Origin of the sequence: Streptomyces sp. NPDC021115 (genome assembly GCF_044333065.1) — a bacterium.
Lineage (GTDB): Bacteria > Actinomycetota > Actinomycetes > Streptomycetales > Streptomycetaceae > Streptomyces.
In genome coordinates this window covers 169,441-280,246 of sequence record NZ_JBIRQF010000002.1, presented here as the reverse complement: position 1 = coordinate 280,246, position 110,806 = coordinate 169,441, and the positions used below count along the sequence as shown (strand labels likewise).

Sequence of the window (110,806 nt, the reverse complement as noted above, 5' to 3'; positions counted from 1 at the left end):
GAAGTTGCCGGGCTTGGTGACGCGGGCGAACTCCACGGCGCCGCCGGGGCCGCGCTCGGGGTCGGCGGCGCCCGCGTCCGGCCCGTAGTCGCCGACGTAGACCGTGCCGGTCGGCTTGTCGACGCTGATCCGAAACGGGTTGCGGAAGCCCATCGCGTAGATCTCGGGCCGGGTCTTGTCCGTGCCGGGCGCGAAGAGGTTGCCGTCCGGGACGGTGTACGAGCCGTCCGCGGCCACCTTGATGCGGAGGATCTTGCCGCGCAGGTCGTTGCTGTTGCCCGCGGAACGACGGGCGTCGTAGGCCGGGTTGCGGTCGGGACGCTCGTCGATGGGGGTGAAGCCGTCGGAGGCGAACGGGTTGGTGTCGTCCCCGGTCGAGAGGTAGAGGTTGCCGTCGGCGTCGAAGTCGATGTCGCCGCCGACGTGGCAGCAGATGCCGCGGGAGGCGGGGACGTCGAGGACCTTCTTCTCGCTGGCGGTGTCGAGGGTGCCGTCGGGCTTGAGGGTGAAGCGGGAGAGGCGGTTGACGCCGTCGAACTTCGCGAAGTCGGCCGCCGTGCCCTCGTTGGGGGCGTCGCCCGCGGGGGTGTCCATCGGTGGCGCGTAGTAGAGGTAGATGGCCCGGTTCTGCTCGAACCCGGGGTCGATGCCGACGCCCTGGAGCCCTTCCTCGTCGTGCGAGTAGACCGGCAGCTTGCCGGACACCTTGGTGTCGCCGCTCGCGTCGGTGAGGCGGAGGGTGCCGTCGCGGGAGGTGTGCAGCACCGAGCGGTCGGGGAGGACGGCGAGCGACATCGGCTCACCGGTCTCGACCTCGCCCTTGGCGAGGGTGACCTGCTGGAACTTCTCCTCCGCCTGCTCTGCGCCCGCTTGTGCGGGCGATGCGGTGAACGCGAGCCCCGCGCCCACGAGCAGGGAGCTCGTGAGGAGCGCGAGGGGGCCGCGCAGTCCATGCCGTTTCCTGTGCACGCTGATCCTCCGGGAAAAGAGGGGGTGTACGGACGGGGGCCGTTGACCGCCCGGCCTGGCACAGGCGCGCGCCGTCGCGCCGTTCGGTGACCGGTCCGGGGTGAGGGGCACCCCATGTGACCGGTACATCTCAAGGACGGTAGCGGGGTTTGTCCGGTTCGGAAACCCCTTTGACGCGGAATGGGTTGGCTTGGTCCGCGGGGAGGACAAAGCCGGTGGGGTGAGGCGGGGCCTTCTGTTCCCCACCCCGCCCCTCCCCGAACCGGAGGCAAGCCCCCGGCCCCCCCACCACTCGGGGCTCCGCCCCGGGCGCTTGGCCCGCGCAGGCGTCGGCGCCCGCCACGCACAGGATGACCTCGCCAGGGCGGGTGGGTTGGCCCGGGGCCGCTCCTCCCCCACCCCGCCCCTTCCCGAACCAGGGGCAAGCCCCCGGCCCCCACCGCTCGGAACGCCGCACCGGAATACCCCGCCGATGCCGCCGACGGCGGCTCGCCCGGGCGAGAACGCGCCGCGCCCAGCCCAGGGCACGCACCCCGCGGCGTGGGGCCCGCGCAGGCGTCGGGGACCCGCCGCGCACGGCCTCGCCCGGGCGGGTTGGCGCGCCCCCGGCCCGGGGCCGATGTACGCGCCGTCGCGCGCGCCGTCCGCCTCGGCGGCCCCGCCGGGCGGGGGTCTGGGGGCTGGCCCCCAGTTTCGGGAAGGGGCGGGGTGGGGGGGGAAGAAGTGGCCCCAGCCCCCGCCGGGCGCAGGCCCTCGCCGCTCCGGCGACAACGGCCCACCAAGCCCGAGGTGGGGCCCCCGCTCCGCTGTGGCGGCTCAGTCGCCTCCGAACGCGGCGTCGAAGGACGACGTCGGGGGGTCGAAGTCGTAGGACTTCAGGTGGGTCAGGGCCTCGGGGGCGCCCGTCAGGCGGTCCATGCCCGCGTCTTCCCACTCCACCGAGATCGGGCCGTCGTACGCGATGGAGCGGAGCATGCGGAAGACGTCCTCCCAGGGCACATCGCCGTGGCCCGCGGAGACGAAGTCCCAGCCGCGGCGGGGGTCGCCCCAGGGGAGGTGGGAGCCCAGGCGGCCGTTTCGGCCGTCGAGGCGGCGGCGGGCCTCCTTGCAGTCGACGTGGTAGATGCGGTCGCGGAAGTCCCAGAGGAAGCCGACCGGGTCGAGGTCCTGCCAGACGAAGTGGCTGGGGTCGAAGTTGAGGCCGAAGGCGGGGCGGTGGCCTACGGCTTCGAGGGCGCGGTGGGTCGTCCAGTAGTCGTACGCGATCTCGCTGGGATGGACCTCGTGGGCGAAGCGCACGCCCTCGGCGTCGAAGACGTCGAGGATCGGGTTCCAGCGGGTCGCGAAGTCCTCGTAGCCGCGGTCGATCATGCCGGGCGGCACCGGCGGGAACATGGCGACCAGGTGCCAGATGGACGAGCCGGTGAAGCCGATGACGGTGCGTACCCCGAAGGCGGCCGCGGCGCGGGCGGTGTCGGCCATTTCGGCGGCGGCCCGCTGCCGTACGCCTTCCGCGTCGCCGTCGCCCCAGATGCGGGCGGGGAGGATGGCCCGGTGGCGTTCGTCGATGGGGTGGTCGCAGACGGCCTGGCCCACCAGGTGGTTGGAGACGGCCCAGCACTTAAGGCCGTACTTGTCGAGGAGCTGGCGGCGGCCGTCGAGGTAGCCGGGTTCGCCGAGGGCGCGGTCGACCTCGAAGTGGTCGCCCCAGCAGGCGAGTTCCAGGCCGTCGTAGCCGAAGTCGCGGGCGTGGCGGCAGACCTCCTCCAGCGGCAGATCCGCCCACTGGCCGGTGAAGAGGGTGAAGGGTCTGGGCATGCGGGCCTCCTCCTCAGGCGGGTACGGGGGTGTAGACGCAGTTCTTCTCGGCGCTGTCCTCGACCGCGGCCAGCACCCGCTGCACCTGGAGCCCGTCGTCGAAGGACGGTTCGGGGTCCGTACCGGCGGCGACGGCCGCGACCATGTCGCGGGCCTGGTGGACGAAGGTGTGGTCGTAGCCGAGGCCGTGGCCCGGGGGCCACCAGGCCTCCAGGTAGGGGTGGTCGGGCTCGGTGACCAGGATGCGGCGGAAGCCGGAGTCGGCGGCGGGCGCGGTGTGGTCGTGGAAGGACAGCTCGTTGAGCCGTTCGAGATCGAAGGCGAGCGAGCCGTGGTCGCCGTTCAGCTCGATGCGCAGGGAGTTCTTGCGCCCGGCGGCGAAGCGGCTGGCCTCGAAGGAGGCCAGCGCGCCGGAGGCGAGCCGCCCGGTGAACAGGGCCGCGTCGTCGACCGTGACCGCGCCGCGTCCGGCCGCCGCGCCCGGCCCGTCGGGGACGAGCGGGCGTTCCCGTACGAAGGTCTCGGTGAGCGCCGAGACGCCGACCAGCCGCTCCCCCGCCAGATACTGCGCGAGGTCCACGATGTGCGCCCCGAGGTCGCCGAGCGCGCCGGAGCCCGCCAGCTCCCGGCGCAGCCGCCACACCAGGGGGAATTCCGGATCGAGCAGCCAGTCCTGGAGGTAGGTGACCCGTACGTGGCGCAGGACGCCGATCCGGCCCTCGGCCACCATGCGGCGGGCCTGCGCGGTCGCGGGCGTACGGCGGTAGTTGAAGCCCACCATCGCGCGCTGTCCGCGCGCCCGGGCCCGGCGAGCGGCGTCGGCCATGGCTTCCGCTTCGGCGACCGAGTTGGCGAGCGGCTTCTCGCACAGCACGTGCTTACCGGCCTCCAGCGCGGCGATCGCGATCTCGGCGTGGCTGTCGCCTGGGGTGCAGACATCGACGAGCTGCACATCGTCCCGGGCGATGAGCTGACGCCAGTCGGTCTCGGCGGCCGCCCAGCCGTGTTTGTCCGCGGCGGCGCGGACGGCGTCCGGGTCGCGGCCGCAGATGGCTGCCATTGCGGGGCGGAGCGGGAGGTCGAAAACGCGGCCCGCGGTGCGCCAGCCCTGGGAGTGGGCGGCGCCCATGAAGGCGTAACCGATCATGCCGATACCGAGGCTGGATATGTCGGGGTGGTCCATGAGGCTCCTCTCAGATCGCGACGGATGCGAGGTGGAGATGGGGCCTTGCCTGATCAGCTGAATCCCGTGGGGAGGTACTGGTCGACGTTGTCCTTGGTCACGACGGCCGAGTAGAGGGTGAGGGAGGCGGGGATCTCCAGCTCGGCGAGGCCCCCGACGCCCTTGCCCTGGCCGAGCGCGCGGGCCAGGTCGATGGCGGAGGCCGCCATCGTCGGCGGGTACAGGACGGTGGCCTTGAGCACGGTGTTGTCGGCCTTGATGGCGTCCATGGCGCGCTTGGCGCCCGCGCCGCCGACCATCAGGAAGTCATCGCGCCCGGCCTGCTGGATGGCGCGTTCGGCGCCGACGCCCTGGTCGTCGTCGTGGTTCCACAGGGCGTCGAAGCCGGAGTGGGCCTGGAGCAGCTGGGCCATCTTCGACTGGCCGGACTCGACGGTGAATTCGGCGGCCTGGCGGCCGACCTTCTTGATGTTGGGGTAGTTCTTGAGGGCGTCGTCGAAACCGGCCGTGCGCTGGCGGGTCAGCTCCAGGTTGTCCAGCCCGGCCAGCTCCACCACCTTGGCGTTCTTCTTGCCCTTGAGCTGTTCGCCGATGTAGCGCCCGGCGTTGAGCCCCATGCCGTAGTTGTCGCCGCCGATCCAGCAGCGGTACGCCTGCGGGGAGGCGAAGACGCGGTCGAGGTTGACGACGGGGATGCCGCGTTTCATGGCCTTCAGCCCGACCTGGGTGAGCGCCTTGCCGTCGGCGGGCAGGATGACCAGGACGTCGACCTTCTTGTTGATGAGGGTTTCGATCTGGCCGATCTGCTGGGCGGTGTCGTTGGAGCCCTCCGTGGCTACCAGCGTGACGTCCTCGTACTCCTTGGCGCGCCGCTTGGCCTGCTCGTTGATGGCGTTGAGCCAGCCGTGGTCGGCCTGCGGCCCGGCGAAGCCGACGGTGACCTTCTTGCCGGGCTTGGTGTCGGAGGCACCGGCGGGCTGCTTGCCCGCGTCCTTGTCGTCGTTGTTCTCGTTGCTGGTGCAGCCCGCCGCGAACAGCGCGCCCGCCGCGGCGGTGCCCAGGAGGAGGTTTCTGCGACTGGTGGGGTTTCCCGGGGTGTGGTTCATGACGTCGAACGACCCTTCTGTACCAGGACGGCGGCGACGATGATCGCGCCCTTGGCGATCTGCTGGACATCGCTCTGGAGGTTGTTCAGGGCGAAGAGGTTGGTGATGGTGGTGAAGACGAGGACGCCGAGGACGGAGCCGGTGATGGTGCCGCGGCCGCCGCTGAGCAGGGTGCCGCCGATGATGGCGGCGGCGATGGCGTCGAGTTCGTAGAGGTTGCCGTTGGTGTTCTGGCCGGAGCCGGTGAGGACGACCAGCATGAACGCGGCGATGCCGCAGCACAGCCCGGACAGCAGGTACAGCAGCAGCCGCTGGCGGCGTACGTCGATGCCCGCGAGCCGGGCCGCCTCCGGGTTGCCGCCGATGGCGACGGTGCGGCGGCCGAAGGTCGTACGGCCCAGCAGCAGCCAGCCGAGGACCGTGGCCGCGGCGAAGATCATCACCAGCGGCGGGATGCCGAGGACGTAGGAGTCGGGGAGCCCGAGGTCCAGGACCGGCTTGACGGTGACGACCTGCGTCTTGCCGTCGCTGATCTGGAGCGCGAGGCCGCGCGCGGAGGCCAGCATGGCGAGGGTGGCGATGAACGGGACCATGCCGCCGTACGCGATGAGCACCCCGTTGACCAGGCCGCAGCCGAGCCCCACGAGCACGGCGCACAGCAGGATGCCGCCGAAGCCGTAGTCCTGGGTGGCGAGCGTGGTCGCCCACACCGAGGCGAGCGCGACGATCGCGCCGACGGACAGATCGATGCCGCCGCTGGTGATGACGAAGGTGACGCCCACGGTGACGACGCCGATGACGGACGCCTGGGTGAGGACCAGTTGGAGGTTGTCGGTGCTCAGGAACTCGTCGGGCTTGGTGATGCCGCCCACGACGGCGAGGGCGGCGAGCACGCCGAGGAGGGAGAGGTTGCGGAGGTCGGCGAGGCGTCCGATGCCGCCGCCGGCTTTGGTGGGTGGGCCGGGCGCGGGCCCGGCCGCCTTCGTGAGCGTGGCGCCGGCGCCGGGCACGGCGTCGGCGCCCGTGTCTCCCGTTGAGTTCAGCACGACGGACTCCCTTCCATCACGAGATCGAGAACGCGGTGCTCGTCCAGTTCGCCCGCGGGCGCCGCGTGCACGACCCGCCCCTCGCGGAGCACCAGCACCCGGTCGGCGAGGCCGAGCACTTCGGGCAGTTCGCTGGAGACCAGCAGCACCGCCATGCCCTCGTCGGCGAGGCGCCGTATCACCGCGTACAGCTCGGCGCGGGCGCCGACATCCACCCCGCGGGTCGGCTCGTCCAGCAGCAGGACCCGGCAGCCGCGCAGCAGCCAGCGCGCGAGCACCGCCTTCTGCTGATTGCCGCCGGAGAGGGTGCGGACGGGGCGTTCCGGGTCGTCCGGGTGCAGCGACAGATCGCGCACGCTGCGGCGGGCCGCGTCCCGTTCGGCGCCGCGGTCCAGCCATCCGGCCCGGGAGAAGCGGGCGAGGGAGGAGACGGAGACGTTCCGGGTGACGGACTCCAGCATCAGCAACGCCTGCGCCTTGCGCTCCTCGGGCGCCAGCCCGAGCCCGGCGCGCACGGCGGCGGTCACGCTGCCGGGGCGCAGCGGGCGGCCGTCGACGAGGACGCGGCCCGCGGTGGGTCGGCGGGCGCCGTAGACGGTCTCCAGGATCTCGGAGCGGCCGGAGCCGACGAGTCCGGCGAGCCCCACGATCTCGCCGGGCGCGAGGTCGAGGTCGACGGGCTCGAACTCCCCGGTCCGGGCCAGCCCTTCGAGCCGCAGCACGGGCTGCTGTGTGTTGGGGAGCGTCCCTGTCCCCGTCTCCGCGCGCCGCGGAAACGCGTACTCCACGTCCCGGCCCGTCATCAGCGCGACGATGTCGCGGGTGGGTGTCGTACGGGCGGGCAGCCCACGGGCGGCGGCGCGGCCGTCCTTCAGCACGGTGACGCGGTCGCCGATGCGGCGGATCTCCTCCAGCCGGTGCGAGATGTAGACGACCGCAACCCCGCCGGTGGTGAGGTCGCCGACGATACGGAAGAGGTTGTCCACCTCGTCGGGGTCGAGCGCGGCGGACGGCTCGTCCATGACGATCAGCCGTACGTCGTGCGAGAGGGCGCGGGCCATGGACACGATCTGCTGTGCGGCGGCGGAGAGTTCGCCCACCAGCCGCCGCGGGTCGATCTCGGGATGGCCGAGCCGGGCCAGCAGTTCGGCTGCGGTGGCCCGGGCGGCCCGGGACCGCACGAAGCCCGCGGTGGCCAGCTCATGGCCGAGGAAGATGTTCTCGGCCACGGACAGGCCCTCGACCAGGTCGAGTTCCTGGTAGATGGTGGCGATGCCGAGGCGCATGGCGGCGACGGGCGACTTCAGGGCCACGGGTGCGCCCCGCCAGACGATCTCCCCGCCGTCCGGCTGATGGGCCCCGGCCAGCACCTTGATCAGCGTCGACTTGCCCGCCCCGTTCTGCCCCAGCAGGCAGTGCACCTCGCCCCCTTGGACGTCGAGGTCGACGCCGTCGAGGGCCCGTACGCCGGGGAAGGACTTGGTGATGCCGGACATGGTGAGAAGCGGGGGCGGGTCTGCCGGACGCGGTTCGGGTGGTGCCATGCGGGCCTCCTCGGCCGAGTCGCGGGTCGGTGCCTCTTCCCCCACCCCGCCCCTCCCCCGGGGCTCCACCCCGACCCCCGCTCCTCAAACGCCGGAGGGGCTGGTAAGTGGCCGGGGCCCCGGTGGCCGGGTGGCCGGGACCGGTGCCCCTGGGGCTCGGCCCCGAGGGACGGCCGTCCGGACCCTCGGACCTGGGGGAGCCGGGCCCGGGGCCTGCGGGACGTGGGGTTACGGGTGTTGTCGGAGGCCGGGGCGGAGCCCCCACGCGGCGGAGCCGCAAATCGGATACAGCGGGAAGGGGCCGGGGGGACAAGGCACGCCGTCGTACCGCACGTGCCGCGCGCTGTGCCTCGGTACGGCCGTACCGCAGGAGGCGAGGCCGTAGGGACGGGGCCGGGCCGTCGGGCCCGGGCGGAAGGTCAGGCGGGAGAGAAGAGGTGGTCGCTGATCAGACGGGCCGCGCCGGTGACCCCCGCGGCCGGGCCCAGTTCGCCCAGCACGATGGGAAGGTTGCCGGTGGCGAGCGGAAGGGACTGACGGTAGACCTGGGTGCGGATCGCGGCGAGGAGCGTGTGGCCGAGGCCGGTGACGCCGCCGCCGATCACCACAAGACCGGGGTTGAAGAAGCTGACGAGACCGGCGATGACCTGACCGGTGCGCATGCCGCCCTCGCGGATGAGTTCGAGGGCGGCAGCGTCCCCCGCGGAGGCCGCCGCCGCGACATCCGTGGCTGCGAGCTGCCCCACGGCTTCCAGCCGGGCGGCGAGTTCGACGGAGCGGCCGTCGAGCGCGGCGGCCTCGGCGTCGCGGGCGAGGGCCGCTCCGCCGAAGTACGCCTCCAGGCAGCCGTGGTTGCCGCAGGCGCAGGGGCGGCCGTCGGGCTCGGCCTGGATGTGCCCGATGTCGCCCGCGCTGCCGGTCGTACCGCGGTAGACCTCACCCGCGACCACGATCCCGCAGCCGATCCCGGTGCCGATCTTGACGCAGAGGAAGTCCTTGACGGAACGGGCGACTCCGGCGTGCTGCTCCCCCATGGCCATGAGGTTCACATCGTTGTCGACCATGACGGGGCAGCCCAGTTCCTGGCTGAGTGCCTCCCGTACGGGGAAGCCGTCCCAGCCCGGCATGATGGGTGGTGCGACGGGCACGCCCTCGGGGTAACGGACCGGGCCCGGCACGCCGATGCCCGCGCCGTCGAACCCCTCCGCCACGCCGGAGGCGCGGAGCTTGGCGGCCATGGCGAGGACCTGTTCGAACACCGCGACCGGGCCCTCGCGGACATCCATGGGCTGGGTGAGGTGGCCGAGAATCTCCAGTTCCGCGTTGGTCACGGCCACGTCGACGGACGTGGCGCCGATGTCGACGCCGAGCAGCCGGAGGGCGGGTGCGAGCCGTATGTTGTGCGAGCGGCGCCCGCCCCTTGAGGCGGCGAGTCCGTCGGCGATCACCAGTCCGGTCTCCAGCAACCGGTCGATCTCGACGGCCAGTTTGGAACGTGAGAGGTCGATCTGATCGCCCAGCTGAGCCCGGGAGTTGGGGCCGCCGTCGCGCAACAGGCGGAGCAGCCGGGCCTGATGCGCGTTCGCGGGTCGTGCCGTCATGCGCCTCACGCCGCCCCTCCCGCCGTCATCGGCATGCACATGGTCGGGCTTTCACGGGGAACGTAGCAGCGGTTGTCGGGAGTGGGAAGAACTTGCGCCGCAATCCATGCGGACTTTCTCCTGTGGAAGGACAAACTCACGGACAGGCAGGGGCGATTTCCCGTCAGCGCCGCCGACTAGCATTCCCCCATGGAAATAGCCAGCTACATCACCATCGTCGCCGTCGTCCTGATGTACGGCGGCCTGGAGGCCCGCCTCAAGAAGATGGAGCGCCGGACCGCCCGGCTGGAGCGCAAGGCGGACCTGATCCTCGACCACCTGGGCATCCGTCAGGAGGAGCCGGGCATGGAGCGGGTGACCGCCCTGCTGCGCGAGAACAAGAAGATCCAGGCCATCAAGGAGTACCGCGAGATCACGGACGCGGACCTCAAGGAGGCCAAGGAGGCGGTCGACCGCATGGACGGCACCCGCGGCTGAAAGCCGACGGACACGACCGGCGGTCAGTCGTGGGGGCGCTCGTGGTAGCTGTGGCGCGTGTGCTCCGTATGCGCGCGCATGATCTCCGTCGCGCGCCGCTCGTCGCGCGCGGCGATGGCGTCGATCAGCTCGCGGTGCTCGGTCCAGGACTGCTTGCCGCGCTGCCGGGCCACCGGGGTGTAGTACCAGCGGACCCGGCGGTGCACCTGGGCGGCGAGGTCCGCCAGCACCGCGTTCCCGGCGAGCGCCATGACCGTGGCGTGGAATTCGGCGTTCGCGGCCACCGCGCCGTCCACGTCGTCGTTCAGGACGGCCCGCTCGCCGGTAGCGCACACCTCCTCCAGCGCCGCGACCCCCTCCGGACCGGCGCCCGCGGCGGCCAGCCGCGCGGCCTCGGCCTCCAGCAGGGTGCGGACGGTGAGGAGCTGATCGGCCTCCTCCTCGGTGGGCTCGTGGACGAACGCGCCCTGCGCCGGGCGCAGATCGACCCATCCCTCGGTGTTGAGCCGCTGAAGCGCCTCGCGCACCGGCTGCCGGGAGACGCCGAGGTGGCCCGCCAGCTCGCTCTCGACGAGGTGCTGGCCGGGGCGGAGGGCACGGGTGGTGATGAGTTCGAGCAGCGCCTCGTAGACGCGCTCGCGCAGCGGCCCGGGCCGCTCCAGCCTCGGCACCGCGCCCTGCGGCAGCCCCTTGGACAGCATCGCGCCCCCTGTGGATGGCATCGACCGGATTCCCGGATTGGTTATTGTCTACAGTTTACGCATACCGAGGGCTACGGTCCCGGGCCCGCGTACAGGACAATGAGACCTCCCCGCACGCACGGGACCCCGCACGGGACCACGTAGAGACCACGCACAGAACCGGGACTGATCGACATGGGACGGGTCACTGAGCGACGCCGCGTCATCCGCATACGGGACGGGGCGGTGAGCACCCGCCCGGACACCCTGGTGGCCGAGGAGCCGCTGGAGATCCGGTTGAACGGGCGGCCGCTGGCGATCACGATGCGCACACCGGGCGACGACTTCGCGCTCGCCGCCGGTTTCCTGGTGAGCGAGGGGGTGCTCGGCAGCGCGGACGAACTGGCGAACATCGTCTACTGCGCGGGCGCGACCGAGGACGGCTCCAACACCTACAACGTGGTGGACGTGAGGCTCGCGCCGGGTGTGCCCGTCCCCGACATCACCCTCGAACGCAACGTCTACACGACCTCCTCCTGCGGGCTGTGCGGCAAGGCCAGCCTGGACGCCGTCCGCACCACGGCCCGCTGGAAGCTGGACGAGCCGGACGAGCGGCACGCCCCCGTCCGCATCACCCCGGAGACCCTGTCCTCCCTGCCCGACCGGCTGCGCGCCGCCCAGCGCGTCTTCGACCGCACCGGTGGACTGCACGCGGCGGCGCTGTTCACGCCGGAGGGCGAGCTGCTGGACGTACGGGAGGACGTGGGCCGCCACAACGCGGTGGACAAGCTGGTCGGGCGGGCGGTCCAGCAGGGGCTGCTGCCGCTGTCCGGGGCCGTGCTGCTGGTGTCGGGCCGGGCCTCCTTCGAGCTGGCGCAGAAGGCGGTCATGGCGGGGATACCGGTGCTGGCGGCGGTCTCGGCACCGTCCTCGCTGGCCGTGGACCTGGCGGACGAGACGGGGCTCACGCTGGTCGGCTTCCTGCGCGGCGCGTCGATGAACGTGTACGCGGGCGAGCACCGCCTCGCCCTGCCGACGGCGGTCGGCGGATCCGCGGCCTGAGGCACTCCCCCTGCCCCCGCTGCTCCCGCTGTCCCTCGAAAGAGTTATTGACCGATCGTTCTGGTTGGCTGCTAGGGTTTTCCCATGGCCAGGACGAAGGAGTTCGATCCGGAGGCCGCGCTGCAATCAGCTCTCGAGCTGTTCTGGCGGCGCGGCTATGAAGCGACCTCGATGGCGGACCTCGTCGAGCATCTCGGCATCGGTCGCGCCAGCATCTACGCGACCTTCGGAAACAAGCACGAGCTGTACCTGAAGGCCATGGACCGCTATGCGGAGACCCGCGACCCGTCACTGGTGGCCGAGTTGTCCCAGCCGGGCCCCGCGCTGCCCGCGGTGCGGGCGCTGGTGCACCGCTTCGCCGAGGAGGCCGCGTCCCCGGAGAAGCGCCTGGCGGGCTGCCTGGTCACCAACACCGCGGCCGAACTGGCCCCGCACGACCCGGTGGTAGCCCGCCGGGTGGAGGTGAGCTGGGACCATGTGGAGACCCCGCTGTATGTCGCGCTGATACGAGCCCAGGCCCAGGGGGAGCTTCCCGAGGACCGCGACCCCCGCGCGCTGTCACGGATGCTGTTCGTCCTGCTCCAGGGGCTGCGAGTGGTGGGCAAGGCGTCGGACGACCCGGCCCGGGTGCGGGACGCGGCGAAGCAGGCCCTGGCCCTGCTGGACTGAGCCCCACCCGGACGGCACGTCCCCTCACCACCACCTTCCCTGCCCTTTCACGCCCTCATATTGAACCGATCGGTCAAATATCCTCACCGCACAAGGAGTCACACAGTGAACCGCTTCACCGGAAAGACCGCCCTCGTCACCGGCGCGGGCTCCGGCCTCGGCCGGGCCATCGCGCTCGCCTTCGCCGCCGAAGGCGCGTCCGTCGTGGCCGCGGGGCGCACCGCGGCCACGCTGGCCGAGACGGTCCGCCTCGTCGAATCCACCGGTGGCCGGGCCGCCGCCGTCACCGCCGATGTCACCGACTCCGGCCGGTTGCGGGATCTGGTGCGCGAGGCCGTCAGCCGCTTCGGCGGACTGGACATCGCGGTCAACAACGCCGGGATCATGCGCGGCCGGGGGCCGGTCGGCGAGATCGAGGAGGAGGACTGGGACGCGGTGCTGCGCACCAATGTCACCGGCGTCTGGCTGGCCATGAAGCACCAGATCGCGCACATGAAGGAGAACGGCGGCGGGGTCATCGTCAACGTCTCGTCCAACCTCGGCGCCCACCTCCGGGTTCCGGGCCTCGGGGCGTACAGCGCCTCGAAGGCGGCGGTCTCCACGCTGACCCGGGCCGCCGCGCTCGACCACATCCACCAGGGCATCCGGATCAACGCGGTGAGCCCCGGCGCCTCCGACGGCCCCATGTCACTGCTGCCCGGCGAGACCGAGGCCGGCCGCGCCGAGCGGATGAAGACGCAGACCCCGCTGGGGCGGCTCGCGGAGGCGGACGAGATCGCGGCGGCGGTGCTCTATCTCGCCTCCCCGGCGGCGGGCTCGGTGGTCGGCACCGACCTGGTCGTGGACAGTGGCTCCGCGGCCTGACGGTCCGGATGCCGCCGTGGCGTGGGGCTGCCCCCACCCTCGCCCGGGGGCCGTCACCATGGTCCCGGTCCCCTCGCCCCGGCAGCCTGGGGCGACATGAGCCGACGTCACAGCCCTACGAGAACGGCCCGTTTACGCCTCGCCGCGGCCGCCACAGCGGCAGCCGCCCTCCTCGTCGGTGCCGCCGCCGTCCCGGCCGCCACGGCCGATCACCGCGCCGCACCCACCGCGTCCACCTCGTCCTCCCCGCTCACCCCGGAAGAGCTGCGCCACCGGGTGAATCGGATCCTCCGCGACGCCGGGTACACCGGCATCACGGTGGAGGTGCGGGACGGCCGCCGCCGGATCCGCGCACGGGCGGGCGAGGCCGAGCGGAACACCGGCCGCCCCATGCCGTACGGGGCGAACTACCGGGCCGCGAGCGTCACCAAGACGTTCACCGCCACCGTGGTACTGCAACTGGTCGCCGAGGGACGGCTGTCGCTGAGCGATCCGGTCGAGAAGTGGCTGCCGGGCGTGGTGAGCGGCAACGGCAACGACGGCAGCCGGATCACCATCCGCAATCTGCTCCAGCACACCAGCGGCATCTACCGCTACGACCCCACGGAGGAGACCGGGGACACCGCCGCCGCCTTCGAGCAGAACCGGTACCGCCACATCGCCCCCGAGGAGATCGTCGCCGGAGCGATGAAGCACCGGCCCGACTTTCCGCCCGCCGCCGAGGACGACCCGGATCCACGGTGGAACTACTCCAACCCCGGCTACCTCCTCGCCGGAATGATCATCGAGAAGGCCACCGGGCACCCCTGGGCCGAGGAGGTCCGCGACCGGATCGTCCGCCCGCTGCACCTGACCGGTACGTACGCGCCCGGCGACGACCCGCGTCTGTACGGCCCGCACGCGCACACCTATCACCGCTTCCCCGGCTCGCCCGAGTGGACCGACACCACCCTCCGCAATGTGAACTGGGCGGGTTCCGCGGGCGCCCTGATCAGCACCGACCGCGATCTGGACCGCTTCTACAGCGCACTGCTGGGCGGCAGGCTGCTGCCACCGGCACAGCTCGCCGAGATGCGTCGCACCGTCCGGGTCAACGCGGCCTACGAGATGGCCTTCCCCGGGATGCGCTACGGCCTCGGGCTGGCACAGCAGCCGCTGACCTGCGGCGGATCCCGCTGGGGCCACGGCGGCGACCTCGACGGCGGCTCGGTCAGGACCGCCACGGACGGGCACGGGCGGCGCACGGTCGTGATCATGACCACGGGTTCGACGTCCGACGACGAACAGCTCCTCGCGGCCGAGCGCGCCGTCCAGGCGCTGCTGGACGAGGTGATGTGCGCGCGTAAACCCTGACGCCGGGGCAGAAGCCCCCGCTACTCCTCCCGGCACGGCTCGTCGGGCTCGGCCACCCGCCGCAGCAGCGCCATCAGCTGCTCGCGCTCGGCCGCGCTCAGCCCCGCCGTCAGCTCGTCGTTGGCCTCGTCGCCGAGCTGCCGGGTACGCACCAGCCGCCGTTCGCCCTCCTCCGAGATGGCGATCGCGTTCTTCCGGCGGTCGCGCGGATCGGGGCTGCGGCTGACCAGGCCCTCCCGCTCCAGGTCGCCGACGATCCCCACCATGTCCTTGGGGTCGATGGCGAGGCTGCGCCCCAGCTCCGCCTGGGACACCGGCCCCAGCTCCGCGACGGCGGACAGCACCGCGTGATGCATCATCCGCATCCCCTCCCGGGCCAGCGCCTCCGCCACCAGACGGTGCCCACGGGCGGCGGCGCGGCCCAGGAGCCAGCTGGGCAGGGAGCGGATGCGGGCGGGGGCGAACGGGGTCTCGGGCATGGCCTCAGCCTACCCGCACATCATTGGGAGACCCAACGTTGGCAATTCCAACGATTCCCGCTACCGTTGGGCCGCCCAATGAATCCAGCACCCCGGGAGGCCCCATGCGCCGCGTCCGTTTCCACGCCCACGGCGGCCCGGACGTCCTCCGCCTCGAAGAGGCCGACCCGCCCGTACCCGGCCCCGGCGAGCTGCTGATCCGCACCGAGGCGATCGGCGTGGCCCTGCCCGGCGTCCGCCGCGTCCGGGACACCGGCACACCGCTGCCCGGGGTACTCGGCGGCGATGTCGCGGGCCGGGTGGCCGCGCTCGGCGACGGCGTCACCGGCTTCGCCGTCGGCGACCGGGTGGCCGCGATCTCGTTCGCGGATTCCTACGCGGACCTCACCACCGCCCCCGCCTTCACCGCCTCGCCCGTCCCGGACGGCGCGACCGCCGTGGAGGCCGTCGCCCTCGTCCGCGGCGGCCATGTCGCCCTCGCCGCCCTCACGACCGCCGCACCCTCCCCCGCCGAATCGCTGCTGATCACGGGCGCCGCGAGCGGTGTCGGTCATCTGGCGGTCCAACTGGCCCGCATCCAGGGGGTCCGCCGCGTCGTCGCAGCCGCCGGTTCCCCGGCGAAGGCCGCGTTCCTGCGCGGCCTCGGCACGGACGAGGTGGTGGCGTACGGGGACGAATCCTGGGGCGATCCTGTCGACGCCGTGCTCGACGGCGTCGGTGGCGACCTCCTCCCCCGCGCCCTCGCGGCCCTCGCCCCGTCCGGTCGGCTGGTCTTCTTCAACTCCGGCGGCGGCACCGTCCCCGCACACGCCCTGCTCTCCGGCTCGTCCACCATCACCGGCCTGAGCATGACTCACTTCTCCCGGACACGGCCCGAGTTGTACGCCCGGCACGGCCAGGAGCTGTGGCGGCTGTTCGCCGAGGGCCGGCTGCGCCCCGCCGTGCACGCCGAGATACCGCTCGACCAGGCCCCGAAGGCGCACCACATCATCGAGTCCCGCACCAGCGAGGGAAAGGTCGTCCTCATCCCCTGACGCACGGTCCTTGTTTCAACGGGTCGCAAAGCGGGACACTTCTGCGACAGTCTCCATGGGACATGGGATGTCGTGATGTCTTGATGTCCAGATGGCTCTGAAGGGCAGGTCGTGACCATGGCGTCAGATCCCCGCACACGCCCCCGGACCAGACGTTGGCGGCGCCGCGCCGCGGTGCTTCTCGCCGCCGCGGCGCTGGCCCTGACACCGCTTCCGGCGCGGGCCGCGGACAGCGGCTCCTCGGACTTCGACCAGCAGATCCTCTTCAAGTCAGCCCAGGACACCGGGTACTTCTGCTTCCGGATCCCCGCGATCGTCAAGTCCAAGGACGGCACCCTGCTCGCCTTCGCCGAGGGCCGCAAGGACAACTGCGGCGACGCCGGGGACATCGACCTGGTGCTCAAGCGCTCCACCGACGGGGGCCGCACCTGGGGCCCGTTACAGGTGGTCAACGAGGGCGGCGGCGACACCCATGGCAACCCGGCGCCCGTGGTGGACACGCGCACCGGCCGGATCCTGCTGGCCAGCACGTACAACACCGGCCGGGACGACTCCCAGAGCTGCGATGTGCCGTGCGACCGCACCCCGCACCTCCAGTACAGCGACGACGACGGCGCCACCTGGTCCACGCCGCGAGATCTGAGCCCCACGCTGCTGCCGCCGTCGTGGAACTCCTGGTACGCCACCGGCCCGGTGCACGGCATCCAGCTGAAGCACGGGCGGCACAAGGGGCGGCTGCTGTTCACCGTCAACACCGAGAGCCACGACGGCACCCGCATCACCGCCAACCACGCGGCGCTCGCCTACAGCGACGACGGCGGCAGGCGCTGGAAGATCGGCGCGGTGGACTCGTACCCGATAGCGCAGGACGGGACGTTCCGTCAGAAGCCGTCGGAGATGACGCTGGTGGAGCGGGCCGACGGCTCGGTGTACGTCAATGGGCGCGAGCAGGACGGCACCGACCTCGGCCACCGCGACTACGCCGTCAGCCGCGACGGCGGCGAGAGCTTCGCCGCGCCCTTCCGCGCCATCCCCGACCTGTCCACGCCGATGGTGCAGGGCTCGGTCCTGCGGCTGCGCGACGCGGGGCCCGATGGTCCCGGGCGGCTGCTGTTCTCGGCGCCCGCCGACCCCGACCGGCGCCGCACCATGATGATCCGCTCCTCCTGGGACGAGGCCCGCAGCTGGGAGGGGACCGACCGCGGCAAGGTCGTCACCACCGACTGGTCCGGCTACTCCGACATGGCCCTGATCTCGCCCGGCACGGTCGGGCTGATGTACGAGGGCGGCGCGGTGGACGCCCGCGACGAGATCCGCTTCGCCCGCTTCACCGAGGACTGGCTCGGCCCGCGCGCCGCCCCGTCCCCGGTCACGGACGACCGCGCGCCGCGGGCCCGCCCCGCGACCGTCCTCGGCGGCGCCACCGGGACCGAGGGCCGCTTCGGCGGGGCGCTCGCGTTCGACGGTACGGACGACGCCGTACGCCTCCCCTACCGCTCGTCGCTGCCGCTCGGCACCCGGGACTTCACCATCAGCCTGTGGTTCCGCTACTCCGCCGCCTCCGGGCAGCATCCGTTCCTCTGGATGGGCGGCATCGGCAGCAAGCAGGCGCAGGTCTGGGTGCGCGGTGAGCCATCGTCAAACCGGGTCCGCGCCCTGATGACCACCGTCAGCGGCCCGGCCACCTACACCTCGGCCTCGGTCGCCACCACCGCCGCCCACAACGACGGCGCATGGCACCACCTGGCCCTCACCCGCACCGACGGCCGCCTCACCCTCACGGTGGACGGCACCGCTCCGGCCTCCGCGCCCGACGCGCCCGGCACCATCAGCCGCTCCTCCCCCTTCGCCCTCCATCTCGGCGAGGCGGTCGACGGCCGCTCCCGGATGACGGGCGCCCTGGACGAGGTCCGCGTCTACGCCCGGGCGCTGACCGACACCGAACTCCGGCGGGTCCGCGAGTTCAACGCCCCGGTCGAGGCGAAGTCCGCCACGGCCCAGCTCCCTCTGGACCGCGTCCACTCACCCCGCTGACGCCTCACTCGGCGAGCCCGCGGCGCGGGCGGCGTGCGCCTCACGCCGCCCGCGCCGCCATGCGAGCGCCAGCCCGGCCGCGGAGATCAGCGCGGGGACGGCCAGCATCACCGTCAGGCTCGCGACCCAGCCCGCGTTCAGCCGCGAGGTCGTCCCGCTGTGGAACATGCAGGTCGCCTGCGGCGGGAACAGGGTGTAGTCCAGCGTCTTCGGCGGATAGCTCCCCCACTCCCCGCCCGCCGAACAGGCCGAGGACGGGCCGGTGAGCAGCGGCCAGGCCGCCAGGCCGTACACCAGGGCGAAGAAGGAGCCGGTGACGAAGAAGGCCGTCCCCGTACGGCGCAGCCGCTCCGTACGGGAGATCTGGAGGCCGGTCCCGGCGGGCAGTTCGACGCATTCGGCCAGCAGCGCCAGCACCACGCACAGCACGAGCCCCACCAACGCGCACCAGACCACCGCGCCCAGCACCCCGGTGCCGCCCGCGGAGACCTCTCCGCCCTCGTACTCGCAGATGACGGCCGGGGGAAACGCCTGGCGACGGACGTCCAGCAGCCGCCCGGGGCCCGTCACCATGCCGTGGCCGCAGCGCTCGTCGAATTCGAGGGAGCCGACCCCGGCCAGGGTGAGTGACCCGAACAGCACGAGGGACAGCACACCGGCCCCGGCCCATAAGCGCCCCGTACGAAAGGCGCCATGGGTAAGAGTGTTCGACATGTGGGGAGATTAGCGGAGCTGCCGGAAGAATCGCTCAGCGACTCATGGCCGAGGACTGCGGCGCCTCCGACTGCAACGCCTCGGGGGCGGATTCCGGGGCGGGCTCCGATGCGGGTTCCGGGGCGCGGGACGCGAAGCGGCGGGCCAGGACGGCGCACACCATCAGCTGCATCTGGTGGAACAGCATCAGCGGCAGGACCGCCAGGCTCGCCTGGGCGCCGAAGATGACGCTGGCCATGGGCAGCCCCGCGGCCAGGCTCTTCTTGGAGCCAGCGAAGGTGATCGTGATGCGGTCCTCGCGCGGGAAGCCCAGCTTCCGGGAGCCGTACGTGGTCAGCGTGAGCATGAGCGCGAGCAGCACCGCCTCCACCGCCAGCAGGATCGCCAGCCGGACCGGGGTGATCTGGTGCCAGATGCCCCGGTTCATGCCCTCGCTGAACGCCGCGTAGACGACGAGCAGGACCGAGCCGCGGTCGACCAGGCGCAGCACCGCGCGGTGGCGGGCGATGAAGCCGCCGATCCAGCGGCGGAGGAACTGACCGGCCAGGAAGGGGGCCAGCAGTTGCAGCGCGATCTCGACCATCGAGTCGGCGGAGAACCCGCCGCCACCGCTGCCGAGGAGCAGCGCGGCCAGGACCGGGGTGACGACGATGCCGATCAGACTGGAGAAGGAGCCCGCGCAGATCGCGGCGGCGACGTTGCCCCGGGCGAGCGAGGTGAAGGCGATCGAGGACTGGACCGTGGAGGGCACCAGGCACAGAAAGAGGAGCCCGGTGTAGAGGGGCTGGGTGAGGACGTGAGGCACCAGGCCGCGGGCGGCCAGGCCGAGCGCGGGGAAGATGACGAAGGTGCAGGCCAGCACGGTCAGATGGAGCCGCCAGTGGCGTACTCCGTCCAGCGCCTCGCGGGTGGAGAGCCGGGCGCCGTAGAGGAAGAAGAGGAAGGCGACCGCGACGGTGGTGGCCCCGTCCGTCACGGTGGCGGCCCGGCCGCTGACCGGGAGCAGCGCGGCGAAGGCGACGGTGCCGACCAGGGCGAGGATGAAGCCGTCCAGCGGCAGCCAGGAGGGGAGCTTGATCGAGCGGAGCGGATGGTGCGGGCGGTGCGGGCGGTGCATGAACTCTCTTTCTCGGTGCCGTGGGCCCCGGCGTGCGGACGGGGCCCTCTCCAGAGTGCCCGCGGCCGGGCCCATCGGGAATCCCGCATACCGCACTGACTGCTATCGCGTTCCGTGATGACCCCTGCCTACAGTGGATGGGTGTTCGACCCCGCCCAGCTCCGTACGTTTCTCGCCGTCGCGCAGACCCTGAGCTTCACCCAGGCCGCGCACCGCCTCGGGGTGCGCCAGTCCACCGTGAGCCAGCACGTCCGCAGGCTGGAGGAGGCGGCCGGGCGGCAGCTGTTCAGCCGGGACACCCACGGGGTGGAGCTGACCGAGGACGGCGAGGCGATGCTCGGGTTCGCGCGGTCGATCCTGGAGGCGAATGAGCGGGCGGCGAGCTGGTTCCGGGGCACCAGGCTGCGCGGGCGGCTGCGGTTCGGGGCGTCGGAGGACTTCGTGGTGACCCGGCTGCCGGAGATCCTGAAGGGGTTCCGCCGCGACCACCCCGAGGTGGATCTGGAGCTGACGGTCGAGCTGTCGGGCACCCTGCACCAGCAGCTGGAGGCGGGGAAGCTGGATCTGGTGCTGGCCAAGCGGTCCGAGGAGCGGCCGCAGGGGCAGCTGGTGTGGCGGGACCGGCTGGTGTGGATCGGCGCGGAGGGGCTGCGGCTGGACCCCGGCCGCCCGCTGCCGCTGATCGTCTTCCCACCGCCCGGGCTGACCCGGGCCCGGGCGCTGGACGTGCTGGAGCGGCACGGCACACCATGGCGGATCGTGTGCACGAGCGGCAGCCTCAACGGGCTGGTCGCGGCGGCGCGCGCGGGGCTCGGAGTGATGGCGCACACCGACGGCCTGATTCCGCCGGGCCTGGTGCCGGTGCCGGAGCGGGCCGGGCTGCCGGAGCTGGGGCCGGTGGACTTCGTCCTGCTGTACGGGGAGCGGCGGCGGGACACCGCGACCCGGGCCGCGGCGGAGCGGCTGGCGGAAGCGATCATGGCCGGGCCGGTGCCATGGCCTGCACCACGGCCCGCGCCGTGACCTGCGCCACGACCGCGCCGTCAGCTGTGCGGTCATCGGAGAGATTCCGTGCAGAAAGTCGTCACATATCAGCCACACATGCGGGGCATAGGGGCAGAGTGAGCACAAACCGGCCGCCACAGTGACCGTTTGACACCCTTTCACCTCACTGTCCAGCACACATTCCACTCATTACCCGACGAAACACCTCTCCCGTCCGGGGCACCGGATCGGGTACGGTCGCGGCGCTGTGCGGAGCGGCTTCAAGGAGCAGGTATTGCGCGAGTTCACCGTCCCCCCGTTGGCGTCGGCGCCCCAGGCCGGAGGACTGGCGGATGCCGTCTTCGAGCATGCGGAGTCCGATCCTGGTCGGGTGGCGCTGGCGCGCAAGACACCCGACGGCCGCTGGGAGGACGTGACCTCGGCCCAGTTCCGGGACGAGGTGGTGGCGCTCGCCAAGGGGCTGCTGGCCCAGGGCGTCCGGTTCGGCGACCGGGTCGGCATCATGTGCCCCACCCGCTACGAGTGGACGCTGTTCGACTTCGCGCTGTGGACCGTGGGCGCGCAGAGCGTGCCGCTGTACCCGACCTCCTCCGCCGAGCAGGTCTTCTGGATGCTGCACGACTCGTCCGTCTCGGCGTGCGTGGTCGAGCACGAGGACCACGCCATGACGGTCGGCTCGGTGGTCGGCCGGCTGCCGTACCTCAAGCGGTTGTGGCAGCTGGACGCCGGGGCGCTGGAGCAGCTGCTCGTCGACGGCGAGTCCATCGACGACGACCTGGTCGACCGGCACCGGCTGGCGATGACCCCGGAGCAGACCGCGACCATCATCTACACCTCGGGCACCACCGGCCGTCCCAAGGGCTGTGTGATCAGCCACGCCAATCTGATGGCCGAGTGTGACAACGTCGTCGAGCGGTACGAGGACGCCTTCCACTCCAAGCGCGGCGACGAGGCCGCCACCCTGCTCTTCCTCCCCCTCGCGCACGTCTTCGGCCGGATGGTGCAGGTCGCCGCGATCCGCGGCCGGGTCAAGCTCGGCCACCAGCCGAAGCTGGCGGCGTCCGCGCTCCTGCCGGACCTCCAGTCCTTCAAGCCGACGTTCATCCTCGCCGTGCCGTACATCTTCGAGAAGGTGTTCTCCTCGGCGCGGCGCAAGGCGGAGGCGGACGGCAGGTCGGGGCCGTTCGAGAAGGCGGTCGACGTCGCGGTGCGGTACGCGGAGGCGGTGGAGGAGAAGGCGTTCGGCCTCGGCACCGGCCCCAGCGCCTCGCTGCGGATGCAGCACCAGTTCTTCGACAAGCTCGTGTACAGCAAGGTGCGCGGCGCGATGGGCGGCAGGGTCCGGCACGGGATGTCGGGCGGCTCGGCCATGGAGCGGCGGCTGGGGCTGTTCTTCCGGGGCGCGGGCGTGACCGTGTACGAGGGGTACGGACTCACCGAGTCGACCGCGGCCGCCTCCGCCAACCCGCCCGAGCGGACCCGCTACGGCACGGTCGGCCAGCCGATCCCCGGCACCACCGTGTACATCGCCGACGACGGCGAGATCTGGCTGCGCGGCGGCCAGATCTTCAACGGCTACCTCAATGACCCGAAGGCGACCGACGCCATCCTGCGCGACGGCTGGCTGGCCACCGGCGACCTGGGCACGCTGGACGACGACGGCTATCTGACGATCACCGGGCGGAAGAAGGAGATCCTGGTGACCTCCGGTGGCAAGACCGTCTCACCGGTGGGTCTTGAGGACCGGGTGCGGGGGCATCCGCTGGTGGCCCAGTGCATCGTGGTCGGCAACGACCGCCCGTATGTCGCGGCCCTGGTCACCCTGGACCCGGAGGCCGTCTCGCACTGGCTGACGATGCGCGGCAAACCGACGATGGCGGCGAACGAGCTGGTGCGGGACCCGGATCTGGAGACCGAGATCCGGCGGGCGGTGGTCGCGGCGAACACCACGGTCTCGCAGGCCGAGTCGATTCGTACCTTCCGCATACTTGCCGCGCAGTTCTCGGAGGAGCATGGTCTCTTGACACCGTCCCTGAAGCTGAAGCGGAAGGCGATCGAACAGGCATACGCCGTCGAGGTCGAGGCGCTGTACCGGACCTAGCCGCAATACGCCCGCCTCGGCGTCGTACGCCACGCCTCACGCGTCGTAACGCCACACCGAGGCGTCGTACGGGACGTGCGCACTCCCTGGGAATCACCGAGCCGCGAAGGGGGCACGAAATGATCGACGTCATTCTCCCCGCACTTCCCGAGCGCGAACTGACCCTGGTCTCCGAGGAGACTCCCCAGGCCCCGGCGCTGACCGGGCACATCACCCTGGGTGGTCCCGTGTCCGTCCCGGTCACGCCCGAGCTGGTCGCCGGGGCCCCGGAACTGCTGGCCTTCCTGGAGGCCGAGGCGCACACCGCCGCCTACCATCTGCTGCACTGCGCGATCAGCTGCGCCGAGGACGCGCCGGAACCGGCGCTGCACACGGTCAACCTCGATCTGACCCTGTCGGTCCCCGAAGCGGAGGCGGGTCCCGCCTTCCGTCCTGTCGCCTGGTCCATGGCCCCGCATCAGCTCACTGACGCCACCGACGCCTCGGACGCGTCCGCGCCCGTCCGGCTCGGACCCCGGCTGGGGCTCCGGGACGACCACCACGCGCCACCGCCCGGCGAGCGGGTCTGTCTGGAGGCGCGGCGGGAGCTGCGCTCCGACCCCGGCTGGGAGATCCGCCGCACCGGCGCGGTCCGCATCGGCGGTACGTACCGGCTGGTCATGGTGGTGCGGGCACCGCGAGGTACGGTGAGCCTGGCGGCGGTCGCGGTGGGCGCGACGGTACGCGAGGGGCACGCCCCGCACCGTTTCCGCGCGGAGATCCCGCATCCGGTACGGCTCCCGGACCGGGAATGCGTGGCGCCCGGTGACCGTTGACGCCAGAAGTATCTGTACGCATTCCGACGTAAGGATCGACGGCTCGTGAGCAAGGTCCCCTTCATCACCCTCAACAACGGCGTCCGGATCCCGCAGCTCGGCTTCGGCGTCTGGCAGATACCGGACGACGAGGCACAGGTGGCGGTGCGCAACGCACTGGACGCCGGATACCGCCACATCGACACCGCGGCCATCTACGGCAACGAGGAGGGCACGGGGAAGGCGCTCGCCGCGTCGGGCATCGCGCGTGACGAGCTGTTCGTCACCACGAAGCTCTGGAACTCCGAGCAGGGCTACGACTCGACGCTCCGCGCCTTCGACACCTCGCTGACCAAGCTCGGCCTGGAGTACGTGGACCTCTACCTGATCCACTGGCCGCTGCCCGAGGTCGACAAGTACGTGGACACCTGGAAGGCGTTCGAGAAGATCTACGCCGACGGCCGCGCCAAGGCCATCGGGCTGTCCAACTTCCACCCCGCCCACACCCAGCGGCTGCTGTCCGAGGGCTCGGTCACCCCGGTGATCGACCAGGTCGAGCTGCACCCGCAGCTCCAGCAGTCGGAGCTGCGCGCCTTCAACACCCGCCACAACATCGCCACCGAGGCCTGGTCGCCGCTCGGCCAGGGCAAGGGCCTGCTGGAGGACCCGAAGCTCGGCGAGATCGCCGCGAAGCACGGGAAGAGCCCGGCGCAGGTCGTGCTGCGCTGGCACCTCGACCTGGGGAACGTGGTCATCCCGAAGTCCGTGACCCCGTCCCGGATCAAGGAGAACATCGACGTCTTCGACTTCGAGCTGGACTCCGACGACCTGTCCGCCATCGGCGCCCTGGACTCGGGCAACCGCCTGGGCCCGAACCCGGACACCTTCAACCTGACCCAGGTCTGATCACGGCCTGACACCCGCCCCCACGCCGCCCCGTCGCGCATCGCGCGGCGGGGCGGCGTCATGCCCGCGCCCGACGGGGCGAGCGCTCCCCTGCCACCGCAATTACGCTTGGCGCTCAGAAAGATACGCAGCGTGACACGCGACAGGAGAACGCATTATGCGCCGCAGACGCCGTCATGGCCTTGAGTTCACCACCGGCTGCACCGTCGCCCTGGCCGCCCTGTTCCTCACCGGTGCGGGCATACCCCCCGCCGCCGCCGACCCGGTCCCGTCGGCCGCTTCCCACCGGGAGGTCCCGCCCGAGGTGCTCGCCGCCATGCAGCGCGACCTGGGCCTGACGGCCGACGAGGCGCGGACCCGGATCTCCAACGAATACAAGGCCGGACAGGCCGAACCCGGCTGGCGCAAGAACCTCGGCAGCAGCTACGCGGGCACCTGGGTGACCGGGAACACCGCCGAAGTCACCGTCGGCACCACCGACCAGGCGCAGAGCGGCGCCATCGCCGCCTCCGGCGCCAAGGCCACCGTCGTCGGCCACAGTCTGGCGCAGCTGAACTCCGCGATGGACGCGCTGGACCGGACGGCCAAGGAGCGCCCCCCGTCCGCCACCACCGTCTCCCTCTGGTACGTGGACGTGAAGAGCAACAGCGTCGTCGTCCAGTCGGCCCAGCCCGCCGCGGCCCAGGGGTTCATCGACGCCACCGGTGTCGACCCCGGCATGGTGCGGGTCGTGAAGTCGGCCGAGCGGCCCGCTCCCCTCTATGACCTGCGGGGCGGCGAGGCGTACTACATCAACAACACCGCCCGCTGCTCGATCGGCTTCTCCGTCACCCAGAACAGCCAGGCCGGTTTCGTCACCGCCGGGCACTGCGGCGACCAGGGCGACACCACCGCCGGCTTCAACCGGGTCGCGCAGGGCACCTTCCAGGGCTCGGTGTTCCCCGGCAACGACTACGCCTGGGTGGCCACCAACGCCGACTGGACGCCCACCCCCCTGGTGATCGGCCCCAACTCCACCACCGTCACGGTCACCGGCTCCCAGCAGGCCCCGGTCGGCTCGTCCGTCTGCCGCTCGGGCTCCACCACCGGCTGGCACTGCGGCACGATCCAGCAGCACAACACCAGCGTGGTCTACCCGCAGGGCACCATCCGCGGCGTGACCCGCACCAGCGTGTGCGCCGAGCCCGGCGACTCGGGCGGCTCGTTCGTCTCCGGCACCGAGGCGCAGGGCGTCCTCTCCGGCGGCTCGGGCAACTGCACCGTCGGCGGTACGACGTACTACCAGCCGGTGAACCCGATCCTCAGCGCCTACGGGCTCACCCTCACCACCGGCTGACGACTCCCCTCACTCCGGACGGGCCGCCGCGTGAATGGTGTGCGCGGTCAGCAGGAACACATCCGGCCGCCGCATGATCCCGGCCTCGTCATCCGGGTCGAGCAGCCGGTCCAGCGCGGCGAGGTCGCCGCCGTCGAGACGGTCGGCGGCGCCCTCGCGCCAACGGTCCAGCTCGGTCCGCAGGAACTCGCGTGCCGTGGGGTCCAGTGGCGCGGGCAGGTCCAGCAGGAAGCTGCGGCTGGCGGCGCCGGTCAGACCGGCCTCCGTGAGCAGCCCCGGCCAGTGCTCCACGGTCTCCGTCGCGCCCGGCAGCTCCGCGCGCATCTCGGCGAACCGCTCCGCCTGGACGGCGTCGAGCCGGGCCAGCAGATCGGGACGGCCGAGGCCCGCGTCCCGCGGCAGGAAGCGGGGCGACAGCCCGCCCTCCCCGACCGCCAGCAGCCCACCGGGACGCAGCACGGCGGCGAGCCTGCGCAGCGCGTCGAGCTGATCACCCACATGGTGCACGGCCCGGGTCGACCAGATGAGATCCGCGGTACCGAGGGTGGCCGGGTCCAGACCGTCCGGCATCTCGGCGGTCAGCGTGGTGACGCGGTCGGCGAGCCCGAGCCGGGCGGCGCGCTCCCGGGCCCGCTCCAGCAGGGCGGGCGTACCGTCCACGGCCACGACCTCGGCGTCCGGGAACGCCCGCGCGAGGAGGCAGGTCACCACGCCGGGGCCGCTGCCCACGTCGAGGACGCGACGTACGGGGACGTCGGCCGCGGCGAACCGCTCGCGCAGCCAGGCGGTGGCCTGTTCGTAGATGGGGGCGTGCACTTCGGCGCCCCGTTCGAGTACCGGGGCGAGGGCGTCCCAGTCGGGCTGATGGCCGTCGCCATGGGCGTGGTGGGCGTGGTCGTGTGCGCCGTGGTGGGCGTGGTCGTGTGCGCTCATGGCCGTGAGCCTCCTCGCGCCGGGGCCGCTTTGCCAAACTTCCTTGCCGTAACGGCAAATTCGCCGGTCCCCGCACTCATGTTGACCAATCCGCACCCGCCCGGGCGACGAATGAGATACGACGACTGCGTGGTGTCGTCATGCTCATCCGGAAGGACGGCTAGTGAGAGAGCCCGTGTTCATCGGTGGACCGGCCCCCAGGGGCCCCAGCCTCGAGGAGTTGCTCGGATTGGTGGCCCGGGGAGATCAGAACGCCTTCGCTGCGCTCTACGACGCCGTGAGCGGGTCCGTCCTCGGGCTGACCCGCAGTCTGCTGCGCGACCCCGCCCAGGCGGAGGAGGTCACCCAGGAGGTGCTGGTCGAGGTGTGGCGGAGCGCGGCCCGGTTCGAGCCCGCCCGGGGCAGCGCCATGGCGTGGATCATGACGCTCGCCCACCGGCGCGCCGTCGACCGCGTACGGTCCGCGCAGTCCGCGTCGGACCGCGAGGAGCGCGCCGCGCTGCTGAACCGCACCCCGGCCTTCGACGAGGTGACCGAGCAGGTGGAGGCCAGGCTGGAGCGCGAACAGGTGCGCCGCTGCATGCAGGGGCTCACCGAGCTCCAGCGGCAGTCCGTGACCCTCGCCTACTACCGCGGCCGCACCTACCGGGAGGTGGCGGAGCTGCTCCAGCTGCCGCTCGGCACGGTGAAGACCAGACTTCGGGACGGACTCATCCGGCTTCGCGACTGCATGGGGGTCGGGGCATGACCAGAGCGGACCGAGCGGATCTGCACACGCTGACCGGCGCGTACGCGGTGTACGCCCTCTCCGGGCGGGAGCTGCTGGCCTTCGAACGGCATCTGGCCGACTGCGAGGCATGCGCCCAGGAGGTACGGGAGCTGCGGGCCACCGCCGCCAAGCTGGGCATGGCCACCTCGCTGACGCCGTCGCCGGTGCTCAAGGACGATGTGATGCGGCGCATCGCCACGGTGCGTCAGGACCCGCCGCGGGTGGCGAGGGGCGAACCGGAGTTCTCCGGCGGCGGCGCCGCGCCCCGGCGCTCCTCGCGCGGCGGCCGCTGGCAGAACTTCGCGCTCGCGGCGTGTCTCGCCGGGGCGGTGGCGCTGGGCGGCGTCGCGTTCTGGCAGAACCAGCAGGCGTCCGACGCGCGCGATACGGCCCGCAGCTCCGAACAGCAGGTGGCGCGGGTCGAGGCGGTCGCCGAGGTGCTGGCCGCCCCGGACGCCCACAGCCGCAACGCCAAGCTGACCAACGGGGCCACCGGCACGGTCGTGGTCTCGCACGCGCTGGACAAGGCCGCCTTCCTCGCCTCCGGCCTGCCGAAGCCGCCCGACGGGCGGGTGTACCAGCTGTGGTTCAGCGACGGGGGCACCATGCGGTCGGCCGGGCTCATGGACTCCGCCGACACCGGGACCGGCGGCGGCACGGCCGCCCTGCTGAGCGGTGCGGTCGGAAAGGCGTCCGGCGTGGGCGTGACGGTCGAGCCCGCCGGGGGCTCCAAGACGCCCACCACCGATCCGATCGGGCTGATGTCGCTCCCGGCGGGGTGAGGGCGGCCGGTGATAAGGGAGAGGAGTGACCCCTTCGAAGCCCCGTACCTCACTCGCCGTCTTCACCTCCGACCTGCGGCTGCGGGACAACCCCGTGCTCCACGCCGCGCTCCGCTCGGCCGACCGGGTCGTCCCGCTGTTCGTCGTGGACCGCCGGGTGGCGGAGACGGGGTTCGCCGTGCCCAACCGGGTGGCGTTCCTGCGGGACTGCCTGGCCGACCTCGACGCGGGCCTGCGGGAGCGCGGGGGCCGGTTGGTCATCCGTGCGGGTGATGCGGTGGAGGAGATCCGGCGGGTGGCCGGGGAGGTGGGCGCCGGGGAGGTGCACATCGCGGGCGGGGTGAGCGCGTACGCGGGACGGCGGGAGGCGGAGCTGAGGAAGGTGCTGGGCGACGCCCTGCACGTCCACGGCACCGTCCTGACCGCGGCCGAGCCCGGTGCCCTGGCCCCCTCCGGCAAGTCCCACTACGCCGTCTTCACCCCGTACTTCCGCGCCTGGCAGGGCGTCGAACTGCGCAGGCCGCTCGCCGCGCCGCGCGCTGTGCGGGTGCCGTCGGAGGTGCGGTCCGAGCCGGTCGACGCCGTGTCCGCGCTCGCCTCCGGCAGCACCTCCCCCGCGCTGCCCGAGGGCGGCGAACGGGCCGGGCGCCGCCGTCTCACCGCATGGCTGCGGTCCGGCTTGGGCGCGTACGCCGACCTCCACGACGACCTGGCGGGCGACGCCACCTCACGGCTCTCCCCCTACCTCCACTTCGGCTGCCTCTCCCCCGTGGAGCTGGTGCGCCGGGCGCGCGAGTCCGGCGGGCCCGGCGCCGACGCCTTCGTGCGGCAGCTCGCCTGGCGCGACTTCCACCACCAGGTCCTCGCCGCCCGCCCGGACGCCTCCCACGCCGACTACCGCCCGCGCGGCGACCGCTGGCGGTCCGACGACGACGCGATCGCCGCCGTCGCGGCGTGGAAGGCGGGCCGCACGGGCTACCCGGTGGTCGACGCGGGCATGCGGCAGCTGGCGGCGGAGGGGTGGCTGCACAATCGCGCGCGGCTGCTGGTGGCGAGCTTCCTGACGAAGACGCTGTACGTGGACTGGCGGGTGGGGGCGCGGCACTTCCTGGATCTGCTGGTGGACGGGGACGTGGCGAACAACCAGCTGAACTGGCAGTGGGTGGCCGGTACGGGCACCGACACCCGCCCCAACCGGGTCCTGAACCCGCTGGCCCAGGCCCGGCGGTTCGATCCCGACGGCGCGTACGTACGCCGCTGGGTGCCGGAACTGGCCGCCGTCCCCGGCCGCCGGGTCCACACCCCCTGGGCGCTCCCCGCTCCCGAGCGCTCCGCGCTGTCCTACCCACCCCCCATCGTGGACCTGGCCGAAGCCGCCACCCGCTTCCGTGAGTCCCGCCAAATCCGCTGACGCGGAGTCTTCCCCACCCCGCCCCTACCCGACCCGGGGCTCCGCCCCGGACTCCGCTCCTCAAACGCCGGAGGGGCTGAGATATGGCTAATCCCGCCCCAAAGCACGGCCAGCCCCGTGAGGGCCGGGGACGTGACCTGGTTGTGGGCAATCGTTCCGCAGAGGGGGCACCTCCCAGCGGTAGCTGGGGGAGGAACGGGTGGGCACAACCCGGCCACCGGCCCGCACCCGGCGTCGCAACCCCAAGGGGGCCCGGGGGGGGGGCGCAGCCCCCGGTTTCGGGAAGGGGCGGGGTAGGGGAACAGGTACCCCGGTCAGGGGTTGGTTGGGCGGCGGCGGGGGCGGGGGAAGAAGGGGCTGGTGTGGGCTGCGTAGGCGGCGAAGCCCGGGCGGTCGGCCATGTGACGTTCCAGGAGGGCCTTACCGCTGCCCTGGGTGAGGACGTAGGTCATCGCAAGAGGGGAGATCAGGGAGATCGCGGCGGGGTGCCAGGACTCGGCTGCCAGGAGGTACAGCCCCCACCAGACGCAGAAGTCGCCGAAGTAGTTGGGGTGGCGCGTCCACCGCCACAGCCCCTGGTCCATGATCCGTCCCCGGTTCCGCGGGTCGGCCCGGAAGCGGGCGAGCTGGGAGTCGCCCACGGCCTCGAAGGTGAGGCCCAGGAGCCAGAGGGAGGCGCCGAGGGCGGCCAGGGTTCCCGGGGCGCCGGAGGCGTATTGCGCGGCCTGGACGGGGAGCGAGACGAGCCAGATCAGGGCGGCCTGGGCGAGGTAGACGACGCGCAGGGCGTAGAGGTGGCGGTTGCCGGGGGCGCGGACGAGGAGGCGTTCGTAGCGGGGGTCTTCGCCGTGCCCGCACCGCCGTACGCCGATGTGCACGGCGAGCCGTAGCCCCCAGACGGCGGTGAGCACGGTGGTCAGCAGCCGCCGCGTGCCGTCGCCGTGGCCGTCGGAGGCGGCGAAGGTGACGAGGGCGATGGCGGTGAAGCCGAGCCCCCAGGCCACGTCGGCGATGCGGTGGACGCCCTTGGCCAGGGCCACGAGGAAGGTGACCAGCATGACGGTGAGGGCGGCGACGGCGCTGTAGGCCAGGCCCGCTGCGAAGGCGGGCCAGGGGAATGCGGTCATGCGGCTTCCAGGGCGGGGGCGGGGTACCAGTCCGTGGGCGTGTCGGGCATGCCGCTGACGCCCCGCGCGGTGGGGCGTACGGCGAGGATCTGGTCGATGCCCATGCGCCGTTCCTCGAAGGCGAGCGCGCCACCCGCCAGGTAGAGCCGCCACATGCGGGCGTTGTCGTCGCCCGCGAGCAGCCGGAAGGCGTCCCACTGGGCCTCCAGCGCCTCGCGCCAGGCGCCGACCGTGCGGACGTAGTGCTCGCGCAGGGACTCCGAGGAGCGCACCTCCAGTCCGGCGGCCTCCAGCAGGCCGATGGTCTCGCCGAGGGGCCGCATGTGGAGGTCGGGGGCGACGTACGTCTCGATGAAGGCGCCGCCGCCGGGGGTGCCCGCGGCGCGTGACATCTGCTGGACCAGGGCGCGGCCGCCGGGCCGCAGCATGCCGTGCAGGGTGCGGGCGAGCCGCGGGTACTGGTCGTGGCCGACGTGTTCGCCCATCTCCACGCACGCGACGGCCTCGTACTGGCCGCCCGGCAGGTCGCGGTAGTCGCTCAGCACGACCTCGACGAATTGGCCGAGCCCCAGTTCGTCGACCCGTTCGCGCACGAAGTCGCGCTCCTCGGGGACCAGGGTGACGGCGGTGACCTGCGCCTTGTGGTGGTCGGCCGCGTAGAGGGCGAGGGCGCCCCAGCCGCAGCCGATGTCCAGCAGCCGGGCGCCGGGCACGAGCGCGAGCTTGCGGCAGATGACCTCCAGCTTGTCGCGCTGGGCGTCGGCGAGGCCGTACGACGGATCGTGGCTGGTCCAGTAGGCGCAGGAGTACGCCATGGAGGGGTCGAGCAGCCGCTCGTAGAACTCGCTGAGGAAGGCGTGGTGGTGGCTGATGGCGGCACGGGCGCGGGTCCGGGAGTGCGGGGCGCCGCCGAGGCGGGCGCGGCCGCCGGGGGCGGGCGGCGGGGGCCCGATGGCGCCGATGCGGGCGACGCTCGCGGCGGCGCGGGCGCGGGCGGCGAGGGAGACCCGGGGCGGGGAGTCGGCGTGCGCGCGAAGGGCGTGCCACACGGCCCGCAACCCGTCGGTGAGGTCGCCTTCGACGTCGAGGTCGCCGCTGATGTACGCCTCGGCGAGGCCGAGTTCGCCGGGCTGCCACAGCAGCCGCCGCACGGCGCGCGGCGAGGTGAGCAGGACCCGGGGCGCGTCCGGCGGGCCTGCCTCACTGCCGTCCCAGGCGCACAGCCGCACCGGAAGCGGCCCGCCGAGCAGGCGTTCGGCGATCGGGGCGAGGGTGGGGGCCACGTCGCTCATCGGGCTGCCTCCTGGAGCAGGATCTGCTGGACGTCGAGGTAGCGGGCGCGGAAGCCCGCTTCGGAGTAGGCGAGGTAGAAGGTCCACATGCGGCGGAAGGTGGCGTCGAAGCCGAGGTCGGCCACCTGCGCGTCGTGGGCGGTGAAGCGTTCCCGCCACAGCCGCAGGGTCTGGGCGTAGTGGTCGCCGAAGGCGTCGCGGCGGGTCATGCGCAGCCGGGTGTGGCGGTGGGCGCACTGTTCGAGTGCGGTGACGGAGGGCAGGAGGCCGCCGGGGAAGATGTACTTCTGGATCCAGGTGTAGGTGTGGCGGGTGGCGAGCATCCGGTCGTGCGGCATGGTGATGGCCTGGAGGGCTATCCGGCCGCCGGGGGCGAGGAGTTCCTGGAGGGTGCCGAAGTAGCGGGGCCAGTACGCGGCCCCGACGGACTCGATCATCTCGACGCTGACGATGGCGTCGTACTGGCCCTCCAGTTCCCGGTAGTCGCGCAGCAGCAGGGTGATGCGGCCGGTGAGGCCGTCGCGCAGGGCTCGCCGGGCGGCGAGCCTGCGCTGTTCCTCGGAGAGGGTGGCGGTGACGACGTGGGCCCCGCGGAGGGCGGCGCGCAGGGCGAGTTCGCCCCAGCCGGTGCCGATTTCGAGCAGCCGGGTGCCGGGGCCGACCCCGGCGAGGTCGAGCAGCCGGTCGATCTTGCGGTGCTGGGCGGTGGCGAGGTCGTCCCAGGTGGCGGGGAGGCGGCTGAAGAGGGCGGCCGAGTAGCTGAGGGTGGGGTCGAGGAAGAGCCCGAACAGCTCGTTGGACAGGTCGTAGTGGTGGTGGACGTGTTTGGGGGCGGCCTCCAGGGTGTTGTCCTGCCCGGCGGGGTGCCGCGGGGCCCAGGCGCCGCGCAGCCGCTGCGCCCAGCGGGGCACGATGCGGTCGGCGTGTTCGGCGAACACGGTGAGCACGCCGACGAGGTCCGTCGCGTCCCATTCGTGGGCGAGGTACGACTCGCCGAAGCCGATGAGCCCGTCCCGGCCGACGCGGCGGACGAACGCCTCGGGGTCGGCGATGTCCAGCAGCGGCCCGCCCGTGCCGCGGACGGGCCCGGTGCCGTACCGCACCCGCAGCGGCAGCCGGGCCAGGGCCCGCTGGAGCAGCGCCCGGACCAGGGCGTCGCGGGGCCGGGAGGGGTCGGGCCGGTGGGCCACCGCGGGCCAGCGGGCGGCGTCGACGGCCGGGCGGTGGGCGGCGCCGGTGGCGTGGTGCAGTTCGGTCACTCCATGCCCTCCTGTACGGGGTGGCGGGGGCGCGGCTGGAGGGGCAGTCCGCGCAGGTACAGCCGGATGCCCTGGAGCCGGATGTGCCAGCTGACGGCGGCGGTGGCCCAGGGGTGGCGGACGGCGGCGCGCAGCAGGGCGCGCGGGGTGGCGGGGCGGGCCCTGCCACGTACGGTCGCGGTGAACGGGCGGGTGCCGTCGCGCTCCAGGTGGACGGTCAGGGCGAGGGCTTCGGCGGGGCGCGGCAGCCGCATCCGGTAGTCGCCGTCCACGGGGAAGAACGGCGAGACGTAGAAGTCCTTGGCGGTGTCCGCGCGGCCCTCCTCGTCGGGGCGCAGCAGATAGCAGTGGCGTTCGCCGTAGGTGTTGTGCACCTCGGCGACGACGAGGGCGACGGCCCCTGCGCGGTCGTGGCACCAGTAGAGGGTGAGCGGGTTGAAGACATGGCCGAGGACGCGGGCGTGCCCGAGCATCAGCACGCGGCCGCCGGGCGGGGTGACGCCCTGGGCGGTGAGCCAGCGGTCGAGGGCGGCGCGGAGGGTGGGTGCGGTGCCCGCGAAGTGGTCGCGGGGGTCGAAGCGGGCGAGGGCGCGCAGCGGCCGGGGCGGGCGCGGCAGTTGGTCGAGGTCGACCAGCCACAGATAGGTGCGGTGGGTGAAGGCGTGCCGCAGCGGACGGCTGCGGACGTGGGTGATGACGCTGTCGTAGAGGGCGGGCGTGCGGGTGACGGCGGTGCCGTTTCGGTCGGCGGGGCCACGGGGGTGGGTCACCAGCGCACCCCCAGCGCGGCGGCGGCCCGTACGCCGGAGGCGCAGCCGTCCTCGTGGAAGCCCCAGCCGTGGTAGGCCCCGGCGAACGCGGTGACGCGGTCGTTGAGGGTCAGCAGCCACTGCTGGGCGGCGACCGACTCGGGGGTGTAGACGGGGTGTTCGTACACCATGCGGGCCAGCACCCGGCTCTCGTCGACGCGCGTCCCGCCGTTGAGGGTGACGATGTGGTCGCGGGGCGCGTCGAGCCGCTGGAGCCGGTTCATGTCGTAGCTGATGAGCACCCGGCTCGTGGGACTGGCGCAGGACGGCATCCGGTAGTTCCAGGCGGCGCGGGCGCGGCGGCCCCGCGGCAGCAGGGTGGAGTCGGTGTGCAGGACGGTGTCGTTGCGGGAGTAGCGGAAGGCGCCGAGGATGTCGCGTTCCTCGTCGGTGGGGCGCTCCAGCAGCCGCAGCGCCTGGTCGGCGTGGACGGCGATCACGACGGCGTCGTACGCGGCGTGTTCACCGTCCTCGGTGACGAGGTCGACGCCGTCGGGGTGGCGGACGACGGTGCGCACGGGGGCGGAGGTGTGGAGGGCGGAGAGCTGTTTGGCGATGGCCTCGACGTACGTGCGCGAGCCGCCGGTGACCGTTCTCCACGGCGGGGCGCCGGTGACCGCGAGCATGCCGTGGTGGTCGAGGAAGCGGAACAGATAGTGGGCGGGGTAGCGCAGCGCGGTCTCGGCGTCGCAGGACCAGACGGCGGAGACCAGCGGGGTGATGAAGTGGGACACGAAGTAGCGCGACCAGCCGCCGATGGTGAGGAACATGCGCAGGGTGACCGTGTCGTCCGGCACCCGGTCCAGCAGGCGGCGGGCGGCCCGGTGGAAGGCGGGGACCTCGGTGAGCATGCGCAGATAGCGCGCGTTGACGGCGTTGGAGGGGCGCGCGAGCAGCCCGGGCAGCCCGCGCGCCCCTGCGTACCGCAGTCCGCAGCCCTCGCACACCACGGACATGCTCATCTCGGACTCCTGCGTGGAGACGCCGAGTTCGCGGAAGAGCTTCAGCAGCTGCGGGTAGGTGCGCTCGTTGTGGACGATGAACCCGCTGTCGACCGGCCACACCCGGCCGCCGGGGGCCGCCACGTGGTGGGTGTGGGCGTGGCCCCCTAACCGGTCGTCCGCCTCGTACAGCGACACGTCGTGCGTGCGCTGCAGTACGTACGCCGCGGTGAGCCCCGCCACCCCGCTGCCGACGACGGCGATCCGCTGCCGCTGCCCGCCCATGCCCGCTCCTCCGGTCGACACCGCCCTCTCATGGGGGTATTCGGAGCCGGCCGGGGAGCGGTTTGGTCAAGATTTCGAAGCCGCGGCCTCGATGCGGCGGGCGAGCCCGAAGTCGAGTTCGGTGACCTTTCCGCCGACGCTGTGGGTGTTCACCGTGACGGTGACCTTGTTGTAGCCGAGGGTCAGTTCGGAGTGGTGGTCCAGCTCGTCCTGGATGCGGGCGACCTCCGCGACCAGGCCCGCGGCCTGCGGATGCCCGTCGAAGACGTACGTACGCGACAGCCGGTCGTCCGCGAACGACCAGCCGGGCAGCTGCTCCAGGCGCTGCTCGATCTCCGTGCGGGCCAGTGGTTCGACTGCCATGGCGTGTCCCTTCGTGCGTGATGGGCCGGTCGTTCCACCCTGCCACGCGCGCCGCCGCGGTTCGGTTACCTTCGGCGCATGACGACTACCGCGCCGCCCGGGGTGGGCTCGCTGCTGCGCGCGTGGCGGGACCGGCGGCGGATCAGCCAGCTGGAGCTGGCGCTGCGCGCCGGCTCCTCGGCCCGCCACATCAGCTTCATCGAGACCGGCCGGTCCCGGCCGAGCCGGGAGATGGTGCTGCGCCTCGCCGACCATCTCGACGTGCCGGTGCGGGAGCGCAACGCGCTGCTGATCGCCGCCGGGTACGCCCCGCACTATCCGGAGCGGGCGGTGGACGATCCGTCGATGAGCGCGCTGCGCGAGGGGATGGAGCGGCTGCTGACCGGCTACGAGCCGTATCCGGCGCTGGTCGTGGACGGTACGTACCGGGTGCTGGCCGCCAACCGGGGCATCCGCGCACTGCTGGAGGGCGTGGCGGACCATCTGCTCGCGCCGCCGATGAACGCGATGCGGATCACCCTCCACCCGGACGGGCTGGCCCCGCGCATCCGCAACTTCCATGAGTGGCGCGGCCATCTGCTGGACCAGATGGACCGCCAGCTCGCGCTGATGCGCTCCCCTGCGCTGCGCGAGCTGTACGACGAGGTGGCGGGCTATCCGCTGCCCGGGGCGGGCGGCCGGGAGTCGGCCACCGGCGGCGACCATCCGCCGTTCGCGCTGCCGATGATGATCGAGCACGGCGGGCGGGTGCTGTCGTTCATCTCGACGATCGCGACCTTCAACACCCCCATGGACGTGACCGTCTCCGAGCTGGCCATCGAGACACTGCTCCCGGCCGACCCGGAGACCGCCGCCGCCCTGAAGGCGGTCACGCTGCCGTAGGCACCCGGTCCAGGAAGCCGAGGACGGAACGGATCCGGCCGTCCTCCGCCAAGGTGATCACATCGAACCCGGCGACCGGCGCGGTCCCGTCCGGCGCCACCAGCTCCCAGCCGAAGCGGGCGATGTCGTGGTGGCCGTCGGCGCTGCCCAGCTGCCGGAACTCGAAGCCGGGGAACTGCTCGTGCGCCCCGGCGATGACGGCGGCGATCTGCTCGTGCCCGCGCGCCTCGGCCAGCGGGTCGGTGTAGCCGCCGTCCTCGGTCCACACGGCGGCGACGGCCTTGGCGACGGCGTCCGGGCCGGTGGCGTTCCACGCCTCGAAGTAGCGGGCCACGGCGGTGGTGTAGTCGGTCATCTCGTCCCTCTCCCGGGCGGCTTCACGTGGTGGTCTGCCGGGTCCCGGACCGGAGTGCGCCGGCCCGGAACCCGATGTCCTCACTGTGCCGCCGGGAGGAGGAGGGGTCGATTACCGCCGGGGTAATGACCCGGGTCTGCTGTGCCGGGGTCAGGGACGCTGGGACTCGACCAGGGCGATGGCTTCCTCCTTGGTCGCGACCGAGGGCGGCGAGCCCTCCAGCGGCTGGCGGGCGGTCTCCTTCATCACGGCCGAGGCGATGATGCCGACGATCGCCGCGAGCATCGTGTAGTACGCCGGCATCAGGTCGTCGCCGGTGCCGCTGACCAGGGCCTCGGTGACCAGCGGGGTGGTTCCGCCGAAGAGGGAGACGGAGATGTTGAAGGCGATGGACAGCGAGCCGTAGCGCACATCGGTCGGGAAGAGCGCGGGCAGGGAGGCCGACATGACGGCGACGTAGGGCAGCAGACACATGCCCAGCAGCAGCAGACCCGCGAAGACGGAGACGACGTTGCCCTGCTTGATGAGCCAGAAGGAGGGCACCGCGAGGGCGAAGAAGCCGATGGAGCCGGCCATCAGCAGCGGCTTGCGGCCGATACGGTCGGAGAGCCGGCCGACGAAGGTGATGGCCGCCATCATCAGCAGCATCACGATGATGATGGCGACGAGGGCGTTGGTGCTGCTGTAGTGCAGGGTGTCCGAGAGGTACGTCGGCATGTACGACAGCAGCATGTAGTCGGTGATGTTGTACGCGGCGACCAGCGCGATGCACAGCACCATCGCGCGCCACTGGGTGCGGAAGACCTGCCAGAACGGCAGCGTCGTGCGCTCGTGCGCGGCGGCGGCGTCGTCCTCCAGCTTCTGGAAGGCGGGGGTCTCGTCCAGCTTCAGCCGCAGGTAGAGGCCGACCAGGCCGATGGGGGCGGCGACCAGGAACGGGATGCGCCAGCCCCAGGAGTTCATCGCGTCGTCGGAGAGCGTGACGGTCAGGATGGTGACGAGTCCGGCCGCGGCGGTGTAGCCGATGAGGGTGCCGAATTCGAGGAAGCTGCCGAAGTAGCCGCGCCGCTTGTCGGGAGCGTATTCGGCGATGAACGTGGACGCGCCGCCGTATTCACCGCCGGTGGAGAATCCCTGCAACATCCGGAACAGGATGAGGAGCGCGGGCGAGGCGTAGCCGATGGAGTGATAGCCGGGTATGAGGCCGATGGCGAGCGTGCTCGTCGCCATCATGATCATGGTGAAGGACAGCACCTTCTTGCGCCCGATGCGGTCACCGAGCGGCCCGAAAAACATACCTCCCAGCGGCCGTACGAGAAAGGCCACCGCGAACGTCGCGAAGGAGGACAGCACCTGGATGGTGCCACTGCCGCCGGGGAAGAAGACTTTGCCGATGGTGACCGCGAGATAGCTGTAGATCCCGAAGTCGAACCACTCCATGGCGTTCCCCAGAGCGGCGGCTTTGACCGCGCGGTGAACGTCCTTCTCCTCGGTGACCGTGATGTCACTGCGCCGCAGAGGAGGGTTCTTGCGCCGCTTGATGGCGCGGTGGAGCATGGGGTGCCGGACTGCGGCGGGGGCATCGGAATCGGTCAGGGCAGGCACAACTTTTCTCTCTCTTCGTCAGACGGATTCGTGCGCCTACCCAGCGGTTCCTGGTTGATGCACATAACCGGTCTGGAGGTTTCGTGATGGAGTCTGCCGCTCGTGTGTTCGCTCGGCTCAGTACCGACGAGCCGATCACGAAAACCGAGGTTCTGATGGGCAAGGCCGTGGTGCTCGGCGGGAGCATGGCCGGAATGCTGGCGGCACGGGTGCTGTCCGATCACGCCGAATCCGTGGTGATCGTGGAGCGGGACGCGTTACCCGCCACCGCCGCCCCGCGGCCCGGCACCCCGCACGACGGGCAGTTGCACACCCTGATGCACGGCGGGCGGATGCAGCTGGAGCGGCTGTTCCCCGGGTTCGAGGACGAGGCGGGGGCGGGCGGCGCGATCATCTCGTCCCCGTACAACATCCGGGCCTACGCCGACGGCGTCCCGAAGGTGAGCGACGGCACGATGGGGCTGATCTCCAGCAGCCGCCCGTTCCTGGAGTCCCTGGTGCGCCGCCGCACCCTGGCGCTGCCCAATGTGAAGGTCCTCACCTGCCGCGCCCGTGGCCTGGAGTTCCGCGCCGGGCGGGTCAGCGGGGTGCGCTGCGGCGGTCCGGGCGAGGACGAGTGGGTCGAGGACGCGGACTTCGTCGTCGATGCCATGGGCCGGGCCAGCAAGCTGGGCGACTGGCTGGAGAAGGACGGCTGGCAGCGGCCCGCGATGCGGCGGATGGCGATCGGCGTCGACTACGCCACCGGCTACTTCCGGCGCGCCGAGGCCGACCCGGAGCTGGCCGCGGCCATCGCCTACCGGACCCCCACCGCGAACCCGCCCCGGGTGGCGAGCGGCGCGATCACCGCCATCGAGGGCGACCGCTGGCTGATCACCCTGGCCAACTACGGAAAGCAGCCGCCGATCCGGGACATCGCGGAGTTCCGGAAGCTGTGCGGCGAGCTGCCGCCGGTGTACCGCGAGGCGGTCGCGGGCGATCAGCTCGGCGAGATCCTCCCGTACCACCAGGCCGACAGCCGCCGCCGGGACTTCCATCTCCTCACCCGGTTCCCGGCCCGGCTGATCAGCGTCGGCGACGCGGTCGCCTCGTTCAACCCGATCTACGGGCAGGGCATGTCCTCGGCGACGCTGCACGCCTCGGCGCTGTCGGAGCATCTGCGCTCCCGGCCGGATCTCGACTCCCCCGCCCGCCGCTTCTTCGCCCTCCAGCGCGTCGTGGTGGACGCGGCCTGGCAGATCTCCACCGCCGCCGATCTGGCCCGGCCGGATGTGACCGGCCCGTACCCCCGTGGTCACCGCCTCTCCTCATGGTTCGCCGAGCAGATCGCCGACGCCTCGGTGACGGACCAAGCCGTCGCCGTGCGGTTCAACTCGGTGACGTACATGCGCACCCATCCCCGTTCCCTGGCCGCACCGTCCACGCTGCTGCGCGCCCTGCGGGTCAACCGCTCGGCAGGGAAGCCGCAGCGCGAGAAGGGTTAGCCGAATTGTTCGACTCACTGGCCCGGTTCACCTGCCGCCGCAGCAAACTCGTGCTGTATCTGTCCGGAGCGCTGCTGGTCATAGCGGGCGTGCGGGGCGGCGGAGTGATCCAGCAACTGTCCGCCGGAGGGTTCGCCGACGACTCGACGGAGTCGGCGAAGCCGCGCGGGTGATGGACGACAGATTCCGGGCGGGCGCCCCGGACCTCGTTCTCCTCATATCCGACAAACGCGGCGTGGACTCCCCCGCCGTCGCCGCCGCGGGCGCCCGGCTCACCGAGCGCGTCGCACGGGAGCTCCTGTCGGTGCTGCTGGTCATCCGTATCCTGACCCTGTTCACCGAGGTCTCCGCGCTCGCCGGCAACGTCACCACCGGCCTCGGGCTCGGCCTCGCCATCGACTACAGCCTGATCCTCATCAAGCGCTATCGGGAGGAAAGAGGACAGGGGGCGGAGACCGACCGGGCCATCGCCACGACGCTGCGCACCGCGGGCCGCACCGTGCTGTTCTCCGCGGTGACGGTGACCCTGGCGCTCGGGGCGCTGCTGGTGTTCCCGTTCTCCTTCCTGCGCTCGTTCGCGTACGCCGGAATCCCGACCGCCCTGCTCGCCGCGTTCGTCTCGTTCACCTTCCTGCCCGCGCTGCTGAAGGTGCTGGACCACCGCATCGAGAAGGGGCGCATCCTGCGCCGCCGCACCCCCAAGGCAGCAGCCGGGGAGGGCTTCTGGCACCGGCTGGCCACCGGGGTGATGCGGTTCCCGCTGCCGGTCGCGGGTGCCGTCACCGCGCTTCTGCTGCTGCTCGGCGCGCCGTTCCTCGATCTGCGGCTGAGCCTGCCGGACGAGCGGGTGCTGCCCGCCCAGAGCCAGGCCCGGCAGGTCGGCGGCGACATCCGGGAGACCTTCCCGGCGCAGGAGACCCAGGCGCTGAACGTGGTCCTCGACCGCACTCCCGGGCCCGGCGACCGGAACGTGGCCCCGTACGCCGAGCGGCTGTCGAAGCCCGGCGATGTGTCCCGGGTGGACAGCGAGGCGGGGACCTTCACCGACGGACGGCTGGTGCAGCGGCCGACGGACCTGTCCAAGCGCTTCGGCTCCGGCCACAGCACCTATCTGTCCGTGGTGCCGAGCCACCAGTCGCTGTCGGAGGAGGGCCACGCGCTGGTCGCGGACATCAGGGCCCTTCCGTCGCCGTACCCGGTCCTCAACTGCCTGAGCCTGAGCGCCACGCTGGGCGTGCTGTGGGGGTCGGCGGCTGCTCACAGGCGACCATGCACGAGGGCGAGTTAGCTCGATCGTGTGATGGTCGGCTCGTGGGCTTGCGGCACCGTGGGCCGGGCGGGTTAGCGTGCTTATGCGATCTGGGACGCCGGTACGGCGCCAGTGTGGGGCCCCGCTCCACCAGAGGATGGTTCGGGGCCTCCCCGTCGCCTCTGGCCGTACCACTGGCCAGGTCGCTCAGGGAACCGGCCTCCCGGGCCCGGACCACGCACAGGATGCGTGTCGCCGCCCCGGGGCTGAGTACGCCGGGGACCAGTGCGCCCACAACCGTTCGGGGCGTGCGGCTGATCGGGCCCGCTCCCGCTCAGTCCCCAGGAACGGTTCCAGGACGGCCATCTGCAGCTGGTCGGCAAGGGCAACTGGTGGGCCTGCACACCAGAGTGGGCCCACGGGGGAGAAGTAGGCAGGACACAGAGCGCCGGGCGCGTCCGGGGAGATCCCGGACGCGCCCGGCGCTTTGTGGACGCTAGTCGCGGGCGCGCTGGGCCTTCCGCTCCGCCTCGGCCTTCAGCAGGGCGTTCGGCGTGATCTCGATGTACGCGGCCTCCTCGTACACCGTGGCCACCGTGCGGTCGTAGAGCTTCCGGCCCTTGCCGTACGAGTCCACGATGATCTGTGCGGCCCTCGGCTTCTCCTCGTCCGGCAGGATGCGCGCGGTGCACGGGATGACCGCGCCCTTGGGCTTGCCGCGGATGTTGGACGGCGCGAACAGCACCTGGTCGTTGTTGCGCATCCGCCGCACCTTCCAGGAGTCGCAGCCGGTGCGCAGATACGCCCGGCCGTCCTTGAGGCCGAACCACATCGCCGACGGGACGGGGTCGCCGCTGCGCTTGTACGTGACCAGCAGGGCGAACCGGCGGCGCCTGAACTGCCGCAGATCACCGGGGCCGTTCGGGGTGGCCGTGACGTGCCAGGTCACCGGGTCCCGCCAGGAGTCGTACATCCGCAGGAATCGCTGTTCCCACCATTCCTTGCCTAGCAGACGCGGCTTGTTGTCCGAGGGGGGCACGTACGGCCTTCCTTCCTTCTCGGTCAGGGGAGGTCAGGGGAGGTCAGGGGATCAGCACGATGCGGCCCGGGCCGCCGGGGCCGCCCTCGCGGCCCTCCAGCAGGCGGTGGGCCCGCGCCGCCTCCGTCAGCGGAAGTTCGGTGCGGACCCGGCCGCGCAACCGGCCGCTCGCCAGCTCGCGATTGATGGTCTCGGCGGCGTCCGCGAGGTCCGCCACCGAGGCGTTGCTGATGGCGAAGCCGTGGAGGCTGATGTCGCGGGTGTAGACGGCGCCGACGGGCAGCACGGCGCGTGCTCCCATCCCGGCCATCAGGACGACGCGGCCGCCGCACGCGAGCAGCGGGACCGTCGTCTCGAAGTCATGGTGCCCGGAGCAGTCCCAGTGCACATCGACCCCGTCCGGGGCGAGGTCGCGGACCGCGGCGGGGAGGTCCGGGGCGGCACGGTCGAGGACGTGGTCCGCCCCGCACTCACGGCACCACTCGGCGTTCTCTGCGCGGTCGACGGCGATGACGCGCGCCCCGGCCGCGGTCGCCAGCTGGACCACGGCGCTGCCCACGCCGCCGCCCGCGCCCAGGACGAGCACCGTCTCCCCCGCCCGCAGGCGGGCCTCCCGGAACAGGCCGAGGTACGCGGTCCCGGCGGTGTGCAGCACGGCGACCGCGCCCACCGGGTCGGCCCCGGCGGGCAGGGAGTAGAGCCGGTCCACGGGCACGGCGGCGTACTGGGCGAAGGAGCCCTGCCGGCCGTCGTGGCCCAGGCTGTTGCACCACACCCGGTCACCGGGGGCGAAGGACCCCGCGCCGGACTCGACCGTGCCGACCAGGTCGCGGCCGACGACGAACGGGAAGGTCACCTCGGTGGCGTACGCGCCGGAGCGTACGAAGGTGTCCACATGGTTGGCCGCCACCGCCCCGACCCGGACCAGTGCCTCGTCCGGGCCGGGTACGGGACGGGGCAGCGGCCCGGTCCGGATGTCGTCGGCAGCGCCGAAGCCGGTGATGTAGGCCGCCGTCATATCGCCGTTCACTGCACTGCTCTCCCACTCCAGGCGGTCATGCGAGAACGAAGGCGAGCGCCAGTCCCAGACATCCCAGATCGACCGAGCTGAGCCCGATGAAACGCGCCTTTCGCCACTCTTCCTTTCCGGCACCGTAATAGAGCTGGACGGCGTGGAGCACGACGACGGGCACGGCGGTCAGCCCGAGGAGTGGATCGAATCGGGTGGTGGTGAACAGCAGGGTCAGCAGGGTGACGCTGGCGGCGAAGAGCAGGGTGAGGAATACCTTGAAACCGGCGGGCGGAAGAAGCACCGCCATCGTGTACCGGGACACCTCGGCGTCGCCTTCTTTGTCGGACGCGTTTCCGTAGGACACGATCAGCAGGAACCACAGTCCGACCAGGGCGCTGGTGATGAGGGATTCGGTCGTGACGTGACCCGCGATCAGCCAGTAGGGAACCAGGCCGATACAGCCGATGACATAGAAGATGGTGGCTTCGAGGCCGCCGGGCAGATAACTGAGTTTCAGCCCGATCGAATACTGGACCGAGGCGATCTGCCCCACGAGCATCACCAGGACGGCGGCCAGCGGTGCGCTGCCGCCCAGGCTGGCCACGGCGCCGAGCCCGGCGGCGATCGCGACCAGCCACATCACCACGCCGAACCGGACCGCTTCGCCCTCCGTCAGCACCCCGGTGAGCAGCGGCTTCTTGGCGACGGTGGAGGCGGGGCGGCCCGCGTAGTTGCGGGCGTCGCTGCCGTCCCGGAAGCCGCCGAGGTCGTCGGCCGCGCCGCCGCTCCACTGGGTGGCGCACACCATGAGCAGGGTCAGGGCGAGCGCGACCGCGGTGTCGCCGCCGACCCGGCCGTCGAGGCGCAGCAGGAGCAGGGCGAGGATCCAGCCGTAGGCGTGGTGGTAGATCCGGACCTTGCCGAGTTGGACATAACCGATGAGCTTGGTGCCGATCGGTATCTTGGTCGCGCCAGACGTCGTGCCGGACGCGCTGGTGGCGGTCATGGACTCGCTCCCTCAGACGCTCGCGGAAAGGCGCTGTTCGGTCAGCGTTTTCTTCAGCTGCTCCCGCTTGATCTTCCCGGTGACGGTCCGGGGGAACTCGCTGTCGGCGATGATCACGGGCTCGGCCATGGTGGCGAGCCGACGGGACGCCGATTCCCAGGCCCTGCGCCGGAATTCGGCTCCGGGCCGCAGGGAGAGGACGGGCTGGAGGGCGCCGTCCATCTCCAGGACGACGAGTTCGAGGAATTCGGGGAACTTCTCCAGCAGGATGTCCTCGATGCCGATTCCACTGATGGATTCGGAGACCTTGTCGACCTGGCGGTCGATCAGGGTGATGCGTCCGGTACGGGATTTGGTGCCCCAGTCGCCGGTGTCCCACCAGCGCTTGTCGGGGTAGTTCTTGGACGTCAGATCGGGGCGGTTGATGTATCCCGAGAACACGCCGGGGGTCTGGACCACCATGCGCCCGGGGGTTCCGGCCGGTACGGGCCGCCCCGAGTCGTCGACGATGCGGACCCGGCAGAACGGGAAGCGGGGCCCGGCCGGATGGCCGCGCAGCAGCTTGGCGCGGCGCAGTCGGCGCAGGGCGCGCAGCGGCTTCTGGGTGCCCTTGAGGTGGCTGCGGATGGCGATGGGCCCGGTCTCGTTCTGCCCGTAGACCTCGACGCACACGGCGAAGCGGTGGTCCGAGCCCTTCAGCAGGGCGCTGACCGTGTCCGGGTGGATGACGTCGAATCCGGCGCCGAAGAAGCGGATCGAGCGGAACGCGCCGCCGGGCGCGAGGTGCTGCCAGGCGCGGAAGGTGTTGGGGTGGGTCTCCAGATAGGTGGGGCGGTGCCGCTTGAGCATCCGGTCCACGTTGTCCGGGGAGTCGTCCTCCAGGAGCAGCAGCGGGGCCTTGCGCATGAGGGCGGCGAGGATGCCGACCACGGTCCGGCCGTGGACGGGCGAGATGGCGAGGGCGAGATGGCCGTCCAGCCGGGACAGCCAGTGGATGACGGCCTGGACGCGGGCGTTGAACTGGATGCTGGCGCTGGAGCATTCGGCCAGCTTCGGGGTGCCGGTGGTGCCGGAGGTGTGGACGACGACGTACGCGGCGTCGGAGGCGACCTCGCGGGGCCGGGATATCCGCTTGTGGTCCGGGAGTTCGGCGGCGATGTCGCGCCAGTCGACGAAGGTGCCGATGTCCGTGAAGGTCTTCTCGCTCTCCGCGAGCCGGGCGTCGGTGGAGATGACGGCGGTGATGCCGGAGACGTTCTCCACCATGGAGGCGACGACCGGCCCTGAGAGGGTCGGGCTCATCAGGATGGGCACGGCGTCGAGGGCGGTGATGGCCGCGTAGGCGACGATGATGTCGGTCGGGGACTCCAGCCAGACGACGCACCGCCGCCCCGGCTCGATGCCGTGGGACCGCAGGGCGGTCGCGCCGCGGGCGGCGGCGTCGGCGACATCGCCCGGCCGTACCTTCTCGTCCTCGGCCGTGACGGCGATGGGCTGGTGGTCGACGATCCAGGGCTCGGCGTCACTGGGCAGACTCAGCAGCTTGTCGAAGATCAAGGGTGGGCCTCTTCTCGGAATGTTCCGGACAGCCGGGGCGCCGGGGGCTTACCGGGGGACGAGTTCCAGCAGTTCGTAGACCACGGGGCCTTCGGGCTCGTCCACGGTGGTGGAGTCGAGGGTGATCAGCCGCTGGTGCTCGGCCGCCGCCAGCTCGTCCAGTTCGGCGCGGCCGGCCCGGCTGCTGAGCGCGATCAGCACCCGGCCGCCGGGCGCGAGGTGATTCCCCGCCTCGCGGAAATACCGCTGGTGTGCCTCGTATCCGGGGTCGACATAGGCCAGTTCATGCGCGCTGAGATCGAGTTCCGGCGGCGCCCACACATTGTTGGAATGCCAGTAGACCACGTCGAACGGGGGCGCGTCGTGGAGCGCGTCGAACAGATCGCTGTGGGTGCTGGTGACGCGGTCCGCGACGCCGAAGCGCTCGGCGTTGAGTTCGGTGTTCTTGACCGCGGCCGGATTGAGATCGGTGGCGTGGACTTCGCGGCAGCCCGCGAGGGCGGCATGTACGGCGATCAGTCCGATGCCGGAGCCGATTTCGAGGAAGGTGCCGCCGGCCGGGAATTGCAGCAGGGACAGCTGGGCCAGGCTGGATTTGGAGTCCGCCGGGGAGAACACATCCGGCAGCAGGGTCCATTCCATGCCGCTCAGCTCGATGTCCGTCTGCTGGCGTACTTTGGCCCGGCTCGCCTCGCTCCGGCTCAGGGGCTGGGTGTAGTCGTACATTCAGCGCTCCGCAGGGGTCGTCGCGTAGTTCTCGATGTCGAAGCGGGCCAGGCCGTTGCGCAGCCTCTTGGTGGACCATGGCCAGGTGACGAAGTTCTTGCCCTTTTCGTCGAGATAGACGCTGGTGCATCCGCCGGTGTTGTAAACGGTCGAGGCGAGGCCGCGCTGCACCTCGTCGTTGAACGAACGGAAGGGCCCGGGGCGGATTTCCAGGGTGTCGATGCCCTGGGCACGTGCGGTGCGTATCGCGTCCACGATGTAGTCGAGCTGGGCCTCGGCGAGGGCGAGCAGCGAGTTGTACATCACGATGTTCGGGCCGAGCAGCATATAGGCGTTGGGCAGGGCGGGCAGGGTGGTGGCCCGGTATGCCTCGGGGCTTTTCGCCTTCCACGCCTCGGACAGCACTTGGCCGTCGCGCCCGCGGATACGGGACGCGATCGGCGGATGGCGCATCTCGAAGCCGGAGCCGAACACGATGACGTCCACCTCGACCCGGTCGCCGTTCGCCGCGATCAGCTCCCGCCCTTCGACGGCGTCGAGGGCGTGCGGGAGGAGCCGCACGTTGGGCCGGGTCATGGCCGGGAGGTAGGTGTTCGACAGCAGCAGCCGCTTGCAGCCGATGGTGAAGTCGGGGGTCAGCTGGGCGCGCAGCTCCGGGTCCGGCACCTGGCGCCGGAGGAGGCCCCTGCCGACCGGGGTGAGCAGCCGGGCGACGCTCCCCCGGCGCATGACCAGGGCGAGCGTCTTCAGGAAGCCGTCGCACGCGCCGCGGAACAGCCGCTGGGTGACCGGGACGTGCCGGAAGAGCCGCTGGACGGGCCTGGGGACGCGGAAGTCGAGCCGGGGCATCACCCAGGCCGCGGTGCGCTGGAACACGTACAGCTGCCGCACCTGCCGCTGGATCTCCGGCACGATCTGGATGGCCGAGCAGCCGGTGCCGATGACGGCGACCCGCTTGCCGGTGAGGTCCACGCCGTGGTTCCAGCGCGCCGAGTGGAACGTCTCGCCCGGGAAGCCGTCCAGCCCGGGCAGGGACGGGACGGTCGGCTCATGGAGCAGTCCGGAGGCGAAGATGACGTGCTGGGCGACGTAACGCCCCTGGCTGGTGTCGAGGATCCAGCGGCGGCGCTCCCCGGACCAGGCGGCCTCCAGCAGCTCGGTGCCGAAGCGCAGTGCCGGGGCGAGGCGGAATTTGTCCACCGTGTCCTCGATATAGGACAGCAGCTCGGGCTGGCCGACGAAATTCCTGCTCCAGCCCGGGTTGGGGTGGAAGGAGAAGGAATAGACCGGCGAGGGGATGTCGACGGCGCATCCCGGATACGTGTTCTCCCGCCAGGTCCCGCCGACCCGGTCGGACTTCTCCAGGACCAGGAAGTCCGTGATGCCGCCGCGCCGCAGTTTGACCGCGGCGGCGATTCCCGATAATCCCGCGCCGATCACGATGACATGCGCGTGCTGTTCCCCGGCCGGGGCCGGAGTGTCGTCGTCCGCCGATATCGCCATGGGTTTCCCCCTGTCGTCGAACTACGCGGTCGTCGAACTCCGCGCGGGGCACGCCCCGAAGGCTAGCCGCTCGTGCTTCGTTCCAGAATCTGCTTGCTCAGCCGCAGTTCCCGCTCCACCGATCCGGGAAGGGTGCGCCGCAGCACCGGATCGAGCATCCAGCGGGTGACCGGGTTGAAGTCGAAGGAAATCATCCGGGTGGCCCGAATCCCGCCGTCCACCGGCACACAGGAGAACCGGGCGCTGAACTCGGCCATCCGGTGATTGAACTTGTTCAGCGGCAGCGGCGCCAGCCGGATGTCGATGCGCTCACCCGGAGTGAGCCGCATCTGGGCCACGGCCTTGGGCTCCGGAAGACGCAAACCGGGCAGCTTGGGCTGAAACTTGAACTCGATGAGATTGCCGCTCCTGCGCACCCAGGAGATCGGTCCGACCTTGTCATCGACTTCGACGTAGCGTTCGATGTCCATCACGAAGTCGAGGAAGGCTTCCGGTGTACAGGCGATTGTCTGTTCTTTCTCCACCTTGACCATGACGTCACACTACCGTCCTGCCTCGCTTTCACAGATAGGCCCGCGCGTACAGCAGCGCGAGTTCGGCGAGCTCTCCGTCGGGTTTCAGCCCGCCCGCCGGGGCGCCCCTGGTGCGCCGGGTCGCGACCCGGCACCACTCCAGCAGCGGACCGCGCAGCACATCGGTCGCGCCGTCCGGGCCGAAGGCGTACGCCGTGCCGTCACCCGCCGTCAGCTCCAGCCGCAGGGTGCGGTCCCCTGGTGGGCGCACCCGGGCGCGGGCCAGGGCGTAGCGCAGGGTGGCGTGGCCGAGGGCGGCGATGTGGCGCAGCCGGGGCGTCTCGGGCGCGGCGAGCCCCAGCGCGTCCCGGATGTCCAGCCCGTGCGCCCAAGTCTCCATGATCCTGGCGGTGGCGAACACCTCGGTGGTCATGCCGAAGCCCCAGGCCACGCGGTCGCCGGGGGCGCGTTCCGCCATCAGCAGCCGGGTCTTCGTACCGGCGCGGTCCCACCAGACGGTCAGCTCGCCGGGCGACAGTCCGTCACCGCGGCGGCATCCGGCGGCGGTGAAGTCCTCGGCGGTCGGATACGCGGGGACGGCCGTGGCGAACGCGCGCGGGCCGCCCGCCAGGGTGTCGCGGGCCACCTCCTCGGTGTCGGCCAGATGGGACACCTGGTCGGCCACGGTCCAGCCGTCCGCCGCCGAGTCGCGGCGCCAGGCGGCATCGTCGAGGGACCGCACCAGCGCGCCGAACTCCCGCTGCTCCTCGGCGAGATCGGCCAGCTCCTCGCGTACCGGGGTCACAGGATCGCCACCGTGCCCGCCGAGCCGTCCACCGCGACCGGGCCGCCCGCGGCCAGCCGCTCCAGCGCCGCCGCGCCGACCCCGGTCACACAGGGCACCCCGAGTTCGCGGGCGACGATGGCGGCGTGGCACAGCATTCCGCCCTCGGCGGTGACCAGGGCGGCGGCCTCGGCCATCAGCGGTACCCAGTCCGGGTCGGTCTGCTCGGCGAGCAGCACCGCGCCCGGTTCCCAGCGGGGGTCGTCGATGTCCCGCAGCCGCAGCGCGCGGGCGGTGGCCGCCCCGGCGGAGGCCGCGATGCCCACCACGACCTTCGCGTCCGCGTCGGCCGCAGGCCCCGGGGACTCCCCCAGCGCGGTGGTCATCGGACGGAACTGGAGCCACACCAGACCGCTGTCGAGCAGGGCGAATTCCAGATCGGCGGGCACACCGAGCGCGTCCTGCACCGCGATGCACGCCGCGCCGACCGGCAGCCCGCCGCTCACCAGCGGCTCCGGCTCCGAGCCCCCGGCGCGCCCCCCGGGCGTCCACTCCTCCCAGGCAGGGGTGACGGCACCGGAGACCAGGGCGTCGCCGCTGCCGCGCACCCACTCCAGCCGCCCCCGGCCCGTCGCCCGGCCCAGCCACAGACCGCTGCGCACCGGGGTGCGGAAGGGCTGGAGCAGCACCGCCATCCCGACGTCGAGCGCCGGTCCGGCGTCGGTGCGCTCCCGGTACGCGGCGACCCGGTCGCTGCGCGCGGAGTCCCGTACGGCGGTGATGGCGGCGGCCAGCGCGTCGGCGGGCACGTCGAGTTCGCTGCGGAACATGCCCGCGTAGCTGAGCGCCGCGCCGTCCTCGACCGTGGCCGAGCTGCGCACCGCCCAGCGCGGGGCGACCGCCGCGAGCCGGGCGAGGTCGTCGGCGCCGGGCTCGGCGCCGACCGGCACCACCCAGGTGTCGGGGACGGTCACCCCGGCGCGCAGCAGCGCGGCGAGCCCCACGGCCTTGCCGCCGACCGCGGTCCGGTCGCCGTCGCCGAGTTCGCCGGTGAGCCGCAGTACGGTGGCCGCGCCGCTCATGGGGACGCCCCCGCCCGTTCCTCGGCCTCCCGCTCGATGCCCAGCGAGAGCAGCAGATCGCGGTGCAGCTCCATCCAGACGTCGTGGTACGAGTCGCACATGACGCCGGTGAACGCCTTGTGGTCGCCGTCGCGCAGCCGGGCCAGGGCGGCGGTGAGCCGGTCGGCGTACGCCCCGAACCGGGGCCGTACGGCGGCGAGTCGGCCGGTCACCTCGATCGCCTCGTCGTGCACGGCGCCGAGTTCGGCCACCCGCGCCTGGTCGTAGTCGCTGTCGGTGTGGTCGTTGGTGGCGCCGTCGCGGAGCTGCCAGCGGGTGCACAGCTCCTTGAACCGGTCGTTCACCGGCAGGAAGCGCTCATATCCCGGTCGCAGCCGGTCCCGGCCGTCGCCGGCCAGATCGTCGGCGAGCAGCGCGCCGTGCCGTTCGCGGCCCTCGGCCGTGATGCGCCACAGCCCGCGCCGCTCCATATGGGTGGCGAGCCCGTCGGCCCGCAGCTTCTCCAGTTCGGCGAGGACGTCGTCGCGGTCGTGCCCGGCGCCCGCCACCAGCGGGTCGGCGGTCGCCATGCCCTTGATGGCCAGGGTGTGCAGGACGTCGAAGGCGGCGCTGTCGGGAAGCACGGTCTCTCCCGTCGTCATGTCGTGGTGGCGTCGGCGCGCAGCTCGTCGAGGAGTCCGACGAGGTCGCCGACGGTCGTGATGCCGGCGGCCTTGGGGTTGTCGACCAGCGCCACGCCGAAGCGTTCCTCCAGGGCCAGCAGGATCTCCAGCGTGGCCAGCGAGTCGATCTCCAGGTCCTGGATGATGCGGTCGGTCGGCCGCAGATCCCGCTGGACCCGCTTGACCTGGGCGTAGACCTCCTCCAACGCGGTCAGGGTCTCGGAATTCGCGGATGTCCGGGCGGAGTCAGGAAGGGTCAAGGATGGTCACCTCTCCGGTACTGCCGTTGATGGAGACGGCCGTGCCCGCAGGCAGCGAGGCCGCGCCGGGATAGCCCACGACGCACGGAATCCCGTACTCGCGGGAAAGGATCGCGATGTGTGACAGATCGCTGCCGCGCTCGCTGAGCACGCCCTCGGCGAAGGGCAGCAGCGGTGCGATGTCCGCGTCGGCGGACGAGCAGACGATGATGACGGGCTCGTCGGGCAGATCGCCCTCGGGGGTCATCACGGTGCCGGTGCCGATGCCGGGCGCCACCCCGCGCAGCCCCTGCGGCCTCTGGCTCAGCCACGGCCGGATCACGCCGTCGTCGCCGGTCAGGTCGAGGTGTTCGGGCATCGGGGTGGCGAGGGCGGCCCGGCACGCCTCGATCCGCGGCCGGGCCCGCTCGATCAGCCCCGGCCGGGTGGCCAGCTCGGTGAACTCCCGGATCGTCAGATACGGCCACAGCTCGGCGTCGCCGCCCAGCTGCTCCGCCAGCGCGGGCAGCAGCCGCCGGTAGACGTGCAGGGTGCGCATCGCGAGTGACTTGGAGTGCTCGCGCCCGGCCATCATCTCGCCGACCGCGACCGCCAGCGACCGTACGGTGCGGCTGCGCCACGGCGAGACCATCCCGGCCAGCGCCTCGGCCGGGTCGATCGGCGCCACGGACGCCTCGCCGCTGCCGCCCGCGACCTGCTTGTGCCGCACCGCGTAGTCCTGCCAGGGCGCCTGGTCGTCGGCGACCTCGTAGAAGGAGGACGCCAGGAAGTCGCCCGGGCCGAACGGGTCCAGCGTGGACGCCGCGGTGTGCAGCCGGTCCCAGACCAGTTCGCGCGGCCGGGTCAGCCAGTGGGCGATCTCCTTGCCGTGCCGCAGCAGCTTGCCGTAGACGCGCCGCTGGAGCGCGCTGACCGGCACCAGACCTGAGGTGGTCAGGATGTGCACCGCCCACGCCTCTTCGAGGACGGGCAGCGCGTCGCGCAGCACCCCGGCCAGCGCGATGGGGCTGGCCGTGGTGGTCGCGGCGCGCAGCCCCCACTCCAGCTCGGCGACCCGCTCCTCCAGGGCGCGCAGCCGCGGCCCGGCGTCGCGCAGCTCGCCCAGCAGCTTGGCGCTGCCCGCGACCTGGCGGACCCGGCCCGAGCGCAGCGCGGTCAGCTCCTCCGGGGAGTCGATGCCCTCGAAGTAGGCGTCGGTGACATCGCTCGGCTGAAGTCCCGGGATGGAGGCGGACAGCTGACAGTAGGCGGCCAGGTTGTGGTACGGGCGGCAGCCGAAGTAGCCGACGAAGACGTAGTGGCCGCCCTCGGCCCAGGCCGGGCGGCCCCACAGCCGCCGGGCCATGGCGCGGGTGCCGCGCTCCATCGGGTCGCCCACCAGCGACCAGGACATGGGCGAGAGCCGCTGCGGGGCGACCTCGCCGAAGTTGCCCGCCGAGTAGACGCGGAAGTAGGGGTGCGGATCGGTGTCGACGGACACCGGCCGCTCGGTCGGCTGATCGGCGGCCTGCTCGGTTGCGGTCAGTTGCTCGGTCATACGAGGGCCCTCCTCTCCGTACCGCCGCGCAGCGCCTCACCGGTGGCCCCCAGGTAGTCGGGGTCGGGCACGGGCCAGGGCTCGGGGATCTCCTTGAGGACATCGACGTCGAGGTCGAACCAGGGCTCGGTGTACTCGGTCAGCTCCTTCGGAGCGCCGACCCGTTCGCCGACCAGGCGGGTGAACCGGCCGAGCGGCCCCGCCTCGACGATCTTCGGCACCACGCCCCAGGGGCGGCACACCTCGGTGAACACCTCGCCGAGGGTGGGCAGCGCCGGGTCGAACCACGTCCAGGTGGCCCGGCCGATCGGCTCGTGGAGCGCCTTCAGCACGATCTGCGCGGCGGAGGAGGCGTCGGTGATCCAGCACGGGAACTCCCCGCGCCGGGCCAGGTGCACCGGATATCCGGCGAGCAGATGCGGGAAGACCATCGGCAGCCCGTGCCGGGTGTCGGGCCGTCCGCCGCGCGGATCGGGGCCGAGCACCGGGCCGAAGCGTACGACGCCGACGGGCAGTTCGGGGGTGTCCCTGACCAGCCGCTCCGCGCAGTACTTGCCGTACTCGTACCAGTTGCGGAAGCGCTGGCCGGTGTACAGCTCGCGGTTGGTGATCCGGCCCTTGGCGCGGCCGAGCGCCAGCAGCGAGGAGATGTGCACGGCCTGCCGCAGCGCGGGCAGCTCGCGCAGGAACGCCAGCGCCTGGCGCATCCCGGAGCTGTGGGTCTCCAGCACCTCACCGGGGCCCGACGTCCAGGACACCGAGCCGAAGCAGAGCACCACATGGGTGGTCTCCTCCCGCACCCGGGCCAGATCGGCGGAGGACAGCCCGAGGCGTGGCATCCGTACGTCGCCGCGGACGCCCTCACCGACGGCGGTGCGGCCGCTGCGGGAGAGCACCCGGACGGTGGCGCCGTCGCGCTCGCATGCCTGCGCCACGGCGGTTCCCAGGAATCCGGAGCCGCCCAGGATCAGCACGTTCATGCCGGAATCGGTCATGCCAGGAACCTCGACAATCCGCTGTCGGCGGGGGCCAGGGGACGCTTCGGCGCCGGGAGGTCGAACAGCAGCCGGGCCAGCAGTTCGGTGGAGGGTTCGGGCAGCGGCCCGTCCACCAGACCGGCAAGACGGCCCCGCTCCATCACCCGGTCGAGCCCGATGTAGCGCAGTCCGGTGAGGCTGTTGCGCCACGCCTGGGACAGCGGCAGGAAGCGTTCGGCGTTGGCGGAGAGCCACAGCACCTGTTCGGCGGAGGCCGGGACCAGCCGCAGCCACTTGCCGAAGTGCAGTGGCGCGAGGGAGCGCGCCACCTCCAGCAGGCCGCGGATCGACGGGGCCCGCTCCCCCGCGGACAGATGAGTGATGACGGGCTCGGGGCGCGGTCCGGCGCGGTGCAGCCCGGCCAGCGCGTCCAGCAGGGTGCCCGCCGCCAGGTCGCGCGGCAGGACGTCGACCCGGGCGCCGCGCATGGCGGGCAGTATCCGGCCGGGCAGCTCGTCCCACCGTTCGGCCAGCAGATACAGCGAGTTGCGCTTGCGGGTGGCGCCGGTCTTCGAGTCGCCGAGCAGGGCGGCGACCCGGCTGATGAGGACATCGGGTTCGCCGGGGCCGTGCCGCCGCGTCAGCTCCTGTTCGGCCAGCCACTTGCTGTGCTCGTACGCGGTGCGGTGGCGGTCGGGGGCGAGCGGGGTCTCTGCGATCCGGCCGAGGGTGCCGCCCGCGACGAAGATCGAGGAGGCGTAGCCGTACACCACCCGGCGGCCGGAGCGCCGCTGGAGTTCGCGGGCGACGTCGTAGCCGTTGCGGGCGCCGAGCACGTTGACGGCGTACAGATCGCGGCCGCTGCCCGCCCAGTTGGTGTCCCCGGCGAGGTTGACGACGGCGTCGACGTCCTCGGCCAGTTCGTCCAGCTCGGCGTCGGTGAGACCCCACAGCGGTTCGCGTACGTCGCCGCCGACCCGGGCGTCGGCGAGCGAGGGGAACAGCCGCTCGAAGGGGACCTGTCCGGGGCGGGTACGGCGCACCAGCGGCACGATCCCGACCCCGCGCCGCGGGGCGATCCCGGCGACCGCGGTGCCGAGTTGTCCGGTGACTCCGGTCAGCAGCAGTTTCATCCGAGATCGACACCCTCGTCGTAGGCGGCGGTGTCGGGCACCAGTCCCCCGGCGACCAGCTCCCACATCATCTCGTCGGTGCCTCCGCCGAGCCGGGCCAGCCGGGAGTCGCGCCACATGCGGGCGAGCGGCGTCTCGTCCTCCAGATAGCCGGGGCCGCCGAACAGGTGCATGCACTCGCTCATCACCTCTTCGACGAACCGCGCCGCCGTGGTCTTGAGGGCCGCGACCTCGCGGGTCCCGCACGCGCCGGGGACGGCCACGCCCTGGGCGGCGGTGTAGACGGCGTAGCGCAGGGCGATCAGCCGGGACGACAGCTCGGCCAGCCGGAGCCGCAGCGCCTGTTGTTCGATGAGCGGCTTGCCGAACTGCTTGCGGCGCTGGAGGTGCGCGGTGGCCAGCCCGATGGCGCGGGCCGCGCCGCCGACAGCCTGGGCGGCGATGGAGAGCCGTTCGTGGTTCAGCCCCCAGGTGGCGGCGAGCAGCCCGCCGCCGCGCCGCCCGACCAGGGCCTCGTCGGGCACTTCGGCGTCGATGACCATCCAGGTGGTGTCCAGCGCTGAGGTGCCCGCCTTGTCGAGCCGCTTGCGGGGGGTGAGCCCGTCACGCGGTACGGCGAGCAGCCCGAGGCGGCCGTCGACAGGGCCCGAGCCCTCGTCCAGTCGGCACAGCAGGAGGGCGACGTCGCAGACCAGGCCGAGCGACAGATACTTCTTCTCGCCGGTGACCCGCCAGCCGTCGGATGTCCTGCGGGCGACCGTCCGCACCCCGTTGAGGTCGGAGCCGCCGGTGGGTTCGGAGGCGCCGAGACAGCCCACCAGCCGCCCCTCCAGCGCCCCGGCCCGGTACTCGGCGAGCAGCGGGGAGTCCCCGAACCGGGTGAGGACGGACAGGACCGTCTCGCAGTGCAGGCTGAGCCCGACCGACAGGCTGGCGTGCCCGAGCCGCCCGCTCTCCTCGGCGATGATCACGCCGAGTCCTGGGTCGCCGTACGGGTCGGCCGGGGACGCGTCGCGCCAGCGCTCCTCGAACAGCCCGGCGAGGCCGAGTTCGGCCAGCGCTTCGCGCGGGAACAGCCCCTCGGCCTCGGCCTGTCCCGCGACCGGTTCGAAGGTCCGCCGCAGCAGCTCGGCGACGCGCTTGCGGGTGTCCTCCACCCGCTCGCCGAACGGCCCGGCCGTGAAGAGGCGGGCGGTCTGCCCCGCCGGTGCGGTCTGCTCCGCCGGTGCGGCCACAACACTCACGAGTCGTTACGCTCCTTCAGTTCACCCGCCACGTAGGACAGCCACAGCGAACGGCGGCGGGGCTTGCGGCTGGAGGTCAGGGGGATGGTGCCGCGCTTGACGTACAGCACCCGGGCACGGGCCGCGTCGCCGGTGAACGCCGCGATGACGGACAGCGCGTCGTCCAGCCGGTCGCCCAGCGGGCGTTCGGTGACCAGCAGCACGGTCGGCTCGCCCCCGGTGACCCCGGCGACGACGGTCGCGTGGCGCCGGGAGACGGCGCCGGAGGCGATGAGTTCGAGTTCGATGTCCTCGACGAAGACGTTCTGGCCGTTGACCTTCACGCTGTCGCCGAGCCGTCCGATGACGTACAGCTCGCCGTCCAGCACGAATCCGGCGTCGCCGGTGCAGAGCCTGCCGTCGTGCAGCTTGGCCGCGTCGTCGGGGCCGGGGTCGGCGTAGCCGTCGGCGACCGAGGGGCCCTCGACGTAGATCTCGCCGAGCACCCCTTCGGGCTGCGGGGCGCCGTCCTCGTCCAGGATCTCCACGCGCGCGGTCTCCAGCGGCGGACCGCAACTGACCTGCCAGGTCCAGGGTTCGGCGACCGGGACGGTGGACAGTTCGACGACCTCGCTGACGTCCAGCTTCTCGCCGAGCCGCCGTTCCAGACCGCCCGCCCGCACCATCCGGGGCACGTGGTGCTTGCTCACCCCGGTCACCGCGAGGGTGCCCTCGGCCAGCCCGTACGCGGGCATCAGCGCCCGTACGTCGAAGCCGTGCGGGCCGAGCAGCGCGGCGAAGCGGGCCAGGACGGCGGGGTCGATCCGCTCGGCGCCGCTGACCACGGCGGTCAGCGGGGAGAAGTCCAGCCCTTCGAGGTCGTCGGGGCGGACGGCGGACAGCACCCGCTCGAAGCCGAAGTTGGGCATGCACATGTTGGAGTACGGGGTGCTGCCGTACTCGGCGATCCAGCCGCGGGTGTCCCGGATGAACTGCTCGGGCCGCATCAGCGCGTGCTCCACCTGGAGGGTCAGCGCGCCCAGCAGCCCGCCGACCAGGCCCATGTCGTGGTAGAGCGGCAGCCAGGTGACCGCGCCGTAGCCCACCGGGTTCATCCACCCCTGGATCATGCGCAGGTTGGTGGCCAGGTTGGCCATCGAGATGCGCAGCCCGCGCGGTGAGCCGCGGGAGCCCGAGGTGAACTGGAGCACCGCGAGCTCGCCCCAGGCGCGCGGCGCCTCCTCGGGGCGGTCGGCGTAACGCGGCGCCAGCACCTCGGTGCCGCCGCCGAGCCGGGCCACGTTCTCCGCGACCACGTCGTGGTAGCGCGGGTCGGCGATGGCGTGGCGCGGGTGGATGCGGGCGGTGATGGCCTTCAGCTGGTTCTGGTAGCCCTCGCCGCCGCGCAGCGCGAGCGGCAGGGGCAGCACGGAGGGGGTGGCGCCGATGGCGAGCAGCCCGAAGAACTGCGTGACGAAGTCCTCCCCGCCCGGCAGCACCAGCGGCACCACATCGCCGGGCCGCACGCCCGCGTCGGCGAGCGCGGCGCCCGCGCCCAGGGTGCGCCGGGCCAGCTCCCCGTAGGTGAGCCGCTGCCAGGAGCCGTCGTCCAGCCGGAACCGCATCCCGCGCTCGTCCGACGGGTCGTCCAGCCAGCCGAACACGCGGTCGTGGTCGGGCGTCCTACGCTGCGCCATGGTGGCCTTCCCCCTGCTCTTCGGTCGGCCGGGCATTCGGCCCGGGCTCGGTGGTCCGGTCGCGCAGCAGCCGGGCCAGCTCCAGGCGCTGCACCTTGGCGGTAGCGGTGCGCGGCAGTTCGTCCAGGCTCAGCTGCACCGGCGGGCGCATCGCGGGCAGTTGTCCGGCGGCCTTCCGCCACTGGACGAGGTCCAGCGGCCCGCCGTCCCTGGTCACCACGACCGGGGTCGGCGCGCCCTCCTCACCGGGGACGACCACGACCTCCAGGAGGCTGTCGAGCCGCGACATCAGCTGGTCCTCGGCCTCCAGCGCGCTGCCGAAGCCGGGGATGACGTCGACCTCGCGGTCGGAGACGTGCAGACAGCCCCAGCGGGTGCGGTAGCCGACGTCGCCCATCCGCCACCAGCCGTCGTCCAGCTGGCGCTGGAAGCGGGCGTCCTCGCCGAAGTAGGTGAGCGCCCGGCCGTCGGAGCGGACCTCGATGAAGCCGGGGTCGCCGGGCCCTGGGGTGCGGCCGTTGCGGTCGACCACCCGGACCGCCGTCATCCCGGGGAACGGGAAGCCGACGCAGCGCCCGTCTGCGGACATCGCGCGCCGCCGGGAGGTGGCCCGGCCGACGGTGGGCCCGACCTCGCTCTGCCCGTACAGCTGGAGGTGGAACGGGCGCCGGCGCCGGGAGGCGCCGAGGATCTTCCTTACGGTCCGCGGGTGGATGGCGTCGAACGTGCTGCTCAGGGCAACGACGTTGGACAGCGGGCCGCGCGGGTCGTCCGCCAGCGGCTCCCACTCCACGAACGTGTTGGGGTGGGCCTCCAGCACCCCGGGCTTGACCTCGGCGAAGATGTCGGCGATCCGCTCGGGCGTGGCGTCCTTGGTGATGACGATCGGGAAGCCGCGCTCCAGCGCGATGGCGAGCGCGGTCACCAGCCGCGAGTGCACGAACGACACCCGGACGGCGAGGGTTTCGCGGCCGCGTATCAGCAGCCGCGCGCCGAGCGCCTGCGGGCGGTAGCGGGCGCGCAGCGAACGGGCGGTGTGCACGACGAGCTTGGGGATGTCGGTGGTGCCTGAGGTGTGGGTGAGCAGCGCGGGACGCCGGGTCCTGGTGCGGGTGAACGGGCGCAGCCGCACGTCCGGGTCCCGCCGCAGCGCGGTGGTGCCCTCGGCCTCGCCGGTCACCAGGAACACCCGCTTGCAGCGCTTGGTCACATCCGGCGGCAGCTCGCCGACGAGCTTCTTCTCATCGGTGATGAGGTGCGGCCAGTCGCAGCGGTTCAGCAGTTCGGCGACGACCTCGCCGGTGAGGCTGGGCGAGAGGGCGACGGGGACCGCGCCGAGGCGGGCGACGGCGCAGGTGAGCAGGAAGATGTCGAAGCCGTCCTCTTTGTAGACGGCGACCTTGTCGCCCGGACGCACCCGCAGATCACTCAGCGCGGACGCCATTTCGGCGACGAGATTCGCGCAGGCGTAGGCGGTGAGGTCGCTGCCCAGCTCCGGTGCGATGTCGAGTTCGTGGTCGAGGGTGATTTTCTGGTACGGGCTCTTCTTGGCGGCACCGTCGAAGAAGGAGCCCAGGAACAGTCCCCTGTTCCCGATGCGTTGCAGGATCACGGTGGGGGTCACCCCTCGCCATCAGGAGGCGGATTCGAGTGCGGCCTTGATACGGGCGAGCGACTGCCGCATATCGCCGTCGATTTTGTCCGACCAGTCGTCGAGGAACTTCTTCACCTCGGCGTCGCTCATGCCGTGGAGAATTCCCCGCATGCCTTCGGTCAGTTCGCCCATCCAGAAGGCGTGGGTCAGCGTGCTGCCGTCCGCCGTGGGCTCGACCGTGAACGACCATACGCTCTCCTGGGCGCGGCCGTCCTTGGTGCGCATGGCCCAGCTGAACACGCGCGGGGCGACGGATTCCACGACCTCGCACTGTGTGGTCCAGTCGCCGCGCACCACAGGCGCCCAGCCGACCACGTCCGGCTCCCGGTGATTGCGCGCGGTGAAGACGGAACCGACCGCCGCCGGTTCTCCTTCGGTCCACTCCCCGCCCAGGCATTCGGGACTCCAGTCACCGCTGCGGGGGAGGTCGCTGACATGCGCGAAGACGGCGGCGGGAGACGCGCGGATATCGGTCGCGGCGGCCACGCGGAACGTTTCCGTGGAAGTCATGGATCAGCACCCCTCTATCGGGCGGCCAGAAAATTCAGCGTCTGCTCGGTCGTGTGGATCGCCGCGCAGCAGTGTGCGGCGTAGTCCAGCGCGGAGCGGTGGTGTCCGGCGGTGAAATCGGCGAGGGCGTCCGCCACCAGGAACGGCTGGATGTCCGAGCTGAAGGCGTCGACCGCGGTCATCAGACAGCCGACATGGGCGTAGACCCCGCACACGATCAATTGGTCGCGGCCGGACCTCTGCATCAGATCACGGAGTTCGGAGCGGACGAAAGCGCTGTAACGCCATTTCGTCAGTACCGTGTCCCCGTCCGCCGGCCGCAGCGGTTCCACGATTCCGGTGTCCCGCTCGTCCGCGGACATCCCGGGTCCCCAGAAGTCGTACAGCAGCCCGCGCTGGCCGCGGTCCATGTCGCCGGGCTGGGCCGAGTACACCACCGGCATGCCGAGCGCGGTGGCCCGCTCGCGCAGCGCGCGGGTGTTGGCCAGCAGCTCTCCGTACAGGGCGCTGCCCTGGTCGTAGGGCGCCAGGAAGTACGTCTGCATGTCGTGGAGGAAGAGGACGGCGCGCTCCGGGTCGGGCCGCCAGTCGACCTGGTTCTTCGGCAGATCGGCCGCGGTCGGCATCGGATAGGGCGCGATGAGGGGAATTCCCATGGCCTGTGCTCACACCCCCAGAATCGCGCCGCCGTCGACGCACAGGTCCTGCATGGTGATGTGCCTGGCCCGGTCGGAGGCGAGGAAGAGAACCGCGTCCGCGATGTCACCGGGTTCGGCGATCCGCCGCAGCGGGATTCCGGTCTTGTAGGTGGCCATGGAACCGTCGAGCGTGGTCTGCCGGTCGGATTCCGCGGACCACAGCGAACGCAGCATGTCGGTGTCGGTCGAACCGGGCGACACCACATTGCAGCGGATTCCGTATTCCGCCAGTTCCAGTCCGAGGGACTTGGTGTAGAGGGACGCGGCGGCCTTCGACGCGCCGTACGCCGCCATATGCACCCGGGGTATACGGCCCGCGTTGGAGGCGACGGTCACGATGGCGCCCTCACCGCGCTCCTTCATGCGCGAGGCGACGGCCCGGGAACAGTGGAATACGCCGTCCAGATTGATCGAGAAGATGGCCCGCCAGTCGAGGTCGGACATCTCCAGCGCCGATCCGGCCCGCATGACTCCGGCTGCGTTCACCAGCAGGTCCACGGCGCCGAGTTCGGTTTCGATCCGGTCGACGACCTCATTGATGCGCGCGCTGTTGGTCACATCGGCCGGAAAGGCGACGGCGGTCAGTCCGTCCACCGCCATCTTGTCCACCAGATCGTTCAGCCGCCCGGCGTCCTTGTCCACGGCGGCCACGACGGTTCCCTGTCCCGCGAGCGCCCGTGCGATGGCGGTTCCGATTCCGCCCGCCGCGCCGGTGACGAGCGCGACCCGGCACGCGATGTCGGGGATTTCCTTGTGCTCGGTCAATTCCTCACCTCCTGAGGGTATTCCGAGTCTACGGATTCCTATGCGCGAATCCAGGTGCGCATCAATTCGGCTGCCTGGTCGGGATTCAGGCGTGGATCGCACAGCGTCGTATAGCGCTCGGTCAACCGCTCGGCGCCGTCGACCTTTCCGCCGAGACATTCGGTGACATCCGATGCGGCGACTTCGAGATGGAGTCCTCCGGGGTGCTCCCCCGCCCTTTCCAGGACCCTCTTGCAGCGGATCGCCTCGTCCACGACGGCGCTGAGGTGACGGGTCTTCACCCTGCCCGCCGCGGCGCCCGCACGGACCGTGTTGCCGTGCATCGGATCGCTCAGCCACACCGTCCGGTGGCCCCGCGCCCGTACGGCGGCCACCAGTGGCGGCAGCAGTTCGGTGACGCGCTCCGCGCCCATCCGCGCGATCAGGGTGAGTCTGCCGGGTGTCCGGTCCGGGTCCAGCAGGGCGCACACCTCGGCGAGTCCGGCGGGGTCGGCGGAGGGGCCGAGCTTGAGCGCCACCGGGTTGGCCACCTGGGACAGCAGCCGCACATGGGCCGAGCCGGGCGCTCTGGTGCGGTCGCCGAGCCACGGCAGATGGGTGGAGCCGAGGATCCGCTGTCCGTCGTCGGCGCGGACCAGAGCGGCCTCGTAGTCGATGACCAGCGCGTCGTGGCTGGCCCAGGGGCCGTCAGGGAAGGCCCCGGTGCGGCGGTCCCGGTCACGGGTGAGGACACGTAACACCTCGGCGCTCGCCTCGTACGCCCGCACCATCCGCCGCGGATCGTGGACCCGCGCCGCGGCGGTGGGGGCCTCGCCGTTGACCATGTGGCCGCGGAAGGCGGGCAGCAGCACCCCGTCGACGTCCTCGAAGGGTTGGCTGCGCGGCTTGGCGAACTGCCCGCCGATGCGCCCGACCCGTAACACCGGCCCGTCGCCGCCGAGTTCATCGGCGAGGGCGTGCAGCACCGCCGTCTTGGCGCGGACGTGGTCGGCGCCGGTCTCCTCGAAGCTCTCCGCGCAGTCGCCGAGCTGCACCATCCGCGCGCCGCCGCCCGCCACCACCGCCAGCGCCCGGCGCAGCCTGGCCAGTTCGGCGGCGGTCACCAGGGCGGGCGCCGAGGCCAGGGCGGCGCGGCTGGCCGCGTAGTCCGGGTGGGTCCGCCACTCCGGCTGCTGGGCCGCCACTTCGGGCCCGGTGCGTCCGGGTGCGGCCCGGGTGCCGTCGCCGATCACCGCTCGGCGTCGCATTCGATCAGCTCGGCGGGGCGTCGCAGCGCCCAGCCGAGCAGATCGGCGAGGAGATCGGTGCCGTGCTCGGTCAGCACCGACTCCAGATGGAACTGGGTGGCGGCGAACCGCTCGCCGCGCACCGCGTGCACCTCGCCGGTGGCCGGGTCGCGGCACAGCTCGACGGTGCCGCGGACAAGTGGGGAATCCAGCCGTTCGGCGGTGTGGCGGGCGGCGTAGGAGTTGTAGAAGCCGACCGGCTCGGAGCGTCCGAAGAAGTCGATACGGCGCTGGGTGCCCTGGTTGGGGCGCTCCCGTGGGAAGAGTTCGAGCCCCAGCAGCGCGCACAGCACCTGGTGGCTGAGGCATTCGCCGACGAACGGGATGCCCTGCGCGAAGAGCCGTCCGATCAGCGCGGCGATGCCGCGCACCTTGGGGTCGTCGGTGGCCCGGGGGTCGCCGGGGCCCGGGCCCAGCACGACGCAGTCGTAGCCGTCCAGGTCCCCGGGGAGCACCGCGTCCCAGGGGCGGATGGTGGCGTCCGGGCCCAGCGAGCGGGTCTGGTGGCCGAGCATGCCGGTGAACATGTCCTCGGCGTCCACGATGAGCACCCGTCCGGCGTCCGGCCCCACCGTCCGCGCGGGCCCGGCGCCTGGCCCGGCCCCGCCGTCCTCCTTGCCCAGCCAGAACGCCGAGAGACCGGCGTTGCGCCGCTCCAGCGCGCTCAGCACCTCGGGGTCGTGGGCGAGTGGCGCGCCGCCGCCCGCGGGCCGGACCGCGGCCCCGGGCCCGGCGCTCCGGCGCTCAAGACCGGTGGCGGCCAGCAGCGCGTCCACCTTGGCCCAGGTCTCGGCGACCTCCGCGGCGGGACGGGAGTCCCGGACCAGGGTGGCGCCGACGTCGATGCGCAGGTCTCCTTCGCGGCCGATGTCGGCGGTGCGGATGAGGATCGCCGAGTCCAGGGTGGCCCGGCCGGTGGGGTCCCGGCCGAGGAGGGCCAGGGCGCCGCCGTAGTAGCCGCGTCCGCTCTCCTCGTGCCGGGCGATCACCCGGCAGGCGTTCTCCAGCGGGCTGCCGGTGATGGTCGGCGCGAACATCGTCTCGCGCAGCACCTCGCGGACGTCCCGCGACGTGGCGCCCTCCAGCAGGTATTCGGTGTGCGCGAGCTTGGCCATCTCGCGCAGATACGGGCCGCGGGCCCGGGCGCCGTGGTCGCAGACCCGGGCGAGCATCTTCAGCTCCTCGTCCACGACCATGAAGAGCTCGTCGGTCTCCTTCTGGTCGCCCAGGAACTCCAGCACCCCGTCCAGATCCGCGCCGGAGGGCGGATAGCGGTAGGTGCCGCTGATCGGGTTCATGCGCGCGGTGCCCGCGTCGACCTGTACGTGCAGCTCCGGCGACGCGCCGACGAAGGTGCGGTCACCGGTGTGCACCACGAAGGTCCAGTAGGCGCCGGACTCCATGGTCAGCAGCCGCCGGAAGACGGTCAGGGCGACCTCGGGCCGGTACTCGCCCAGGGTGGCCCGGAAGGACCGCCGGATGACGAAGTTGGAGCCCTCACCGGCGCGGATCTCCTGGTCGAGGATCTTCTCCACGACCTTCTCGTAGTCCTCGTCGCCGATGTCGAACCCACCGTCGCGCAGGGCGACTTCGGCGTCGGGCAGCAGATCCAGCGCCTCCTTCACCGGGAGGGCGGCGCGCCGCCGCGGGGTGAGCGCCACGATCGGTTCGCCGTCGTCGTTGCACGCGTAGCCGCGCTCGGTGACCTGGCGGAAGGGGATGACCGCCAGCACCTCGTCCGGTCCGCCGCCCCCGGCGCCCGCGTACGCGGGGCTGGGGGACGGCAGTTCGGCGAGCGTTCCCACCTCGGTCACCGGCCCGGTCAGCACCTCCACCTCGTGCCCGCCCGCGCCCGCTCTGCGCAGCAGGGCGAACGGGGGCGGGTCGGGCGCCATCAGCGCGTGAAGGAGATCCTGGGCGTCCGTGTCGCGGAGGCCCCTGACGTGATCGGTCGTCATGCCTGCCTTCCCTAGGCGCCGTACGAAAGGGATGGACGAACGGGGACGAATGGGGTGGTCGAACGGAAGGGACGGGGAGGGACGGGGCGAAGAGGCGAGCGGGGGTGGCGGCGGAGCGTCAGCCGGATGCCTGCCGGCTGGAGCGCTCCTCCAGCTCCGTCGCGAAGTCCTGCCACGCCCGGCTGCACTCGCGTGCGGCCGTGGCGATCAGCTCCACGCGGTGCGGCGGGACGTTGTCGCTGATCCGGGTCCACTCTTGCGGCCCCACCGTGCAGGCGTCCAGCAGCCGCAGCAACGTGCGGCCCGACTCGGAGAGCCGCAGCGAGGGGTCCTTGCGCAGATTGTGGATCAGTACGGAGAGGTCGGGGGCGCGGTCGGCGCCGTCGATCCGGGCCACCGCCTTGGGCCCCGTCGGGGCCGCGGTGGCGGCCGCCTTGGGCTCGCGGCGTACGGGTCCCACGGGGGCCTCACCGCGCCGCAGCCGGTCGCGGACGTCCCGCACGGTGGCGGCGCAGACCCCGGCCTCCCTGGCGACCTCGCGCAGCGAGACGCCGGGGCGCTCGGCGAGTATCCGGCCCGCCTCGATACGGCCCTCGGCGGCGTCGACCGGGCGCTCCCGGCCGTCGCGGCCGAGCCGGGTGCTCGACTGGGGAATTTCCCCACTCGCACGGCGGCGGATCGCGCCGACCGTCTTATGGGAAAGCCCGGTTACCGAGGCAATGGCTCGATCGGACCATTCAGGATGGGAGTTGATGATACGTTTCGCCGCGGCATTCCTGTCGGCCCGCGGCAAGGGAAGTCCATGCGAGACGTTTGCCTTGACCGCGAGGACAAACGCTTCTTCGTCATCGCACTCGCAGAAAATCGCCTCGATTTTACCCAGGCCGCGCAGGTCCGCGGCATGCACCCGATGCATCCCGTCGATGACATGCATCGTCCTGCGATTGACCAAAATGGGCGGCAGTTCGGCGTCCGAGTCGGCGAGAAGGCGCACATGCTCACTGTCCGCACCCGACAGCCGGGGCGAATCGAAGTGCGTTAACTCGCTCAGGGACACCATTTCCGTGGACGGCTGCGCCATGGTTTCGGCAGTGTCAGCCAGCAGCTGACCAGTCATATGCCTATCCCCCTGTGACAATCCGGTGCTTCATGGAAGACAGCGATGGACGAAGACATCAGGAGGCGTACTGCCCATGGAGGGCTGGGCGCCGGACGACAAGCCCAGCCACGTCGACGCGAAGGTGAAGTAATGACCGGCTCAAGGCCACCCCCGTGGACTTCCGCTTACCCCGTCTGTCTCATGGAACGCGAGCCTTCTGCCACTACCCGGATCGCCGACTCCCACACGTCGGCCGGTTCATCGGAGTTCATGACGGCAGATGTCGATAGGCTCGTCCCGGGGTCGACCGGGACCGTTAACAAACCGCAGTATTCACAGTTCGAGTTAACATCAATTCCAAGACGAAGCGACCGTAGCAGTCACCGCGCTGAGCACGCAACCAAAACGTGACGGACCGCTTTATGGTCAACTCGCGCTTTGCGAGGTATGCGAGGTGGGGATGGACCGAGGCCGTGAGGGTCGGGCGGTCGGACGGTCCGGAGAAGATCTAGCGCCGCAGCAGGGCGGGCAGTTGTCGATGTCCATTGGAGATGAAGGACTCCAGCGGACGAAGCTCGGCGGGCGGCACCGCGAGCGCAAGATCGGGAAAGCGTTCGAAGAGGACGCGCAACCCGATACGCCCTTCCAGCCGGGCCAGCTCCGCACCCAGGCAGAAGTGCGGGCCGTACCCGAACGACAGGTGCTCGCGGCGGGTCGCCCGGACGAGGTCGAAGTGACCGCCGCGCGTCCCGTGGATGCGCGGATCACGCCCCGCGGCGGCGTAGTTGATGACAATGGGGTCACCCTGACGGAACGTCAGCCCGCTCGCCGCGTCGTGGACGTCCTCGATCGGGAACCGCATGATGATGGAGGCGATCGGCGCCTGGTGGCGTAGCGTCTCCTCCACCACGTCCTCCCACGACGCCTGCCCGGAGCGCACCAGGGCGAGCTGGTCGGGGCGGGACAGGAGATTCACGATGGCGTGGTCGAGCAGATTGACCGTGGTCTCGTGGCCCGCGCCGATCAGCAGCAGCACGCTGTCCATCAGCTCCTGCTCGCTGAGCCGGGAGTCGGTCTCGTCGTCGTGTGCGGCGATCAGCATGCTCGTCACATCGTCGCCGGGAGCCTTCCGCTTGGTCTCCAGCAACCCGGTCAACAGCCGGTACAACGCACGGGAGTTGGCCTCCGCTTCCGCCTCCGACTGATCGGTCGCGAAAACCCCGGCGACCCCGGCGCGGAAGGAGTCGTGCAATTCGCCGGGGACGCCGAGGAGCGTGTTGACGACCATCAGCGGCAGCACCCAGGCGAACCGCGACCGCAGATCCACCGGCGCGCCGGGAGCGGCGGCCTCGGTGGCGTCCAGCCCGTCGAGCAGGGACCGGCTGATCTCCTCGATCCTCGGGGCCATGGCCCGCACCCGGCCGGGCGTGAACGCGGCGCCGATCAGCCGGCGCAGCCGGACGTGCTCCGGGCCGTACGCGGTCAGCGCGCTACGGACGTCCACCCACAGGCGGAGCGGCCACTTGGGCGGAATACGCTCCTCGATGTAGGCGTCGGACCAGTGCCGGTAGGCGTCCTTGGAAATCCGGTCGTCGGTGAGCAACCGCTTCACCAGAGCCGGATCCGTCACCGACCAGGCCACCACCCCGCCGGGCAGTTCCACCGGCGTCGCCGGGCCCCGCATCCGCAACCGGTCCGCCTCGGCGTGGATGTCACCGGCGGTGGGGTCGAGGCGGAAGGGGCAACCGGAAGTCAGCTCGGCAGTCATGGAGAGAGATTCTCGCCCTCTTACTCCGGGAGGGAACAGATGAAGGATGCACAAAAGAGCGAAACTTCCGCCCCCTCCCCCTCATCCGCCGCATGAGAAAGAGCGCGCATCAGAGGGTTTTCCGATCACCGGCATCGCATATCCCGGCGGAATACCGAGGGGGCATGAAACTATCCGCGCCCCGGCCTTATGGAATTCCGGCCTCCGTCGCCGCGCCGTCCCCCGTGGACGCCTCGTCCCGGCCGGGCGCACCGTCCGCCTCTTGGGCCCGGCGGCGGGCCGCGATCACCACGTACACCAGTACCCCGGCGAACAAGAACAGCACGCCCTGGTACACCGCCGCGTACCCGGCCCCCGAGACCAGCCAGAAGGAGAAGCCGAAGCCCGCCAGCGCCAGCACCAGGTCCCAGACGAAGCGCCCGGTCCGCACCTCGTCGCGGCGCCCCGCCAGCAGGAAGTACAGCTGCGCACCGGCCGCCAGCAGATACGGGACCGTCGCCGAGAAGGTGGTGATCAGGACGAGGGTCGCGAAGACGCCGTTGGACCCGGAGGTGTAGTTGACCACGGTCAGGACCGACGCCAGGATCACGCCGACGAACACCCCGACCGTCGGCACCCCGCGCCGCTTGGCCGTGAACACCGCCGGGAAGAGCCCGTCCTTGGCGGCCGCGTACGGGGCCTGGGCGCTCATCAGGATCCAGCCGTTGAGCGCGCCGACGATGGACACCACGGCGGCCAGCGCGATCAGCGTCCCGCCCCACGAGCCGCCGAACATCGCGTCGACCGCGTCCGAGAAGGGCGCGGTGGAGTTCACCAGGTCCTTGTGGGCGACGGTGCCGAACACCGACACCGTGCCGAGCAGATAGACCACGGCCGCGCCGATCGTGCCGAGCACGCTCGCCCGCCCCACGTTCCGCTCCGGGTTCTCCATCTCGCCCGCGCTCATCGACGCCGACTCCACGCCCAGGTAGCTGTAGAGCAGGATCGCGGCCGCCGCCGACATCCCGCCGACCGCGCTGCCGCCGCCCGCGTTGAAGGGGCCCATGTTGGACGGGTCGAAGTAGAAGAGCCCGACGACCGCGACGAAGAGCAGGGGGACGAACTTCAGCACGGTCGACACCAGCTGGACGGCACCCACCCAGCGGGTCCCCGCGAGGTTCGCCAGGGCGGGCAGCCACAGCGCGAGCAGCGCGACGGCCAGGTCCATGCCCTTGGACTCGCGGCCGGGGACCAGCACATGGACGTAGCCGACCGCCGCCACCGCGAGCGCCGCGTTGCTGACCCAGGTCATCGTCCAGTACGACCACGCCGACAGGAAACCCGCGAAGTCGCCGAAGGCGGCGCGGGCGTGGACGTACGGACCGCCCGTGCTCGGGTCGCGCCGCGCGAGCCGTCCGAAGACGAGCGCGAGCGCGATGGCGCCGACCGTCAGGACGACGAAGGCGAGCAGGCTGAGGGTGCCGTACGGGGCGACGGAGGCGGGGAGCAGGAAGATGCCGCCGCCGATGATGTTGCCCATGACGAGGGCGGTCGCCGTGGGCAGGCCGAAGCGGCGCGTGTGGTGCTGGTCGAGCATGTGAACATCGTCATGGACGATGTACGGTGCACCAAATCACCGGGGTTTGTCCGGCAGGACGGGACCGGCGACCGGAAAAGGTACGGCGGCAGGGCCCGGAAGCCGGGATTTCTGCGCCAGACCCGGCGAGCCGTCAGACAAAGCGTCCTCCGCCGGGCCGCGCACCTCCAGCGCTTCCGGCACCTCTGCCAGCTCCGGCAGCTCCGGCACCTCCGGCCCGTCCGCCTCCCGCAGCCAGCGCCGCAGCACCGTGTGCACCCGCTCCGCGCCCACCAGCTCCTCCCCCGCCGCGACCGGTGCGGAGAGCTGGGCCGGCCACAGCAGGAACGGGTGGCCCTGCTCGCCGCCGAGCCCGCCGTGCGAGCCGATCTGCTCCTCGAACGCGTGCACCTCGCCGGTCGCCGCGTCATAGGCCGAGTTGACCATGATGTCGGGGGTGTTCCGGAAGTGCGCGGTCCGCCGTACGGCATCGGCGGCGCCGGGCCCGAAGGCCGTCAGTGGGCTGCTCTCGATCACCCGGCCGGTGTCGAGATGGTGCTCGGCGCCGTTCGCCCCCAGCACCACCGCGCCCTCCGTCTCGGAGCGTACGAGCAGGAAGCCGATCCCGGGGTGATCGGCGAGGGTGCGCAGCAGCGCGGGATGGCGCCGGTCGATGGCCTCGCGGCTCATCCGGCCGGGGACGTCGGGGAACGAGATCAGCCCCAGGTTCCCGGAGGCGAGCACGACGGGGCGGGAGCGCGCCTCGCCGTCCGCGCCGTCGTTCTCGTTGTCGGGCCCGGGCTCGGGCTCGGGCCGGTGCAGCGCCGCCCGCGCCGCCTCGCGTGCCTCCGCGCCGCTGGCCGTACGCCCGGCCGCCGTACGTCCCACCGGCTCCGGCAGCTCGCATCCGTCCCGTACCAGGTCCTCCAGCGTCAGCCCGTACGCCCCCGCGAAGGTGGCCCCCGGGCTCTGGCCGTGGTCGGACAGCAGCACGATCCGGTAGTCGCGCGGCGCCCGCTCCGCGACCTTGGCGATCAGCGCGATCGACCGGTCCAGGCGGGCCAGCACCTGCTGGGCGTCGCGGCTGCGCGGCCCGGAGTGGTGCGCGACCTCGTCGTACGCGACCAGGTCGGCGTAGATCGCGGTGCGGCCGGAGAGGATGTCCCCGCTCACCGCCGCCACCACCACGTCCCGCTCCACGACCGTCGCGAACGCCCGGATGAAGGGGTAGAGCCCGCCGCGCCCCACCCGGGGCGTCTCGCGGCGCAGCTTGGCGCGGGTGGACTGGCACAGCTCCCGGCACACCTCGGCCACGAACGAGGCCGCGGTGCGGGTGGCGTTGGCCGGGTCGGAGAAGTACGCGAAGTAGCCGCTGCGGGAGCGGTTGTGCTTGCTGCGCCGCGCCGCCACGGACAGGACGAGCGCCAGCTCGTCGGCACCCCCGGTGAACAGGTTGCCCCGGCTCGCCCCGTCCACCGTCAGCAGCCCGTCGTGCCCGGCGCGGGCGGCGGCGCGGCGCTGCAACACGGCCGCGCTCGTCGGCCGGTTGCTCACCATCACCTCCCCGCTCTTCTTCTCGTACCAGCGGAAGGCGGGCACGTCCTCGTTCGAGCCGTGCAGGATGCCGAGCTGGCTGGCGCCGGTCTGGCTGGACCAGTCGGTGCGCCACGGCGTGACGGTGTGGGTGCCGCCCACCCACGTGGACACCGTCTCCATGACGGGCGGCCTGTTGTCCCGCGGCCGCAGCGCGTCCCGCAGCACGGCGTGCCCGACCCCGTCGAGCTGGAGGAACACCGTCCCCGGCGGCCGCTCCCGGCCCCCGTCCTCGCCGCTGAGCCGTCTGGCCCGGTCCGCCAGCCGCGCCAGCCGCCGCCGGTACGCCCCGTCGTCCCGTACGGTCAGGAAGGTGCTCGTGGCCGACGACGCGGCCGACATCACCGCCGCGACCACCACGGCCGTCTCGGGCTCGACGGTGCCCCGCCCGTCCGGGATCAGGCTGATCGCGACCAGCAGCATCGAGCCGTTGAGCACGAACACCAGCAGCCCCAGCACCAACGCTGGCATCAGCAGCAACGCCCGTACCAGCAGCGGCCACACCAGCGCGCTCAGCACACCGAACGCACCGGCGCCGCTGGCGGCGGTGACCGCGATCCTCGTCGCGCTGTCGCCGTCAGCGGCCTGAAGGCGGAAATCGGGCAGGATGCCCGCGAGTGCCAGCATGGTGAGCGTCGACACCGCCCACACGGCCGTCACCCGGAGCAGGGCTCCCCCCACGGTCTTCCATCGGGGCTTCTGCACGCCGTGGCCTCACTTCGCACTCCGGTCCGCGCTGGCGCGCGGACCGATTCCCAGCGTTACACAGCGCGGGTGCGTCCCGGCGGGCACGAGGTTACGGGGAGCGAACCGTTCCGCTTACGACACGGTGACGGTCGGGCCCCGGATGCCGCCGTACGGCCGTCCGCGCCGTGGCAGAGTCATGCCCATGCAGACCTTATTGCCTCGGCGGCGCAGACGCGTCGCCGCTCTCCTCCTGGGCGCCGCCCTCTCCCTGACCGCCTGCGGTGAGCAGCGCGCCACGACGGCCGCCACCCCGGCCCCCGGCTCCAGCTCCCCCGCCGCATCCCCCTACGTCGAACCCGGAGCGGGCGACGGCGCGCCGCACTACCGCGAGAACAACGCCTACCGCCTCCCCGGCGAGATGTCCCCGGCCAGCGCGAAGGACGCGCGGAAGGAAGCCGCCCGGATCGAACCCGTGCTCAAGCGGCTGTGGGGCGAGAAGAAGTGGGACCCCAAGAGCGTGCGCGCGGCGATGCTCAAGCTCGGTTACAAGGAGGAGCGGACCGGGCCGAAGGGAGAGCGGCTCGGCGGGACGCTCACCGTCCAGGGGATGTCCTCGCGCTTCGAAGGCGACCACGACGTCACCCCCGAGGGCGCCCGGATCGGCCTCCGCGTCCACGACGACGCGTGCGTCACGGCGTACGTGCAGAAGACCAACTACGTGGTCACGACGAACGGCCCGTACCCGGAAACCGGCTGCTTCGAGCCGCCGAGTGGCCACTGAGCCGGTGCGCCGACGGATCATCGCCGTGTGGGCGGGACTGTGCCTGGCGGGCGCCGCCGCCACCTCCGCCCTCGATGCCGTATCGTCCACGGCCCCGCCGGAGTCCCCGTACGAAGAACCGACGCCGACGCGCACGTACCCCGTCGACTGCCGGGAGATCGCCGACGAGATCGAGCGCGACCGCGCCGGGGCCCGGCGCACACGGCAAGCAACGCCCGGCCCGTCCGCCACCCCCGGCGGCCGGGTCCGCTTCACCGCCAAGAGCTGGTCGGTACCGGAGGAATGCGTGGACGAACTCGAAGACCGCGGCCTCCGCCGCTGAAGTCGGACACGAGCCACGGATTTGACGGCGCGGGTCTTCTCCGTCACTGGATCCGGCGGACCATCTGCCGCATGACGTCGACGGGCAGCCGTGGGTGGCGGGCCGCGTCCTCCGCGGTGTCAGCGTCCCGGAGCAGCCGGACAAGGACCCGCCCGGGCAGCCGTGGGTGCCTGGCGGCCGCGCGGCGTACCCGATCGTCCGCGTCGTCGAGCAGCCGTACCGCCGAGGCGGCCGACAGCCTCGCGTCTTCGGCGGCCCGCAGACGTACTTCCGTATGGGGGGCGCGGCTGAATCGCTCCACCAGTTCGGTCGTCGAGTCGGGGTCGTCCAGGGCCAGTTGGCGCATACGCGGGTTCGGGTCGTCGGCGTACCGGAGGAGGTCCTGGCGGGGGAAGTTCGGATGGCCGTGCGGCCGGTCGGGGTGGCTGAGGCTTCCGGTCCACCACTGCCACACCTCCACCAGCATGTCGGCGGGGGCGTCGTCGCAGGATTCGGCGAGGAAGAGCCGCACGACACGGTCTTCGTCCCGGGCGAGGAGTGCGACGGCCTCCGGCGGAAGGCGCGCGGCGCGGGCGACGCTCCTGCGCACCAGAAGGTGCGACGAAGCGGCCAGGCGGCGCATGGCGTCGGGGTCGTCGTGCAGCGCGGTGACCCAGTCGAGCGCGTGGGAGCCGGTGTTCGGGTCGATCTCGCTACGCACACCTGCCCGCTGCTCCTCGGTGAGTTCAGGGCGTACCGATATCGCGAAGCGCACGGAGGCGTCCGGGTCCTGGGCGAGGACTGCGACCAGGTCCGGGGCGAGGTGCGGGTTGCCCGCGAGGGAGCGGCGCTGGGACGGGGCACCGTGACGAGCCAGATGGTCGGCCAGCCCGGGGTCCAGGCGGCACGTTCCCACCGCGCGATCACCGCATTCCCCGGAGTCGAAGGTCGCCCGGGGCAGCGGCTGGTCCTGATGGTGGTGCAGCAGCGCTTCCGCGCGGACCTCGGCATCGGGGTCGGTGAGCAGCTGCTGTCGCGCGGAGCCGTCCAGATGCGGCCAGGCACCGGGGCAGGCAGATGCCCGTACCGTCGGATCGGAGTCGGCCACCAGGGCGGTCAGCATCGCGGGAGGCAGTCCGGTCAGGCGGGCGCTCTCGCCGCGGATCCGGGCCGAGGAGTCCGTGGCGAGCTGCTCGTACGCGCTATCGGTGAGCTTGACGCGCCGGTCCGCCGCGATCGTGGTGAGGATCCACCGGTGCTTGTGGTCCGTCTCGCCGAGGATCAGGCGAGTCCACTGTTCGGCCGTGAGGTTCGGCTGGGCTTCGGCCAGCAACTGCCGCACCTTCCACCGCGGGTGGGCGATGGCCGCCTCGACGATCGCGCCCGGCAGCCTCCGCCACAGAAGGTGATGGGTCAGGCCCAGCAACCCGTGCTGGACGTCGTCAGGCGCGGCTTCGTTACGCGCCAATCCGTGCGCCCACAACTCGCGAAACCTCTCCGGCGGGCCCGGGCTCCGGAACAGCGATGCCCAGGCCGCCTCCCGCTCCCCAGGCGTCTCCCGGGCCGCCGCCTGCGCGGCTGCCTCCTGCCGTGCCTTCACCTGGTCCACGGCGACAAGCCAGACCTCGTACTCCTCGGACGTCGCTCCCAGCAACGCATCCCCGTCGGTGGAGATCGCGACGAATTCCGGCTGCCCGGGGCGCTCCCCCAGTACCCCGGCAAGGTCCCACCGCTCGGTCAGCCGTACCCGCGTCCAGCGCCGCGGCGCGCGGCCCGTCCAGGATCCGCCGACATCGATGAGGAACACCCCGTCCTCGTCGATGATCCCGTGCTCGACCGCGAGCCGGAACCACTCGGCGTTGACCTGGCCGACCACGTCCGGGTCGGCTGCCCGTACGGTGGCGGTCGGCCGGGCATCACCCGCGATGACGGGACGCCATGCGGCCCGGGGCGACGACACGTTCTCGCTCTGCCCCTCCCCCACGATTTCCAGGCCGGCGCGCCTCAGCAGCCGCGTGAGCTCGTCTCGTCCACCGATCATGGCTCCATCCTCGCCGAGCCGACTGCCCGGCGAGTCGGCGGCTGCTCGGTGAAAACGCATACCGGACCAAGGAGGAGCTGCGCTATCGATTGACCCACGATTCCGGCAGCGGATTGCTCCCTACGAAGGGTCACCTCGGCCCATAGAGTCCTCACCATGACTGAGAGAACGCCAGCGACACTGACCCGCCGAGCGGACGCCGAGACCTGCGCCGACCCCAGCAGCGTGATGACCCTGCTGGGCGAAACACAGGGCCCGGGCGGCGGGTTCACGAGCTACCGGTCCACCTTCGCCAAGGGCGCCGTGGGGGCGCCCGCCCACTTCCACACCAAGGCCACGGAGCTGTTCTTCGTGATCGACGGGGCGCTCCAGGTGCTGATCGGCGAGGAGATCACCGTCCTGAAGGAGGGCGACTTCCTGGCCGTGCCTCCCCACACCCCGCACGCCTTCGCCGCGGCGCCCGACGCCGAGGCGGACGTCCTGTTCGTCTTCACCCCCGGCATGGGCCGGTTCGACTATCTGCGCCTGATCGGCCGCGTGATGCGCGGCGAGGCGGACCCGAAGGAGATCGCCGAGTCCGCGGAGCGCTTCGACAATCACTATGTCGACAGCCCGGTGTGGCGCGCCGCCCTGGAGCGCAACGCGTGATCGACGCGACCACCCACATCCGCCTGGCCCGCCCCTCGCGGGACCTCGCCGCCGCCGAACGCTTCTACGTGGACGGCGTCGGGCTCGACGTGCTGTGGCGGACCACCGAACGCGTCCCGGGCGAGCACGATCTCCTGATGGTCGGCCCGCCCGCCGGGTCCTGGCACATCGAGCTGACCCACGACCCCGAGCACCCGCTCGACCCGACCCCGACGGTGGACGACCTGTTCGTGGTCTACCTGGGCGCTCCCGTGGACGAGGCCCTGATCGACCGCCTGCTGACCACCGGCGGCACCCGGGTGCCCGCACACAACCCGTACTGGGACGCACAGGGGGTCACGATCGCCGACCCGGACGGATACCGCCTCGTCCTGAGCGCCCGAGCGTGGGCCTAACCCACCAGTGAGCACCCCACCCCGGCCGCGCCTACGCGCACGGCGGAACATCCCCCAGCATTCAGCACTCGTCAGGAGCCCACACCGTGCGGCATTGCGCACCGCAGTCGACGAGTCCCGCTGGCCAGGTCTCAGCCAGCTGACTCACCGCGTCCTCCTCGGACTCAGTAGCCTGTCCGAGTGAACTGGAGCGAACGGGCAGCCGGTGCGGTCATAGGCGCAGCGGTGGGCGACGCGCTGGGAGCTCCGTTCGAGTTCGGCCCGGCGGGAGTGTTCTCTGCCCGCTTCCCGGTAGGCGGCGTCGGGGGCGAGATGTGCGGGGGAGGCGGCTGGGATCCGGGTGAGGCGACGGACGACACGCAGATGGCAGTCCTGGTCGCCGAATCTTTGAGCGAGCAGGGCAGGCTGGATCTGCCGGACATCTTCGCCCGCTTCCAGCGGTGGGCCGCGTCCGAGCCGAAAGACATCGGCTTGCAGACCGAAGACGTGCTCACCAATGGCATGCCCTGGGACTTGGCCGCCGCCATCCACTTCCAGGTCAACTTGCGGGCGGCGGGCAACGGATCGCTGATGCGGGCCTCCACATCAGCGGTCTACTTCGCCCGCGACGGACAGCAGGCCACCATGGATGCGGCACGGCGCATCGCTGCCCTCACCCATGGCGATCGCGCCGCCTGGGAAGGCACTGCCGTCTTCCACGAACTCCTGCGCCTCGCGCTCCACGGTGACGATCCTCTTGCCGCGCTCCCGGACATCCTGGACCTGGTGCACCCCGGGCACCGGGACCGGTACGCGGCCGTCCTCGCTCCCGGCTGGCACCCTGAGCAGGCCACCGAGTTCAACGGCGCCGTGTGGCCCTGTCTGGGCTCCGCCGTGTGGGCACTACGCACCACCAGCAGCTACGAAGAGGCGGTACGGGCCGCGATCGACCTCGGCGGCGACACCGACACCGTCGCCGCCGTCACCGGCGGCCTCGCCGGCGCCTGCTACGGGCCGGACACCATTCCCACCCGGTGGACCGAGCCACTTCATGTCCCCCTCCCGGGCTTCGGCAACCGGACATTGCGACTACCGGAACTCCTCCGCCTTGCTCACCGCCTCGTGACCTGACCCACGGCTTTGCCCCGGATGGGCCTCGCCCCTCCACCAGACCGGTGCGGCTCCCGCTCGACTCCCTCCGAGCTAAGACCGACCGGCAAATGGATCACTTGAGGCGGCGGGCAGCGGGGCGCCTGGCAGCGCCTCAGCGCGGCCTGAGGCCGTCCATGAGCAGGTCGAGCAGGCGCCGGGCCTGGGCAGGTTCTCCGGACTTGGCGGCGACGGCGAGCAACCGAGGATGCTGGCGGAGACGTCGTCGGCGCGAGCGTCGGCGCGGATGTCCCCAGCGGTGGCGCCGGCGTCAAGGATCGTGGTGATGGCCGACAGGAGCTCCTGCCGGGTGTGAGCGAGGGAGATTTCGCCGGAATCGATCATGGCGAGCAGGGTGTCGGTCATGCCGTGCTTGGTGGCCTGCCATTCCGCGAACAGGTCCATCCACAGACGCAGCGCCTGCGCGGGCGGGTGGTTCGCGAGCAACTCGCGTGCCCCGGCCGTCAGTCGGACGACCTGGTCCTGACAGACGGCGTCGACGAGCGCTTCCCGGGTCGGGAAGTGGCGGAAGACGGTGGCGACGCCGACGCCCGCATGTCGAGCGATTGCGCGCATCGATGGCTCGGTGTCGGAGGTGGCGAAGGCGCGGGTGGCCGCCGCGAGCACGGTCTGGCGGTTGCGCGCGGCGTCGGCGCGCAGCTGCTGGTGGGCTGCCGGGGATGGTTCGGTGGCCATGTCTAAACGGATCACGTTCCATTTGAGTCGGTCATCGGGGTGGTCTAGGCCCGAGATAAACGGGACGCGTTCCGATTAACCCCTGGAGGAGACCTCATGGCCGAACCCGTTTCCGCGCCGGGCACCATGCACACGCTGCGCTTCCACGAGAACGGCGAGCCCGCCGACGTCCTGCGCCTGGAGACCGCTCCCGTGCCCGAGCCGGGACCCGGCCGCATCCGCGTCGCCGTGCACGCGTGTGGACTGGCCCCTGCCGACTGGGCGCTGTGCCGCGGGCTCTTGCCCGGGACCCTGCCGCGCGGCATCGGCTGCGACGTCCCCGGCCCCGCGCCCCGGGTGTGTGCGCCGCCGCCGCATCCCCCAGCGGGGGCGGGGCCAGGTGGCCGCCGGTGATGCACCGGCGGTGACGGCGAGCCTCGGGCTACGACAAGCTCACCGGGTCACGCGCCTCATCGGGCGCTGGGGACCGTGGGCAGGACGCGGGTCAGGAGGAAGTCGAGGAAGAGCTCGGGCCGCTTGTACGCGGCGAAGTGACCGGCGTCCTCGATCAGGGTGAACTCCTTGACCGGAGCCTGGACGTCGTCGAAGAAGGCGCGTGCGCGAGCGGGTGTGTTCACCAGGTCGCAGGCGCCCTGGACGACGAAGAACGGGACGTCGAACCGGTTGCCGTCCGCCCAGTCGTCGAAAGAGGCGGTGCCCGGCAGTACGGCAGCGGAGACCATGAAGCTTCTGAAGAAGGTGACGATCTCGCGTAAGGAGTGCAGCGGCGAGTACCACAGCGACTTCGTCACCACGGACTTCATCGCGGCGATGGCATGGGGGTCGGTGGCGGAAGCGAAGCGGTTGAAGTGGCTGAACTGCTCGGCGCTCCAAACGCGCTGATCGGGGCCCATGTCCCGCACGGCGGCCAGCTCCTTCTTCTTGCCCGCCTGCTCCAGTCGGTCCAGGACAGCGTCGTAGTCCGAGGTGTCGCGGCCGCCGTCGAAGATCTTCTGATCGGTTCCGACATACGCGCCGACCAGCTCGGGGTGGTCGCGCGCGACGCGCATTGCTATGGCGCTGCCGAAGGAGCATCCCAGCAGGACGACCCGCCGCACGCCGAGGTGCACCCGTAGGTGCTCCACCACTTCCACGGCGTCCCGCACCAGCCGCTCGAACGTCAACTCACCCTGACCGTCCGCGCCGGAGCGGCGCAGGGTCTTTCCGGTGCCGCGCATGTCCCAGCGCACCAGGGTGACATGCCGCTCCCAGTCGCGGGAGACGGTCGCCAGCACCGAGTTGGACGAGCCGGGGCCGCCGTGCAGTTCCACCACGACCGGGTTGGCCCGGTCCTCACCCCGGACGGAGAGCCACTGATCGAGCCCGCCGATCCGCACGAAGTACCGCTCGTCGATGCCGTGGCTGCCGGTGATGCGGAGACGGCGGGCATTGCCGGAGCGGACGATCGCGCGGTGCGCGAGGAGACCCGCCACAGGGGCGGCAACGGTGGCGCCGACAGCGGCGGCGATGACGGTACCGAGCATGGGAACCCCCAGAAGCCGAGAAACCGTGTATGTGTTACACGGTTAATTTCTGTGTATGTTATACGCAGTTGTTGGACGGATGGCAACACCGCTGCGGAAAGGAGGCCGGTACCGTGCCGGCGAACAAGGAGAGCAACCGGGATCCGGGCGCCAGCCTCGCGCTCCTGTGGGGTGACGCCGACAGCCGTCCGCGGCGAGGACCGAAGCCGAAGTTCACGCCCGCACAAGTGGCCCGCCGTGGCGTCGAGATCGCCGACGCCGAAGGTCTTGAGGCCCTGTCCATGCAGCGGGTGGCCGGGATGCTCGGGGTCACCACGATGGCCCTCTACCGCTACGTCCCCGGCAAACCCGATCTCATCGACCTGATGGTCGACGAGGTGCTCAGCGATCCGCCCGACCTCGGCCGCGTCCCGGGCGACTGGCGCGCCCGTCTCGAAGCCTGGGCCCACGCCTGCTGGGACGTCTACCGCGCCCACCCCTGGATCCTTACCGCGACGGGCCTACGACGACACGCCATGGGCCCGCACCAGCTGGCCTGGCTGGACACGGCCCTGGCCGCCCTTGAACCCACCGGCCTCGGCGCCCGCCACCGCCACGACGCCGCCATCCTCGTCCTGAGTCTGGTACGCAGCCTCACCCAGCAGGCGCTCGACAGCACCGAGGAAGGCGACGAGGAGTGGGACCGACTCACCACTCACCAACTCACCGTGCACGCCGAGCGGTTCCCGGCCCTCACCCGGGCCGTCACCGAGGGAGCCTTCGCCCCCACCGATGACGACCCCCTCGCCTTCGGCCTCACCTGCGTACTCGACGGCATCCAGGGGCTCGTGGAACGCGCCGACCGCACATAGGGCGCGCTGAAATCAGGTGGCGAACCGACCGCGCGCTTCCTCGATGTGGCCGAGGTACCGGTGGGTCCAGTCGCACATGGTGTCGACCGTGACACGCAGCGCCCGGCCCGGCTCGGTCAGGGTGTACTCGACCCTCGGCGGCACGGTGGGGTGCACCTTCCGGTCGACCAGGCCGTTGCGCTCCAGCATGCGCAGGTTCTGCGTGAGCATCTTGTGGCTGACGCCCTCGACCTCCTTCCGCAACTCGCTGAAGCGCAGGGTGCGTTCGCCGAGCGACTCGATGATCAGGAGCGCCCACTTGTTGGCGACGTCCGAGAAGATCTCCCGCGCCAGCGAGTCCGCGCGCCTCAGGTCCGCGTCCTCGGGCAGACCCTTGAGTTCCTGCTTGGTCACCATCTGGTTCCCCAGTCACTGAAAAGTGCGTTCTTCCAGGTCGGCCGCCACTCTCCTACGGTTTCCGAGTAACCGCAAGAGAGCACACCAGGAGGGCGAACAGCATGTCCGACGTCTTCAACCACAACATCCCGGCCGAGAGCGCCTTCGGCTACTCGCAGGCGATCAAGTCCGGCGACCTGATCCACGTCTCAGGACAGCTCTCGCTCGACGCGGCGGGCGAGTTCCGCCACGCGGACGACTTCGCCGCCCAGCAGAAGCAGACGTACGTCAACGTGGACAAGATCCTCGACCACTACGGCGTCACCCGGAACCAGGTCGTCTCCCAGACCCTGTACGTGGTGGACCTCCGGCAGAACGCCGACGCGGCGGCGGACGGCAACCTGGCGTACTTCGGCGGCCACCGCCCGGTCAGCACGGTCCTCGGCGTCACCGAACTGACCTTCCCCGGCCAGCTCATCGAGATCAGCCTCGTCGTGGACACGAAGCTGGGCGCCTAGAGCCGGACGCGAGCCCAGACGGTCTTCCCGACGACGCGCTCACGTACGCCCCACGCCTCGGCGACCCCCTCCACGATCGCCAGCCCGCGCCCGCGCTCGGCGTCCGGCGCCGCGTCGCCGATCACCGGCAGGCCGTCGCCGGGGTCGGACACCTCCACCCCGACCAACTTCTCTGCGTCGTATGCGATACGCACCTCGTAGTACCTCCCGGGTACGCGGCCATGCCGTACCGCGTTGGTCGCCAGCTCGGAGAGGACGAGCAGTACGACCAGGGCGGAGCCAGGAGCCACGCCCCACGTGCTGAGTGCGGCCTCGGCGGAGTGGCGAGCGCGGTGGACCGATGGGGGTACGGGCGTGAACCTCTTCATCCAGCCATGGATGGGGACGACGTCGTGACTTTCTGCGTTCATGCCTCAACTGTGGGTGTCAACGACTAGCTTGACCAGGGGAAACGACTCAACGCTGTAAAGCGTCAAGTCCAGTCGAACACCCATTGAGTGACGTTGAGTGGCGTTGAGAGGGCGACAGAGGCGGCCAAGCCGAAGAGGAGAGATGCGGCATCACCGACCGTGCAGTACTTCGCCGGCGTGCTGAAGCTGCTGCGCCAACAGGCGGGATTGACGCAGGGCGAGCTCGGCGAGCGGATGGGGTACACCGGCTCCGCCGTGAGTGCGGTGGACCCGCGCGTTGTTCGACGACGCCTTCCCGCCGGTCGAGGCAGACGAGGCGGATCGTCTGGTTGCGGCCCGCTTGGACCGCAAAGCGCTGTTCGACCGCAAGCCTGTGGCAGTCATCAACGTGATCATTGAGGAAGCGGCGCTGCACCGACTCATCGGCGGGCTTGAGATCATGCGATCCCAGTACGCGTACCTCATCGAGTGCGCGCAGCGCCCCAACGTGGTCATCCAAGTCATGCCGCAGAGCCGAGGCGGACACGCTGGCCTCCCGGGCCCGATGACACTGATCGAGACCCCGGACGAGGCGACCCTCGTCTATCTGGAGGGCCAGGGGAAGAGCTGCTGGTTTCCAAGCCGGACGAGGTCGGTGTCCTGTCCCGCCGCTATGCCATGATCAGGACCCAGGCTCTCGGGCCCGAGGAATCCGTACGCTTCATCGAGCAGTTGATGGGTGAGCTATGAGCAGACTCGTATGGTTCAAGAGCAGCTACAGCGACAACACGGGCGGCGAATGCGTCGAGGTCGCCCTCGACTGGCACAAGTCCAGCTACAGCGACAACACCGGCGGTCAGTGCGTCGAGGTGGCGCAGACCCCCGCCACCGTCCACGTCCGGGACTCCAAGATCCCCGACGGGCCGAACCTCCGGATACCCGCCGACGCCTGGTCGGCCTTCCTGGCGACCGTCACCCACCGCAGGTAGCCGCCGCCATGCGGGAGCGCAGCAGGAGGGCGACCCAGCTGCGGTAGGGGCGCCACGCTTCCGCGATCCCGGCGAGCCGCGAGAACGCCGGGGCCTCGCCCAAGCCGTACTCCCTGGCCACCGCGCGGTGCACGCGGGGTTCGGCGGTGGGGAAGACATCGGGGTGGCCCGCGCCGCGGATCAGGATGAGTTCGGCGGAGAACGGGCCGATCCCCGGCAGCGACTGAAGGTCCTTCAGGGCCCGGCCGGCGTCCGACGACCGCAGCGCCGAGGCGTCCAAGCGGCCGTCCAGGGCGGCTTCGGCGATGGCATGCAGGCGTTCGACCTTGACGTCGGTCAGGCCCGGGATGCGCGTCAGGCTCAACAGCACCGCCGGGGCCGGAAAGGCGTGGAGTCGCTGGCCCGCGACGTCGACGCGCCGGCCGTGGTCGCGGGCGAGGCGGGCCTTGATGGCGGCTGCCTGGGCCATGCGGATGCGGTGGCCGATGACGGCACAGGCGGCGGCCTCGTACGGGGAGTGGAAGCAGACGGGCCGCAGCCCCGGGAACTCGGCCTGGAGGCTCGCCACCACGGAGTCCCGCTCACCGACGGCGGGGAATCCGGTGCCGTCGATGTCCAGGGAGAGGATTCGGGCGATCTGGTTCCGGGCGACCTCGATGTCGGCATGACCGGTGAACTCGGCCGACACGAGACCGGGTTCACCGACCGCCTCCTTCTGGCGCAGGGCGCAGCCGATGACGCCCTGGTGGTCGTCGGCGGGAAAGGCCAGGCGCAGCACGCCGTCCGCCGCGTGGTCGTAGGAGGCGGGGGTGAAGCCCTCCAGGAACCGGATGGACGAGGCCAGGGAGAACGGGCCCTGGGGGATGAAGGAGGCGGTGGTCACGGGTCAGGCTCCGTGCGCGGTCAGGACGTAGCCCTCGGGGCCGACGAAGGAGAAGAACGGGCCGAACGGGCTGTCGGCGAGCGGCGTCAGGACCGTGACGCCGTCCTCGACGAGCTTGTCGCGCAGGGCCTGGGCGTCGGGGGTGGAGAACCACAGGGCGACTCCCAGCCCCGGGCGGCCGGAGTCCAGGTCGGTGCCCGGCAGCGGCTCGCGTACGGCCATCGGGCAGGGCTTGGTGTCGAAGACGACCGCGCCGGGCGGCGAAGCGGGGGTGCGGCGCAGGCCGAGGTGGGTCTCGCAGAACGTGGCCGCAGCCTCCACGTCACGGACCTGGAGGGCCACGAAGTCGGGGCCGTCGATGCTGATGGACATGGGTGTCCCCTCTCGGATCTCTCGGATCTCTCGCGTCAATGTCAGGACTTTGACATGCGCCACGCTAGACGTGGCCCACAGGTGTGTCAAAGTACTGACATGGAGAGTTCGCAGGCGGAGCCGCCGCACCCGGCCGAGGACGTACTCGATCACGTGGGCTACCGGCTCAAACGCGCACACGCCGCGCTGCGCGGCGCCATGGACCAGGCGCTGCGCGAGCACGGCCTGACCGTGCCGCAGTACGCCTGCCTGGAGGTGCTGGCGGCCCGGCCCGGCATGTCCAACGCGGACCTCGCCCGCGCCACGTTCGTCACCCGCCAGTCGATGAACGTCGTGCTGCGCGGGCTCCAGGAGGACGGGCTGCTCGCCCGCCCCGACACCGTCGGCCACGGCCGCGCCCGCCCCGTCACGCTGACCGACGAGGGGCGGCGCCGACTGCACGCGGCGCAGGCGTCCGTCTACGCGATCGAGGCCCGCATGGTCCGGGCCGTCCCCGAGGAGCGGCTGGCCGGGCTCCTCGAAGACCTGGACGGCGTGGCGCGAGCGCTCAAGGGCTGACGGTCAGCCCCTCACGGCGTCTCCCAGGTGACCGGCAGCCTCCGCACGCCGCGCGTGGTCACGCCCACCTTCCACTCCACGTCCCGTTCGGTGTCGGCGAACCGCAGCCCCGGCAGCCGCTCCAGCAGCGTCCGCAGGGCGATCTGGAGCTCCATCCGGGCCAGCGGCGCGCCCAGGCAGTGGTGCGGGCCGTGGCCGAAGCCGATGTGGGTGGCCTCGTGGCGGCGCAGGTCGAGTTGGTCGGAGTCGGTGTAGACCTTCTCGTCGCGGTTGGCGGAGTTGATGGCGACGACCACGGGCTCACCGGCCCGTACGGTCACCCCGCCCACCTCGACGTCCTCGACCGCGTAGCGCGGCTGGAGGCTGCCGGAGCCGAGCGGGGTGAAGCGCAGCAGCTCCTCGACGGCCTGCGGTACGAGGTCGAGGTCCGCGCGGAGGGCGGCGAGGTGTTCCGGCCGGGTGAGCAGGACGTAGAGGAAGTTGGCGATCTGCGTGGCGGTGGTCTCGTGGCCCGCGATGAGGATCGACTCCGCGAGCGACAGGAGCTCGTCCTCGGACAGCCGGTCGTCGTTGTCGCGCGCCGCGACGAGGGAGCTGAGCAGATCGTCCTGCGGCGCGGTGCGCCGTTCGGCGACGAGTCCGGCCATGTAGTCCCGCAGCAGGGTGCGGTAGCCCTTGATCTCCTCCAGCGTGTACTTCGTCGTGGAGAGGAACGCCTCGGACCACAACCGGAAGTCGGCGCGGTCCTCGTACGGTACGCCCAGCAGCTCGCAGATGACGGTGATCGGCAGGGGCAGGGCGAAGTCCTCGACGAGGTCGGCGGGGGCGCCGTCGGCCCGTATCGCGTCGACCAGTTCGTCGGCGATCTGCTGGGCGCGGACGCGCATGCGCTCGATCTGGCGGACGGTGAACGCCTTCGTCACGAGCCGTCGCAACCGGCTGTGTTCCGGCGGGTCGAAGGTGCTGATCGTGCCGGGGCCGGGCGCGTACGGCCGTACGCGCGGCGCGTCGCGGCCGACGGCGGCCGCGCGGCTGAACCGCGGGTCGCCGAGGACGAGCCGGGCGTCCTCGTAACGGGTGGCCAGCCACGCCGGTTCCCCGTACGGGAGCTGGACCCGGGTCAGCGGCTCCTCGCGGCGCAACTGGGCGTATAGCGGGGCGAGTTCGAGCTTGTCGGCCCCGAAGGGGTAGGTCAGGGGCTCGGCGGGCCGGGCGGACGTCATGCACCCTCCTCGGCGGCCGGTGTGGGGGATGATCGGCCGCCTCGGAGCGCATTGTCCACGCCTCCGCATCAGGGAGATCATTAGAGATCAGCGTCTGATGCGGGGGCGGCCGCTCTCCAACTCCTCGCGCGCCACCTCCACGAACGCCTCGCGCCGCTCGCGCTTGACCGGCGACCGCCCGCGGTCGCTGCGCATCAGCGCGTGCAGCTCCTTCGTGTAGTCGTGGGCGGCCTGGGCGGTCCTGGTGGAACACACCAGCTCGACCCCCTTCTTGGCCAGCCACAGGTCGTGCAGCTTCTCGTCCTCGGGGTCGTCGAGGGTCGGCATGCCGAGCTTGCGGCGGTCAAGGATCAGCTCGACCCGTTGGACCGCCCTCAAGTACTCCGATATGGCCTCCTTGCGCTCCGACCGTGTCGCGTCCGCGCGGTGCCGCTGATCGCGCTGCACCTCGACGCGGTTCGCCAAGTACTGCCCGACGAGGGTTCCCGCGGTCCCGAGCAGAACGCCGATCAGGGCGAGAACCGTGCTGTCCGTCACTCCATCCACGGCCCCTAGCTTTGATCATGATCAGGCGATCCGCCATACCGCCCAGTCCAGTCCCCCACGCTTCAGGGGCCGTTGACAATCGTCACGGCCCCACTACTCTGAAAACGAACTAGTTGTGGATCACGAGTAATCCGCCGGGAGGGCAGATGGCACCGACGGACCCATCGGCCGGATGGCTGCGCGGAACCTTGCAGTTGAGCGTGGCCGCGGTGCTGGCCGAAGGCGACCGGCACGGCTACGCGCTGGTGCAACGGCTCGCCGAACACGGCCTCGGAGCGGTGCGCGGCGGAGCGCTGTACCCCGTACTCGGCCGGATGGAGACCGACGGCCTGGTCGCCTCCCGCTGGGAGCCGGGCGAGGGCGGACCTGGGCGGAAGGTCTACCGGCTGACCGACGCCGGGCGCACCCGGCTGCGCGACGAGATCGCGCACTGGCAGGAGTTCTCCGCCGCGATGGATCGGCTGATGAAGCAGACGGAGCAGGAGTTGTGATGAGCGAAACCGCGGACACGTGGGAACTACGGACCCGCTTCGCCCTCGCCGAACGGTCCGTGGGGAACGACGTGAGCGACACCGTGCTGGCGGAAGTGGCCGCGCACTGCGCGGAGAGCGGCGAAAGCCCGGAGGAAGCCTTCGGCCGCCCGGACGACTTCGCCGAGTCCGTGGCGGCTGAGCGGCTGCCCGCCGACGTACGGGCCGGCGCCGACCCCGACGCGTGGACGACGGCCGACTACGCCTTCGTCGTGACCGCGCAGTTGGGCTTGATGGCCTTTATGGCCGGGGCGTACGAGCTGGTGACGAACGGCCTCATGGCCGATGTCACCGCCGCGGCCCTCATCGGCTGCGCCGCTGTCGCCGCCGCCGTGGCCGCCTTGTACGGCGCACGGTTCGCCGTGCACGCCGGGTCCCGCGTGCGCGCGACCGCCTGCGGCGTCGGCGTCCTCGTCGCCATCGTGCTCGCCGCTGTCGCGTTCATGGGGGCGCCCCACACCGTAATCGCCTCCGTGCCGACCCCCGCCCTCTGCGCACTGGGCATCGCGCTCCCCGCCTGGGCGCTGTTCTCCCGCCCGTCGGCCGAGCCCGTCCCCGCTCCCGAACCGCTGTCGTCCGAGGCGTGGCTGCGCAAGCTGCCGCGCCTCCTGGAGGGACGCCACGCACTCCCCCGGGCCCGCGCCGCCGAACTCACCCGGGAGGCCGGCCGCCACCTCGCGGAAACCGGGAGCGAGCCCGAGGAGGAATTCGGCCCGGTCGCGGCCTACGCCCGCCAGCTCGCCCGAGCGGAAGCACCACGGCAGCACTGGTGGCAGCGCAACGACGTGCGGGACGCGATCAGCACCGCGCTGTTCGGCACGTATCTCGTGATCAACCTGCACAGCGACGGCTCGGTGTGGCTGTCGGTCATGGCCGCGATCGGCACCTACGCCAGCGCGACATCCCTCATCGGCCACCTGCGCCGGAGCGCCAAGCGCGACCGGCAGGCCCCCTGAGCCACCATCGCCGGATCGGATGGACACGCACCGCGTCCGCCCCTCTCCACCGTGTTATCGACCGGCCCGTCGGCTCGTTTGAAGGCCCCCGACCGGAGGTGCATGCTCGGAGAGGAGGAGATGGGCGCATGAACGCCGAGGCCCCGGGGACCGCCGTGATCACGGTCGACGAGTCCGGCATCGTCACGGGATGGAACCGCGGTGCCGAACGGGCGCTGGGGCGTGCCGCCGGGGAGGTCGTGGGGCGGCGGGCCGGGGAGTTGGTGGTGCCGGAAAGCGGCGGGGAGCCGTTGTGGGACGGGCCGCCGGGGCGGGACGACTGGGCGGGGTGGCTGTCGCTGCGGTGTGCCGATGGCCGGGTGCTGCGGGTGCGGGGAACCGGGCACCGGCTGGTGGGCCGGGACGCGCGCGGTCAGTGGGTGCTGGTGGCGACGGTCGGGGATGCCACACCGGGGCCGCTGGGGGCGCAGGAGGTGGAGGGGGCCGTTGTGGACTGGTTGTTCTCGCGCTCGCCCGTGGCCGTCACCATGTACGACACGGACCTCAAGTGCATACGGCAGAACGCGGCCATGACGCGGCTGTCCGGGCTCCCCGAGGCCGACCGCAAGGGGAAGCGGCTGCCGGAGGTGATGTCGGGGCCCGACGCGGCGGCGTGGGAGCGGCGGCTGTGGCGGGTGCTGGAGACGGGCGAGACGGCGTTCAGCGGGGAGATGCGGGGGCGGTTGCCCGCGGATCCGGACCGGGAGTGTGTCCTCATGGCCTCCGCCTCGGCCCTGCGCGGCACGGACGGGCGGATGCTCGGGCTGTGTACGACGGTCATCGACGTGACGCAGGAGATCCGGTCCCGGGAGCGGCTGACGCTGCTGAACGAGGCGAGCACCCGCATCGGCAGCACGCTCGATGTGATGCGCACCGCGCGCGAACTCGCCGACGCGATGGTGCCGCGGCTCGCCGACTGGGTCACCGTCGATCTGCTGGAGACGCTGCTCAGGGGTGAGGAGCCGGGCCCGTTCACCGGGGTGCTCGCGCTGCGCCGGGCGGCGAACCAGTCGATCATCGAGGGGACGCCGGAGGCGGTGCGGCAGCCGGGCGAGGTGGACATCTACCCGCCGTACACGCCCGCCGTGCGCTGCATGGCGACGGGCCGGTCGGCCCGGCACCGGGTCACGGACCGGGACATGCGGGACTGGCTGGCCCGGGACCCCGCGCGGGCGGAGAAGTTCCGGGAGTACGGATTCCAGTCGATCATGGGGGTGCCGATCCGGGCGCGCGGGATGACGCTGGGCATCGCCATGTTCTACCGGCGGACCAAGGAGCCGTTCACAGAAGACGATCAGCTGCTGGCCGAGGAGCTGGTGGCGCGGGCCGCGATCTGCCTGGACAACGCGCGCCGTTACGACCGCGAGCGCTCCGCCGCGCTCAGCCTCCAGCAGAGCCTGCTGCCGCAGGGGAATCCCGCGCAGGCGGCGGTCGAGACCGCGTCCCGGTATCTGCCCGCGGGCGGCCGGTCGGGGCTGGCGGGCGACTGGTTCGACGTGATCCCGCTGTCGGGGGCGAGGGTCGCGCTGGTCGTGGGCGATGTCGTCGGCCATGGCATCAGCGCGGCGGCCACCATGGGACGGCTGCGCACGGCGGTCCGTACGCTGGCGGACGTCGACCTGCCGCCGGACGAGCTGCTGACGCATCTGGACGACGTGGTGATCCGGCTCGCGGCGGAGGCGGAGTCGGAAACGGAGGACGGTGGCGCCCGCGAGGACGCCGGGGACCCCGCCATTCTCGGCGCGACCTGTACGTACGCGATCTACGACCCGGTCGCCCGCACCTGCTCGCTCGCCCGGGCCGGGCATCCGCCGCCCGCCGTGGTCACCCCGGACGGCAAGGCGCGGCTGCTCGATCTGCCCGCCGGTCCCCCGCTGGGCCTGGGCGGTCTGCCGTTCGAGGCGGCGGAGGTCGAGCTTCCGCCTGGGAGCCTGCTCGCGCTCTACACCGACGGGCTGCTCGGATACCGCGAACGGGAACGCGAACTGGACGGCGCGCTGGACGCGTTGTGCCGGACGCTCACCGACCGCGCGCCGTCCCTCGACGCGCTGTGCGACCGCGTGCTCGGCGATCTGCTGCCGGACCACCCGGCCGACGACGCCGCGCTGCTCATCGCCCGCACCCAGGCGCTCGGCACGGACCGGTTCGCCGTACGGGATCTGTCGGCCGACCCGGTCACCGTCTCGTCGGCCCGCTCGTGGGCGTCGCGCCGCCTCGACGCGTGGGGGCTCGCGGACGCCTCGTACATCACGGAGCTGGTGGTGAGCGAGCTGGTCACCAACGCCATCCGGCACGCGGAGGGCCCGATCCAGCTGCGGCTGATCCGCGACCGGACGCTGATCTGCGAGGTGTCCGACGCGAGCAGCACCTCGCCTCATATGCGCCGCGCCCGGCTCTCCGACGAGGGCGGCCGCGGTCTGCTGCTGGTCGCGCAGCTCACGCAGCGCTGGGGCACCCGGCACACCCATACGGGCAAGACCATCTGGTGTGAGCAACTGGTCGGCCCGGCCAATTGAGTTCACACCCCTGAACGGAATCTGTGAAAATGAAGAACTCCGTTCATTGATATGGACACGTCACCACCCCTCCCCTACGTTGCCCTGGTCCGGACCATGACGTCCGGACGGACCATGACGACTGGAGGTGGGCACATGCCCGCGTTACGCAGACGGGTCAGGGTGGGCGTCGCCGTCGGCGCCCTCGTGGCCGCGCTGACGGGAACGGCGACCGCGCACGGGGCGACGGCAGCCGGACCGCTCGCCGATCCGACCGACGGATGGACGCAGACGTCGTACACGTACAGCATGCAGAAGCCGTACGACCTGGACCTGAGCGAGCGCTACAGCTACAACTCCAGCACCAAGACCCACACCATGTGGGTGAACGCCTCCGACGAGCCCTTCGAGGAGGGCAGTTCGACCAATCCGCGGACCGAGATGCGGTGGAAGAACGACTACACCTCGGGCAAGCACATGTGGGACGCCGATGTGTACGTCCCGTCCGGCACGAACGGCGCGGACATCATGCAGATCCTGCGCACCAAGCGCCCCTCCGGGACCCCCGCCACCGACATCATGTTCCGCGCGTCCAGCGCGAACGGCGGCACGCTCAAGCGCTATACGAACGAGGTCATCAAGACCGGGATCTACAACACGTGGTGGAACCTGAAGGTCGCACACGACGCGAGCGCCGGAACGATCCAGGTCTACGCCGACAACAAGCTCGTGCTGACCGCCGACGACCGCGGCGAGGCGACGCGCTACTTCAAGAACGGCGTCTACCACCACGGTTCGGGCAAGGCCGAGGCCCGCTTCCGCAACGTGCGCTACTGGACGAAGTAGACCCGGCAGCCGGACGCCCCGGCGCGGCTACAGCGGCGTCGGGACGTCCGGCACGGGGGTGTGCGCCGCACCGTTGATCAGCACCTGGAAGCCCCAGATCAGCCGCTCCCGGGGCGACCCGGAGAGCAGCAGCGGACCCAGCGCGGCGATGCGCGGATGGGTTCGCTCCGAGGCGCCCATCACCCCGGCGGCCATCGCCTCCCAGTCCTCCTCGTTGTGGCGGTCCTCGTCGGCGCCGCGCGAGGCGTGCTCGGCGGCGGTCGCCGTGCCGTACTGGAGCAGGGAGTCGACCAGCCACGCCGCCCGGTCCGGCGCGATCCCGCCCTCGTGCAGCAGCGCCAGCACCGCCTCGATGAGGTTCAGGAAGTGCTTGCCGAAGGGGCGCGCGGATACGGCCGAGCGGGCGAGGCCGGGGTGCTCGAACAGCAGCTCCGTGTACGAGAGCAGGATCCGCACCAGCCGGTCGCGCCAGGCGCCCTCGGCGGTGACCGGGCCCAGGTCGACCCCGGCGAGGAGTTCGTCGAGGACCGCCGCGTGCAGCTCGGCGGTGTTGCGGACGTACACGTAGAGCGAGGCGGGACCGGTGTCCAGCTCCCGCGCCAGCCTGCGCATGGTGACCCGCTCCAGGCCCTCGGCCCGCATCAGGTCGACCGCGGTGGCAATGATCCCGTCCCGGGTCAGGGCCGGTTTCGCCGGGCGTTCGCGGCGGCTCGGGCGCGCGGCGGAGTTCCCTGTCATGGGCGCATGCTATCTCGCGGTGAACGCGTTCGTGACGAACATGTTTGCCACGAACATGTTCGTTCCCCTACGCTCCTCCCGTCCGCACGACAGGGATTCACCGCTTCGCCGGGGAGGCGCCGTATGTCCACACCCAGCATCGCGATCGTCGGAGGAGGGCTGGGCGGGCTGACGCTGGCGCGCGTCCTGCACACCCACGGCATCGCCTCGGCCGTGTACGAACTGGACGCGTCGCCGACCGCCCGCGACCAGGGCGGCACGCTGGACCTGGACGAGGAGTCCGGCCAGCGCGCGCTGACCGCCGCCGGGCTGCTCGACGACTTCCGGGTGCTCAGCCGCCCCGAGGGCGGCGAGCTGCGCATGCTCGCCAAGGACGGCTCCACCGTGCTCCACCAGCCCGCCCCGGACGACGGCGGGCGCCGCCCCGAGATCGACCGGTACGCGCTGCGCGGGCTGCTGCTGGACTCCCTGCCGAGGGGGACCGTCCGCTGGGGGCACAAGGTGCGCTCGGTCGCCGCCCCCGCCGCCGGACGTCCCACGCTCGTTCTGGCCGACGGCGGGACCGTGGAGGCGGATCTGCTGGTCGGCGCCGACGGGGCCTGGTCGAGGGTCCGGCCGCTGCTGTCCGGCGCGCGGCCGGTCTACTCCGGGGTGACCCTGATGGACGGGCAGCTGGAGGACGTCGACACCCGGTACCCCGCCCTCGCCGAACTCGTCGGCCACGGCACGATGTTCGCCCTCGGGAACGAGAAGGGGGTGATCGCGCAGCGCAACGGCGGTGAACGGATCCGCGTCTACAGCGCCCTCAAGGTCCCCGAGGCGTGGGCCGCCGCACCCGAAGACGCCACCGAGCGCGTCCTCGACCTCTTCCCCGACTGGGACGACGCGCTGCGCGCCCTGATCGCCGAAAGCGACGTCCCCCTCGTCCCCCGGCCGATCCACGCCCTGCCCGTCGGCCACCGCTGGGACCGGGTGCCGGGCGTCACCCTCCTGGGAGACGCCGCCCACCTGATGACCCCCTTCGCGGGCGCGGGCGCCAACCTCGCGATGCTCGACGGCGCCGAACTCGCCCACGCCATCGCCGCCCACGACGACCTGGAGACGGCCCTGACCGCGTACGAGACGGCCCTCTTCCCGCGCGCCGAGACCGCGTCCGCCCTCTCGGCCACCAACCTCGACGACTTCCTCCGCCCCGACGGCCTGCGCCGAGCGCGGGACCTCTTCACCTCCCACACCTCAGGAGACGACGCCCGATGACCACACTCCGCCGCCCCTACCCCGGCCTTCCGCTGACCCTGACGGACGTGGGCGAGGGACGGCCCGCCCTGCTGCTGCACGGCGGCGCAGGTCCGGCCAGCATGACCGCGTTCATCGACCACCTCGCCCCCACCCACCGGGTGCTGGCCCCCACCCACCCGGGCTGGGACGACACGCCCCGGCCCGACTGGTTCGCCGGTGTGGACGCCCTCGTGGAGACGTACCTCGACCTGCTGGACGACCTCCGGCTGCACGACGTCCTGGTCGTCGGCAGCTCCTTCGGCGGCTGGCTCGGCACCGAGATGGCCATACGCGACCGGGGCCGCCGCCGCGTCGGGCAGCTGGTGCTGGTGGGGGCCATCGGCCCGGAGGTCCCGGGGCACGAGGTACGGACGCCGCCCCAGACACCCGGCGCCCCCGGACCGTCCCCCGAGTCCATCCGCACCATGCTGGCCTACACCGGCCCGGCCATGACCGACCCCAAGCTGCTGCACCGCCTCGGCCGCATCACGGTCCCCACCCTGGCGGTATGGGGCGAGCACGACCCCGTGGTCACCCCCGACTTCGGCCGCGCCTACGCCGCCGCCATCCCGGACGCCCGCTTCGAGCTGATCCCCGAAGCGGGCCACCTCCCCTGGCGGGAGGCCCCGAAGGCCGTGTTCACCACCGTCGACGCGTTCGCGTCCGCCGGGGACGGACCGGCCTGACCAGGTCCGGCTAGGTGTCGGTGGCGCGTCGTACGGCAGCGTCCCGTAACGTGCGCAGCCGTACGAGGCCGGACCGCCGGTCGCCCGCCACCGCCTTCTCCGCACGCTTCTGCGCCTCGGTGACCGTCCGCGCGAGACCGGTCTTCCGCTGGCAACTCGCGTCCTGCCGGGAGAGCTTCAGCTCGTGGCGGGCGACGGCGCGGAGTTCGCCTTGGTCCGCCGCGGCGCGACGGAGCCGTTGGTCCACGGAGCTCCGTGGGTCGTCGAGCGTGCCGGCCCGGACGCCCGCGTCGCGCATGCAGCCGCTCCATCGGCGCTGGGCCTTCAGATACCGGGAATCCTTGTGTACGGCGGACACGACCTGCATGGCCAGCACCTGGTAGGTGTTGTACAGGCGCTCGTAGTCGGCTCCGTACAACGTGTCGCGGGCCTTGGTGAGACACGCGTCGGCGTTGTAGAAGAACTCCTGCCTCCCCGGCAGTCGGACATGGACCCGGTGCGCCGTCGTTCCGAGCAGGGCCTCGCGCCACTCGCGCTCACCGGAGCGGGCTTTGTTGGGGTCACGGGGCATCCGCGTGTTCAGCCGCGAACTGGTGATGCCGTAACCGTCCTGGCGGGCCTGCTCGGTGGTGAGGAGCCAGTACGGATTGCCGTCCTCGGGGTCGGGGCGGCCGGTCGCGAGGCCCTCCGGTTCGTAGACGTGGCCACGCCTGCGCATGCAGTCGGCGATGAGGCGCTCGTTCGCGGCGTGCAGGGCTTGTCTCTCGTACTGACCGTAGGCGAGGACGCCGCCGAAGGGGCGCGGGAGCACCGGCTCGGAAGGGGTGCCGCCGGAGTTGGCGCATCCGGCGGCACCCAGGATCCCGAGGAGCAGCGTCGCGCAGGCGGCGTTGATCCGGTTCCTCATGGCGAGGGTTACGCCGGTTGGCACCAGTGGTTGGACGAGACGTGCGGAAGGTTGGAGCCGATGGACGCCCATCCCGTGCCGCGGTTGAGCTCGTAGTGGGAGCCGCTGTAGTTCTTGCCGGTGTAGACCCACACATCGCACTGTGTGCCGTTGTTGTACAGCGAACCTCCCTGCATGTAGTAGAAGTAGACGTATTGGGTGAGGTCCTTGTTGTTCTCCCAGACCCGCTGCGGCGTGCCGCCGGTGTAGCTCTCGGACAAGTAGGCACACAGCGCGCCGGAACTGCAGCCGGACGGCGCGGCCTGAGCGGCGGGCGCGGCCACGACCGCCGCGGTGGCGAGCCCCGCCGCGGCGGCGAGCACGGCCATGGATCGAGCGAACATGCGATTTCCCCTGTCAGTGACGATCCCGGCCCGTTCTTCGCGTTTCGAACGGGCACCCTCATAAGGGCCGAAACAAGACTGTCCGAGCGGCCGTGACAGCGGCAACGTCTTCCCACGGACGTGGGAAGAGGGAGGTCAGCGCATCGGGGGCGCCGCCCGACCACCCCACGCCGGAAAGGCAGGGGCATGCGTCGTCCGGCGTGCGGGTCCGGAAGCCCGGGTGCTCTCCGAGCAGGCCAAACGGATTCGACTTCGCGCTCTTGACGATGGCCACCCGGGGGTTCTCCGGTACCGGGCTCCCGGGATCCCGGGAGCCCGGGCGGTGAGTTCGGCGGGCCACGAAGCTCCCGGATACAAGCCGACCGCTTCGCTCTTCATGCGCACCGTCGCGTCGAACCCCCGAGGGCCGGTGACCCGGACGGCGACGTCGTCGCTTTCCTTGCCGTCCCCCGGCGTGACGGGAACACCGCTGGGCACCGCCGCCGCGGAGGGTTCGGGCGGTGCCGCGGTATGCGACGGCGGTGCCGTGGCAGCGCTCGAACCGCCCCCGTCGGCGCCGCAAGCGGCGGTGAGGGTGCTTCCCCTCCCATGACCTGCTCAGGACAGCCAGTCGGTGTAATGCGTGGGCGCGAGGCGGGCGTCTGCCTTGGTGGTGAGGACGTCGCCGGGGACGGCGGCGAACATTCCGGCGGTGTCGTCCAGGACGACCGTGCGGCTGTCGGACCGGGCGTCCAGGGTGATCCGGCCGAGTTCGTCGAGGGTGAAGACGTCGGGGCCGCCAATGGCGCGGGTGCCGTTCAGCGGGGCGCCGACGGCGGCTTCGGCGACGGCGTCGGCGACGTCCTGCGCGGCGATCGGCTGGATCGGCGTGGCGGGCAGGCGGACGGTGTCGCCGTCGGTGGTCCAGGACAGGACCGCGTCCATGAACTCCATGAACTGGGTGGCGCGGACGATCGAATACGGAATCGGCCCGGCCTTGAGGATGTCCTCCTGGAGGACCTTGGCCCGGTAGTAGTCGAGTTCGGGCACGAGTTCCGCGCCGACGATCGACAGAATGACGACGTGCCGCACACCGCTCTTCTGGGCGGCGGCCAGAAGGTTGTCCATCGAGGTCCGGAAGAAAGCCTCGGAGGCGTCGTCGAAGGTCGGGGAATTCGTCAGGTTGATGACGACGTCGGCACCGGCCACCGCCTCCTCCAGCCCCTTTCCGGTGACGATGTCGACCCCGGTGGAGGGTGAACACGGCACGGCCTCGTGGCCCGCCGCGCTCAGTTTCCGCACGACCTTCGATCCGATCAGGCCGGTACCGCCGACAACTGCGATCCTCATGGTCATCCTCTCTTCCGCGGAGCGCGTCGCTCCTTGCGCCGGGCCAGTTCCTCGTCGTCGACCAGGGTCAGCATGGGCTGGCCCGGGGCGCACAGCATCGTCACGACGAAACGGCTCCAGGAATCTGTTCGGTTGTTCCCGTCCTGGTAATGGATGACATCGCCACCCGGCTCCCAGAACGTCTCTCCGGCCTTGATCACCCGCTCCGGCTCGCCTTCCAGCTCGAAGAGCATTTCCCCTTCGAGCATGTATCCGAATGCGGGTCCTGAGTGCCGGTGGGGCGGGGTCCCCGGGTCTCCCGGGGGGAATTCGACCAGAACGGTCATCGCCTCGACTCCCTCCGGGACGAAGGGCGGCTTTGCCGTCTGGAGCGTGGTCAACGCGTTCTTCCACGCGTCGGACCGTGGCTTTTCGCTCGGCTCATTGCTCGACATGAGTCATAAGTAAAGACTGGCAGTGACCTTCTGGCCGTGACGACCCGCGCGAGCATTTTCGGCGTTCGCCCACTGACTATCCCCCGATGAACGCGACTGTCTCGGCGAGCGGCGCCCGGCCCGTGCGGGTGTCGTCCACCGCGAAGTCCTCGTACCCGAGCGACATGCCGCAGAAGAGGACCAGCTCGTCCGGGGGCGACAGCACCTCCGCGACGGTCCGGTGGAACTTCGCCCACGCCATCTGCGCGCAGCTGTGCAGTCCTTCGGCGCGGAGCAGCAGCATGACGGTCTGGAGGTACATGCCGACGTCGGACCACTGGGCCGGGCCCAGGTCGCGGTCGATGTAGCAGAACAGGGCGGCGGGCGCGCCGAAGCAGTCCCAGTTCGCGGACGCGGCCCGCTGGCGCGCCTCCAGGTCCTCGCGCGCGATGCCACGTGCGCCGTAACGCTGCTCGCCGAAGGCGGACCGGCGTTCGCGGTACGGCGACTTCAGCGCGGGCGGGTACTGCTCGTACTCCGGCTCGTCCCAGGGGTCGCCCACGGCCAGCCGCTCACCCGCGCGCTTCTTCAGCTCCGCCAGCGGTCCGCCGGTCAGCACGTACACGTGCCACGGCTGGAGGTTCGACCCGGACGGCGCCCACGCCGCGGCGGACAGCACACGCTCCAGCGTCTCCCGCGGGACGGGCCGGTCGGTGAAGCCGCGCACCGCGCGTCGGCTGGTGACCGCCTCATAGACGTCCAAGATCGCCCACCTCTCAGCTGTTCGACCCACCATGTTTCGTTACACTCGCAACAGTATCACTCGATACCATCTCGTGCGAGACCACTTCTGCAGAGACCACTGCCGTCGAGAGCACAGCCAGGGAACTCGTGGCGCCTACGCCTCGTCGTCCGCGGGATGGGCGAACCGGGTCAGCAGATCCGTCAGCCGCTCCGACTCACCGGTGCCCAGTCCGGCCACCAGTCGCTCGGCCAGCGGCTCAGCCGCCACATGGGCCGCGTCGAAGACCTCGACGCCCTGCGGCGTGATCTCCACCGCCCGCACCCGCCGGTCCCCCGGGACGGCCTTGCGCACGGCCAGACCCTTGCGCTCCAGGTCGTCCACGATGCGCATGATCCCCGCCTTGTCCGACCCCGTCGCCGTCGCCAAGTCCCGCTGCACGGTGGGCCCTTGGTTGACCAGCACGATCAGCACGGAAAAGTGCCGCAACTCGATACCGAACGGCCGAAGCGCCTCCGCCATCACCGCGGCCACGCGCGCGTGCGCCCGCCGCAGCAGCAAGCCGAGAGCGAAGGGCGACTCGTCCCCGGGGCGGTCCGTCGCACGCGAAACGGTGCGTTTGCGGGGAACGTCAGCGGTCATCTCCGCGACGGTATCACGTGAAATCAACCGCGGCAGCTCGGGTGAGCTGGGACAACGCCCCTCGGTGCAGACTTGAGGACATGAGCGGACCCAGAGTGCGACTGCGTGCGGTGGACCGGGACGATCTCCCGGTCTTCTTCGACTACCACCGCGACGCGGAGGCCAACCGGATGGCGGCCTTCACCGCCGAGGACCCCGACGACCGGGGCGCCTTCGACGCGCGCTGGGACCGGATCCTCGGCGATGACGCCGTGGTGAAGCGGACGGTGCTGTACGACGGGCGGGTCGCCGGGAACGTGCTGGGGTTCGAGCAGTACGGCGATCCGTCCGTCGGCTACTGGATCGGGCGCGAGCACTGGGGCAAGGGCATCGCCACCCGCGCGCTGGCCGCGTTCCTGGAAGAGGTGCCGACGCGGCCCCTGCACGCCCGGGTCGCGGTGGACAACGCGGGCTCGCTGCGGGTGCTGGAGAAGTGCGGGTTCCGGATGGTCCGGGAGGAGCTGGCGTTCGCGGTGGCGCGGGGACGGGAGATCGGAGAGCTGGTGATGGTCCTGGGGTGAGGGCGGTCGGCCCAGGGCGATGAGCGCGAGGGCCGCCGCCGCGCCCAGCAGCCCGGCCGCCTGGGTGCGGGTGATCCGCTCCCGCAGCACCGTCAGCCCCAGCAGCACCGGCACCGCCGGATGGAGCGCGGAGAGCACGACGGCGACCGACAGCAACTCCCGCCGGGCGGCCAGCAGATAGAGGACGGTGGCGAGCGTGCCGAGGGACCCCGCGGCGGCCGCGGTGACGGCGGCCCGGCGGGGCAGCCGCACGGGCGCGCCCACCGCCGGGAGCAGCGCCAGGATGACGGCCACCGACAGCACGCGGCTGACCGCCACCGGCCACCACCCGGCATCGGCGGGGACGCGGGCGAGCGCGAAGAAGTGCACGGCCAGCCCGAGCCCCGCGACGACGGCCATGGCCGAGGGCGCGGTGCGCTGACCGGTGTGTGCGTGCTCGACGCCGCCGTGTGCGTGTTCACCGCCGCCGCGGGAGATCAGCCAGAGGGCCGGGAGGGCCAGGGCCATGCCGGTGAGGGCCTGGGGTGAGGGGCGGTCACCCAGGAGGGCGATCCCCGCCGCCACCGGGACGCCTACGGCCGTGATGTCGCTGACCGGGACCACCACGCTCATCGGGCCGGTGTTCATCGCCCAGTACGGGCAGGCCACCCCCACGCCCGTGCCCACCCCCGACAGGGCGCCCCACGCCAGGGCCGAGGGCGGGGCCGGGGCGGCGTGGGTGAGGGCGACGGGGACCAGGCTCACCGCCGTACCGCCCGTCTGGGCGCAGGCGGCGACCGTCACGCCGTGGTGGCGGCGGGAGACCAGGCCGCTGAGGAAGTGGGTGGTGCCGAAGCACAGCGCGGAGGTGAGGGCGAGCAGTTCACCCATCGCGGGCTCACCCCTCCCGGGCGGCCTCGCGCTCGGCGGCCGCCGCCCGGTCCGCGGCGCCGACCGGGCAGCGGGCACCCCCGTGGGTGCAGGCGTCGCGGTCGCACATGCGGCACATCCGGTCGGCGGCGCCGCAGCCCTGGTAGAGGCCGTCGAGCAGCTTGGCCAGCAGTCGGCCGAAGTCGCGCAGCTCGGTCCGGTCCAGTCCGTTCAGCACCCCGGCGAGGTGGGAGGTGCGGGCGGTCAGCAGATGTTCGGCGGTGCTGCGCCCGTGGGAGGTGGGGTGGACGCCGGTCCAGTTGCCGACCGTACGCCGCCGCTCGACCAGCCCTGACCGCTCGAGACCGTCGACCATCCGCACCGCGGCGGACTGGGTCAGGCCCACCCGGCGGCCCAGTTCGGTCACGCTCACGCCGGGCCCTGCGTGCAGGACGATCAGGGCGGCGGCCGCGCTCATGCTGAGGCGGGAGGCGGCGGCCGGTGCGGTGAGCAGGTCGTCCGTGACGGCCAGCGCCGCGGCGCCGAGCAGATTCGCCACGCGTTCGATGTCGGGCCCGGTATCGGTATCGGTCGCGGTGTCGGTTGTGGAGTCGGAGCCATGCATGACTCATGCATACCACTTGCGGGCTGACTGCAAACGAGGGACACCGGGTGAGAGGATCGGAGCGGACGGTGTGGTACGTGCGCGACGGGAGGCACCGCGTGTCGGTGGAGATCACCTGGTGGGGGCATGCCACCGCGACCGTGCGGGACTCCGGCGTGACGGTGCTGACCGATCCCCTCTTCGTACGGCGGCTGGCCCATCTGCGGCGCCGCCGCGGGCCCGTGCCGCCGTCGGACGCGGCGGTGGCGGACGTCGTGCTCGTCTCGCATCTGCACGCCGACCATCTGCACCTCGGCTCGCTGGCCCGGCTGTGGCCCGGCACCCGGCTGGTCGTGCCGTACGGCGCCGGGCGGGCCGTGCCTGGGCTGCGGCGGGTGGCAGCGGCGGGCGATCTGCGGGTCACCGAGGTGCGGCCCGGCGACGAGGTGACCGTCGGCGACGTACGGATCCGGGCCGTGCCCGCCGCCCACGACGGTCGCCGTCTGCCGTTCGGGCCGCACCGGGCGCCCGCGCTCGGGTACGTGCTGTGCGGCGAGGCCACGACGTACTTCGCGGGCGACACCGGGCTGTTCGACGCGATGGCGGACGCGGTCGGCCCGTGCGACGTGGCGCTGCTGCCGGTCGGCGGCTGGGGCCCGTACCTCGGCCACGGCCATCTCGACGCGGGCCGCGCGGCCCAGGCGCTGGCCCGGCTGGGGGCGCGCAGCGCGGTGCCGGTGCACTACGGGACGTACTGGCCGATCGGGCTCGACGCGGTGCGGCCGCATGAATTCCACGCGCCGGGCGACGACTTCGTCCGCCACGCGGGGCGGCTCGCGCCCGACGCCTCGGTGCACCGGCTGCGGCACGGGGAGTGCGTGCGGCTGGAGCCCGCCAGGTGATAGGTGAACTGGCCCGTACGGTGCCGCCGGAGTCCACGCAGCAGGCGGTGGGCTACCCGTCGCTGTTTCTGCTGGTGGTGCTGGGGTCGCTGGTGCCGGTGGTGCCGACCGGGGCGGTGGTCAGCTCGGCGGCCGTGGTGGCCGTCCACCAGTCGTCGCCGTTCTCGCTGCTGTTCTCGTTCTGTGTCGCCGCGCTGGCCGCGTTCGCCGGGGACCTGGCGCTGTACTGGCTGGGGCGGCGCGGGGTGCGGTCCAGAGGCGGCTCGCGGTGGCTGGAGCGCATCCACGACCATGCGGCGCCGGAGCGGCTGGAGCAGGCGCGGACGAGGCTGAGCGAGCACGGGGTGGCGGTGCTGGTGCTGTCCCGGCTGATCCCGGCGGGCCGGGTCCCGGTGATGCTGGCCTGCCTGCTGGCCCGCTGGCCACTGCGGAGATTCGCCCGGGGCGCGGGGCCCGCGGCGCTGGCGTGGGCGGGGACCTACCAGGTGATCGGGCTGGTGGGCGGGTCGCTGTTCCGCGAGCCGTGGGAGGGGGTGGTGGCGGCCGTGCTCCTGACTGTGGCCGTCAGTGTGGCGCCGGGGGTTTGGCGCCGAGTTGTGCGGCGCGGCGCGGGTTAGGTGCGGGGGCTCCGCCCCCACACCCCCCGCTCCTCGATCTCCCCCAGCTACCGCTGGGAGGTGCCCCCGGGGGGCTGGATTTGGTGCACGTCCGCCCTCGCCCCCCGGTTTCAGCCACCGAGGCTCAAAACCTCCCGCAAGACCTCCGTCAGCAGCGCGTACGGGTCGGACGCCGCGCGTTCCGCGCGCCAGGCCACGAAGCCGTCGGGGCGGACCAGGACCGCGCCGTCAGGGGCCGTGCCGTGGAGGTCGGCCCAGTCGGTGCCCGGCTCGGGGGCCAGTTCGTGGTCGGGGTCGGTGCCGACGCGGTAGCAGTTGAGGGGGACGCCCAGGGCGTCGGCGGCGCGGCGGCCCGCCTCGTGCCAGGCGGCGCCGTCCGGCCCGGTGAGCAGCACGCAGGTGCGCTCGTACAGGTCGAGGGTGGAGAGCCGGACCCCGCAGCGGTGGACCCACATGTGGGGGGCGCGGCTGCCGGGTTCGGCGGTGATCTCGAAGCGGTCGGGGACGGCGGGGGTGGCCGGGTTGGCGCCGAGGACCGCGCCGTTGACGTAGTGGTAGCCCATGGCGACGGCCATGACGTTGCTCTGCGGGCCCGCGGTGGGCGGGGCGGAGTAGCCGGGGTGGCTGTGCTCGGCGGAGCGGGAGGCGGCCCGGGCGCTGGTGGCCCGGGCGACGGGCTGCCGCTCGGCGCCGTACGTGTCCAGCAGGCCGGGACCGGCCCAGCCGCCGAGGACGGCGGCGAGCTTCCAGGCGAGGTTGTGGGCGTCCTGGATGCCGGTGTTGGAGCCGAAGGCGCCGGTGGGGGACATCTCGTGGGCGGAGTCCCCGGCGAGGAAGACGCGGCCGGTGCCGTAGCTGTCGGCGACCCGCTCGGCCGCGTGCCAGGGCGACTTGCCGGTGATCTCGACCTCCAGGTCCGGCATGCCGACGGCGGTACGGATGTGCTGGGCGCAGCGCTCGTCGGTGAACGCCTCCAGCGGCTCGCCGTGCTCGGGGTGCCAGGGGGCGTGGAAGACCCAGTGCTCCTCGTTGTCGACGGGCAGGAGCGCGCCGTCGGCCTCGGGGTTGGTGAGGTAGCAGGCGATGAAGCGGCGGTCGCCGACCACGTCGGCGAGCCGCTTGGCGCGGAAGGTGATGGACACGTTGTGGAACAGCTCGCCGTGTCCGCTCTGGCCGATGCCGAGCGCCTCGCGCACCGGGCTGCGGGGGCCGTCGGCGGCGATGAGGTAGTCGGCGCGGACGGTGGAGCGGGCCTCGGTGCGGCGGTCCAGGATGACGGCGGTGACCCCGTCCTCGTCCTGCTCGAAGGAGAGCAGTTCGGTGCCGAAGCGGAGGTCGCCGCCGAGGTCCTGGGCGGCCTTGAGGAGCACGGGTTCGAGGTCGTTCTGGCTGCACAGACACCAGGCGGAGGGGCTGATACGGGCGGCCTTGCCGCCGGGGTCGATCTCCCGGAAGAGCCAGTTGTCCTCGGTTCCGGTGAGCGACGGGGTCTGCAGGATGCCGTGGTTGTCGGCCAGGACGGCCGCCGCCTCGCGGATCGCGGACTCGACTCCGGCGGTGCGGTACAGCTCCATCGTGCGGATGTTGTTCCCCCGCCCGCGCGGGTGGTGGGAGGTCCGCGGGTGCTTCTCGACGAGCAGGTGGCCGATCTCCAGACGGCCCAGGAACAGTGAGGCGGACAGGCCCACCAGGGAGCCGCCCGCGATGAGGACGGGCACGCGTGTCGCAGTGTCGGCAAGACGGTTCATCTTGCAGCTATGCCCGGTGTTTCCAGACCCGTTCGGGCCTCTGACCAGGCGTTCCCTCAGATGGCTCACAAATCTCGCGCCATACGTGGGAGCGCCCCACGATCGGTCTGACGGGCGGCGCGTCCAAGGAGGGACGCCGCCTCATGAGGAGGAGTGGAACATGAGCACCCTGCCCCGGACTCCACAGCCCACCACGACACCATCCACGACCACGCAGTCCTCGCTGACCGACTCGCGGCTGCGTGTGGTGCTGCTGCTGGACGTGCGCAGCGGTGCCGAGGAGCGGTTCCTGCGCGCGTACGACGAGTTGTGCCAGCAAGTGGCCTCGGTTCCGGGGCATCTCAGCGACCAGTTGTGCCAGTCGATCGAGGACCCCTCCAAGTGGTTGATCACCAGCGAGTGGGAGAGCGCCCCGCCCTTCCTGGCCTGGGTGGACAGCGAAGCGCACCGGGAGATGGTCAAGCCCATGCACGGCTGTGTGGAGGACACCCGGTCGCTGCGGTTCGGCATCCTGCGGGAGACCGACCACCGGACGACCTCCGGCCGGGGGCGGCTCCAGGCGGCCCCGCGGATCGGTGACGGGATCGTCCGGCATGCCTTGACGTTCACCGTGAAGCCCGGCGCCGAGAAGGACGTGGCGGCCATCCTGGCCGACTACACCTCCCCCGAGGCACGGGTGGACGACACCACGCGGCTGTGCCGGACCTCGCTGTTCATGAGCGGTAACCGGGTGGTCAGGGCCGTGGAGGTGAAGGGCGACCTGGTGGCGGCGCTGCGCCATGTGGCACGGCAGCCGGAGGTGCGCGCGGTCGAGGAGGCCATCAACCCGTATCTGGAGGAGGCCCGCGATCTGGACGACCCGGAATCGGCGCGGGAATTCTTCATGCGGGCGGCGCTGCACGCGGTGCACCACCAGGCGAGGACGAACGCGGCCGAATCGGAGCCCGCGGGTGCGGTGCGGCGGCACGCGCTGCTCTACCCGGTCAAGGAGGGCTGCGGCACGGCCGTCGCGCAGCTGCTGGCCCGCCAGGACGAGCTGGCGCTGGCCGATGCCGCCGGGAGTCCCCTGGTGAGCAGCACGATCTTCCAGCACGAGGACATCGTCGTCCGGATGGTCGACATGACGGCGCCGCTGGACCGGGACCCGGCCCTCGCGGTCGGTGTCGGCGGCAAGCGCGCCGCGGCCATGATGAGCCGTCTCATCGATCACGGCCCGGACCGGGATCTGTCCCACGAGGCCGGGCTGCGGCACTTCCTCGCGGACTGCGACATGGAGCCGGTCACCGACCGGCGGTCGACGGACTACTGACGTTCCCCGCTCGCCTTACCTCCCTTATGTCCCCCTGCCACGTTCCCTGTCCGGAGGCACCGATCATGACCACGCAGTCCCCCCACATCGTCGACCTCGCCGACGTCGCTCACAACACGCGGCGCGGCGGCGATCTGCGCGCCATGCTGACCCCGACCACGGTGGGCGCCACCAGCGGCTTCATGGGCCTGGCCCTGATGCGGCCGGGTGAGCGCATCGGTGAGCACTACCACCCGTACTCCGAGGAGTTCGTGTTCGTCGTCTGCGGCGACCTGGAGGTGGACCTGGACGGGACCGCGCACCAGCTGCGCCCCGACCAGGGCCTGCTGATCCCCCGCGACATGCGGCACCGCTTCCGCAACGTCGGCGACACCGAGGCCCGGATGGTCTTCCATCTGGGCCCGCTGGCTCCCCGTCCCGAGCTGGGGCACGTGGACACGGAGGCCACCGAACCTGCCGAGGCGTCATCGTGACGCGACGGGTGGCGATCACCGGGCTCGGCGTGGTCGCACCGGGGGGCATGGGTGTTCCGGCCTTCTGGGACATGCTCACCGCCGGGCGCACGGCGACGCGCGGTATCACGCTCTTCGATCCCGCGGGCTTCCGTTCGCGGATCGCCGCCGAATGCGATTTCGATCCGCTGGCCGCCGGGCTGGCCCCGGAGCAGGTCGAACGCTCCGACCGCTATGTGCAGTTCGCGCTGGCCGCCTCGCGTGAGGCCGTGCGGGACGCGGGCCTTGCGACGGGCGGCGAGCAGTGGCGTACGGGGGTGTCGCTGGGCACCGCGGTGGGCGGCACGACCCGGCTGGAGCACGACTACGTCGAGGTCAGCAACAAGGGCGAGTCGTGGAACGTGGACCACCGGCGGGCCGGGCCGCATCTGCACCGGGCGTTCTCGCCCAGCGCGCTGGCCTCCGGGGTGGCGGAGCTGATCGGGGCGCAGGGGCCGGTGCAGACCGTCTCGACGGGCTGCACCTCGGGTCTGGACGCGATCGGCTACGGCTTCCAGGCGATCGAGGAGAACCGGGCCGACGTGTGCATCGCGGGCGCCGCCGACTCCCCCATCTCCCCCATCACGGTGGCCTGCTTCGACGCGATCAAGGCGACCTCGGCCAACAACGACGACCCCGAGCACGCCTCCCGCCCGTTCGACGCGCGCCGGGACGGCTTCGTGCTGGGCGAGGGCGCCGCGGTGCTGATCCTGGAGGAGCTGGAGCACGCACGGGCCCGCGGCGCCCGGATCTACTGCGAGATCCGGGGGTTCGCCACCTACGGCAACGCGTACCACATGACCGGGCTGACCCGGGAGGGCCTGGAGATGTCCGAGGCCATCGACCACGCGCTCGGCCACGCCCGCGTCAACAGCTCCGACATCGACTACGTCAACGCGCACGGCTCCGGCACCCAGCAGAACGACCGCCACGAGACGGCCGCCGTCAAGCGTTCGCTGGGCGACCACGCGTACCGGACACCGATGAGTTCGATCAAATCCATGGTGGGGCATTCGCTGGGCGCCATCGGGGCCATCGAGATCGTGGCCTGCACCCTGGCCCTCGCGCACGGCGTGGTCCCGCCCACGGCCAATTACGAGAATCCCGACCCCGAGTGCGACCTGGACTACGTACCGCGCACCGCCCGCTCCCTGCCGCTGCGCCATGTGCTCTCGGTCGGCAGCGGGTTCGGCGGCTTCCAGTCCGCGGTGGTGCTCAGTCATGGGGGTACGTCATGAACGCGACCGTAGAGACGACCAGCAACGCCAGGAAGCACATCCGGGGCGCGGCGATCACCGGCATGGGGATCGTCGCACCCAACGGCGTGGGGACGGACGCCTTCTGGAAGGGAGTGCGGGAGGGGATCGCCTTCCTCGACCAGCTCACCCGCGAGGGCTGCGAGGACTTCCCGCTGCGGATCGCGGGCCAGGTCCGCGGCTTCGATCCGGGATCGGTGATCGAGGAGCGGTATCTCGTCCAGACCGACCGCTTCACCCACTTCGCGATGGCCGCGGCCGAGCTGGCGCTGGACGACGCGCGGCTGCCGCGCCGGGAGATGTCGCCGTTCGCGGTGGGCGTGGTGACCGCGTCCGGCTCCGGCGGCGGCGAGTTCGGCCAGCGCGAGCTCCAGCAGCTGTGGGGGAAGGGGCCGCGCTATGTGGGCCCGTACCAGTCCATCGCCTGGTTCTACGCGGCCAGCACCGGCCAGATCTCCATCCGCGGCGGGTTCAAGGGCCCGTGCGGGGTGGTGGCCAACGACGAGGCGGGCGGCCTGGACGCGCTCGCGCACGCCTGCCGCTCGATCCGGCACGGGGCGGACGCGATCGTGGTGGGCGCCGCCGAGGCGCCGCTCGCCCCGTATTCGGTGGTCTGCCAGCTGGGGTACGAGGAGATGAGCCTGGCCCGGGACGCGGGCCGGGCCTATCTGCCGTTCACCGCCGACGCCTGCGGCTTCGCGCCCGGCGAGGGCGGGGGGATGCTCGTCGTCGAGGAGGAGGGCGCGGCGCTGCGCCGCGGGGCCCGGGTGCGCGGCCGCATCCTCGGCCACGGGGCGACCTTCACCGGTCCGTCGATGTGGGAGCGGTCGCGGGAGGGCCTGGCGCAGGCCATCCGCGTCGCGCTGGACGAGGCCGGCTGCGCACCGGAGGAGATCGACGTGGTGTTCGCGGACGCCGTGGGCATCCCGGAGGCGGACCGCGCCGAGGCGCTGGCGATCGCCGACGCGCTCGGCGCGCACGGCCGCCGGGTGCCGGTGACCGCCCCCAAGACCGGTTTCGGCCGGGCGTACTGCGCGGCCCCGGTCCTGGACGTGGCGGCCGCGCTGCTCGCCATGGAGCACCGGGTCGTGCCGCCCACTCCGTACGTCACCGACGTCTGCCATGACCTCGACCTGGTCACCGGCAGTTCGCGCGCCGTGCGGGCGCGGACCGCGCTGGTGCTGAGCCGGGGGCTCATGGGTTGCAACGCGGCGCTCGTGCTCCGCGGCCCGGAAGGAGATATCTGATGACCAGTCAACTGTCCTACGGAGACCTGGCCTCGCTCATGAAGCGCTGTGCCGGACTGACCGTCGACCCGGAGCTGATGCGCACCCGGCCGGACTCCACGTTCGAGGAGTACGGGCTGGACTCGCTCGGCCTGCTCGCGATCGTCGGCGAGCTGGAGAACAAGTACGGCACCCCCATCGAGCCCGGCGCCGAGAGCTCCAAGACCCCCGGCGACTTCCTCGACGTCATCAACACCTCAATCACCTCGGGAGCCTGAGATGACCGGCCACACCGACAACGAGATCCTGATCAAGGCCCCTCTGGACCTCGTCTGGGACATGACGAACGACCTGGAGAACTGGCCGGATCTGTTCAGCGAGTACGCGTCGGTCGAGGTGCTCCAGCGGAACGGGGACACCACCACCTTCCGGCTGACCATGCACCCCGACGAGAACGGCAAGGTGTGGAGCTGGGTCTCCGAGCGCGAATCGGCCCGCGATGTACGGACCGTATGGGCGCGCCGGGTGGAGACCGGTCCTTTCGCCTTCATGAACATCCGCTGGGAGTACGACGAGGAGCCCGAGGGCACCCGGATGCGCTGGACCCAGGACTTCGAGATGAAGCCGGACGCGCCGGTCGACGACGCCGGAATGACCGAGCACATCAACCGAAACTCCAAAATCCAGATGGAGCTGATCCGGGACAAGATCGAGCAGCGTGCCCGCGCGCGGGTCGGGGCGTGAGGAAATGCACCGTGAACTGATCGTGGCCCGGATGAAGGAGAATGCGGCGCAGGACATCGCCGCCGTGTTCGACGAGTCGGACCGCAAGGGTGAACTGCCCGCTCTGATAGGCGTGCGGGGCCGGAGTCTGTTCCAGTTCGGCGATGTCTATCTGCATCTGATCGAGGCCGACAAGCCGCCGGGGCCCGCGGTCGCGCGGGTGACCGGGCATCCGGAGTTCCGCGCCATCAGCGAGCGGCTCGCGGCGTACGTGCAGGCCTACGACCCGGCGACCTGGCGCGAGCCGAAGGACGCCATGGCGAACGAGTTCTACCGCTGGGAGTGCTAGGAGACCGGGCCGGGCGAGGGCCCGGCCCGTTTTCGAACCGGCTGCCGCATTAGCGGAAGCCGGTTCCGGCGTTTTGGGGCCGGTGCACCGGGGAGCGGGCCGGAAAAGCCTGTCGTCCAATCAGATGATTAACCATCAGCCCGTTCGCGCGGCAAAAGGGTGATCAATAGTCAGAATCCACTCGGAGGGCTTACATCCGTCAGATTTGCTGGCCGCGTCAGGTGGCAGCGGGGCCCCTCTTCGCTGACGGTGGTTAAGACGCCGACGCGATCCCTTTGTCTGGCAAATGGTCAGTAATCGCGCCGGTGCCGGAAGGAATGACTCATGCGATCTACTCGCGCACTCTTCGCCGGGGCGGCGATCGCCGCCACCCTGACCCTGGGCGCCCCTGCCGCCGCGTTCGCTGCCGACGTCTCGGACCCGGGCGGTCACGGCGGGTACTCGAGCAGCCAGGAGTCCTCCGAGGACGGCTACGGTCAGAGCGGCAGCTCCTGGAAGGACAAGGACAAGGAGCAGAAGGAAGAGCACGGCAAGGAAGAGCAGGGCAAGGAAGAAGAGCACGGCAAGGAAGAGATGAAGGGCAAGGACGAGGGCGGCGAGCGCGACCACGACTGGTCCAGCGACCCGTCCAAGGGCAAGGACGAGGAGCCCCGCGAGCACGACTGGTCGGGCAAGAAGGGCGACTGGGAGGGCAAGAAGGGCGACTGGGACGGCGGGTCCTGGAAGGGCCAGGAGAAGCCGAAGGGTGGCGTCCACACCGGCGGTGGCGGCATGGCCTCCACGGGCAGCGGCATGGCCGCCGGTTCGGTTCTGCTCCTCGGTGGGCTCGGCGCCGGTGCCTACGCCCTGCGTCGCCGCAAGCCGTCCGGCACCGCGATCTGAGCCTGACGCTTCTGAAAAACCCCGTGCTGCCGTGGCACCACCGCTCGCTTCGGCGGAGGTGCCACGGCAGCGCCACGGACGGGCGCTGTGAGAAAGGCGAACACCCGCATGGGCAAACAGGGCAAGCAGGGCGGTACTGACAGCAACACCCGCACGCTCCGATGGGCCGCGGCGTCGGCTCTCATCGGTGTCTTCCTGATCTACAACTCGGTCGACGCGTCCTCCCAGTCCTCCTCATCGGTGGCACCGGCCACGCCCGCGGTCACCGCGTCCGCCGAGGCGGATACGCAGCCGGAGACGGCGGAGGTTCCGCAGGAGGAGTCCGACCCGCAGGCACCGGCGGCCGAGCCCGCGTCCCGGCCCGGGCCCGCGCTGCCGCCGTCGACCCCGAACCAGCTGGACATCCCCTCGATCGGCGTGAGCGCCCCGTTCACCCCGCTGGCGCTCAACCGCCAGGGAACCCTGGTCCCGCCGCCCGACACCAACAACAACCTCGTCGGCTGGTACAAGGCCGGTCCCTCCCCCGGTGAGCGCGGCAACGCCATCGTGGCCGGACACGTGGACACCAAGACCGGCCCCGCGGTGTTCTCCATGCTCAGTACCCTGAAGACGGGCGGCAAGATCACCGTGACCCGCGCCGACGGCATCCTCGCCACGTTCGTCGTGGACGAGGTGCGGACCTTCAAGAAGAAGGACTTCCCCGACCGTGAGGTGTACGGGGACACCGACGACGCCCAGCTGCGCGTGATCACCTGTGGCGGCGCGTACGACCACACCGCCAAGGACTACACGGCGAACGTGGTGGTGTTCGCCCACCTCAGCTCGTTCCGCTGGGCCTGAGCACAGCACCCGGTACCCACACACCAAGGTGCCCGCGCCCCCCTCTCAGAGGGACGGCGCGGGCACCTTCGCGCGCACCGGTGGCTAGCCGGGCACCGTGCTGTCGATGGCGTGCAGGTAGGAGTTGACGGGACGGCTCTCGGTGACGTTCAGCCCGGCCTCGGTCATCCGCGCCACCAGGCTGTCCGTGGTGTGCTTGCGCCCGCCCACGTTGAGCAGCAGGAACAGGTCCATGGCGGTGGTGAACGAGGAGCGGCTGTTGTCGATGAGGTTCTCGATGACGAGGACCCGGGCGCCGGGCCGCGCGGCCGCGACCACGTTGGCGAGCGTGCGGCGGGTGTTCTCGTCGTTCCACTCCAGGATGTTCTTGATGATGTAGAGATCGGCCTGCACCGGGATCTCCCGGCGGCAGTCGCCCGGCACCAGCGTGGCCCGCTCGGCCAGCGCGCCGCCGTCCCGCAGCCGGGGGTCGGCGCCCGCCACCACCTGCGGCAGGTCCAGCAGGGTGCCGCGCAGATCGGGGCGCTT

113 protein-coding genes and 2 pseudogenes (2 of these 115 running past the window's edge) are annotated in these 110,806 nt (G+C 71.7%); 49 read left to right on the top strand and 66 right to left on the bottom strand.

Features of this window, described 5'->3' with window-relative positions:
- From ACH4TL_RS06985 to ACH4TL_RS06955, 7 genes are all read right to left on the bottom strand, one after another.
- Positions 1–969 carry the start of a PQQ-dependent sugar dehydrogenase gene (locus ACH4TL_RS06985; protein WP_398310728.1) on the bottom strand. 1,473 nt of this gene lie to the left of the window's left edge, so only the first 969 of its 2,442 coding nucleotides appear in the window; its start codon is at positions 967–969; its stop codon lies off the left edge, out of view.
- Positions 970–1,785: 816 nt separating this feature from the next.
- The gene (locus ACH4TL_RS06980) at positions 1,786–2,787 is read right to left on the bottom strand and encodes a sugar phosphate isomerase/epimerase family protein (protein ID WP_398310731.1); all 1,002 of its coding nucleotides are present in this window, start codon (positions 2,785–2,787) and stop codon (positions 1,786–1,788) included.
- Positions 2,788–2,800: 13 nt separating this feature from the next.
- Positions 2,801–3,970 (bottom strand): Gfo/Idh/MocA family protein, encoded by a 1,170-nt coding sequence (locus ACH4TL_RS06975; RefSeq protein WP_398310734.1) that lies wholly within the window; start codon positions 3,968–3,970, stop codon positions 2,801–2,803.
- A gap of 53 nt (positions 3,971–4,023) precedes the next feature.
- Positions 4,024–5,076, bottom strand: a complete 1,053-nt coding sequence (locus ACH4TL_RS06970) for a substrate-binding domain-containing protein (protein WP_398310737.1) — start codon at positions 5,074–5,076, stop codon at positions 4,024–4,026.
- Entirely contained in the window at positions 5,073–6,086 is a 1,014-nt protein-coding gene (locus ACH4TL_RS06965; RefSeq protein WP_398311604.1) for an ABC transporter permease, read from the bottom strand. Before ACH4TL_RS06965 ends, ACH4TL_RS06970 begins: the two co-directional genes overlap by 4 nt.
- Positions 6,087–6,115: 29 nt before the next feature.
- Positions 6,116–7,666: a sugar ABC transporter ATP-binding protein gene (locus tag ACH4TL_RS06960; RefSeq protein ID WP_398310740.1), complete on the bottom strand. Its 1,551-nt coding sequence runs from the start codon at positions 7,664–7,666 to the stop codon at positions 6,116–6,118.
- 419 nt (positions 7,667–8,085) lie between these two features.
- Complete coding sequence (locus ACH4TL_RS06955; RefSeq protein ID WP_398310743.1) at positions 8,086–9,267, bottom strand: ROK family protein; 1,182 nt, start codon at positions 9,265–9,267, stop codon at positions 8,086–8,088.
- A gap of 189 nt (positions 9,268–9,456) precedes the next feature.
- On the opposite strand from ACH4TL_RS06955, the gene ACH4TL_RS06950 reads away from it, so the two are divergent.
- On the top strand, positions 9,457–9,744 hold the full coding sequence (locus ACH4TL_RS06950; protein ID WP_398310746.1) for a ribosomal protein L7/L12: 288 nt from the start codon (positions 9,457–9,459) through the stop codon (positions 9,742–9,744).
- Between the two features lie 23 nt (positions 9,745–9,767).
- Here ACH4TL_RS06950 and ACH4TL_RS06945 read toward each other — a convergent pair whose 3' ends face one another.
- Positions 9,768–10,445, bottom strand: coding sequence for a GntR family transcriptional regulator (locus ACH4TL_RS06945; RefSeq protein ID WP_398311607.1), 678 nt, complete (start codon positions 10,443–10,445; stop codon positions 9,768–9,770).
- A 174-nt stretch (positions 10,446–10,619) separates the two neighbouring features.
- Here ACH4TL_RS06945 and fdhD point away from each other — a divergent pair, with 174 nt between their 5' ends.
- The 4 genes from fdhD to ACH4TL_RS06925 all read left to right on the top strand — a co-directional run bounded on the left by fdhD (position 10,620) and on the right by ACH4TL_RS06925 (position 14,372).
- A complete protein-coding gene (fdhD, locus tag ACH4TL_RS06940; protein WP_398310749.1) occupies positions 10,620–11,486 on the top strand; it encodes a formate dehydrogenase accessory sulfurtransferase FdhD in 867 nt (288 codons plus the stop codon).
- 84 nt (positions 11,487–11,570) lie between these two features.
- A complete protein-coding gene (locus ACH4TL_RS06935) occupies positions 11,571–12,155 on the top strand; it encodes a TetR/AcrR family transcriptional regulator (RefSeq protein WP_398310752.1) in 585 nt (194 codons plus the stop codon).
- A gap of 105 nt (positions 12,156–12,260) precedes the next feature.
- On the top strand, positions 12,261–13,019 hold the full coding sequence (locus ACH4TL_RS06930; RefSeq protein WP_398310755.1) for an SDR family NAD(P)-dependent oxidoreductase: 759 nt from the start codon (positions 12,261–12,263) through the stop codon (positions 13,017–13,019).
- Positions 13,020–13,115: 96 nt separating this feature from the next.
- Positions 13,116–14,372, top strand: coding sequence for a serine hydrolase domain-containing protein (locus ACH4TL_RS06925; RefSeq protein WP_398310758.1), 1,257 nt, complete (start codon positions 13,116–13,118; stop codon positions 14,370–14,372).
- Positions 14,373–14,392: 20 nt separating this feature from the next.
- Here ACH4TL_RS06925 and ACH4TL_RS06920 read toward each other — a convergent pair whose 3' ends face one another.
- Positions 14,393–14,851 carry a MarR family winged helix-turn-helix transcriptional regulator gene (locus tag ACH4TL_RS06920; RefSeq protein ID WP_398310761.1) on the bottom strand — a complete coding sequence of 153 codons (459 nt, stop codon included), beginning with the start codon at positions 14,849–14,851 and terminating at the stop codon, positions 14,393–14,395.
- Positions 14,852–14,955: 104 nt separating this feature from the next.
- On the opposite strand from ACH4TL_RS06920, the gene ACH4TL_RS06915 reads away from it, so the two are divergent.
- Positions 14,956–15,885, top strand: coding sequence for a zinc-binding alcohol dehydrogenase family protein (locus tag ACH4TL_RS06915; protein ID WP_398310764.1), 930 nt, complete (start codon positions 14,956–14,958; stop codon positions 15,883–15,885).
- Positions 15,886–16,002: 117 nt separating this feature from the next.
- Positions 16,003–17,919, top strand: coding sequence for an exo-alpha-sialidase (locus ACH4TL_RS06910; protein WP_398310767.1), 1,917 nt, complete (start codon positions 16,003–16,005; stop codon positions 17,917–17,919).
- Here the strand turns inward: ACH4TL_RS06910 and ACH4TL_RS06905 are convergent.
- The gene (locus tag ACH4TL_RS06905) at positions 17,908–18,633 is read right to left on the bottom strand and encodes a hypothetical protein (RefSeq protein WP_398310770.1); all 726 of its coding nucleotides are present in this window, start codon (positions 18,631–18,633) and stop codon (positions 17,908–17,910) included. The two genes, ACH4TL_RS06910 and ACH4TL_RS06905, sit on opposite strands and share 12 nt — an antisense overlap.
- Before the next feature lie 34 nt (positions 18,634–18,667).
- A complete protein-coding gene (locus ACH4TL_RS06900) occupies positions 18,668–19,750 on the bottom strand; it encodes a bile acid:sodium symporter family protein (protein ID WP_398310773.1) in 1,083 nt (360 codons plus the stop codon).
- A gap of 141 nt (positions 19,751–19,891) precedes the next feature.
- Between ACH4TL_RS06900 and ACH4TL_RS06895 the strand changes: the two genes are divergently transcribed.
- From ACH4TL_RS06895 to ACH4TL_RS06875, 5 genes are all read left to right on the top strand, one after another.
- Positions 19,892–20,773, top strand: coding sequence for a LysR substrate-binding domain-containing protein (locus tag ACH4TL_RS06895; RefSeq protein ID WP_398310776.1), 882 nt, complete (start codon positions 19,892–19,894; stop codon positions 20,771–20,773).
- A gap of 256 nt (positions 20,774–21,029) precedes the next feature.
- Positions 21,030–22,856: an AMP-dependent synthetase/ligase gene (locus ACH4TL_RS06890; RefSeq protein WP_398310779.1), complete on the top strand. Its 1,827-nt coding sequence runs from the start codon at positions 21,030–21,032 to the stop codon at positions 22,854–22,856.
- Between the two features lie 119 nt (positions 22,857–22,975).
- On the top strand, positions 22,976–23,671 hold the full coding sequence (locus tag ACH4TL_RS06885; protein ID WP_398310782.1) for a hypothetical protein: 696 nt from the start codon (positions 22,976–22,978) through the stop codon (positions 23,669–23,671).
- A gap of 45 nt (positions 23,672–23,716) precedes the next feature.
- Complete coding sequence (locus tag ACH4TL_RS06880) at positions 23,717–24,556, top strand: aldo/keto reductase (RefSeq protein WP_398310785.1); 840 nt, start codon at positions 23,717–23,719, stop codon at positions 24,554–24,556.
- A 157-nt stretch (positions 24,557–24,713) separates the two neighbouring features.
- Complete coding sequence (locus tag ACH4TL_RS06875) at positions 24,714–25,892, top strand: S1 family peptidase (protein ID WP_398310788.1); 1,179 nt, start codon at positions 24,714–24,716, stop codon at positions 25,890–25,892.
- Between the two features lie 9 nt (positions 25,893–25,901).
- Here ACH4TL_RS06875 and ACH4TL_RS06870 read toward each other — a convergent pair whose 3' ends face one another.
- Entirely contained in the window at positions 25,902–26,825 is a 924-nt protein-coding gene (locus tag ACH4TL_RS06870) for a class I SAM-dependent methyltransferase (protein ID WP_398310791.1), read from the bottom strand.
- 163 nt (positions 26,826–26,988) lie between these two features.
- On the opposite strand from ACH4TL_RS06870, the gene ACH4TL_RS06865 reads away from it, so the two are divergent.
- The 3 genes from ACH4TL_RS06865 to ACH4TL_RS06855 are packed head-to-tail and all read left to right on the top strand — an operon-like array spanning position 26,989 to position 29,787.
- Positions 26,989–27,573, top strand: coding sequence for a sigma-70 family RNA polymerase sigma factor (locus ACH4TL_RS06865; protein WP_398310794.1), 585 nt, complete (start codon positions 26,989–26,991; stop codon positions 27,571–27,573).
- Positions 27,570–28,376, top strand: coding sequence for an anti-sigma factor domain-containing protein (locus tag ACH4TL_RS06860; RefSeq protein ID WP_398310797.1), 807 nt, complete (start codon positions 27,570–27,572; stop codon positions 28,374–28,376). Before ACH4TL_RS06865 ends, ACH4TL_RS06860 begins: the two co-directional genes overlap by 4 nt.
- A 25-nt stretch (positions 28,377–28,401) precedes the next feature.
- Positions 28,402–29,787, top strand: coding sequence for a cryptochrome/photolyase family protein (locus ACH4TL_RS06855; protein ID WP_398310800.1), 1,386 nt, complete (start codon positions 28,402–28,404; stop codon positions 29,785–29,787).
- A 314-nt stretch (positions 29,788–30,101) separates the two neighbouring features.
- On the opposite strand, the gene ACH4TL_RS06850 is transcribed toward ACH4TL_RS06855, so the two are convergent.
- The 6 genes from ACH4TL_RS06850 to ACH4TL_RS06825 form a co-directional block, all read right to left on the bottom strand.
- Entirely contained in the window at positions 30,102–30,914 is an 813-nt protein-coding gene (locus ACH4TL_RS06850) for a DUF1295 domain-containing protein (protein WP_398310803.1), read from the bottom strand.
- Complete coding sequence (locus ACH4TL_RS06845) at positions 30,911–32,206, bottom strand: class I SAM-dependent methyltransferase (protein WP_398310806.1); 1,296 nt, start codon at positions 32,204–32,206, stop codon at positions 30,911–30,913. Before ACH4TL_RS06845 ends, ACH4TL_RS06850 begins: the two co-directional genes overlap by 4 nt.
- Positions 32,203–33,465 (bottom strand): class I SAM-dependent methyltransferase, encoded by a 1,263-nt coding sequence (locus ACH4TL_RS06840; protein ID WP_398310809.1) that lies wholly within the window; start codon positions 33,463–33,465, stop codon positions 32,203–32,205. Before ACH4TL_RS06840 ends, ACH4TL_RS06845 begins: the two co-directional genes overlap by 4 nt.
- Positions 33,462–34,235, bottom strand: a complete 774-nt coding sequence (locus ACH4TL_RS06835; RefSeq protein ID WP_398310812.1) for a DUF1365 domain-containing protein — start codon at positions 34,233–34,235, stop codon at positions 33,462–33,464. Before ACH4TL_RS06835 ends, ACH4TL_RS06840 begins: the two co-directional genes overlap by 4 nt.
- On the bottom strand, positions 34,232–35,500 hold the full coding sequence (locus ACH4TL_RS06830) for an NAD(P)/FAD-dependent oxidoreductase (protein WP_398311610.1): 1,269 nt from the start codon (positions 35,498–35,500) through the stop codon (positions 34,232–34,234). The genes ACH4TL_RS06835 and ACH4TL_RS06830 overlap by 4 nt, the downstream gene beginning before the upstream one ends.
- Positions 35,501–35,566: 66 nt before the next feature.
- Complete coding sequence (locus ACH4TL_RS06825) at positions 35,567–35,863, bottom strand: 4a-hydroxytetrahydrobiopterin dehydratase (protein WP_398310815.1); 297 nt, start codon at positions 35,861–35,863, stop codon at positions 35,567–35,569.
- Between the two features lie 78 nt (positions 35,864–35,941).
- Between ACH4TL_RS06825 and ACH4TL_RS06820 the strand changes: the two genes are divergently transcribed.
- Positions 35,942–36,745 carry a helix-turn-helix domain-containing protein gene (locus ACH4TL_RS06820; protein ID WP_398310818.1) on the top strand — a complete coding sequence of 268 codons (804 nt, stop codon included), beginning with the start codon at positions 35,942–35,944 and terminating at the stop codon, positions 36,743–36,745.
- Here ACH4TL_RS06820 and ACH4TL_RS06815 read toward each other — a convergent pair.
- Both ACH4TL_RS06815 and proP read right to left on the bottom strand, forming a co-directional pair.
- Complete coding sequence (locus ACH4TL_RS06815) at positions 36,732–37,100, bottom strand: nuclear transport factor 2 family protein (RefSeq protein ID WP_398310821.1); 369 nt, start codon at positions 37,098–37,100, stop codon at positions 36,732–36,734. The genes ACH4TL_RS06820 and ACH4TL_RS06815 overlap by 14 nt on opposite strands.
- Before the next feature lie 150 nt (positions 37,101–37,250).
- Positions 37,251–38,657, bottom strand: coding sequence for a glycine betaine/L-proline transporter ProP (gene proP, locus ACH4TL_RS06810; RefSeq protein WP_398311612.1), 1,407 nt, complete (start codon positions 38,655–38,657; stop codon positions 37,251–37,253).
- A gap of 152 nt (positions 38,658–38,809) precedes the next feature.
- Between proP and ACH4TL_RS06805 the strand changes: the two genes are divergently transcribed.
- The 3 genes from ACH4TL_RS06805 to ACH4TL_RS06795 are packed head-to-tail and all read left to right on the top strand — an operon-like array spanning position 38,810 to position 41,477.
- Positions 38,810–40,189 (top strand): FAD-dependent oxidoreductase, encoded by a 1,380-nt coding sequence (locus ACH4TL_RS06805; protein WP_398310823.1) that lies wholly within the window; start codon positions 38,810–38,812, stop codon positions 40,187–40,189.
- A 5-nt stretch (positions 40,190–40,194) separates the two neighbouring features.
- On the top strand, positions 40,195–40,362 hold the full coding sequence (locus tag ACH4TL_RS06800) for a hypothetical protein (RefSeq protein WP_398310826.1): 168 nt from the start codon (positions 40,195–40,197) through the stop codon (positions 40,360–40,362).
- Complete coding sequence (locus tag ACH4TL_RS06795) at positions 40,362–41,477, top strand: MMPL family transporter (RefSeq protein WP_398310829.1); 1,116 nt, start codon at positions 40,362–40,364, stop codon at positions 41,475–41,477. Before ACH4TL_RS06800 ends, ACH4TL_RS06795 begins: the two co-directional genes overlap by 1 nt.
- Before the next feature lie 457 nt (positions 41,478–41,934).
- Here the strand turns inward: ACH4TL_RS06795 and ACH4TL_RS06790 are convergent, their stop codons facing one another.
- The 26 genes from ACH4TL_RS06790 to ACH4TL_RS06665 all read right to left on the bottom strand — a co-directional run bounded on the left by ACH4TL_RS06790 (position 41,935) and on the right by ACH4TL_RS06665 (position 71,739).
- Positions 41,935–42,477, bottom strand: coding sequence for a PPOX class F420-dependent oxidoreductase (locus tag ACH4TL_RS06790; protein ID WP_398310832.1), 543 nt, complete (start codon positions 42,475–42,477; stop codon positions 41,935–41,937).
- A gap of 43 nt (positions 42,478–42,520) precedes the next feature.
- Positions 42,521–43,495 carry an NADPH:quinone reductase gene (locus ACH4TL_RS06785; RefSeq protein WP_398310835.1) on the bottom strand — a complete coding sequence of 325 codons (975 nt, stop codon included), beginning with the start codon at positions 43,493–43,495 and terminating at the stop codon, positions 42,521–42,523.
- Positions 43,496–43,532: 37 nt separating this feature from the next.
- On the bottom strand, positions 43,533–44,495 hold the full coding sequence (locus ACH4TL_RS06780) for a UbiA family prenyltransferase (RefSeq protein WP_398310838.1): 963 nt from the start codon (positions 44,493–44,495) through the stop codon (positions 43,533–43,535).
- Between the two features lie 12 nt (positions 44,496–44,507).
- Complete coding sequence (locus tag ACH4TL_RS06775; RefSeq protein ID WP_398310841.1) at positions 44,508–46,052, bottom strand: class I adenylate-forming enzyme family protein; 1,545 nt, start codon at positions 46,050–46,052, stop codon at positions 44,508–44,510.
- 48 nt (positions 46,053–46,100) lie between these two features.
- Entirely contained in the window at positions 46,101–46,778 is a 678-nt protein-coding gene (locus ACH4TL_RS06770) for a methyltransferase (protein ID WP_398310844.1), read from the bottom strand.
- Positions 46,779–48,281: a flavin-containing monooxygenase gene (locus tag ACH4TL_RS06765; protein WP_398310847.1), complete on the bottom strand. Its 1,503-nt coding sequence runs from the start codon at positions 48,279–48,281 to the stop codon at positions 46,779–46,781.
- 62 nt (positions 48,282–48,343) lie between these two features.
- Entirely contained in the window at positions 48,344–48,814 is a 471-nt protein-coding gene (locus tag ACH4TL_RS06760; RefSeq protein ID WP_398310850.1) for an SRPBCC family protein, read from the bottom strand.
- Between the two features lie 28 nt (positions 48,815–48,842).
- Entirely contained in the window at positions 48,843–49,598 is a 756-nt protein-coding gene (locus tag ACH4TL_RS06755) for a maleylpyruvate isomerase family mycothiol-dependent enzyme (RefSeq protein ID WP_398310853.1), read from the bottom strand.
- Positions 49,595–50,659: a PEP-utilizing enzyme gene (locus tag ACH4TL_RS06750; protein WP_398310856.1), complete on the bottom strand. Its 1,065-nt coding sequence runs from the start codon at positions 50,657–50,659 to the stop codon at positions 49,595–49,597. The genes ACH4TL_RS06755 and ACH4TL_RS06750 overlap by 4 nt, the downstream gene beginning before the upstream one ends.
- Positions 50,656–51,300, bottom strand: coding sequence for a transcriptional regulator (locus ACH4TL_RS06745; protein WP_398310859.1), 645 nt, complete (start codon positions 51,298–51,300; stop codon positions 50,656–50,658). Before ACH4TL_RS06745 ends, ACH4TL_RS06750 begins: the two co-directional genes overlap by 4 nt.
- Positions 51,297–51,581 (bottom strand): acyl carrier protein, encoded by a 285-nt coding sequence (locus tag ACH4TL_RS06740; protein WP_398310862.1) that lies wholly within the window; start codon positions 51,579–51,581, stop codon positions 51,297–51,299. The genes ACH4TL_RS06745 and ACH4TL_RS06740 overlap by 4 nt, the downstream gene beginning before the upstream one ends.
- The gene (locus ACH4TL_RS06735) at positions 51,568–53,118 is read right to left on the bottom strand and encodes a PEP-utilizing enzyme (RefSeq protein ID WP_398310865.1); all 1,551 of its coding nucleotides are present in this window, start codon (positions 53,116–53,118) and stop codon (positions 51,568–51,570) included. Before ACH4TL_RS06735 ends, ACH4TL_RS06740 begins: the two co-directional genes overlap by 14 nt.
- A complete protein-coding gene (locus ACH4TL_RS06730; RefSeq protein ID WP_398310868.1) occupies positions 53,115–54,113 on the bottom strand; it encodes an SDR family oxidoreductase in 999 nt (332 codons plus the stop codon). The genes ACH4TL_RS06735 and ACH4TL_RS06730 overlap by 4 nt, the downstream gene beginning before the upstream one ends.
- Entirely contained in the window at positions 54,110–55,228 is a 1,119-nt protein-coding gene (locus ACH4TL_RS06725; protein WP_398310871.1) for an SDR family oxidoreductase, read from the bottom strand. Before ACH4TL_RS06725 ends, ACH4TL_RS06730 begins: the two co-directional genes overlap by 4 nt.
- Positions 55,225–56,472, bottom strand: coding sequence for an acyl-CoA dehydrogenase family protein (locus ACH4TL_RS06720; protein WP_398310874.1), 1,248 nt, complete (start codon positions 56,470–56,472; stop codon positions 55,225–55,227). Before ACH4TL_RS06720 ends, ACH4TL_RS06725 begins: the two co-directional genes overlap by 4 nt.
- Positions 56,469–58,148 (bottom strand): AMP-binding protein, encoded by a 1,680-nt coding sequence (locus ACH4TL_RS06715; RefSeq protein WP_398310877.1) that lies wholly within the window; start codon positions 58,146–58,148, stop codon positions 56,469–56,471. The genes ACH4TL_RS06720 and ACH4TL_RS06715 overlap by 4 nt, the downstream gene beginning before the upstream one ends.
- Positions 58,135–59,772, bottom strand: coding sequence for a class I adenylate-forming enzyme family protein (locus ACH4TL_RS06710; RefSeq protein WP_398310880.1), 1,638 nt, complete (start codon positions 59,770–59,772; stop codon positions 58,135–58,137). The genes ACH4TL_RS06715 and ACH4TL_RS06710 overlap by 14 nt, the downstream gene beginning before the upstream one ends.
- A gap of 9 nt (positions 59,773–59,781) precedes the next feature.
- The gene (locus ACH4TL_RS06705) at positions 59,782–60,312 is read right to left on the bottom strand and encodes an SRPBCC family protein (RefSeq protein ID WP_398310883.1); all 531 of its coding nucleotides are present in this window, start codon (positions 60,310–60,312) and stop codon (positions 59,782–59,784) included.
- A 14-nt stretch (positions 60,313–60,326) separates the two neighbouring features.
- On the bottom strand, positions 60,327–60,968 hold the full coding sequence (locus ACH4TL_RS06700) for an isochorismatase family protein (protein ID WP_398310886.1): 642 nt from the start codon (positions 60,966–60,968) through the stop codon (positions 60,327–60,329).
- 9 nt (positions 60,969–60,977) lie between these two features.
- Positions 60,978–61,775, bottom strand: a complete 798-nt coding sequence (locus ACH4TL_RS06695) for a 2,3-dihydro-2,3-dihydroxybenzoate dehydrogenase (protein ID WP_398310889.1) — start codon at positions 61,773–61,775, stop codon at positions 60,978–60,980.
- Positions 61,776–61,813: 38 nt separating this feature from the next.
- Entirely contained in the window at positions 61,814–63,022 is a 1,209-nt protein-coding gene (locus ACH4TL_RS06690; protein WP_398310892.1) for a 3-deoxy-7-phosphoheptulonate synthase, read from the bottom strand.
- Complete coding sequence (locus ACH4TL_RS06685; RefSeq protein ID WP_398310895.1) at positions 63,004–65,019, bottom strand: anthranilate synthase family protein; 2,016 nt, start codon at positions 65,017–65,019, stop codon at positions 63,004–63,006. Before ACH4TL_RS06685 ends, ACH4TL_RS06690 begins: the two co-directional genes overlap by 19 nt.
- Before the next feature lie 118 nt (positions 65,020–65,137).
- A complete protein-coding gene (locus ACH4TL_RS06680; RefSeq protein ID WP_398310898.1) occupies positions 65,138–66,136 on the bottom strand; it encodes a ParB/RepB/Spo0J family partition protein in 999 nt (332 codons plus the stop codon).
- A 490-nt stretch (positions 66,137–66,626) separates the two neighbouring features.
- Complete coding sequence (locus tag ACH4TL_RS06675; RefSeq protein ID WP_398310901.1) at positions 66,627–67,886, bottom strand: cytochrome P450; 1,260 nt, start codon at positions 67,884–67,886, stop codon at positions 66,627–66,629.
- Between the two features lie 187 nt (positions 67,887–68,073).
- Positions 68,074–69,462 carry an amino acid permease gene (locus ACH4TL_RS06670; protein ID WP_398310904.1) on the bottom strand — a complete coding sequence of 463 codons (1,389 nt, stop codon included), beginning with the start codon at positions 69,460–69,462 and terminating at the stop codon, positions 68,074–68,076.
- A 36-nt stretch (positions 69,463–69,498) separates the two neighbouring features.
- Complete coding sequence (locus ACH4TL_RS06665) at positions 69,499–71,739, bottom strand: phage holin family protein (RefSeq protein ID WP_398310907.1); 2,241 nt, start codon at positions 71,737–71,739, stop codon at positions 69,499–69,501.
- 184 nt (positions 71,740–71,923) lie between these two features.
- Here ACH4TL_RS06665 and ACH4TL_RS06660 point away from each other — a divergent pair, with 184 nt between their 5' ends.
- Both ACH4TL_RS06660 and ACH4TL_RS06655 read left to right on the top strand, forming a co-directional pair.
- Complete coding sequence (locus tag ACH4TL_RS06660) at positions 71,924–72,502, top strand: hypothetical protein (protein WP_398310910.1); 579 nt, start codon at positions 71,924–71,926, stop codon at positions 72,500–72,502.
- A gap of 4 nt (positions 72,503–72,506) precedes the next feature.
- On the top strand, positions 72,507–72,824 hold the full coding sequence (locus ACH4TL_RS06655; RefSeq protein ID WP_398310913.1) for a hypothetical protein: 318 nt from the start codon (positions 72,507–72,509) through the stop codon (positions 72,822–72,824).
- Positions 72,825–72,867: 43 nt separating this feature from the next.
- On the opposite strand, the gene ACH4TL_RS06650 is transcribed toward ACH4TL_RS06655, so the two are convergent.
- Positions 72,868–74,844, bottom strand: a complete 1,977-nt coding sequence (locus ACH4TL_RS06650; protein ID WP_398310916.1) for a PE-PGRS family protein — start codon at positions 74,842–74,844, stop codon at positions 72,868–72,870.
- A 156-nt stretch (positions 74,845–75,000) separates the two neighbouring features.
- Here ACH4TL_RS06650 and ACH4TL_RS06645 point away from each other — a divergent pair, with 156 nt between their 5' ends.
- The 3 genes from ACH4TL_RS06645 to ACH4TL_RS06635 all read left to right on the top strand — a co-directional run bounded on the left by ACH4TL_RS06645 (position 75,001) and on the right by ACH4TL_RS06635 (position 76,997).
- Positions 75,001–75,492, top strand: coding sequence for a cupin domain-containing protein (locus ACH4TL_RS06645; protein ID WP_398310919.1), 492 nt, complete (start codon positions 75,001–75,003; stop codon positions 75,490–75,492).
- On the top strand, positions 75,489–75,887 hold the full coding sequence (locus tag ACH4TL_RS06640) for a VOC family protein (RefSeq protein ID WP_398310922.1): 399 nt from the start codon (positions 75,489–75,491) through the stop codon (positions 75,885–75,887). Before ACH4TL_RS06645 ends, ACH4TL_RS06640 begins: the two co-directional genes overlap by 4 nt.
- Before the next feature lie 180 nt (positions 75,888–76,067).
- A complete protein-coding gene (locus tag ACH4TL_RS06635) occupies positions 76,068–76,997 on the top strand; it encodes an ADP-ribosylglycohydrolase family protein (RefSeq protein WP_398310925.1) in 930 nt (309 codons plus the stop codon).
- 72 nt (positions 76,998–77,069) lie between these two features.
- Here the strand turns inward: ACH4TL_RS06635 and ACH4TL_RS06630 are convergent, their stop codons facing one another.
- The gene (locus tag ACH4TL_RS06630) at positions 77,070–77,711 is read right to left on the bottom strand and encodes a TetR/AcrR family transcriptional regulator (RefSeq protein ID WP_398310928.1); all 642 of its coding nucleotides are present in this window, start codon (positions 77,709–77,711) and stop codon (positions 77,070–77,072) included.
- Between the two features lie 96 nt (positions 77,712–77,807).
- On the opposite strand from ACH4TL_RS06630, the gene ACH4TL_RS06625 reads away from it, so the two are divergent.
- Complete coding sequence (locus ACH4TL_RS06625; RefSeq protein ID WP_398310931.1) at positions 77,808–78,104, top strand: hypothetical protein; 297 nt, start codon at positions 77,808–77,810, stop codon at positions 78,102–78,104.
- Positions 78,105–78,160: 56 nt separating this feature from the next.
- Here the strand turns inward: ACH4TL_RS06625 and ACH4TL_RS06620 are convergent, their stop codons facing one another.
- Positions 78,161–79,234 (bottom strand): alpha/beta fold hydrolase, encoded by a 1,074-nt coding sequence (locus ACH4TL_RS06620; RefSeq protein ID WP_398310934.1) that lies wholly within the window; start codon positions 79,232–79,234, stop codon positions 78,161–78,163.
- A gap of 113 nt (positions 79,235–79,347) precedes the next feature.
- Here ACH4TL_RS06620 and ACH4TL_RS06615 point away from each other — a divergent pair, with 113 nt between their 5' ends.
- Complete coding sequence (locus tag ACH4TL_RS06615; RefSeq protein WP_398310937.1) at positions 79,348–80,085, top strand: TetR/AcrR family transcriptional regulator; 738 nt, start codon at positions 79,348–79,350, stop codon at positions 80,083–80,085.
- A 12-nt stretch (positions 80,086–80,097) separates the two neighbouring features.
- Here ACH4TL_RS06615 and ACH4TL_RS06610 read toward each other — a convergent pair whose 3' ends face one another.
- On the bottom strand, positions 80,098–80,481 hold the full coding sequence (locus ACH4TL_RS06610) for a winged helix-turn-helix transcriptional regulator (RefSeq protein WP_398310940.1): 384 nt from the start codon (positions 80,479–80,481) through the stop codon (positions 80,098–80,100).
- Positions 80,482–80,582: 101 nt separating this feature from the next.
- On the opposite strand from ACH4TL_RS06610, the gene ACH4TL_RS06605 reads away from it, so the two are divergent.
- On the top strand, positions 80,583–80,978 hold the full coding sequence (locus ACH4TL_RS06605; RefSeq protein WP_398310943.1) for a RidA family protein: 396 nt from the start codon (positions 80,583–80,585) through the stop codon (positions 80,976–80,978).
- Here the strand turns inward: ACH4TL_RS06605 and ACH4TL_RS06600 are convergent.
- Positions 80,975–81,388 (bottom strand): ATP-binding protein, encoded by a 414-nt coding sequence (locus ACH4TL_RS06600; RefSeq protein WP_398310946.1) that lies wholly within the window; start codon positions 81,386–81,388, stop codon positions 80,975–80,977. The genes ACH4TL_RS06605 and ACH4TL_RS06600 overlap by 4 nt on opposite strands.
- Positions 81,389–81,475: 87 nt before the next feature.
- Here ACH4TL_RS06600 and ACH4TL_RS06595 point away from each other — a divergent pair.
- The 3 genes and pseudogenes from ACH4TL_RS06595 to ACH4TL_RS06585 all read left to right on the top strand — a co-directional run.
- Positions 81,476–81,640 (top strand): annotated as a pseudogene (locus tag ACH4TL_RS06595) (hypothetical protein); the annotation flags it as partial.
- Between the two features lie 25 nt (positions 81,641–81,665).
- A complete protein-coding gene (locus tag ACH4TL_RS06590; protein ID WP_398310949.1) occupies positions 81,666–82,049 on the top strand; it encodes a DUF5753 domain-containing protein in 384 nt (127 codons plus the stop codon).
- A 64-nt stretch (positions 82,050–82,113) separates the two neighbouring features.
- Positions 82,114–82,356 (top strand): DUF397 domain-containing protein, encoded by a 243-nt coding sequence (locus ACH4TL_RS06585; RefSeq protein ID WP_398310952.1) that lies wholly within the window; start codon positions 82,114–82,116, stop codon positions 82,354–82,356.
- Here the strand turns inward: ACH4TL_RS06585 and ACH4TL_RS06580 are convergent.
- Positions 82,340–83,239: a DNA-3-methyladenine glycosylase family protein gene (locus tag ACH4TL_RS06580; RefSeq protein WP_398310955.1), complete on the bottom strand. Its 900-nt coding sequence runs from the start codon at positions 83,237–83,239 to the stop codon at positions 82,340–82,342. The two genes, ACH4TL_RS06585 and ACH4TL_RS06580, sit on opposite strands and share 17 nt — an antisense overlap.
- Positions 83,240–83,242: 3 nt before the next feature.
- The gene (locus tag ACH4TL_RS06575) at positions 83,243–83,611 is read right to left on the bottom strand and encodes a VOC family protein (RefSeq protein WP_398310958.1); all 369 of its coding nucleotides are present in this window, start codon (positions 83,609–83,611) and stop codon (positions 83,243–83,245) included.
- 99 nt (positions 83,612–83,710) lie between these two features.
- On the opposite strand from ACH4TL_RS06575, the gene ACH4TL_RS06570 reads away from it, so the two are divergent.
- Positions 83,711–84,169: a MarR family winged helix-turn-helix transcriptional regulator gene (locus ACH4TL_RS06570; RefSeq protein WP_398310961.1), complete on the top strand. Its 459-nt coding sequence runs from the start codon at positions 83,711–83,713 to the stop codon at positions 84,167–84,169.
- An 11-nt stretch (positions 84,170–84,180) separates the two neighbouring features.
- Here ACH4TL_RS06570 and ACH4TL_RS06565 read toward each other — a convergent pair whose 3' ends face one another.
- Complete coding sequence (locus ACH4TL_RS06565; protein ID WP_398310964.1) at positions 84,181–85,392, bottom strand: cytochrome P450; 1,212 nt, start codon at positions 85,390–85,392, stop codon at positions 84,181–84,183.
- Between the two features lie 87 nt (positions 85,393–85,479).
- Positions 85,480–85,938, bottom strand: coding sequence for a hypothetical protein (locus ACH4TL_RS06560; protein ID WP_398310967.1), 459 nt, complete (start codon positions 85,936–85,938; stop codon positions 85,480–85,482).
- A gap of 146 nt (positions 85,939–86,084) precedes the next feature.
- On the opposite strand from ACH4TL_RS06560, the gene ACH4TL_RS06555 reads away from it, so the two are divergent.
- From ACH4TL_RS06555 to ACH4TL_RS06540, 4 genes are all read left to right on the top strand, one after another.
- Positions 86,085–86,429: a PadR family transcriptional regulator gene (locus ACH4TL_RS06555; protein WP_398310970.1), complete on the top strand. Its 345-nt coding sequence runs from the start codon at positions 86,085–86,087 to the stop codon at positions 86,427–86,429.
- On the top strand, positions 86,429–87,424 hold the full coding sequence (locus ACH4TL_RS06550; RefSeq protein ID WP_398310973.1) for a hypothetical protein: 996 nt from the start codon (positions 86,429–86,431) through the stop codon (positions 87,422–87,424). The genes ACH4TL_RS06555 and ACH4TL_RS06550 overlap by 1 nt, the downstream gene beginning before the upstream one ends.
- Before the next feature lie 128 nt (positions 87,425–87,552).
- On the top strand, positions 87,553–89,979 hold the full coding sequence (locus ACH4TL_RS06545) for a SpoIIE family protein phosphatase (RefSeq protein ID WP_398310976.1): 2,427 nt from the start codon (positions 87,553–87,555) through the stop codon (positions 89,977–89,979).
- Between the two features lie 135 nt (positions 89,980–90,114).
- Positions 90,115–90,804, top strand: a complete 690-nt coding sequence (locus ACH4TL_RS06540) for a polysaccharide lyase family 7 protein (protein ID WP_398310979.1) — start codon at positions 90,115–90,117, stop codon at positions 90,802–90,804.
- A gap of 27 nt (positions 90,805–90,831) precedes the next feature.
- Here the strand turns inward: ACH4TL_RS06540 and ACH4TL_RS06535 are convergent, their stop codons facing one another.
- Entirely contained in the window at positions 90,832–91,542 is a 711-nt protein-coding gene (locus ACH4TL_RS06535; protein WP_398310982.1) for a TetR/AcrR family transcriptional regulator, read from the bottom strand.
- A gap of 123 nt (positions 91,543–91,665) precedes the next feature.
- Here ACH4TL_RS06535 and ACH4TL_RS06530 point away from each other — a divergent pair, with 123 nt between their 5' ends.
- Together ACH4TL_RS06530 and ACH4TL_RS06525 are read left to right on the top strand one after the other, a co-directional pair.
- Positions 91,666–92,799: an FAD-dependent oxidoreductase gene (locus ACH4TL_RS06530; RefSeq protein ID WP_398310985.1), complete on the top strand. Its 1,134-nt coding sequence runs from the start codon at positions 91,666–91,668 to the stop codon at positions 92,797–92,799.
- Entirely contained in the window at positions 92,796–93,506 is a 711-nt protein-coding gene (locus ACH4TL_RS06525; RefSeq protein ID WP_398310988.1) for an alpha/beta fold hydrolase, read from the top strand. The genes ACH4TL_RS06530 and ACH4TL_RS06525 overlap by 4 nt, the downstream gene beginning before the upstream one ends.
- A gap of 10 nt (positions 93,507–93,516) precedes the next feature.
- Here ACH4TL_RS06525 and ACH4TL_RS06520 read toward each other — a convergent pair whose 3' ends face one another.
- From ACH4TL_RS06520 to ACH4TL_RS06495, 6 genes are all read right to left on the bottom strand, one after another.
- On the bottom strand, positions 93,517–94,413 hold the full coding sequence (locus ACH4TL_RS06520) for a hypothetical protein (protein ID WP_398310991.1): 897 nt from the start codon (positions 94,411–94,413) through the stop codon (positions 93,517–93,519).
- A gap of 8 nt (positions 94,414–94,421) precedes the next feature.
- On the bottom strand, positions 94,422–94,796 hold the full coding sequence (locus ACH4TL_RS06515; protein WP_398310994.1) for a peptidase inhibitor family I36 protein: 375 nt from the start codon (positions 94,794–94,796) through the stop codon (positions 94,422–94,424).
- Positions 94,797–95,393: 597 nt separating this feature from the next.
- Positions 95,394–96,125 carry an SDR family oxidoreductase gene (locus ACH4TL_RS06510; protein ID WP_398310997.1) on the bottom strand — a complete coding sequence of 244 codons (732 nt, stop codon included), beginning with the start codon at positions 96,123–96,125 and terminating at the stop codon, positions 95,394–95,396.
- 2 nt (positions 96,126–96,127) lie between these two features.
- Positions 96,128–96,559, bottom strand: coding sequence for a cupin domain-containing protein (locus ACH4TL_RS06505; RefSeq protein ID WP_398311000.1), 432 nt, complete (start codon positions 96,557–96,559; stop codon positions 96,128–96,130).
- 76 nt (positions 96,560–96,635) lie between these two features.
- Positions 96,636–97,301, bottom strand: coding sequence for a nitroreductase (locus tag ACH4TL_RS06500; protein ID WP_398311003.1), 666 nt, complete (start codon positions 97,299–97,301; stop codon positions 96,636–96,638).
- Between the two features lie 135 nt (positions 97,302–97,436).
- Complete coding sequence (locus tag ACH4TL_RS06495; RefSeq protein ID WP_398311006.1) at positions 97,437–97,922, bottom strand: MarR family winged helix-turn-helix transcriptional regulator; 486 nt, start codon at positions 97,920–97,922, stop codon at positions 97,437–97,439.
- Between the two features lie 80 nt (positions 97,923–98,002).
- On the opposite strand from ACH4TL_RS06495, the gene ACH4TL_RS06490 reads away from it, so the two are divergent.
- Positions 98,003–98,482 (top strand): GNAT family N-acetyltransferase, encoded by a 480-nt coding sequence (locus ACH4TL_RS06490; RefSeq protein ID WP_398311616.1) that lies wholly within the window; start codon positions 98,003–98,005, stop codon positions 98,480–98,482.
- Positions 98,483–98,965: 483 nt separating this feature from the next.
- Here the strand turns inward: ACH4TL_RS06490 and ACH4TL_RS06485 are convergent.
- Positions 98,966–99,352: pseudogene (locus tag ACH4TL_RS06485) on the bottom strand (EamA family transporter); the annotation flags it as partial.
- A 7-nt stretch (positions 99,353–99,359) separates the two neighbouring features.
- A complete protein-coding gene (locus ACH4TL_RS06480) occupies positions 99,360–99,956 on the bottom strand; it encodes a MarR family winged helix-turn-helix transcriptional regulator (protein WP_398311009.1) in 597 nt (198 codons plus the stop codon).
- Positions 99,957–100,054: 98 nt separating this feature from the next.
- On the opposite strand from ACH4TL_RS06480, the gene ACH4TL_RS06475 reads away from it, so the two are divergent.
- Together ACH4TL_RS06475 and ACH4TL_RS06470 are read left to right on the top strand one after the other, a co-directional pair.
- Positions 100,055–100,837 (top strand): MBL fold metallo-hydrolase, encoded by a 783-nt coding sequence (locus ACH4TL_RS06475; protein WP_398311619.1) that lies wholly within the window; start codon positions 100,055–100,057, stop codon positions 100,835–100,837.
- Complete coding sequence (locus ACH4TL_RS06470; RefSeq protein ID WP_398311012.1) at positions 100,834–101,454, top strand: DedA family protein; 621 nt, start codon at positions 100,834–100,836, stop codon at positions 101,452–101,454. The genes ACH4TL_RS06475 and ACH4TL_RS06470 overlap by 4 nt, the downstream gene beginning before the upstream one ends.
- Positions 101,455–101,564: 110 nt before the next feature.
- Here the strand turns inward: ACH4TL_RS06470 and ACH4TL_RS06465 are convergent, their stop codons facing one another.
- A complete protein-coding gene (locus tag ACH4TL_RS06465) occupies positions 101,565–103,202 on the bottom strand; it encodes an FAD-dependent oxidoreductase (RefSeq protein WP_398311015.1) in 1,638 nt (545 codons plus the stop codon).
- A gap of 160 nt (positions 103,203–103,362) precedes the next feature.
- Here ACH4TL_RS06465 and ACH4TL_RS06460 point away from each other — a divergent pair, with 160 nt between their 5' ends.
- From ACH4TL_RS06460 to ACH4TL_RS06420, 9 genes are all read left to right on the top strand, one after another.
- The gene (locus ACH4TL_RS06460) at positions 103,363–104,511 is read left to right on the top strand and encodes a SchA/CurD-like domain-containing protein (RefSeq protein ID WP_398311018.1); all 1,149 of its coding nucleotides are present in this window, start codon (positions 103,363–103,365) and stop codon (positions 104,509–104,511) included.
- Between the two features lie 65 nt (positions 104,512–104,576).
- The gene (locus ACH4TL_RS06455; protein WP_398311021.1) at positions 104,577–104,984 is read left to right on the top strand and encodes a cupin domain-containing protein; all 408 of its coding nucleotides are present in this window, start codon (positions 104,577–104,579) and stop codon (positions 104,982–104,984) included.
- Entirely contained in the window at positions 104,981–106,240 is a 1,260-nt protein-coding gene (locus tag ACH4TL_RS06450; RefSeq protein WP_398311024.1) for a beta-ketoacyl-[acyl-carrier-protein] synthase family protein, read from the top strand. Before ACH4TL_RS06455 ends, ACH4TL_RS06450 begins: the two co-directional genes overlap by 4 nt.
- The gene (locus ACH4TL_RS06445; protein ID WP_398311027.1) at positions 106,237–107,505 is read left to right on the top strand and encodes a ketosynthase chain-length factor; all 1,269 of its coding nucleotides are present in this window, start codon (positions 106,237–106,239) and stop codon (positions 107,503–107,505) included. The genes ACH4TL_RS06450 and ACH4TL_RS06445 overlap by 4 nt, the downstream gene beginning before the upstream one ends.
- Complete coding sequence (locus ACH4TL_RS06440; RefSeq protein ID WP_398311030.1) at positions 107,505–107,762, top strand: acyl carrier protein; 258 nt, start codon at positions 107,505–107,507, stop codon at positions 107,760–107,762. The genes ACH4TL_RS06445 and ACH4TL_RS06440 overlap by 1 nt, the downstream gene beginning before the upstream one ends.
- 1 nt (position 107,763) lies before the next feature.
- Positions 107,764–108,228 (top strand): SRPBCC family protein, encoded by a 465-nt coding sequence (locus ACH4TL_RS06435; protein WP_398311033.1) that lies wholly within the window; start codon positions 107,764–107,766, stop codon positions 108,226–108,228.
- Between the two features lie 4 nt (positions 108,229–108,232).
- Entirely contained in the window at positions 108,233–108,556 is a 324-nt protein-coding gene (locus ACH4TL_RS06430; RefSeq protein ID WP_398311036.1) for a TcmI family type II polyketide cyclase, read from the top strand.
- 324 nt (positions 108,557–108,880) lie between these two features.
- On the top strand, positions 108,881–109,438 hold the full coding sequence (locus tag ACH4TL_RS06425; protein WP_398311039.1) for a hypothetical protein: 558 nt from the start codon (positions 108,881–108,883) through the stop codon (positions 109,436–109,438).
- 108 nt (positions 109,439–109,546) lie between these two features.
- A complete protein-coding gene (locus tag ACH4TL_RS06420) occupies positions 109,547–110,278 on the top strand; it encodes a class F sortase (RefSeq protein WP_398311622.1) in 732 nt (243 codons plus the stop codon).
- Between the two features lie 84 nt (positions 110,279–110,362).
- Here ACH4TL_RS06420 and ACH4TL_RS06415 read toward each other — a convergent pair whose 3' ends face one another.
- Positions 110,363–110,806: the 3' end of a methyltransferase gene (locus ACH4TL_RS06415; protein ID WP_398311042.1), read on the bottom strand. The gene runs 618 nt beyond the window's last position; 444 of the gene's 1,062 nt are visible here — the last part of the coding sequence; its start codon lies beyond the right edge, outside the window; its stop codon occupies positions 110,363–110,365.

Excerpts from the sequence above, each read along its gene's own strand:
- ACH4TL_RS06960 (WP_398310740.1), bottom strand. The coding sequence starts at position 7,666 with ATGGCACCACCCGAACCGCGTCCGGCAGACCCGCCCCCGCTTCTCACC.
- ACH4TL_RS06795 (WP_398310829.1), top strand. The coding sequence starts at position 40,362 with ATGGACGACAGATTCCGGGCGGGCGCCCCGGACCTCGTTCTCCTCATA.
- ACH4TL_RS06860 (WP_398310797.1), top strand. The coding sequence starts at position 27,570 with ATGACCAGAGCGGACCGAGCGGATCTGCACACGCTGACCGGCGCGTAC.
- ACH4TL_RS06620 (WP_398310934.1), bottom strand. The coding sequence starts at position 79,234 with ATGCTCGGTACCGTCATCGCCGCCGCTGTCGGCGCCACCGTTGCCGCC.
- ACH4TL_RS06970 (WP_398310737.1), bottom strand. The coding sequence starts at position 5,076 with ATGAACCACACCCCGGGAAACCCCACCAGTCGCAGAAACCTCCTCCTG.
- ACH4TL_RS06630 (WP_398310928.1), bottom strand. The coding sequence starts at position 77,711 with ATGGCCACCGAACCATCCCCGGCAGCCCACCAGCAGCTGCGCGCCGAC.
- ACH4TL_RS06430 (WP_398311036.1), top strand. The coding sequence starts at position 108,233 with ATGCACCGTGAACTGATCGTGGCCCGGATGAAGGAGAATGCGGCGCAG.
- ACH4TL_RS06575 (WP_398310958.1), bottom strand. The coding sequence starts at position 83,611 with ATGTCCATCAGCATCGACGGCCCCGACTTCGTGGCCCTCCAGGTCCGT.
- ACH4TL_RS06555 (WP_398310970.1), top strand. The coding sequence starts at position 86,085 with ATGGCACCGACGGACCCATCGGCCGGATGGCTGCGCGGAACCTTGCAG.
- ACH4TL_RS06975 (WP_398310734.1), bottom strand. The coding sequence starts at position 3,970 with ATGGACCACCCCGACATATCCAGCCTCGGTATCGGCATGATCGGTTAC.
- ACH4TL_RS06815 (WP_398310821.1), bottom strand. The coding sequence starts at position 37,100 with ATGACCGACTACACCACCGCCGTGGCCCGCTACTTCGAGGCGTGGAAC.
- ACH4TL_RS06610 (WP_398310940.1), bottom strand. The coding sequence starts at position 80,481 with ATGGTGACCAAGCAGGAACTCAAGGGTCTGCCCGAGGACGCGGACCTG.
- ACH4TL_RS06690 (WP_398310892.1), bottom strand. The coding sequence starts at position 63,022 with ATGCGACGCCGAGCGGTGATCGGCGACGGCACCCGGGCCGCACCCGGA.
- ACH4TL_RS06900 (WP_398310773.1), bottom strand. The coding sequence starts at position 19,750 with ATGCACCGCCCGCACCGCCCGCACCATCCGCTCCGCTCGATCAAGCTC.
- ACH4TL_RS06670 (WP_398310904.1), bottom strand. The coding sequence starts at position 69,462 with ATGCTCGACCAGCACCACACGCGCCGCTTCGGCCTGCCCACGGCGACC.
- ACH4TL_RS06480 (WP_398311009.1), bottom strand. The coding sequence starts at position 99,956 with ATGCATGGCTCCGACTCCACAACCGACACCGCGACCGATACCGATACC.
- ACH4TL_RS06705 (WP_398310883.1), bottom strand. The coding sequence starts at position 60,312 with ATGACTTCCACGGAAACGTTCCGCGTGGCCGCCGCGACCGATATCCGC.
- ACH4TL_RS06625 (WP_398310931.1), top strand. The coding sequence starts at position 77,808 with ATGGCCGAACCCGTTTCCGCGCCGGGCACCATGCACACGCTGCGCTTC.
- ACH4TL_RS06700 (WP_398310886.1), bottom strand. The coding sequence starts at position 60,968 with ATGGGAATTCCCCTCATCGCGCCCTATCCGATGCCGACCGCGGCCGAT.
- ACH4TL_RS06910 (WP_398310767.1), top strand. The coding sequence starts at position 16,003 with ATGGCGTCAGATCCCCGCACACGCCCCCGGACCAGACGTTGGCGGCGC.
- ACH4TL_RS06465 (WP_398311015.1), bottom strand. The coding sequence starts at position 103,202 with ATGAACCGTCTTGCCGACACTGCGACACGCGTGCCCGTCCTCATCGCG.
- ACH4TL_RS06460 (WP_398311018.1), top strand. The coding sequence starts at position 103,363 with ATGAGCACCCTGCCCCGGACTCCACAGCCCACCACGACACCATCCACG.
- ACH4TL_RS06445 (WP_398311027.1), top strand. The coding sequence starts at position 106,237 with ATGAACGCGACCGTAGAGACGACCAGCAACGCCAGGAAGCACATCCGG.
- ACH4TL_RS06605 (WP_398310943.1), top strand. The coding sequence starts at position 80,583 with ATGTCCGACGTCTTCAACCACAACATCCCGGCCGAGAGCGCCTTCGGC.
- ACH4TL_RS06515 (WP_398310994.1), bottom strand. The coding sequence starts at position 94,796 with ATGTTCGCTCGATCCATGGCCGTGCTCGCCGCCGCGGCGGGGCTCGCC.
- ACH4TL_RS06545 (WP_398310976.1), top strand. The coding sequence starts at position 87,553 with ATGAACGCCGAGGCCCCGGGGACCGCCGTGATCACGGTCGACGAGTCC.
- ACH4TL_RS06680 (WP_398310898.1), bottom strand. The coding sequence starts at position 66,136 with ATGACTGGTCAGCTGCTGGCTGACACTGCCGAAACCATGGCGCAGCCG.
- ACH4TL_RS06565 (WP_398310964.1), bottom strand. The coding sequence starts at position 85,392 with ATGACGTCCGCCCGGCCCGCCGAGCCCCTGACCTACCCCTTCGGGGCC.
- ACH4TL_RS06425 (WP_398311039.1), top strand. The coding sequence starts at position 108,881 with ATGCGATCTACTCGCGCACTCTTCGCCGGGGCGGCGATCGCCGCCACC.
- ACH4TL_RS06935 (WP_398310752.1), top strand. The coding sequence starts at position 11,571 with ATGGCCAGGACGAAGGAGTTCGATCCGGAGGCCGCGCTGCAATCAGCT.
- ACH4TL_RS06915 (WP_398310764.1), top strand. The coding sequence starts at position 14,956 with ATGCGCCGCGTCCGTTTCCACGCCCACGGCGGCCCGGACGTCCTCCGC.
- ACH4TL_RS06645 (WP_398310919.1), top strand. The coding sequence starts at position 75,001 with ATGACTGAGAGAACGCCAGCGACACTGACCCGCCGAGCGGACGCCGAG.
- ACH4TL_RS06660 (WP_398310910.1), top strand. The coding sequence starts at position 71,924 with ATGCAGACCTTATTGCCTCGGCGGCGCAGACGCGTCGCCGCTCTCCTC.
- ACH4TL_RS06765 (WP_398310847.1), bottom strand. The coding sequence starts at position 48,281 with ATGGCGATATCGGCGGACGACGACACTCCGGCCCCGGCCGGGGAACAG.
- ACH4TL_RS06440 (WP_398311030.1), top strand. The coding sequence starts at position 107,505 with ATGACCAGTCAACTGTCCTACGGAGACCTGGCCTCGCTCATGAAGCGC.
- ACH4TL_RS06535 (WP_398310982.1), bottom strand. The coding sequence starts at position 91,542 with ATGACAGGGAACTCCGCCGCGCGCCCGAGCCGCCGCGAACGCCCGGCG.
- ACH4TL_RS06540 (WP_398310979.1), top strand. The coding sequence starts at position 90,115 with ATGCCCGCGTTACGCAGACGGGTCAGGGTGGGCGTCGCCGTCGGCGCC.
- ACH4TL_RS06435 (WP_398311033.1), top strand. The coding sequence starts at position 107,764 with ATGACCGGCCACACCGACAACGAGATCCTGATCAAGGCCCCTCTGGAC.
- ACH4TL_RS06730 (WP_398310868.1), bottom strand. The coding sequence starts at position 54,113 with ATGACCGATTCCGGCATGAACGTGCTGATCCTGGGCGGCTCCGGATTC.
- ACH4TL_RS06455 (WP_398311021.1), top strand. The coding sequence starts at position 104,577 with ATGACCACGCAGTCCCCCCACATCGTCGACCTCGCCGACGTCGCTCAC.
- ACH4TL_RS06715 (WP_398310877.1), bottom strand. The coding sequence starts at position 58,148 with ATGGCGCAGCGTAGGACGCCCGACCACGACCGCGTGTTCGGCTGGCTG.
- ACH4TL_RS06420 (WP_398311622.1), top strand. The coding sequence starts at position 109,547 with ATGGGCAAACAGGGCAAGCAGGGCGGTACTGACAGCAACACCCGCACG.
- ACH4TL_RS06650 (WP_398310916.1), bottom strand. The coding sequence starts at position 74,844 with ATGATCGGTGGACGAGACGAGCTCACGCGGCTGCTGAGGCGCGCCGGC.
- ACH4TL_RS06850 (WP_398310803.1), bottom strand. The coding sequence starts at position 30,914 with ATGACCGCATTCCCCTGGCCCGCCTTCGCAGCGGGCCTGGCCTACAGC.
- ACH4TL_RS06745 (WP_398310859.1), bottom strand. The coding sequence starts at position 51,300 with ATGACGACGGGAGAGACCGTGCTTCCCGACAGCGCCGCCTTCGACGTC.
- ACH4TL_RS06750 (WP_398310856.1), bottom strand. The coding sequence starts at position 50,659 with ATGAGCGGCGCGGCCACCGTACTGCGGCTCACCGGCGAACTCGGCGAC.
- ACH4TL_RS06845 (WP_398310806.1), bottom strand. The coding sequence starts at position 32,206 with ATGAGCGACGTGGCCCCCACCCTCGCCCCGATCGCCGAACGCCTGCTC.
- ACH4TL_RS06675 (WP_398310901.1), bottom strand. The coding sequence starts at position 67,886 with ATGACTGCCGAGCTGACTTCCGGTTGCCCCTTCCGCCTCGACCCCACC.
- ACH4TL_RS06495 (WP_398311006.1), bottom strand. The coding sequence starts at position 97,922 with ATGACCGCTGACGTTCCCCGCAAACGCACCGTTTCGCGTGCGACGGAC.
- ACH4TL_RS06830 (WP_398311610.1), bottom strand. The coding sequence starts at position 35,500 with ATGGGCGGGCAGCGGCAGCGGATCGCCGTCGTCGGCAGCGGGGTGGCG.
- ACH4TL_RS06870 (WP_398310791.1), bottom strand. The coding sequence starts at position 26,825 with ATGAGCGCACACGACCACGCCCACCACGGCGCACACGACCACGCCCAC.
- ACH4TL_RS06825 (WP_398310815.1), bottom strand. The coding sequence starts at position 35,863 with ATGGCAGTCGAACCACTGGCCCGCACGGAGATCGAGCAGCGCCTGGAG.
- ACH4TL_RS06875 (WP_398310788.1), top strand. The coding sequence starts at position 24,714 with ATGCGCCGCAGACGCCGTCATGGCCTTGAGTTCACCACCGGCTGCACC.
- ACH4TL_RS06735 (WP_398310865.1), bottom strand. The coding sequence starts at position 53,118 with ATGACCGAGCAACTGACCGCAACCGAGCAGGCCGCCGATCAGCCGACC.
- ACH4TL_RS06770 (WP_398310844.1), bottom strand. The coding sequence starts at position 46,778 with ATGTACGACTACACCCAGCCCCTGAGCCGGAGCGAGGCGAGCCGGGCC.
- ACH4TL_RS06945 (WP_398311607.1), bottom strand. The coding sequence starts at position 10,445 with ATGCTGTCCAAGGGGCTGCCGCAGGGCGCGGTGCCGAGGCTGGAGCGG.
- ACH4TL_RS06530 (WP_398310985.1), top strand. The coding sequence starts at position 91,666 with ATGTCCACACCCAGCATCGCGATCGTCGGAGGAGGGCTGGGCGGGCTG.
- ACH4TL_RS06920 (WP_398310761.1), bottom strand. The coding sequence starts at position 14,851 with ATGCCCGAGACCCCGTTCGCCCCCGCCCGCATCCGCTCCCTGCCCAGC.
- fdhD (WP_398310749.1), top strand. The coding sequence starts at position 10,620 with ATGGGACGGGTCACTGAGCGACGCCGCGTCATCCGCATACGGGACGGG.
- ACH4TL_RS06490 (WP_398311616.1), top strand. The coding sequence starts at position 98,003 with ATGAGCGGACCCAGAGTGCGACTGCGTGCGGTGGACCGGGACGATCTC.
- ACH4TL_RS06785 (WP_398310835.1), bottom strand. The coding sequence starts at position 43,495 with ATGACGGCGGCCTACATCACCGGCTTCGGCGCTGCCGACGACATCCGG.
- ACH4TL_RS06570 (WP_398310961.1), top strand. The coding sequence starts at position 83,711 with ATGGAGAGTTCGCAGGCGGAGCCGCCGCACCCGGCCGAGGACGTACTC.
- ACH4TL_RS06520 (WP_398310991.1), bottom strand. The coding sequence starts at position 94,413 with ATGAGGAACCGGATCAACGCCGCCTGCGCGACGCTGCTCCTCGGGATC.
- ACH4TL_RS06820 (WP_398310818.1), top strand. The coding sequence starts at position 35,942 with ATGACGACTACCGCGCCGCCCGGGGTGGGCTCGCTGCTGCGCGCGTGG.
- ACH4TL_RS06505 (WP_398311000.1), bottom strand. The coding sequence starts at position 96,559 with ATGTCGAGCAATGAGCCGAGCGAAAAGCCACGGTCCGACGCGTGGAAG.
- ACH4TL_RS06725 (WP_398310871.1), bottom strand. The coding sequence starts at position 55,228 with ATGAAACTGCTGCTGACCGGAGTCACCGGACAACTCGGCACCGCGGTC.
- proP (WP_398311612.1), bottom strand. The coding sequence starts at position 38,657 with ATGCTCCACCGCGCCATCAAGCGGCGCAAGAACCCTCCTCTGCGGCGC.
- ACH4TL_RS06925 (WP_398310758.1), top strand. The coding sequence starts at position 13,116 with ATGAGCCGACGTCACAGCCCTACGAGAACGGCCCGTTTACGCCTCGCC.
- ACH4TL_RS06955 (WP_398310743.1), bottom strand. The coding sequence starts at position 9,267 with ATGACGGCACGACCCGCGAACGCGCATCAGGCCCGGCTGCTCCGCCTG.
- ACH4TL_RS06525 (WP_398310988.1), top strand. The coding sequence starts at position 92,796 with ATGACCACACTCCGCCGCCCCTACCCCGGCCTTCCGCTGACCCTGACG.
- ACH4TL_RS06950 (WP_398310746.1), top strand. The coding sequence starts at position 9,457 with ATGGAAATAGCCAGCTACATCACCATCGTCGCCGTCGTCCTGATGTAC.
- ACH4TL_RS06905 (WP_398310770.1), bottom strand. The coding sequence starts at position 18,633 with ATGTCGAACACTCTTACCCATGGCGCCTTTCGTACGGGGCGCTTATGG.
- ACH4TL_RS06760 (WP_398310850.1), bottom strand. The coding sequence starts at position 48,814 with ATGGTCAAGGTGGAGAAAGAACAGACAATCGCCTGTACACCGGAAGCC.
- ACH4TL_RS06980 (WP_398310731.1), bottom strand. The coding sequence starts at position 2,787 with ATGCCCAGACCCTTCACCCTCTTCACCGGCCAGTGGGCGGATCTGCCG.
- ACH4TL_RS06685 (WP_398310895.1), bottom strand. The coding sequence starts at position 65,019 with ATGACGACCGATCACGTCAGGGGCCTCCGCGACACGGACGCCCAGGAT.
- ACH4TL_RS06585 (WP_398310952.1), top strand. The coding sequence starts at position 82,114 with ATGAGCAGACTCGTATGGTTCAAGAGCAGCTACAGCGACAACACGGGC.
- ACH4TL_RS06550 (WP_398310973.1), top strand. The coding sequence starts at position 86,429 with ATGAGCGAAACCGCGGACACGTGGGAACTACGGACCCGCTTCGCCCTC.
- ACH4TL_RS06885 (WP_398310782.1), top strand. The coding sequence starts at position 22,976 with ATGATCGACGTCATTCTCCCCGCACTTCCCGAGCGCGAACTGACCCTG.
- ACH4TL_RS06780 (WP_398310838.1), bottom strand. The coding sequence starts at position 44,495 with ATGACCGCCACCAGCGCGTCCGGCACGACGTCTGGCGCGACCAAGATA.
- ACH4TL_RS06510 (WP_398310997.1), bottom strand. The coding sequence starts at position 96,125 with ATGAGGATCGCAGTTGTCGGCGGTACCGGCCTGATCGGATCGAAGGTC.
- ACH4TL_RS06600 (WP_398310946.1), bottom strand. The coding sequence starts at position 81,388 with ATGAACGCAGAAAGTCACGACGTCGTCCCCATCCATGGCTGGATGAAG.